At 60.2% G+C, this 115,343-nt stretch carries 91 protein-coding genes and 1 tRNA gene (2 of these 92 cut by a window edge); 49 read left to right on the top strand and 43 right to left on the bottom strand.

Annotated features, from left to right (window positions below):
- From JX292_RS03990 to hemW, 9 genes are all read left to right on the top strand, one after another.
- Positions 1 to 100, top strand: partial view of a ComEC/Rec2 family competence protein gene (locus tag JX292_RS03990; RefSeq protein ID WP_239653626.1) — the 3' portion only. 1,754 nt of this gene lie to the left of the window's left edge; the window shows 100 of its 1,854 coding nt (coding positions 1,755-1,854); its start codon lies beyond the left edge, outside the window; its stop codon occupies positions 98 to 100.
- Positions 101 to 154: 54 nt separating this feature from the next.
- On the top strand, positions 155 to 1,183 hold the full coding sequence (holA, locus tag JX292_RS03985; RefSeq protein WP_430538705.1) for a DNA polymerase III subunit delta: 1,029 nt from the start codon (positions 155 to 157) through the stop codon (positions 1,181 to 1,183).
- 15 nt (positions 1,184 to 1,198) lie between these two features.
- Positions 1,199 to 1,834 (top strand): type II toxin-antitoxin system PemK/MazF family toxin, encoded by a 636-nt coding sequence (locus JX292_RS03980; RefSeq protein ID WP_204861678.1) that lies wholly within the window; start codon positions 1,199 to 1,201, stop codon positions 1,832 to 1,834.
- Between the two features lie 261 nt (positions 1,835 to 2,095).
- Positions 2,096 to 2,359 (top strand): 30S ribosomal protein S20, encoded by a 264-nt coding sequence (gene rpsT / locus JX292_RS03975; RefSeq protein ID WP_049346199.1) that lies wholly within the window; start codon positions 2,096 to 2,098, stop codon positions 2,357 to 2,359.
- A gap of 1,150 nt (positions 2,360 to 3,509) precedes the next feature.
- Positions 3,510 to 3,791, top strand: a complete 282-nt coding sequence (locus JX292_RS03970) for a hypothetical protein (RefSeq protein WP_204861675.1) — start codon at positions 3,510 to 3,512, stop codon at positions 3,789 to 3,791.
- Positions 3,792 to 4,046: 255 nt separating this feature from the next.
- Positions 4,047 to 4,382 carry a hypothetical protein gene (locus JX292_RS03965; RefSeq protein ID WP_204861673.1) on the top strand — a complete coding sequence of 112 codons (336 nt, stop codon included), beginning with the start codon at positions 4,047 to 4,049 and terminating at the stop codon, positions 4,380 to 4,382.
- 482 nt (positions 4,383 to 4,864) lie between these two features.
- The gene (locus JX292_RS03960; protein WP_204861664.1) at positions 4,865 to 5,887 is read left to right on the top strand and encodes a PAC2 family protein; all 1,023 of its coding nucleotides are present in this window, start codon (positions 4,865 to 4,867) and stop codon (positions 5,885 to 5,887) included.
- 96 nt (positions 5,888 to 5,983) lie between these two features.
- Positions 5,984 to 7,825: a translation elongation factor 4 gene (gene lepA, locus JX292_RS03955; RefSeq protein ID WP_430538707.1), complete on the top strand. Its 1,842-nt coding sequence runs from the start codon at positions 5,984 to 5,986 to the stop codon at positions 7,823 to 7,825.
- A gap of 177 nt (positions 7,826 to 8,002) precedes the next feature.
- Positions 8,003 to 9,286 (top strand): radical SAM family heme chaperone HemW, encoded by a 1,284-nt coding sequence (gene hemW, locus JX292_RS03950; protein WP_204861661.1) that lies wholly within the window; start codon positions 8,003 to 8,005, stop codon positions 9,284 to 9,286.
- 697 nt (positions 9,287 to 9,983) lie between these two features.
- Here hemW and JX292_RS03945 read toward each other — a convergent pair.
- Positions 9,984 to 10,382, bottom strand: a complete 399-nt coding sequence (locus tag JX292_RS03945; RefSeq protein WP_204861658.1) for a DUF4870 domain-containing protein — start codon at positions 10,380 to 10,382, stop codon at positions 9,984 to 9,986.
- A 244-nt stretch (positions 10,383 to 10,626) separates the two neighbouring features.
- Positions 10,627 to 11,496, bottom strand: coding sequence for a DUF3097 domain-containing protein (locus JX292_RS03940; RefSeq protein WP_204861656.1), 870 nt, complete (start codon positions 11,494 to 11,496; stop codon positions 10,627 to 10,629).
- A gap of 248 nt (positions 11,497 to 11,744) precedes the next feature.
- Here JX292_RS03940 and dnaJ point away from each other — a divergent pair, with 248 nt between their 5' ends.
- The 10 genes from dnaJ to mshC all read left to right on the top strand — a co-directional run bounded on the left by dnaJ (position 11,745) and on the right by mshC (position 24,552).
- Complete coding sequence (gene dnaJ / locus JX292_RS03935) at positions 11,745 to 12,881, top strand: molecular chaperone DnaJ (RefSeq protein WP_204861654.1); 1,137 nt, start codon at positions 11,745 to 11,747, stop codon at positions 12,879 to 12,881.
- Between the two features lie 161 nt (positions 12,882 to 13,042).
- Positions 13,043 to 13,816, top strand: coding sequence for a 16S rRNA (uracil(1498)-N(3))-methyltransferase (locus tag JX292_RS03930; RefSeq protein ID WP_204861652.1), 774 nt, complete (start codon positions 13,043 to 13,045; stop codon positions 13,814 to 13,816).
- Between the two features lie 84 nt (positions 13,817 to 13,900).
- Complete coding sequence (locus JX292_RS03925; protein ID WP_204861650.1) at positions 13,901 to 15,028, top strand: PhoH family protein; 1,128 nt, start codon at positions 13,901 to 13,903, stop codon at positions 15,026 to 15,028.
- Positions 15,029 to 15,031: 3 nt separating this feature from the next.
- The gene (gene ybeY, locus JX292_RS03920) at positions 15,032 to 15,553 is read left to right on the top strand and encodes an rRNA maturation RNase YbeY (RefSeq protein WP_204861648.1); all 522 of its coding nucleotides are present in this window, start codon (positions 15,032 to 15,034) and stop codon (positions 15,551 to 15,553) included.
- 9 nt (positions 15,554 to 15,562) lie between these two features.
- Positions 15,563 to 16,954 (top strand): hemolysin family protein, encoded by a 1,392-nt coding sequence (locus JX292_RS03915; RefSeq protein ID WP_204861646.1) that lies wholly within the window; start codon positions 15,563 to 15,565, stop codon positions 16,952 to 16,954.
- Positions 16,955 to 17,058: 104 nt separating this feature from the next.
- Positions 17,059 to 18,204 (top strand): GTPase Era, encoded by a 1,146-nt coding sequence (locus JX292_RS03910; RefSeq protein WP_204861644.1) that lies wholly within the window; start codon positions 17,059 to 17,061, stop codon positions 18,202 to 18,204.
- A gap of 148 nt (positions 18,205 to 18,352) precedes the next feature.
- Positions 18,353 to 19,783: an LCP family protein gene (locus tag JX292_RS03905; protein ID WP_204861642.1), complete on the top strand. Its 1,431-nt coding sequence runs from the start codon at positions 18,353 to 18,355 to the stop codon at positions 19,781 to 19,783.
- 440 nt (positions 19,784 to 20,223) lie between these two features.
- Positions 20,224 to 21,963 carry a 2-isopropylmalate synthase gene (gene leuA, locus JX292_RS03900; RefSeq protein ID WP_204861641.1) on the top strand — a complete coding sequence of 580 codons (1,740 nt, stop codon included), beginning with the start codon at positions 20,224 to 20,226 and terminating at the stop codon, positions 21,961 to 21,963.
- Between the two features lie 164 nt (positions 21,964 to 22,127).
- Positions 22,128 to 22,976, top strand: coding sequence for an undecaprenyl-diphosphate phosphatase (locus JX292_RS03895; protein ID WP_204861637.1), 849 nt, complete (start codon positions 22,128 to 22,130; stop codon positions 22,974 to 22,976).
- A gap of 259 nt (positions 22,977 to 23,235) precedes the next feature.
- A complete protein-coding gene (mshC, locus tag JX292_RS03890; RefSeq protein WP_204861635.1) occupies positions 23,236 to 24,552 on the top strand; it encodes a cysteine--1-D-myo-inosityl 2-amino-2-deoxy-alpha-D-glucopyranoside ligase in 1,317 nt (438 codons plus the stop codon).
- A 229-nt stretch (positions 24,553 to 24,781) separates the two neighbouring features.
- On the opposite strand, the gene JX292_RS03885 is transcribed toward mshC, so the two are convergent.
- Complete coding sequence (locus tag JX292_RS03885; RefSeq protein ID WP_204861633.1) at positions 24,782 to 27,559, bottom strand: type ISP restriction/modification enzyme; 2,778 nt, start codon at positions 27,557 to 27,559, stop codon at positions 24,782 to 24,784.
- A gap of 443 nt (positions 27,560 to 28,002) precedes the next feature.
- Complete coding sequence (locus JX292_RS03880; protein ID WP_204861626.1) at positions 28,003 to 28,197, bottom strand: hypothetical protein; 195 nt, start codon at positions 28,195 to 28,197, stop codon at positions 28,003 to 28,005.
- 274 nt (positions 28,198 to 28,471) lie between these two features.
- Here JX292_RS03880 and JX292_RS03875 point away from each other — a divergent pair, with 274 nt between their 5' ends.
- The 13 genes from JX292_RS03875 (at position 28,472) to JX292_RS03815 (ending at position 47,276) form a co-directional block, all read left to right on the top strand.
- On the top strand, positions 28,472 to 29,551 hold the full coding sequence (locus JX292_RS03875) for a tRNA (adenine-N1)-methyltransferase (protein ID WP_239653625.1): 1,080 nt from the start codon (positions 28,472 to 28,474) through the stop codon (positions 29,549 to 29,551).
- A 373-nt stretch (positions 29,552 to 29,924) separates the two neighbouring features.
- On the top strand, positions 29,925 to 31,787 hold the full coding sequence (gene arc / locus JX292_RS03870; protein ID WP_204861624.1) for a proteasome ATPase: 1,863 nt from the start codon (positions 29,925 to 29,927) through the stop codon (positions 31,785 to 31,787).
- Positions 31,788 to 31,909: 122 nt separating this feature from the next.
- Positions 31,910 to 33,733 carry a depupylase/deamidase Dop gene (gene dop / locus JX292_RS03865; RefSeq protein ID WP_204861614.1) on the top strand — a complete coding sequence of 608 codons (1,824 nt, stop codon included), beginning with the start codon at positions 31,910 to 31,912 and terminating at the stop codon, positions 33,731 to 33,733.
- Positions 33,734 to 33,985: 252 nt separating this feature from the next.
- The gene (locus tag JX292_RS03860) at positions 33,986 to 34,180 is read left to right on the top strand and encodes a ubiquitin-like protein Pup (RefSeq protein WP_049334195.1); all 195 of its coding nucleotides are present in this window, start codon (positions 33,986 to 33,988) and stop codon (positions 34,178 to 34,180) included.
- 29 nt (positions 34,181 to 34,209) lie between these two features.
- On the top strand, positions 34,210 to 35,682 hold the full coding sequence (gene pafA, locus JX292_RS03855) for a Pup--protein ligase (RefSeq protein ID WP_204861611.1): 1,473 nt from the start codon (positions 34,210 to 34,212) through the stop codon (positions 35,680 to 35,682).
- 202 nt (positions 35,683 to 35,884) lie between these two features.
- Positions 35,885 to 36,943 (top strand): FKBP-type peptidyl-prolyl cis-trans isomerase, encoded by a 1,059-nt coding sequence (locus tag JX292_RS03850; protein ID WP_204861609.1) that lies wholly within the window; start codon positions 35,885 to 35,887, stop codon positions 36,941 to 36,943.
- A gap of 108 nt (positions 36,944 to 37,051) precedes the next feature.
- A complete protein-coding gene (locus JX292_RS03845; protein WP_049334192.1) occupies positions 37,052 to 37,447 on the top strand; it encodes an FKBP-type peptidyl-prolyl cis-trans isomerase in 396 nt (131 codons plus the stop codon).
- Positions 37,448 to 37,655: 208 nt separating this feature from the next.
- On the top strand, positions 37,656 to 39,977 hold the full coding sequence (locus JX292_RS03840; protein ID WP_204861607.1) for a helix-turn-helix transcriptional regulator: 2,322 nt from the start codon (positions 37,656 to 37,658) through the stop codon (positions 39,975 to 39,977).
- 447 nt (positions 39,978 to 40,424) lie between these two features.
- Complete coding sequence (tatA, locus tag JX292_RS03835) at positions 40,425 to 40,676, top strand: Sec-independent protein translocase subunit TatA (protein WP_049334189.1); 252 nt, start codon at positions 40,425 to 40,427, stop codon at positions 40,674 to 40,676.
- A 121-nt stretch (positions 40,677 to 40,797) separates the two neighbouring features.
- Complete coding sequence (gene tatC / locus JX292_RS03830) at positions 40,798 to 41,679, top strand: twin-arginine translocase subunit TatC (RefSeq protein WP_204861598.1); 882 nt, start codon at positions 40,798 to 40,800, stop codon at positions 41,677 to 41,679.
- Between the two features lie 285 nt (positions 41,680 to 41,964).
- Complete coding sequence (locus JX292_RS03825; RefSeq protein ID WP_204861596.1) at positions 41,965 to 44,985, top strand: DEAD/DEAH box helicase; 3,021 nt, start codon at positions 41,965 to 41,967, stop codon at positions 44,983 to 44,985.
- A gap of 219 nt (positions 44,986 to 45,204) precedes the next feature.
- A complete protein-coding gene (locus JX292_RS03820) occupies positions 45,205 to 46,413 on the top strand; it encodes an amidohydrolase (protein WP_204861594.1) in 1,209 nt (402 codons plus the stop codon).
- Between the two features lie 125 nt (positions 46,414 to 46,538).
- Positions 46,539 to 47,276: a polyprenol monophosphomannose synthase gene (locus tag JX292_RS03815; RefSeq protein ID WP_204861592.1), complete on the top strand. Its 738-nt coding sequence runs from the start codon at positions 46,539 to 46,541 to the stop codon at positions 47,274 to 47,276.
- A gap of 206 nt (positions 47,277 to 47,482) precedes the next feature.
- Here JX292_RS03815 and JX292_RS03810 read toward each other — a convergent pair whose 3' ends face one another.
- The 6 genes from JX292_RS03810 to JX292_RS03785 all read right to left on the bottom strand — a co-directional run bounded on the left by JX292_RS03810 (position 47,483) and on the right by JX292_RS03785 (position 53,414).
- A complete protein-coding gene (locus tag JX292_RS03810; RefSeq protein WP_049334184.1) occupies positions 47,483 to 47,821 on the bottom strand; it encodes an RNA polymerase-binding protein RbpA in 339 nt (112 codons plus the stop codon).
- A 188-nt stretch (positions 47,822 to 48,009) separates the two neighbouring features.
- On the bottom strand, positions 48,010 to 49,005 hold the full coding sequence (locus tag JX292_RS03805) for an SPFH domain-containing protein (protein ID WP_204861590.1): 996 nt from the start codon (positions 49,003 to 49,005) through the stop codon (positions 48,010 to 48,012).
- A gap of 79 nt (positions 49,006 to 49,084) precedes the next feature.
- A complete protein-coding gene (locus JX292_RS03800; protein ID WP_204861588.1) occupies positions 49,085 to 49,537 on the bottom strand; it encodes an NfeD family protein in 453 nt (150 codons plus the stop codon).
- Between the two features lie 565 nt (positions 49,538 to 50,102).
- Positions 50,103 to 51,176 (bottom strand): anthranilate phosphoribosyltransferase, encoded by a 1,074-nt coding sequence (gene trpD / locus JX292_RS03795; RefSeq protein ID WP_204861586.1) that lies wholly within the window; start codon positions 51,174 to 51,176, stop codon positions 50,103 to 50,105.
- Positions 51,177 to 51,290: 114 nt separating this feature from the next.
- A complete protein-coding gene (locus JX292_RS03790; RefSeq protein WP_204861584.1) occupies positions 51,291 to 51,644 on the bottom strand; it encodes a HesB/IscA family protein in 354 nt (117 codons plus the stop codon).
- A 375-nt stretch (positions 51,645 to 52,019) separates the two neighbouring features.
- Positions 52,020 to 53,414, bottom strand: a complete 1,395-nt coding sequence (locus tag JX292_RS03785; protein WP_204861582.1) for a dipeptidase — start codon at positions 53,412 to 53,414, stop codon at positions 52,020 to 52,022.
- A 116-nt stretch (positions 53,415 to 53,530) separates the two neighbouring features.
- On the opposite strand from JX292_RS03785, the gene JX292_RS03780 reads away from it, so the two are divergent.
- Positions 53,531 to 54,190, top strand: coding sequence for a DUF3043 domain-containing protein (locus tag JX292_RS03780; RefSeq protein ID WP_204861580.1), 660 nt, complete (start codon positions 53,531 to 53,533; stop codon positions 54,188 to 54,190).
- 195 nt (positions 54,191 to 54,385) lie between these two features.
- Here the strand turns inward: JX292_RS03780 and JX292_RS03775 are convergent, their stop codons facing one another.
- The 6 genes from JX292_RS03775 to JX292_RS03750 all read right to left on the bottom strand — a co-directional run bounded on the left by JX292_RS03775 (position 54,386) and on the right by JX292_RS03750 (position 60,922).
- Positions 54,386 to 55,474 carry a quinone-dependent dihydroorotate dehydrogenase gene (locus JX292_RS03775; protein WP_204861577.1) on the bottom strand — a complete coding sequence of 363 codons (1,089 nt, stop codon included), beginning with the start codon at positions 55,472 to 55,474 and terminating at the stop codon, positions 54,386 to 54,388.
- Positions 55,475 to 55,568: 94 nt separating this feature from the next.
- On the bottom strand, positions 55,569 to 56,360 hold the full coding sequence (locus tag JX292_RS03770; RefSeq protein ID WP_204861575.1) for an isoprenyl transferase: 792 nt from the start codon (positions 56,358 to 56,360) through the stop codon (positions 55,569 to 55,571).
- Positions 56,361 to 56,466: 106 nt separating this feature from the next.
- Positions 56,467 to 57,294: a DNA repair protein RecO gene (gene recO, locus JX292_RS03765; RefSeq protein ID WP_204861572.1), complete on the bottom strand. Its 828-nt coding sequence runs from the start codon at positions 57,292 to 57,294 to the stop codon at positions 56,467 to 56,469.
- A 236-nt stretch (positions 57,295 to 57,530) separates the two neighbouring features.
- Entirely contained in the window at positions 57,531 to 57,809 is a 279-nt protein-coding gene (locus JX292_RS03760; RefSeq protein ID WP_204861570.1) for a hypothetical protein, read from the bottom strand.
- A gap of 144 nt (positions 57,810 to 57,953) precedes the next feature.
- Positions 57,954 to 58,913: an L-lactate dehydrogenase gene (locus JX292_RS03755; protein ID WP_204861569.1), complete on the bottom strand. Its 960-nt coding sequence runs from the start codon at positions 58,911 to 58,913 to the stop codon at positions 57,954 to 57,956.
- Positions 58,914 to 59,338: 425 nt separating this feature from the next.
- Positions 59,339 to 60,922 carry an amidohydrolase gene (locus JX292_RS03750; RefSeq protein ID WP_204861568.1) on the bottom strand — a complete coding sequence of 528 codons (1,584 nt, stop codon included), beginning with the start codon at positions 60,920 to 60,922 and terminating at the stop codon, positions 59,339 to 59,341.
- A gap of 398 nt (positions 60,923 to 61,320) precedes the next feature.
- Here JX292_RS03750 and JX292_RS03745 point away from each other — a divergent pair, with 398 nt between their 5' ends.
- Positions 61,321 to 62,406 (top strand): 2,3-butanediol dehydrogenase, encoded by a 1,086-nt coding sequence (locus tag JX292_RS03745; RefSeq protein ID WP_204861567.1) that lies wholly within the window; start codon positions 61,321 to 61,323, stop codon positions 62,404 to 62,406.
- Between the two features lie 163 nt (positions 62,407 to 62,569).
- Here JX292_RS03745 and JX292_RS03740 read toward each other — a convergent pair.
- Positions 62,570 to 62,656 (bottom strand) — tRNA-Leu (locus JX292_RS03740).
- A 277-nt stretch (positions 62,657 to 62,933) separates the two neighbouring features.
- Between JX292_RS03740 and pepN the strand changes: the two genes are divergently transcribed.
- Both pepN and JX292_RS03730 read left to right on the top strand, forming a co-directional pair.
- Positions 62,934 to 65,609, top strand: a complete 2,676-nt coding sequence (gene pepN / locus JX292_RS03735; RefSeq protein WP_204861566.1) for an aminopeptidase N — start codon at positions 62,934 to 62,936, stop codon at positions 65,607 to 65,609.
- A 274-nt stretch (positions 65,610 to 65,883) separates the two neighbouring features.
- Complete coding sequence (locus tag JX292_RS03730; RefSeq protein WP_204861565.1) at positions 65,884 to 67,149, top strand: hypothetical protein; 1,266 nt, start codon at positions 65,884 to 65,886, stop codon at positions 67,147 to 67,149.
- Between the two features lie 245 nt (positions 67,150 to 67,394).
- Here the strand turns inward: JX292_RS03730 and JX292_RS03725 are convergent, their stop codons facing one another.
- The 6 genes from JX292_RS03725 to JX292_RS03700 form a co-directional block, all read right to left on the bottom strand.
- On the bottom strand, positions 67,395 to 68,537 hold the full coding sequence (locus JX292_RS03725; protein ID WP_204861564.1) for an LCP family protein: 1,143 nt from the start codon (positions 68,535 to 68,537) through the stop codon (positions 67,395 to 67,397).
- A 285-nt stretch (positions 68,538 to 68,822) separates the two neighbouring features.
- Positions 68,823 to 69,080, bottom strand: a complete 258-nt coding sequence (locus JX292_RS03720; protein ID WP_049334166.1) for a type B 50S ribosomal protein L31 — start codon at positions 69,078 to 69,080, stop codon at positions 68,823 to 68,825.
- Positions 69,081 to 69,289: 209 nt separating this feature from the next.
- Positions 69,290 to 70,165, bottom strand: coding sequence for a TrmH family RNA methyltransferase (locus tag JX292_RS03715; protein WP_204861562.1), 876 nt, complete (start codon positions 70,163 to 70,165; stop codon positions 69,290 to 69,292).
- Entirely contained in the window at positions 70,162 to 70,950 is a 789-nt protein-coding gene (locus JX292_RS03710) for an ABC transporter ATP-binding protein (protein WP_204861560.1), read from the bottom strand. The genes JX292_RS03715 and JX292_RS03710 overlap by 4 nt, the downstream gene beginning before the upstream one ends.
- A 126-nt stretch (positions 70,951 to 71,076) precedes the next feature.
- On the bottom strand, positions 71,077 to 71,820 hold the full coding sequence (locus tag JX292_RS03705; RefSeq protein WP_204861559.1) for an SDR family oxidoreductase: 744 nt from the start codon (positions 71,818 to 71,820) through the stop codon (positions 71,077 to 71,079).
- Positions 71,821 to 71,984: 164 nt separating this feature from the next.
- Positions 71,985 to 72,701: a beta-ketoacyl-ACP reductase gene (locus JX292_RS03700; RefSeq protein WP_049334162.1), complete on the bottom strand. Its 717-nt coding sequence runs from the start codon at positions 72,699 to 72,701 to the stop codon at positions 71,985 to 71,987.
- Positions 72,702 to 72,985: 284 nt separating this feature from the next.
- On the opposite strand from JX292_RS03700, the gene JX292_RS03695 reads away from it, so the two are divergent.
- Together JX292_RS03695 and JX292_RS03690 are read left to right on the top strand one after the other, a co-directional pair.
- Positions 72,986 to 73,234 (top strand): acetone carboxylase, encoded by a 249-nt coding sequence (locus JX292_RS03695; RefSeq protein ID WP_204861558.1) that lies wholly within the window; start codon positions 72,986 to 72,988, stop codon positions 73,232 to 73,234.
- A 145-nt stretch (positions 73,235 to 73,379) separates the two neighbouring features.
- A complete protein-coding gene (locus JX292_RS03690; protein WP_204861557.1) occupies positions 73,380 to 74,111 on the top strand; it encodes a metal-dependent hydrolase in 732 nt (243 codons plus the stop codon).
- A 733-nt stretch (positions 74,112 to 74,844) separates the two neighbouring features.
- Here the strand turns inward: JX292_RS03690 and abc-f are convergent.
- Complete coding sequence (abc-f, locus tag JX292_RS03685) at positions 74,845 to 76,443, bottom strand: ribosomal protection-like ABC-F family protein (RefSeq protein WP_204861556.1); 1,599 nt, start codon at positions 76,441 to 76,443, stop codon at positions 74,845 to 74,847.
- Between the two features lie 296 nt (positions 76,444 to 76,739).
- On the opposite strand from abc-f, the gene JX292_RS03680 reads away from it, so the two are divergent.
- From JX292_RS03680 to JX292_RS03670, 3 genes are read left to right on the top strand one after another with little or no spacing between them, the layout of a single operon-like run.
- The gene (locus tag JX292_RS03680) at positions 76,740 to 77,357 is read left to right on the top strand and encodes a biotin transporter BioY (RefSeq protein ID WP_204861554.1); all 618 of its coding nucleotides are present in this window, start codon (positions 76,740 to 76,742) and stop codon (positions 77,355 to 77,357) included.
- Positions 77,358 to 77,390: 33 nt separating this feature from the next.
- Positions 77,391 to 78,278: an energy-coupling factor ABC transporter ATP-binding protein gene (locus tag JX292_RS03675; RefSeq protein ID WP_204861552.1), complete on the top strand. Its 888-nt coding sequence runs from the start codon at positions 77,391 to 77,393 to the stop codon at positions 78,276 to 78,278.
- Complete coding sequence (locus tag JX292_RS03670; RefSeq protein WP_204861550.1) at positions 78,268 to 78,954, top strand: CbiQ family ECF transporter T component; 687 nt, start codon at positions 78,268 to 78,270, stop codon at positions 78,952 to 78,954. The genes JX292_RS03675 and JX292_RS03670 overlap by 11 nt, the downstream gene beginning before the upstream one ends.
- Positions 78,955 to 79,073: 119 nt before the next feature.
- Here the strand turns inward: JX292_RS03670 and JX292_RS03665 are convergent, their stop codons facing one another.
- Positions 79,074 to 79,928 carry a DUF4253 domain-containing protein gene (locus tag JX292_RS03665; protein WP_204861548.1) on the bottom strand — a complete coding sequence of 285 codons (855 nt, stop codon included), beginning with the start codon at positions 79,926 to 79,928 and terminating at the stop codon, positions 79,074 to 79,076.
- 558 nt (positions 79,929 to 80,486) lie between these two features.
- Here JX292_RS03665 and JX292_RS03660 point away from each other — a divergent pair.
- On the top strand, positions 80,487 to 80,987 hold the full coding sequence (locus JX292_RS03660; protein ID WP_204861547.1) for an HD domain-containing protein: 501 nt from the start codon (positions 80,487 to 80,489) through the stop codon (positions 80,985 to 80,987).
- Positions 80,988 to 81,088: 101 nt separating this feature from the next.
- On the opposite strand, the gene JX292_RS03655 is transcribed toward JX292_RS03660, so the two are convergent.
- The 6 genes from JX292_RS03655 to JX292_RS03630 form a co-directional block, all read right to left on the bottom strand.
- The gene (locus JX292_RS03655; RefSeq protein ID WP_239653624.1) at positions 81,089 to 81,670 is read right to left on the bottom strand and encodes an Ltp family lipoprotein; all 582 of its coding nucleotides are present in this window, start codon (positions 81,668 to 81,670) and stop codon (positions 81,089 to 81,091) included.
- 241 nt (positions 81,671 to 81,911) lie between these two features.
- Entirely contained in the window at positions 81,912 to 82,241 is a 330-nt protein-coding gene (locus JX292_RS03650; RefSeq protein ID WP_049342815.1) for a metal-sulfur cluster assembly factor, read from the bottom strand.
- 40 nt (positions 82,242 to 82,281) lie between these two features.
- Positions 82,282 to 83,040, bottom strand: coding sequence for a Fe-S cluster assembly ATPase SufC (gene sufC / locus JX292_RS03645; RefSeq protein ID WP_204861545.1), 759 nt, complete (start codon positions 83,038 to 83,040; stop codon positions 82,282 to 82,284).
- A gap of 18 nt (positions 83,041 to 83,058) precedes the next feature.
- On the bottom strand, positions 83,059 to 84,333 hold the full coding sequence (gene sufD, locus JX292_RS03640) for a Fe-S cluster assembly protein SufD (protein ID WP_204861544.1): 1,275 nt from the start codon (positions 84,331 to 84,333) through the stop codon (positions 83,059 to 83,061).
- Complete coding sequence (gene sufB, locus JX292_RS03635; protein WP_275586144.1) at positions 84,333 to 85,790, bottom strand: Fe-S cluster assembly protein SufB; 1,458 nt, start codon at positions 85,788 to 85,790, stop codon at positions 84,333 to 84,335. The genes sufD and sufB overlap by 1 nt, the downstream gene beginning before the upstream one ends.
- 84 nt (positions 85,791 to 85,874) lie before the next feature.
- Positions 85,875 to 86,774, bottom strand: coding sequence for a helix-turn-helix transcriptional regulator (locus JX292_RS03630; RefSeq protein ID WP_204861543.1), 900 nt, complete (start codon positions 86,772 to 86,774; stop codon positions 85,875 to 85,877).
- A gap of 166 nt (positions 86,775 to 86,940) precedes the next feature.
- Between JX292_RS03630 and JX292_RS03625 the strand changes: the two genes are divergently transcribed.
- The 7 genes from JX292_RS03625 (at position 86,941) to JX292_RS03595 (ending at position 96,746) form a co-directional block, all read left to right on the top strand.
- Complete coding sequence (locus JX292_RS03625) at positions 86,941 to 88,029, top strand: ABC transporter ATP-binding protein (RefSeq protein WP_239653623.1); 1,089 nt, start codon at positions 86,941 to 86,943, stop codon at positions 88,027 to 88,029.
- A complete protein-coding gene (locus JX292_RS03620) occupies positions 88,026 to 88,883 on the top strand; it encodes an ABC transporter permease (RefSeq protein WP_204861539.1) in 858 nt (285 codons plus the stop codon). Before JX292_RS03625 ends, JX292_RS03620 begins: the two co-directional genes overlap by 4 nt.
- Positions 88,884 to 89,532: 649 nt before the next feature.
- A complete protein-coding gene (gene tkt / locus JX292_RS03615; RefSeq protein WP_204861538.1) occupies positions 89,533 to 91,635 on the top strand; it encodes a transketolase in 2,103 nt (700 codons plus the stop codon).
- 147 nt (positions 91,636 to 91,782) lie between these two features.
- On the top strand, positions 91,783 to 92,886 hold the full coding sequence (tal, locus tag JX292_RS03610; protein WP_204861536.1) for a transaldolase: 1,104 nt from the start codon (positions 91,783 to 91,785) through the stop codon (positions 92,884 to 92,886).
- 233 nt (positions 92,887 to 93,119) lie between these two features.
- Positions 93,120 to 94,667: a glucose-6-phosphate dehydrogenase gene (gene zwf / locus JX292_RS03605; RefSeq protein ID WP_204861533.1), complete on the top strand. Its 1,548-nt coding sequence runs from the start codon at positions 93,120 to 93,122 to the stop codon at positions 94,665 to 94,667.
- Positions 94,664 to 95,650, top strand: coding sequence for a glucose-6-phosphate dehydrogenase assembly protein OpcA (locus JX292_RS03600; protein WP_204861531.1), 987 nt, complete (start codon positions 94,664 to 94,666; stop codon positions 95,648 to 95,650). Before zwf ends, JX292_RS03600 begins: the two co-directional genes overlap by 4 nt.
- Positions 95,643 to 96,746 (top strand): 6-phosphogluconolactonase, encoded by a 1,104-nt coding sequence (locus JX292_RS03595; protein WP_204861528.1) that lies wholly within the window; start codon positions 95,643 to 95,645, stop codon positions 96,744 to 96,746. Before JX292_RS03600 ends, JX292_RS03595 begins: the two co-directional genes overlap by 8 nt.
- An 85-nt stretch (positions 96,747 to 96,831) precedes the next feature.
- Here JX292_RS03595 and JX292_RS03590 read toward each other — a convergent pair whose 3' ends face one another.
- The 12 genes from JX292_RS03590 to JX292_RS03535 form a co-directional block, all read right to left on the bottom strand.
- A complete protein-coding gene (locus tag JX292_RS03590; RefSeq protein ID WP_204861526.1) occupies positions 96,832 to 99,474 on the bottom strand; it encodes a hypothetical protein in 2,643 nt (880 codons plus the stop codon).
- 474 nt (positions 99,475 to 99,948) lie between these two features.
- Positions 99,949 to 100,206 carry a preprotein translocase subunit SecG gene (secG, locus tag JX292_RS03585; protein WP_070604260.1) on the bottom strand — a complete coding sequence of 86 codons (258 nt, stop codon included), beginning with the start codon at positions 100,204 to 100,206 and terminating at the stop codon, positions 99,949 to 99,951.
- Positions 100,207 to 100,314: 108 nt separating this feature from the next.
- Positions 100,315 to 100,779, bottom strand: coding sequence for a hypothetical protein (locus JX292_RS03580; RefSeq protein WP_204861524.1), 465 nt, complete (start codon positions 100,777 to 100,779; stop codon positions 100,315 to 100,317).
- 274 nt (positions 100,780 to 101,053) lie between these two features.
- On the bottom strand, positions 101,054 to 101,830 hold the full coding sequence (gene tpiA / locus JX292_RS03575; protein WP_204861522.1) for a triose-phosphate isomerase: 777 nt from the start codon (positions 101,828 to 101,830) through the stop codon (positions 101,054 to 101,056).
- 243 nt (positions 101,831 to 102,073) lie between these two features.
- A complete protein-coding gene (locus JX292_RS03570; RefSeq protein ID WP_204861519.1) occupies positions 102,074 to 102,670 on the bottom strand; it encodes a histidyl-tRNA synthetase in 597 nt (198 codons plus the stop codon).
- 69 nt (positions 102,671 to 102,739) lie between these two features.
- Positions 102,740 to 103,618, bottom strand: coding sequence for a DUF6318 family protein (locus JX292_RS03565; protein WP_204861517.1), 879 nt, complete (start codon positions 103,616 to 103,618; stop codon positions 102,740 to 102,742).
- Between the two features lie 2 nt (positions 103,619 to 103,620).
- Positions 103,621 to 104,220, bottom strand: a complete 600-nt coding sequence (locus JX292_RS03560; protein ID WP_204861515.1) for a DUF6318 family protein — start codon at positions 104,218 to 104,220, stop codon at positions 103,621 to 103,623.
- A 583-nt stretch (positions 104,221 to 104,803) separates the two neighbouring features.
- Positions 104,804 to 105,274, bottom strand: coding sequence for a DUF6318 family protein (locus JX292_RS03555; RefSeq protein ID WP_239653622.1), 471 nt, complete (start codon positions 105,272 to 105,274; stop codon positions 104,804 to 104,806).
- 69 nt (positions 105,275 to 105,343) lie between these two features.
- Complete coding sequence (locus JX292_RS03550) at positions 105,344 to 106,222, bottom strand: DUF6318 family protein (protein ID WP_204861512.1); 879 nt, start codon at positions 106,220 to 106,222, stop codon at positions 105,344 to 105,346.
- Positions 106,223 to 106,224: 2 nt separating this feature from the next.
- The gene (locus JX292_RS03545) at positions 106,225 to 106,818 is read right to left on the bottom strand and encodes a DUF6318 family protein (RefSeq protein ID WP_204861511.1); all 594 of its coding nucleotides are present in this window, start codon (positions 106,816 to 106,818) and stop codon (positions 106,225 to 106,227) included.
- A gap of 82 nt (positions 106,819 to 106,900) precedes the next feature.
- Positions 106,901 to 113,752, bottom strand: a complete 6,852-nt coding sequence (locus tag JX292_RS03540) for a DUF6531 domain-containing protein (RefSeq protein ID WP_239653621.1) — start codon at positions 113,750 to 113,752, stop codon at positions 106,901 to 106,903.
- Between the two features lie 485 nt (positions 113,753 to 114,237).
- Positions 114,238 to 115,343, bottom strand: the 3' portion of a protein-coding gene (locus JX292_RS03535) for a phosphoglycerate kinase (protein WP_204861507.1). 118 nt of this gene lie beyond the right edge of the window; 1,106 of the gene's 1,224 nt are visible here — the last part of the coding sequence; its start codon lies beyond the right edge, outside the window; it ends in the stop codon at positions 114,238 to 114,240.

Genomic DNA, 115,343 nt, shown 5'->3' with positions numbered 1-115,343 from the left:
TCGTGCCGTGACCCACCGCCGTTACCTGCGGGTCGTCGCGCGGGGTACCGGCGAAAATATCACCGGCGGAAAGGAGGCAACCGACGCGGAGAGGATATGATGGATACTCAGCGGAACCCCGCGAGACAAACCCAACAGAAGGCGAGTGATGAGCGTGGCAGGTCAGCGTACACCCCAGCGTGGTCGAGGAGGATACGGTCGCCGCGGCGGCCCCGCCCTCGACACCGCGTGGCGTACCGTCACCCCGGCACCCGCCGTTATGCTCTACGGCCCGGAGGAGTACTTCGCCTCCCGCGCTGCGGCACGCCTGCGTGAGCTCTTCCGCGAGGCGCACCCCGAGGTGGACCGTGTTCAGATTAACGCCGCCACCTACACGGCGGGGGAGCTGACCCTGCAGGTGTCCCCCTCACTCTTCGGTTCAGCCAAAATAATTGAGGTGGAGAACGTTGCCACCATGAGCGAGGACTTTCTCACCGACGCCCTGGCCTACCTGAAGGCTCCCGAGCCGGACATCATGCTGATTCTGAACCACTCGGGCGGTAACCGAGGCAAGAAGCTCATCGACCTGGTGCGCTCGCAGTTCACCCTCGTCAACTGCAAGGCTCTCAAAACCGATCGCGAGAAGGGCGAGTTCCTGGCCAGCGAGTTTTCGGCCGCCCGCCGGCCCATCACCGGGGGAGCACTGGCCCTGCTGACCGCCGCCGCATCGGACACCGCCGAGCTGGCCGCCGCCTGCCAGCAGCTGCTTGCCGATATCCCCGGTGAGATTACCGAGGAATCCGTGAACCTCTACTACGGTGGCCGCACCGAGGTCACCGCGTTCCGCGTGAGCGACGCCGCCATCTCGGGTAACGCCCCCGAAGCCTTGCGCCTGCTCCGCCACGCGTTGGCCACCGGAACTGAACCGATTCCGATGCTCGGCGCGCTCGCCATGCGCATCCGCAATATTGCGCGCGTGCACCACGCGCGCATGAGCGCTAACGAGCTGGCGCGTGAGGTGGGCATGGCGCCGTGGCAGGTGGAGCAGGCTCAGCGCGATGGCCGCCGTTTTACCGGCGCTCAGCTGGCGCATATTGTGCAGCTTCTGGCCGATGCTGACGCCCAGCTTAAGGGCGAGTCGCTGGATGCGGTGTACGCCGTGGAGCGCGCGGTGCTGGCGATTGCGTTGCCCACCCGCGACTAGTGCATAATGGTGCGCATGCTTGAATTCCTGAAGAAAATTTTCTTTGCCCTGCTTCCCTTCCTGCAGAAGGCGGCAGAGGAGGCCCTTAACGAGGTGGCCTCCTCTCAAGGCTCCGAAGGTTCGCACGAATCGAAGGGCGAGGAACGCCGCGCATCCTCACAGTCTTCACCCAAGCCGAGCGCTCCGAAGCCTTCCTCGGCACAGTCCTCGGCACCCAAGCCGTCCGCACCGACCTCGACCGGCGCATCCGACGGTTCGGACTACCCGGGCGATTACCGCGACATGATTAACTTTGAGTACTCGCCTTCCCTGGACGGCGACGCTGACCCGGGTGAAATCGTGTGGACGTGGGTTCCTTTCGAGGAGGACCACTCGCAGGGTAAGGACCGCCCGGTGCTTCTGGTGGGTCGTGACGGTGAGTACCTGCTGGCGCTGATGATGACCAGCAAGAATCACAATAACCGTGAGCACGCTGATCCGAACTACCTTGATATTGGTTCGGGTCCGTGGGATCCGCAGGGCCGCGCTTCTGAGGTGAAGCTGAACCGTGTGATTCGTGTTCGCCCGGATTCTATGCGCCGTGAGGGTGCGGTTATGCCGGAGGATACGTTCCGCCTGATTGAGCGTGCGTGGACTCGCCATAACGGCTAGCACCCTGTGCCGGTAGTTTCACCGGCGGCCGGTGCCAATTATCTGCGCCGGATGTGGGGGTTGCGTGTAGCGGTTTTCACAGTATTTTTCTCATCGCGAGGGCCTGTCGTGGAGGCTGTTCATCTGGTATTATGTGTGGTTGAGTGTCCGATGGTCATCGGGCACTGCTGGCCGGTTGCCATAGGCATCCCCACGCCGCTCAGTCGATGATCGGCCAGCGTCGCCCTCACCGACCAATAAGACAAAACAGAAAGTTTAATTGTGGCTAACATTAAGTCTCAGAAGAAGCGTATCCTCACCAACGAGAAGGCTCGCCTGCGTAACAACGCTGTAAAGTCCGAGCTGAAGACCGCGACCCGCAAGGTCAAGGCTGCTGTTGAGGCACAGAACCAGGAAGCTGCCGTTGAGGCTCTGCGTTTTGTGAACCGTAAGCTGGACAAGGCTGTTTCCAAGGGTGTTCTGCACAAGAAGACCGCTGCAAACAAGAAGTCCGGTCTTGCTGCGCTGGTAAACAAGGCTTTCTAAAACTTGCGGGGTACGTGAGTATCCCTATGGTTTAGGGCAAATACCCCCGAAATCCCTTATTTATAAGGGGTTTCGGGGGTATTTTTTCATGCCAAAACTGCAAATGGTGACAGTCTAGTAGCAGTTTAGAGAGATTTCAAAGTGGGGAGTAAATGGGGACCAAATCTAGCCCGCCAGCCCTTCCAGTGCTTCCGCAAACGCCGCCTGCTTACTCCGCTGCACATAGGCAGATCTCGTCATCTCCTCCGACGCATGACCAAGCTGCAACGATGCCTCCGCAATACCCAACCTCTCATCCAAGAAAGTGGCAGTGGTCTTCCTCAACACATGCCAGGTCACCCACTCCAACTCAGAGCCCTTGAGCGCCCGCACTAGCCAGTTTCGCGCAGAGTTATATGCAAGTGGAGCGCCACCCTGTTCAAACACGAACACGGCACCCTCACGGGCCTCTGAGTGTCGCCTCCGAAGCATCTCAAGAACAAAAGGCGGCACCTGCAAAGTACGAACCTCATGGTCAAACATGTGCATGGTGTTTGATGTTAGCTTCTCGCGGGTGGGTGTATCTGGATGCCCAGTCTGCGGGTGCTGCTCGACAGTGGCATGCTGATTGTGATTGTCAGATTGTGCCTGCGTGGGGTAAGAAGACTCCTAAGATTGCCGGGTATGACCCTGATGCATTGTATGCCCAGTATGAGGTTGCTCGTGATGCTGTGGTTGCCCGTAAGCAGGGGAAGCATGGGTATTCTCCTTCGTTGGCGGAGGTGGCTTCGTCATGGCGGGAGATGTATAACCGTGGTCGGGGTGAGAGTGTTCAGATGCCTAAGGTGTTGCGGGACTATTCGTCTGGGTGGCCGGAGTTTTTGGAGTTGTTGAGTCCTGGGCAGTGGCAACATATTTTGGTTCGTCATGGTGAAGGTGGGACTGCTCCTACTACTTTTGGCACATTAGACCCTGGGGATATAGCTATTCTTCTGTTAGGTGTAGTTCAAACTCCTATATCTGAATGGGAACCCGGGAAATTTCCCGGGACGCACGTAATCACGAAAGAAATACCCAGAGTAGGAAAAATCTTAGTTGCTGTAAGTAAAGAAGATGATAAACTGAAAGTTAAATCGATTTATCCGTTTAGGTAGTCTGGGCGTGAATGTATATGCTAGATTGGGAAGAAGCTAAGGTTCTTTCTGGGTACATGGTTTCTCTTCCTATTGTGCGTAAAGATAAGTGGGCTACTCACTTTGATGCCGTGGGGGAGTGGGAAATGTCTTTGTCGTGCTCCGCCGCTGATTGTATAGAAGCTGGGTTGTCGATGCCGAAAGATGTTTTAGAGAAGGCAGACTTAGAGATTATCCCAGAGGACATTTTAACTTCCATTCAGAAACTGGCTACTGAAGACTTCGACTACGAGGAACATATAGACTTTCTCGACCGTTAGATTTTAGGTGTGGCAAGGCCCTGTGCACGGTGTGCGTGCACGGGGCTTTTGTGTACCCATTTTTGAGTTTTCCACTGTACGCAGCGGCACCGCCCGCCCGGTGACGAAACCGCTTGCGGTTTGTGGAAGAGCCCGTATAGTGGGAACTATCGGCGGTACCGCACACCGCCCGCGCCTATCATGAGCGCCCTAAGCGGCGTTGCATGTATCGCCGATGTGGGCACACATTTTTTGCATATTATCAGGAGGTTCCCCATGAGTAGCGAGATCGCAGAAGAAGCTTACGATTATCGTGAAGACCCTGAGTATTGGCGTGCCCCGTTCGATTTTACGAAGCCCATATCTGATGCAAATACTCCGGAGGGGTGGATGCGTGCTGAGTTGAATGGGCGTTTTTTTAATGCTCCGGTGGCGCGCCCCGGTGCCGAATATGAGTGGGGTCTGGCAGAGATTAAGCGTAGGTATGAAGCTCAGGAATTCCCCTTCGACGATAGCGAAGTAACCCTTTTGTATCGTGAGAAGGTAGCTAATGGTGAGTTGCCGGATGTTTATGCTGGCACTCCATACGATTTGGCGCTTCTGCCTTTCTAAAACTTGCGGGGTGCGTGAGTACCTCTCTGGTTTAAGGGCAGAGACCCCCTGTGTTCCCCCTCCTCTAAGGGGAACGCAGGGGGTTTCCTTTTCGTGTATACTGGGGTTAAGGAGTTAAACGACCCCTCTGAAACCCTGAGCCTCACCTATTGGTGCGGCAATAACGCTTGGGCGGCCGCGGCTTTATGCTTCGGTCTAGAAGACACCGGAGGCACCACCGGTTAGCTCCTCATAACTTTTGTGAAAGGCATCCTGCTAAGTGGTGGGGTGCCTTTTGCTATGCCCGCACGCCGTGGTTTTATGACGCACAGATTTGGGGGAGGCGCCCGCCCGGTGACGAAACCGCTTGCGGGTCGCACGGGAGCCCGTATAGTGGGGACTATCGGCGGTACCGCACACCGCCCGCACCATATAGATAGCCCGGGGGAGCGAGCACCGCCGATACACACCACACAACCACCGACCACGAGCTAAGGACAACGATGAGCCAGCCGAACTTCCCTCCCGCCCGGCTCTTTGATGCTTTCGCCAAGGCCGCCTCCACAGAACAGCCCGCGAAGAAGGGCCTTCTCGGCAAGCTGCGCCTGAGCGAATCCTCCGAGGAGGACAACTACACGACCGTCATGCTGGTCGGTTTCAACTCCGCGAAGGAACCCCCGGGCAACGGTGAGGACGCCCTCGACGTGATTCACCGCGCATTCGACCCGTGCGATGAGAGCCCCGGCTTCGACATGGACGACTTCTACGACTATGGTTCCGTCGCCCCGCAGCTACTGAACAGCGACGACTCCGAATCTACGGTCCTGGTGTGGCCCAAGATGTTCTACAACATGGTCACCATCCCGGAGCGCCACCTGCGCCTACTCGTGGTGACCGGCCCCGCCCCCAGCCTGTGCATGCAGCGGTTCATGACCCGCTTCTTCAAGTACGTGAAGAAACTCCACGTGGACCACGCAATTTTCGTTGAGACCTTCGAGGATCAGGTGGCGCACACCCGCCCGTACCCGTACACGCTGACCACTCACGACGAGAAGCTGGCAGCCATCCCCGGTATTCTGCACGAAGACTACACCGGCCCCACCTCGGTGACGATGGCGATGTCTGCACTCGCCGCCGAGTACGGCCTGTCTTCCTCGGTCATGTTGCGTATGAGCATCCCGGGGTATCTGAGCTTTGACCAGCAGAACCCGCGCGCGGTCGTGAGCCTAATCGAGGCGCTGGAGGTCATCCTCGGCATTAAGGTCGAGTCTGAGGAGTACGACCACCTGCGCGCCCACGCCGATGAGTGGGAGGCAGAGCTCGCCGAAGAAATGGCGAAGGACTACGAGAAGGTTGAGCTGGTGCGTGAGATCGAGCAGAAGATGGATTCGACTCTGCGCACTGTCTCCGGCGAGGTGATTGCTGAGGACATTGAGGGCTACCTGGATTCCCTCAGCGGCGCCTCCGAGAGCGTGAACCCTGCCGATGATGGTGCGGGATCCGCGGAGGATTCTTCGGAACGTTAGGTCCGTTCGCGCATCGGCCGCGGGTATGGGAAAATGATAGACAACTATGCCCATACCCGCAGCCAGCATCTCGAAAGGATGATGTGATTGGCACCCATGTCGAAGAACCCGCCCGTTCCGGCGGCGACCGACCCCGCGATTATTCGCAACTTCTGCATTATCGCCCACATTGACCACGGTAAGTCCACCCTCGCGGACCGCATGCTGCAGGCCACTGGCGTGGTTGCCCCGCGCGACATGAAGGCGCAGTACCTGGACCGCATGGACATTGAGCGTGAGCGCGGCATCACCATTAAGTCTCAGGCCGTGCGCATGCCCTGGGATGTTGACGGCGCCTCCTACGCGCTGAACATGATTGACACCCCCGGCCACGTGGACTTCACCTATGAGGTGTCCCGCTCCCTGGCCGCGTGTGAGGGTGCGCTTCTGCTCGTGGACGCCGCGCAGGGTATTGAGGCTCAGACCCTGGCGAACCTGTACCTGGCGATGGAGAACGACCTGACCATCATCCCGGTGCTGAACAAGATTGACCTTCCCGCGGCTCAGCCCGATAAGTACGCCGAGGAGCTGGCAAACCTGATTGGTTGCGAGCCGGATGAGGTTCTGCGCGTATCGGGTAAGACCGGTGAGGGCGTTGAGGCTCTGCTGGACCGCATTGTGGAGGCGATTCCCGCCCCGCAGGGTGACGCATCCGCCCCGGCGCGCGCCATGATTTTTGACTCGGTGTACGATTCGTACCGCGGCGTGGTCACCTATGTGCGTGTTGTGGACGGTAGCCTGCAGCCGCGCCAGAAGATTAAGATGATGTCCACCGGTACTGAGCATGACCTGCTTGAAATCGGTGTGATTTCCCCGGAGCCTGTCCCGTCGAAGGGCCTGGGCGTGGGTGAGGTGGGTTACCTCATTACCGGCGTGAAGGACGTCCGTCAGTCCCGTGTGGGTGATACCGTCACCTCCGCCGCGAAGCCTGCACAGGAGTCCCTGGGCGGTTACGAGGACCCCAAGCCGATGGTATTCTCTGGCCTGTTCCCGATTGATGGTTCGGACTACCCGGCGCTACGTGACGCACTGGATAAGCTGAAGCTTAACGACGCCGCGCTGATTTACGAGCCGGAGACTTCTGCCGCTCTGGGCTTCGGTTTCCGCTGTGGCTTCCTGGGTCTGCTGCACCTTGAGATTGTGCGTGAGCGCCTGGAACGCGAGTTTAACCTGGACCTGATTTCGACCGCACCGAACGTTATTTACGATGTGGTGGACGAGGCCGGCAACGCTAAGCGTGTGACCAACCCGAGCGAGTTCCCCGAGGGTAAGGTTGCGACGATTCGCGAGCCCATGGTGGCGTGTACGATTATTGCCCCGAGTGAGTACATTGGCGCGATTATGGAGCTGTGCCAGGCTCGCCGCGGCCAGATTGGTGGCATGGATTACCTCTCTGCTGACCGTGTGGAGATGCGTTACCGCCTGCCTCTGGCAGAGATTGTGTTCGACTTCTTCGATCAGCTGAAGTCCCGCACCCGCGGTTACGCGTCGCTGGACTGGAAGTTCGACGGCGAGGAAGAGGCCGACCTGGTGAAGGTCGACATCCTGTTGCAGGGTGAGAAGGTGGATGCGTTCAGCGCCATTACTCACCGCGATAAGGCGTACTCGTACGGCCTGATGATGACCTCGAAGCTGCGTGAGCTGATTCCTCGCCAGCAGTTTGAGGTGCCGATTCAGGCGGCTATCGGTTCGCGTATTATTGCCCGCGAGAATATCCGTGCGATGCGTAAGGACGTTCTGTCCAAGTGTTACGGTGGCGATATTTCGCGTAAGCGTAAGCTGCTGGAGAAGCAGAAGGAAGGCAAGAAGCGCATGAAGATGGTCGGTCGCGTGGAGGTTCCTCAGGAAGCCTTCATTGCGGCACTGTCTTCGAGCGAGGAGAAGGAAAAGAAGAAGTAGGCTTCGCTGCTTCGTCGCTTTTCCGGCTGTGTGCTGACCTGTTTGTGTGGAGAACCCGGCTGGTGCCTCGTGTACCGCCGGGTTCTCTGCACGCTGTCTGTTGATGCCACCCGCCCAGCCGCATGCGCGGTGCCCATATTTGATTCACTACTCGTACACCCACCTCCAGGAGGCAGAATGCCCGCCCAGCCCACCGGCGACCCCGCACCCCGCGACGGGCGCATCCCCGCCACCAGCGCGGCAGGATGCGAAACCCGCGACTTCAGCCTCTACGTGCACATCCCCTTCTGCTCCGTACGCTGCGGCTACTGCGACTTCAACACCTACGCCACCGAAGACTTCGGCGACGGCATCGGCCTGGGCACCTACGCCGACGACGCCATCGCAGAAATCCTCTTCGCCGCCCGCACCCTCGAAGCATCCGGCGTCGCAAAACGCCCCATGCACACCGTCTTCTTCGGAGGCGGCACCCCCACCAGACTGCCCGCCCGCGACCTCGTGCGCATCCTGCAGGTAGCCATCGACGTATTCGGCCTCGTCGAGGGCGCAGAAGTCACCACCGAAGCGAACCCCGACTCCGTGACCCGCAAAGACCTGCAGACCCTCAAGGACGGCGGGTTCACCCGCGTGTCCTTCGGCATGCAGTCCGTCGTACCCGAGGTGCTGAAGGTGCTCGACCGCACCCACACGCCGTCGAACGTGCCGAAGGTCGTCGCCTGGGCCAAGGAGGTCGGCCTGCAGGTGTCTGTGGACCTGATTTACGGTTCGCCGGGGGAGAGCCTGCAGCAGTGGGAGCAAAGCGTTCGCGCCGCAATCTCTTACGAACCCGACCATATTTCGGCGTACTCGCTCATCGTCGAAGACGGCACCAAGCTTGCCGCGCAGATTCGCCGCGGCGAGTACACCATGCCCGATGAGGACCTCATGGCGGACATGTACCTGCTCGCCGAAGAGCTGCTCACAGAAGCCGGCTACAACTGGTACGAGGTCTCCAACTACTCGCGCAGCGAGGACACCCGCAGCGACCACAACCTCGCCTACTGGCGCAACCAGGACTGGTGGGGCATCGGCCCCGGCGCGCACTCGCACGTGAACGGTACCCGCTGGTGGAACGTGAAGCACCCGGTGCCGTACGCGCAGAAGGTGCGTGCGGGGCAGTCCCCCGCGGCGGCACGTGAAGTGCTGGACGCCTCAACCCGAGCCTTCGAGACCATCATGCTCATGATTCGTGTGCGCGAAGGCCTGGCGATGCGCGAGCTACTCGCGGTGCACGATGAGGCGCAGCTGGGCGCCTCGTTGCGCTGGCTCATCTCCCAGGGGCTCATTGAACCGGATGCGCTCACCGCCTCCGCCGAGCCCGACCCGGATGCGTACGTGCGCCTGACCCTCAAGGGCCGCCTGCTCGGCGACGCTGTGACCCGAGAACTACTACCGGAGGTCTCGGAGGCCGCTGGAGACTAGCCTTCAGGCTTAGGTCGTACGTTTCCAGAGTCCGGGGGCTGGAGCCCCATCCCGCTGAACTCTACTAAATCGCGCGAATGTTACACGAGAAATTTTAGAAATTTTTCTCAGAGATTTTTGTCAGGTATCGGTGGGTTTTGATGTGGAGTTGTTGGGTTTGAACCACAAATTTTCGCTGGACTAGCTTAAAAATATGTGGGTTTTGGGTGGGTTTCCGCGAGGGACCACCCACCGGATTTTGGAGGTATCCTCGCCTCCAAAAAAACTTTCCCCAAAAAGCGTTTTTCAAGTTGTGGTTGAAGGTTAGGCTGTGCAATAATAGTTCATGGCAGGACGGTATATGTCTAACAGCGTGTTCTCGTCTTTGCTGAAGTTGAGTGAATACGGTTGTGGGCTCCTGGCAACAGGGGCCCACGATCGTTTAACGATGATTTTCTACGAGATCGTTTGACGCCTTTGCGCACCTCTCGACTCCACCATGGTTTTCACCGGCTCACGGATGACATGGACGACACAAAACCGACTCAACGGGCAGGTTCAATAGGCGAGCCACCGTGTGCTAAAGACGCAGACTTAAACCGACAGATTACCCCCAGCAGCTTTACACAATAGGGGTCTGCACCACTCGGTGCGGACCCCTACCACGTATTCAAAAATGTAGCGCTATGCTCGTGAACGAACGGCGACCGGTTCGGCGCTAGTTGCTCTTCACCACACGGTCGAGCAGGCGCGGGTTCATACGGTAGCTGTACGGCTCGCCGCGGTTGACTTCAATGCCGGCACGTACCGAAGCAATCGCCATAAATAGCCACACGAGCATCCCCAGAACCAGGGCAATATTGCCCAGGCCGGGCACGAAGCCCAGGACAAAGCAGGCAACAATCAGCACAGAGGGCACGAGGGTGAAATTCATAGCCTCGAAAGCTTCCTGCTCAGCAAAAGGTGCGTTACGGCGGCTCACGTAGAACACCGCAGCGGAGGGAAGAATGCCGAGAATCCCCCCGAAATGCGCGAGAGTCGCGCGGTTACGGTCCTGAATCACGCTAATCTTGCGGGTTTTCTGAGGCCCGGTGGCCGGGTGTGCGTCGTTAGTCACGAAAATCCTGGTTCAATCGAAGTATCTGTGGTGGTCTCCACCGGGCGACGAATCCGCCCCAATGGGGCAAGACCGTACAGGCAGTGACGGCCCTTGAGTGTAGTGAAGCACCGCCGCGGCTCAACAGAGCGGCCGCACCGGTGCTTCACCATTGTACCGCTTCGAACCATCCCTGCCGGTGGTTAATGCCCTGGGTTGCAAGGTTCTGAGCAAACTCACATCCTCACCACCGAGCATAGCGGGGCTACGCGCCGGGCTCGGTCAGAAAATCGATGAGCGACTCCACCGGCCCCAGCAGGGTCGGGTCGAGGTCGGCGTACGAATCCACTCGCGAAAGAATGTGCTTCCAGGCCTGCGCCACATCCGCCTGCGTCTCGTGCGGCTGGCCCAGACGGCGCAGCGTGCCCTTCTTAAAGTCCTCACCGCGCGGCACCTGCGGCCAAGCCTTCAGACCCAGAACCGAAGGCTTGACCGCCTGCCAAATGTCGATGAACGGATGGCCCACAATCTTCACGTGCCCCGCCGCACCCGGAACGGCCAGCGCCTCCGCAACGATGCGCTGCTCCTTCGTGCCCTCAATCAAGTGATCCACCAGGATGCCCAGGCGGCGGCCCGGCCCCGGAGCAAACTCACGCACCGCACCGGCCAGGTCATCCACACCGTGTAGCGGCTCCACCACAATGCCCTCGACGCGCAGGTCGTGGCCCCAAACCTTCTCTACCAGCTCGGCGTCGTGCAGACCCTCAACCCAGATGCGGGAGGCGCGCGCCACCCGCGCGGGGGCGTTCTTTACAGCGATGGAACCCGACCGAGAAATCGTGCGCTTGGGAGCCTTCGCGGGTGTTGGAGCAACAATCTCAACGGGCTCGCCCTCAATCAGATAGCCGGTGCCGAGCGGGTAATTCTTCACGCGACCCTTGGCGTCCTCCAGACCGAAGAATATAGCGCCGCCGATGCGTTCTGCGCGCACCACCTCACCCACCCAGCCGTCCACGCTCTCGATGAGCAAGCCTCGCTGTAGCGGTACTTTGCGCGGGGGCGGGGCCTTGCGGCTCAGGCGGTCTGCGTTCAGATCCTGTGCACCCCAGCCGTAGGGGGAGTGGTGGGTACTCAAGGTATTCTCCTTCGGATGGTGCGGACATGGCTCGTGAGAGTTGGCCTCGGGCGCTTAAAAACGCCGCACCCAATAAACGCCAATAAGCCGGAAGCGCGCCGCGGATTAAGCGGATAGCGGGAGCGGCCCCTTTCAGCCTAGCCATTGTATCGGCTCGCGTACACTATCCCATAGAATTGATACGACTATGGCGGCGGCGCACTCATCGAGCGCCGTCACCATCTTGAGAGGAACAGGAACACAAACACATGAGCCACTACGAGACTCTCGGCGTATCGAATGACGCCAGCCCCGAAGAAATCAAGAAGGCCTACCGCAAGAAGGCACGTCAGCTACACCCCGACGTCAACCCCTCCGAGGATGCAGCCGAAGAATTCAAGCGCGTCACCCTCGCCTACGAAGTGCTCTCCGACCCCGAAAAGCGCCGTAACTACGACACTACCGGCGACGAGCAGGGCCGCGCGGGCTCCCCCGGAGGCGGCGGCTACCCGGGCGGCGGATTCAGCGGCTTCGGCGGATTCGAAGACCTGCTGAACATGTTCACCGGCGGCGCCGCGGGCGCACGCGGCCCCGCATCCCGCGTTCGTCAGGGCCAGGACGACCTGATTACCGTCTCCATCAGCCTGCAGGAGGCAGTGTTCGGTGTTGAGAAGACCATTGAGCGTCGCTCCGCCGTGACCTGTAAGTCCTGTAACGGTGAAGGCACCGCCGAGGGCACCCAGCCCGAAACCTGCACCACCTGCTCCGGCCACGGCTACATGCAACGCCGCGTACAGTCCATCCTCGGCACCGTTATGCAGCAGGTCGAATGCCCCGACTGCCACGGCTACGGCACCGTCATCAAGACCCCCTGCGCCGAATGTCACGGCCAGGGCCGCGTACGCGAAGACGTACCGCTGACCTTCACGATTCCCGCCGGTGTGCACGACCAGGCACGCATCCGCCTGCGCGGCAAGGGCGAGGCAGGTCTGCACGGTGGCCCCAACGGCGACCTGTACGTTGACCTGAACGTCAAGCGCGACAAGTACTTCAGCCGCGAGGGCGACAACCTGGTCACCACCGTGAACATCCCCATGGCCGCTGCGGCACTGGGCACCGCTATCCCGTTGAAGACCTTCGACGGCGACCAGGAAGTCACCATCCCCGCCGGCACCCAGAGCGGCGACGTCATCACCCTCAACGGCCTGGGCGCAACCGTGCTCGGTACCGAACGCCGCGGTAACCTGCTCGTGCGCGTTCAGGTGACGACCCCGACCGATCTGACCGAGGAGCAGAGCGAGCTACTGCGCCAGTTCGCGGCCCTGCGCAACGAGCCGCTGAACGAAGCTTCCCAGGTGAAGCACCGCGGTGGCCTGTTCTCCCGCCTGAAGGACCAGTTCAAGTAAATCTCTGTAGCGGATGCGGTGGCCGCCGGGCCTTTCCGGTGGGCACCGCATCCGCCACATTTATGCGCAGACCCCCCGAGAGGGGAGCTAGCCTCGCCCGCCCTGCCGCTGTATTAAATCGCACCGTCCACACGAAACACCGCACGAATACAAGGAGCACCATGAGCGCCCCCATCTTCTACATCAGCGCCGAAGAGTACGAGACCCTCACCCCCGGCGCATCCTTCGAGCTGGACGGTCCCGAGGGTAAGCACGCCCTCGTCAAGCGCATGGAAGTGGGGGAGAGCATCGACCTGGGTGACGGCACCGGACGCCGAGCCGTGGGCACCGTGCATTCCCTGACTGACCGTGGCGTTATCGTGCACGTGGAGCAGCTTCGCGAGGAGCACACCAGCCCCAGCATCTACCTGGTGCAGGCGCTCGCGAAGGATGGTCGCGACTTGCTCGCCATCGAAACCGCGACCGAGCTGGGCGTGTACGGTGTGCTTCCGTGGAGCGCGGACCGCTCCATCGTGCGGTGGAAGGGGGAGCGCGCCTCCAAGGCACACACCAAGTGGCAGAATACTGTCACCGCCGCGGCGAAGCAGTCGCGCCGCGCACTCATTCCCGAAGTGTACGACCTGTACAGCACCGCCGACCTGGTGGAGCTCATTGAAGAAGTTGCCGGCTCTGAGCAGTCCGCCGCCGTGTTCATCCTGCATGAGCAGGCGACCGAACGCCTCAGCGCCCTGGCACGCAAGCTCGTGGAGGCAGAGAACCTGCCCGAAGAAATCTACCTGCTCGTCGGCCCCGAAGGCGGCATTAGCGACCGCGAGGTGCAGCTCTTCACCGAGGCTGGCGCGCACCTGGCGCTGCTGGGGGACGAGGTGTTGCGTTCTTCCACCGCGGGCTCGGCCGCCATGTGCACCCTGAACGTGGTGCTGGGCCGCTGGTAGAGCGCCCGCTACTGGAACCCAGCCGGGGCGTGACGCATCACACCCATCTATACTTGTAAATACATCACTAGCCAAGGAGCCCATATGACTACCTCCCGACCTCTGTCGACCGCACGCACCGTATCCTTCAAGAGCGCCGCAGAGATGATTGCCGTCCTCGGCCCACACGATGCGCACCTGGCTATCATCGAGGACTACTTCGAGCAAATTAGCATGCGCCCCAAAGACCTGGACGTGCTCATCACTGGCCCCTCCGAGGCCGTCAACACCGCCGCTAAGTTGCTGCATGAACTGCGCGTGCTCTCTAGCCACGGCACGCAGATTACCGTGCAGGTCATTCACCGACTCATGGGTATGCTCGGCGACGAGCTGAGCAACCCGGCGCATTCGCTGTCCACGAGCATCCTGTCTACCCGTGGCACCACGATTCGCCCCAAGACCATTAACCAGAAGAAGTACGTGGATGCTATCGACGCGAACACCGTCATCTTCGGTATTGGCCCGGCGGGTACCGGTAAAACCTATCTCGCTATGGCGAAGGCTGTGCAGGCGCTACAGAGCAACGAAGTAAACCGCATTATCCTCACCCGCCCTGCTGTGGAAGCCGGTGAGCGTCTAGGCTTCCTGCCCGGCACCCTCAACGAAAAAATTGACCCGTACCTGCGTCCTCTCTACGACGCGCTACACGACATGATCGAGCCCGAAGCCATCCCCAAGCTCATGGAGGCGGGCACCATTGAGGTCGCCCCGCTGGCGTACATGCGCGGCCGCACCCTCAACGACGCGTTCATCATCCTCGACGAGGCGCAGAACACCACCGCCGAACAGATGAAGATGTTCCTGACCCGCCTGGGCTTCGGCTCGAAAATGGTCATCACCGGTGACATCACCCAGATTGACTTGCCCGGTGGTGCCGCATCCGGTCTGAAGCAGGTGCGCAACATTCTGCAGGGCGTGGAGGATATTCACTTCAGCATCCTGGAATCCTCCGACGTGGTGCGTCACACCCTGGTCTCGAATATTGTGTCCGCCTACAACCAGTGGGGTGAGGATCAGAAGGCTATGGAACGCAAGCGCAACCGCAAGGTCAAGCGCGCCACCATCGAGGCTGCGGCCGAGAAGCTTCTGGACCGCGCCGGCATCAACGGCGGCTCCGAAAAGAACGTTGAGAAGAACACCGAGAACGCACAGAGCGCGCAGGAAGGACGCTAAACGGTGGCAGAGATCGAATTCGACTGTGAAGAACCCGCAACCGGTGCCGACCCGGCAACCGACGCCTTCATCCGCGAATCTTTCGAAGCGGTAGATACCGAGGTACTCACCCGCCTCGTCGAGCACGCCTTCAAGCGTATGCACCTTGCCGAGGACACCTACCTGTCCATCGCCATCGTGAACGAAGACGAAATGGAGCGCGTGCACATCGAATGGATGGACCTGCCCGGCGCAACCGACGTGATGAGCTTCCCCATGGACGAGCTGGAACCGGGAACCCCCGAAAACCCCTCCAGCGGCATGCTCGGCGATATCCTTCTCTGCCCGCCCGTTGCCGCACGTCAGGGCGCGGATGCGGGCCACAGCACCCTCGACGAGCTGTGCCTGCTCACCACCCACGGTATTCTGCACTGCCTGGGCTATGACCACGGTACCGCCGAAGAGGAAGCCGAAATGTTCGGTATTCAGCGCTCCATCCTCGAAGAGTTCCTGGGCCGACCCGCACCGGTCGAAACCCGACACTAGGGGAGCGGCATGGGTATTTTCATCTCGATTCTGCTGGCCGTCGTAGCGCTTGGCTTCACGGTGGTGGCCGCGATTGCCGAGACAGCGTTCACGTACTTGCCGCACAACGAGGCTGAGGAGGCCGTGGAGGCGCATCCCGGCACGCTTGGCGCACACGTTCTGGAACGCACGCTCAAGGGTGAGTCCGAGGTGTACACGCACCCGTTGCGTCTGACCCGCCTGCTGGCTGCGGCCACTGCGGTGCTGGCAACCATGACTTTCTGGCTGGAGCTCGTGGGGGTTCAGGTTCTCGCGGCGTTCCTGACCCTCGTGCTGGTTGCGTTCATCGGCTACCCGGTGTTGCACGTGCTGGCGCGTTCGGCGGGTCGTAACCGCCCGGTTTCGTCGATTCGCGTGCTGGCCCGCCTGGTGCACTATCTGTCGAAGCTGCTGGCCCCCGTGACCGGCCTGCTTGATCAGCTCTCAAAGCGCATCGCCCCGGCACGTGAGGCGGAGGCCCCCGCCGGTGTGTTCGAGGAGGAGGAGCTGCGCGAATTCCTGGAGCGTGCCTCCGACGCTGAGACCATCGAGGACGACGAGGCGCAGATGGTGCAGTCCGTGTTTGAGATGGATGACCTGCGCATCCGCTCGCTCATGGTGCCCCGCACCGATATGCTCACCGTGGGCCGCGACGTACCGCTACGCGAGGCGCTGAGCCTGTTCCTGCGTTCGGGCTACTCTCGCATGCCGGTGATTGGAGATTCGAGCGACGAGATTCTGGGTATTCTCTACCTCAAGGATTCGATGCGCACCTACATTCTGCACTCCGAGGCTCCCGAGGGTAACCCCATGCCGACCCTGGTGGAGATTATGCGCCCGGCCCGATTTGAGCCCGAGACGAAGCGTGCCATGGACCTGTTGCGCGATATGCAGCGCGAATCAACCCACGTGGCCGTGGTCGTGGACGAGTATGGCGGAACCGCCGGCCTGGTTACCCTGGAGGATCTCATCGAGGAGCTCGTGGGTGATATTTCCGACGAGTACGATCACGAACGCCCCGAGTACACGCTCAATGACGATGGTACGTTCCGTCTCTCAGCCCGCTTGGGTATTGACGAGCTCGGCGAGATTTTCGGTATCGACCTGGAAGATGAGGACGTTGACACGGTCGGCGGTCTGCTCGCCAAGCACCTGGGTATGGTGCCGATTGTGGGTTCTGAAACTACCATTCACGGTATCCACATTCGCGCGATTGGTTCTTCGGGACGCCGCCATCAGGTGGATATGCTGCAGGCCTGGTACGAGCCGCCTCGCGAGGATGAGGAGGGTCAGGGCCGGGAAGAAACCGGTGATGACGCCCCGGGTACCCGTGAGCTCCCCGCACTCGAAACGAAGGTTCAGCCCAGGGGAGAGCTTTCATAGCCGCCCCTGCATCATCTCGCAAGGCCCCGCCGACCACGATACGTCGCCGCATACGGCGCACACGACATCACCCCTCTCGCAGGGGATTATCGAAGGAGAAACACATGGACCAGGAGTACACCCCGCTCGATTTGGGCTCTCTTGACCTGAACGCACCGCTGCCGACCTACCCCCCGAACTTCCGTTCGGGTTTCGCCTCGCTAGTAGGCCGCCCCAACGCCGGTAAGTCGACGCTGACGAACGCGCTGGTCGGCCAGAAGGTTGCTATCACCTCGAACCGTCCGCAGACGACCCGCCACACGATTCGCGGTATCGTGCACAAGGATGATTACCAGCTGATTCTGGTGGACACCCCTGGTATTCACCGCCCCCGCACCCTGCTGGGTGAGCGCCTGAACGACCTGGTGGCCGGCACCCTCTCGCAGGTGGATGTGCTGGGCTTCTGCATTCCGGCGAACGAGAAGATTGGTCCGGGTGACCGCTACATCGCCTCGCAGCTGGTGGCTTCGAGCAACAAGCCGGTCGTCGCAATTGTGACCAAGGCCGATACTGTGAACTCTGACGAGTTGCGCGAGCAGCTGCTGGCGGTCGAGGCCCTCGGCGAGGAGGTCATGAGCGCCGAGCGTGCCCAGCGCGCGAAGCGTGCGGCTCACCGCGCCCAGAAGAAGGGTGGTAAGGGTGGCAAGAACGCGCCGGTTCCTTTTGCGAAAGGCTCGGGTCCTGCTGCTAAGCGCCGCTCCGGCGAAATCTCTGAGCCGATGCCCGTGGACGGTAAGGGCGGCTGGGCGGCCATCATTCCGGTGTCCGCAATTCAGCACTTCCAGGTGGATGCGGTCGCCGACCTGCTCTCGCAGTACGTTCCGCTTTCCCCGCCGCTGTACCCGGAGGGTGAGCTGACCGATGAGCCCGAGGCAACCCTCATCGGCGAGCTGGTGCGTGAGGCCGCCCTGGAGGGTGCCCGTGAGGAGCTGCCCCACTCGATTGCCGTGACCGTCGAGGAGATGGAGTTCCGTGAGGGTCGTCCGGCGGATAACCCGCTGCTGGATGTGCACGTGAACCTGTATGTGGAGCGTGAGTCGCAGAAGTACATCATTATCGGTAAGGGCGGCTCGAATCTGCGCAAGATTGGTACGAAGGCTCGCGAGCAGATTGAGGCAATGCTTGGCACCCGCGTGTACTTGAACATCCATGTGAAGGTCGCTAAGGAGTGGCAGTCTGACCCCCGCGCTTTGAACCGTTTGGGCTTCTAGGCCCTCCGCCCGAGAAGGGTATGATCACCCGGAAGATGCCGTCTCATCCGCGTCTTCCGGGTGACGTGTACCCCTTTTCTTTTCGGCGCTCATAGCGAAAAATGTTACTCTGAGAAAACATTTGCTCACCGGCAGAAAGAGAATTGGTATGCCCCAGGCACCTCGCCTACGAAGCACCGGGCGTCATATGCGCACCTCGGTGATGACTTCGAAACGTAACCGCTGGATTGCCCTGTTGACGGCCTGCATGCTCGTCATTGTCGTTGGTTTCGGTGGTGTGTTTGCCCTGCGTATGCGCAATAATCTGCACACGCAGGAGCTGAACATCAGTAACTATAAGGATGGCCTGGAGAACGGCGCGCTGGACATCCTTGTGATTGGTTCCGATACCCGTAAGGGTAATAACGGTGCCTACGGCGACGAGAATGACCGCAATTCTGCGGCTCGCGCGGACGTCATGATGCTCCTACAGATTAGCAAGGACCGCAAGAATGTGAGTGTGCTGTCCTTCCCCCGTGACCTGATGGTTTCGGTGCCGCAGTGCACTGACCCTGATAACGGTACCGTTTACCCGGCTGAGGATAACGTTCAGATCAATGAGTCTCTGTCTCGCGGTGGTGCCGGTTGTACGGTGGCGACCATCAGCAAGCTGACCGGCGTGAATATTGACCACTTTATGCTGGTTGACTTCAATGCCGTGAAGGAGCTGTCGAAGGTTGTGGGCGGCGTGCAGGTGTGTGTGGATGCCCCAGTTGATGATGAGTACAGTGGCCTGAAGCTTCCTGCGGGTACTTCTACTGTTGAGGGTGAGCAGGCTCTTGCGTTCCTGCGTAGCCGTCATGGCTTCTCGGATGGCTCCGATATCGGCCGTATTCAGGCTCAGCAGGGGTTCCTGGCCTCGTTGCTGCGCAAGGTTAAGAGTGAAGGCACTCTGTCGAACCCGGGCCGCCTGGCAAGTATTTCTGAGGCAATTACCCAGAATGTGACCGTGGATAAGGGCCTGGGTAATATCGGCACTCTGATTGGTGTGGGTGCTACCCTCGGCGGTGTGGACCTGTCGAACGTGGTGTTCGCGACCGTGCCGACCGAACCGTGGACCCAGGACTCGAACCGACTGCAGGTTTCCGAGGCGGCCAATAACGTCTTCCAGCGTCTGCGTGATGACAAGTCGCTGAAGGCAGAGGAAAAGCCCGCAGAATCCACTCCGGCGGTTCAGCTGAACCGTGCGGTACCGGTGAGTGTGTACAACGCGACCGGTTTGGAGGGCCGTTCCGCTACGATTGCCTCGGTGGTCAAGGGCTTGGGCTACACGGACGTCACTCCGGGCACTTCGGCTACTCCGACGAACTTCACTACGGTGTTCTACTCGACCGGTTATGAGGCTGAGGCTCAGGAGATTGCCGGCAAGCTGAACGTCACCCACGTGGTGGCAACCGAAGAGGTTCAGGGTGTGTCGGTGACGATTGGTACCGACTTCCCCTCGGGTGAGGCTATGGAGAAGCAGGAGGCGGCTATCGCGGGTAACGCGAGCGGCCAGACTGCTGACCAGAACAAGTGCCAGACCGCTTTCGCCTTCTAAGGGTTCATACCCTGCGAGGCTGTTTCCGGTGAGCGAAGGGGGCGCATCCGCCAGTGTGGTGGGTGCGCCCCCTTTCGTATGCCCGGGCGTATGACCTCGCGCGTGAGCACACGTGTCCGCCGTCCTCGTTTTCTTCCAGATGATGGACGGGCCCGGTCGCCTCGGCGGTATTCTTTCGCGGGCTGTGATAGCGTGGAGGCATGACCACTCACGGTGAGAGCATGCGCGGCGCGTACCGCCCCGCAGTGAACCTGCTGCTTATTCGCCGGAACGGGGCACGCTAGAACCTGCCGCGACCGTTCCGGCTTTTTGACGCGGCATCTCACCAGCATCGATACGATGCACCGCCTTGATGACGGCGGCCCGGGAACCGATACCCGGGCACAGCACAGGCCCCGATGCGGGCTGCACGAGACGGACCAACCCACAGGAAATTCATCATGAAAAACCACCAGAAGCCCAGCCCCATGCCGGTACACAAGTACCGTCCCTTCCACGAGCAGATTGTTGTCGACCTTCCCGACCGCACCTGGCCGGACAAGGTCATGGAGAAGGCGCCGCGCTGGTGCGCCGTGGATCTGCGTGACGGTAACCAGGCGCTGATTGACCCCATGGACACTGACCGCAAGCTGGCCATGTTCAAGCTGCTGGTCAAGATGGGCTACAAGGAGATTGAGGTGGGCTTCCCCTCCGCCTCGCAGACCGACTTCGACTTTGTGCGCACCCTCATCGAGGACGGCCACATTCCTGATGACGTGACCATTCAGGTTCTGGTGCAGGCCCGCGAGCACCTGATTGCCCGTACCTTCGAGGCTATCGAGGGCGCACCGCAGGCCATCGTGCACTTCTACAACTCGACCTCCGTGCTGCAGCGCCGCGTGGTGTTCCACCAGGATCAGGAGGGTGTGCTCGACATCGCCCTGCAGGGTGCGCGCCTGTGCCGCAAGTACGAAGAGCAGATGATTTCCGATACGAAGATTATCTACGAGTACTCGCCCGAATCCTTCACCGGCACCGAGCTGGAGTACGCCGCCCGCGTGGTCAACGCCGTGGCCGACGAGCTGGAGATTGGCCAGAACGGCCGCGAGCTGATCGTGAACCTGCCCGCAACTGTTGAGATGGCCACCCCGAACGTGTACGCCGACTCGGTGGAGTGGATGAACCGCAACCTGAACCACCGCGACCACATTGTGCTGTCGCTGCACCCGCACAACGACCGCGGCACCGGCGTGGCCGCCGCCGAGCTGGGCTACCTGGCGGGCGCTGACCGCATCGAGGGTTGCCTCTTCGGTAATGGCGAGCGCACCGGTAACGTCGACCTGGTGACCCTGGGCCTGAACCTGTACACTCAGGGCATTGACCCGCAGATTGATTTCTCGGACATCGACGGTATCCGCAAGACCGTCGAGTACTGCAACCAGCTCAAGGTGCACGAGCGTTCCCCGTACGGTGGCGACCTGGTTTTCACCGCGTTCTCGGGTTCACACCAGGATGCCATCAAGAAGGGCTTCGAGGCCCTGGAGCGCACCGCCGCTGAGGCCGGCAAGAGCGTGGATGAGGTCTACTGGGAGGTCCCGTACCTGCCGATTGACCCGCGCGATTTGGGCCGCACCTACGAGGCTATTATTCGCGTGAACTCGCAGTCCGGTAAGGGCGGCATGGCCTACCTGCTCAAGCAGGATCACGGCCTTGATTTGCCGCGCCGTGCGCAGGTGGAGTTCTCGAAGATCGTTCAGGCTCGCACCGATGCCGAGGGTGGTGAGATGACCAGCGAGAAGCTGTGGGACATCTTCGCGGACGAGTACCTGCCGGCCACCAATCCCGAAAAGCGCTGGGGTAAGTACCGCATCGAGTCGATCAACATTGATTCGGCTGATACGGGTGCGACCACCCTGCGCGTGGCCCTGAACATTAACGGTCACACCTACAACCGCACCGCATCGGGTACCGGCCCGGTGGATGCTCTTCAGAACATCCTCTCGGGCGAGGGCGTGGATATTCGCGTGATGGATTACTCCGAGCACACGATGTCTTCCTCCTCGACCGCGAATGCGGCCTGCTACGTTGAGGCCGCCGTGGATTCGCGCGTGCTGTGGGGTATTGGCGTGGACAACTCGACGACCCGTGCGGCTCTGAAGGCCATGATTTCGGCCGTGAACCGCGCGCTGCGCGACGCCTAAGCTACGCGGGCATTCCGCGGGGGCGGGGGAGCGTATCCGGCGCGGGTAGGTGCGTTTGACTCACTCAGCGGCGTTCCGCGGTGTGGACGGGGCGGTTTGCGGAGGTGATATATCACCTTCTGCGAACCGCCCCGTCGCCGTACCCCTGCTGTATCCTTGAAGGCGTGGAATGGATTCAAGCGATTATTTTGGGCTTTGTTCAGGGCCTGACAGAGTTTCTGCCGATTTCGTCATCGGCGCATCTGAACATTGTTGGCCAGATCCTGCCGGAGAAGGCCGACCCGGGTGCCGCGTTCACCGCGATCACCCAGCTGGGCACTGAGACCGCGGTTCTAATCTTCTTCTGGCGCGATATTGTGCGCATTGTGAAGGCGTGGTTTGGTGCTCTTTCCGGCCGCGTGCCGCGCAACGATCCGGACGCCCGCATGGGTTGGCTGATTATTATTGGCTCCCTGCCCATCGGCATTTTGGGTCTGCTACTGGAGGACTACATCGACACGCAGTTCCGTAGCCTGTGGATTGTGGCGACCATGCTGATTGTCTTCGCCGTGTTCCTGGGCCTTGCGGACCGTTTTGGCCGCGAGCAGCGTGAGCTGAAGGACCTGACGTTCCGTCACGGCCTGCTGTACGGTTGCGCACAGGCGCTGGCCCTGATTCCGGGTGTTTCCCGTTCGGGCGGTACGATTACCGCGGGTCTGTTCATGGGTTACACCCGTGAGGCTGCGGCACGTTACTCGTTCCTGCTGGCCATGCCCGCCGTGTTCATGTCTGGCCTGTACAAGACCTTCAAGGTGGCTACCGGCGAGGAGGCCACCGGCTTCTACGGTATTCCCTCGACCATCGTGGCTACTCTGGTTGCGTTTGTGGTGGGTTACATGATGATTGGCTGGTTCCTGAAGTACGTGTCTTCGAAGTCGTACGGCGTTTTCATCTGGTACCGCATTGCGCTGGGTATCCTGATTTTTGTGGGTCTGGGTACCGGCGTACTGAGCGCAACCTCCTCGACTTTCTAAACCGTTTTGTGAACGCGAGGTGCAGGCTAGGTTCTGTGGTGCCGTAAAGGTTCTTCAGAATTTTAGTCTGTGGCGATATATGACATACCCGTCCGCGAGGCACTCGCGGGCGGGTATTCTTATTAAGTAGTTTTTTCTGTGCCCGCACCCACCAGCCGGTGGAGCGGGCGCGCCCCTCCTTGTGCGTACCGGGGCTGGCCCTTTGCGGGCGGTTCGTGTGCATCCGCGCGGGGGCGGCGCTACGTGTGAAAGGAAACCCATGCGAGCTTGGGATGCCCCCGCTTCCGTCACCCTGCCCGGCAAGGCCGACTTGCCGCGCATCTTTGATACCGCCGCCGGTGAGGTTGTTCCGGTGGAGGAGGATCGGGCGGCCAGCCTGTACGTCTGCGGTATTACTCCGTACGATGCGACGCACATGGGTCACGCCTCCACTTACGTGGCGTTTGACCTGCTGCACCGCGCCTGGCTGGACGCCGGTGTTCCCGTCACTTACGTGCAGAACGTGACCGATGTGGACGACCCGCTGTTGGAACGCGCGACCGCCACGAACGTGGATTGGCGCGAGCTGGCTGAGGATCAGACAGAGCTGTTCCGCACCGATATGAAGGCGCTGAATGTGATTCCGCCGGCGCACTATGTGGGTGTGGTGGAGTCTATCGAGTGGCTGTTCCCGATTATTGAGGACCTGTTCCGCCGCGGCCTGGCGTACCGCGTGCCCGGTTTCACGGACGAGCAGGGTGTGGTGCATCCTGACGGTGACGTGTACCTGGATTTGAAAGCTGTGCGTGAGCTGCCCGCGAACGCTGAGGGCTACTCGTGGGCACCGGGCGAGGTCTGCCACTTGACCCGCGATGAGATGCTGGAGATTTTCGCTGAGCGCGGCGGCGACCCGAACCGTGCCGGTAAGCGTGACGCGTTGGATCCGCTGCTGTGGCGTGTTGAGCGTGAGGGCGAGCCGAGCTGGGATGCCGGCGAGCTGGGCGCGGGCCGCCCGGGCTGGCATATTGAGTGTACGATGATTGCCCGCCGTTTTGTGGATGGTTCGCTGACCGTTCAAGCTGGCGGTAACGACTTGACCTTCCCGCACCATGATTTGGGTGCGGGCCATTCGTGGGCTGTGTCTGCACGCCCGCACGCTAAGCATTACGCGCACACCGGCATGGTCGGTTTGGACGGCCACAAGATGAGCAAGTCCCGCGGTAACCTGGTGCTGGTTTCGCGTCTGCGTGCGGCCGGTGAGGACGCGAACGCGGTGCGTCTGGCGATTATGGGTCAGCATTACCGTTCGGATTGGTTCTGGACCGACGAGCTGCTGGAGCACGCGAAGGCCCGCCTGGACACCTACCGTCACGCGGTGTCGGTGGCTGAAGGCCGCGAGGGTTCCGAAGGCGTCACCGATGAGGCAGCGGTTGAGCTGCTGGCCGCTGTGCGTGAGGCGCTCAGCGAGGACCTGAACGCACCGGCCGCCCTGGCTGCCGTGGATGCGTGGGCTGTGAAGGCTCTGGCGGACACCACCGTCAGCGGTGGCGCGCTGGTGCGTGACATCCTGGCGGCACGCCTGGGCGTGGTCCTCTAAACGGCTTCGTCGGTCATGGAGGAGCTGTACGCTTTCCGCCCGTATGACCGTGAGGCGGTCGATGCGCTCGCCGCAGAGATGTTAGCTGAGGTACGCGCGTACGAGGCGCAGAGGGAAGCGTAGGGCTTCTGAGAGCAACAAAGGGGGTGGGGACTCTGGAATAGTCCAGGGTCACCCACCCCTTGCGTTTAACCGGTTGTAGAACCTGATACTGGCAGCTATTGAGTGGCTAGTCTTCGGTATCTACAAATTCCTCACGGAAAATCTGTTCACCGGCGAGAACCTCATCAAGGAGCTTCTCCTGAGCGGGTTCCAGGTGCACCAGGTGCGTAAGAGTGTAGAGCAGGCGCTCGTACTCTTCACTCCAGGCTTCCGGCCATTCTCGCTGAACAATATCGTTGAGTGAGGAGCTACGGCGCACTACCGGCTTCTTGAGGCGGTATTTAGCCCACAGTCCCAGCACTTGGTTACCACCGATGGTGTAGTCGAAGACGCGCTTTTCCACGTTCTCGCAGCGTGCCTGGCCGAAGGAAACCGTACCCGTAACGGGGCTGTCCTGTTCCTTAGAGAGGCTACCGGTGACCGGGTCGGGGGAGAAGCTGGGTTTCTTCTCCGGCATGGTCCTGCCCATGTCTACCGTAGGGGTCGGCAGGGTGTAGTCTGCACCTTCGGGAATCTGGTGCAGGTACTTCATACCCGGTAGCGGCTCGCCGCGCTCACCGTAGGTGTGTAGCCACACAACCTGCTTACCGAGCTGAACAGCACGTTCCCAGAGTGCAGGGTCGGCGGTGAGGGGCACACGAATACCCGCCTGCTGGAGCGGCTCGTCAAAGGTGCGCACGTATCCGGGGTGACCGGTGAGTGCCGCCAGGTAGTAAACGAGGTCGCCGGGAGCATTGTTGCCGAAGCGCTCGCGGAGCATCTGCTCGGCAGACTCGGTGAGGTTTGGCGTACCACCAGTATTCAGCGTCGGGTGAGCTCGTCCACCCTCACTTCCCTTAAATGAGTGTTTATCGGGAATGAGGGTATTAAAGAACAACCCTGGACCTGCTTTGGGGTAGTGTGCGTGCTGTTCCACAATAAAAATCTGGTCAGGAATGCGATATTCCCATAATTTGGGTGAGGGCCTGTGAATTAGACGAGCATCAGCCAAAATATACTGACGGTCAAAGGAACGATATCCTACCGGTACAATATTCGGCGCATCCGGAATAACCTCGCGAGCAATCTGGTCGTTAAGGCTTTCATGACTTCCTTGGAAAGTATCTTCTCCGGGAAGCGGTTTTTTACCTGCGAAGATACTGGTGCTATCAGTTTTCTTGAAACGCTCAGCACGTACCTGCAAATCGGTGCCCTCAATCAGTTCAGCCCAGCGTTCTTCCAAAATGGATGGGGAAGGATCATATACCCACGACCTAGAGGGATTAATCCCAGGAAAATGGTCTAGGTAGAAATCAGGCAATTCAGGGTAGCTATCCCAGTCACCACCCGCTTCGGGAGCGAACTTATCACCCCAGCCGGAACGCGCCGGTTCAAACTCTGCGCTATCCAGTTCGAGGGCTGCAAGAGCCTGCATTTTCTCTGGATATGTTCCGTGCAGAGCCACATAACGAATATCCGCAGAAACCTGCTCATTAGTGTCCTCTTCACGCAAAAACAGGGCAATAGACACCGGAGTCTCAATAGCAAAGACAGCGTTCTTCGCCGGCGGGCGCTTGCCCTCAGGAGTCACGTTAATAATCCAGCCGCGGCTAGACGAACGGCGAATATACTCGCGCATTCCCGCGAAACCGGGCCCATTCAGATAGCCAGATGCAGTAATAAAACAGACCACACCCGCACGTTGAGCACTATCGGGCTGACCTTCCAGAGCACGGAAAGAATCCTCAAAGACCTTCCAGAACGCCCAGCGCCAGAAATAGACGTACAGGTTCTTCAGCACATACTCGTACCTACCCATACCCGGTGCACGGAAGTCATCCAGAATGGGGGAGGCGACATCGGCAGAGCGGAAGCCCGACTCCACCCAGCCGCCCATACCCTCCGCCTTATCCTTATACGGCGGATTACCAATGCACACCTGAATAGGCACCTCACGCTTCACCCTAGTTGCCTTATTCGACAGCTGAGAGAGCAGGCGCAGGGTCTGACTGTTCACCGGCTTCTGCTTAGCGTAGGGGTCGCTCAGAGTATCCGCTACATAGAGATTTAGACCGTCCTCAGGAATATCAGCACCCATCTCTTTAAGCGTCTCGTTCAGACGGAGCTCAGCCACGGAGAAAGGACCCGACTGTAACTCAAAGCCGTACAGGTTCTTTGCCAGACGATTCAGGGCACGAGTACGTGCAGCGGGAGCGAGGCTCTCCGTCTTCGCCACCCTATGCATCACCGACAGAGGATAGGTGCCGGTACCCATCGCCGGGTCAATCACGGACACACCCTCACTCGCCAGACCGTGTTCCTTGCCCAGGTAGGCACGCAGAGCGTCATCTACCAGGCGCACCATCTGGTCCACCACCTCAACGGGGGTGTAGTAGCTACCGGTCTTCTTACGCTGCTCGGGGTTATAGACCTTCAGGAAGTGCTCGTAGAGGTGCAGGTATACGTCTGACTTACCGCTGGAAATATCTGGCCATGACGCAGCGTTCATCACACGCACAATAACAGCCAAAGTGCTATACAAGGAACTATCCTCATCCAGATGCTCAGTGAGAAGACTCAACGCATTGCCCAGCAGGCCATGCTGAGAGCGCAGACGACGAATCATCGATGAGAAGGTATCGAGGTTGAGGTCGAGATTCTCTGAGAGAGCGACCACCAGCGAGAACACCACAGTCTGGGCAAAGCTATCGGCGAACTCTTCATTGCTCGTATTGGGAGCGAGAGTATCGCGCCAATCCTTACGCAGACCCACCAGCTTGGGAAGAGTAACTTCATCTTCCTCGCCCTTTTTCTCCGCCTTGGTGCGTTTCGACGCATCCGTTTTCTCCTGCGCCGTGAGACTCACCAGCATTTCCTCACGTAGCAGTGCTGCCAGGGGCGCTAAGGTTTCCACCAATCGGTCAGCGCTTGTAATAGGAGCCGGTACCCAGCGCAAGAAATTCAGGAAAAGGGTAGCCAGATCGGCCGGAGCACTCCATGTAATTTTTTCAGGAAATAGAACACGCTTATTCCTGATGATGAATGAACCAGCACTTACGTTTACTGCGTTATCGTTTTTCTCAGAGCCTGTCGGTATAGGCTTACCATAACGATAAAGACGCCACTCGGTGCCGTTGGTGTACAAAAGGTTGGGAAGGTTCCGCAGACGCTGCCACTGCCTATATTCGTGGCTCTTCTTACCAAAAGAAGCGGGGTCAATGTTCTTACCCGGAGCCTTCAGCTCCACATAACCGGTTAAAACACCATCGACCATGATGGCGTAATCAGGGCGAACCAGACCCTCAGAAACTAGACCCCCCCCCCCGCTGTTTTCAGCGAGGACTCACGGACGGTCTGAACTTCCATTGAATGCAGAGCGCCAAAACCCTTCAGAAGGGTGGCTACCGGGTTCGTCAGCTGAGCCTCCGGTTCACCTTCCCCAAAACGCAGGTTCTCCCGCACCTGCCTGCCGAACTCGGCAATCAGTGAGTTGAAATCAGTCACAATACTCTTTCCTTTGCCCCATAATTCTTGGGCACTAAGGTGTTTCTGCCCGCAGAGGATTTCCACGGACTCCCCTCAAGTCTAACCAAAAATGAGTAGCCCCAATTGCTCAGTGGTCATTGCTCCATCCATGCCCCGCATTATCACGCTTGCGGGGTAACGCGCCACAGTCGATTTGCAGACTCCGCTAAAATAGAAAAGGACTTTTTCCGTCCAGAGTTCGCCGCAAAGCGCGAACAGCACAGACTGACCCAAACCCGAGGAGAACCACCCCGTGAGCAGCGGCACCCACACCCCCACCGGCGCAATCAACCGCCGCGGCCCCTTCCGCCCCGGCGAACGCGTCCAAATCACTGACGAACGCGGCCGCATCACCACCATCACCCTCGCCGAAGGCGGCGAATACCACTCCCACAAGGGCTTCCTCAAGCACGACGACCTCATCGGCGCACCCGAAGGCACCGTCATCGCCAACACTCACGGCATCCTCTACCAGGCGCTGCGCCCCCTCTACAAGGACTTTGTTCTCTCCATGCCGCGCGGCGCGGCCGTCGTCTACCCCAAGGACGCCGCCCAGATTATCGTCAAGGCAGACATCTTCCCCGGCGCACGCGTCGTTGAGGCCGGCGTCGGCTCCGGCGCACTGTCTATCGCCCTGCTGCGTGCAGTCGGCGACTACGGTTGCGTGCACTCCTTCGAACGCCGTGAAGAGTTCGCAGACGTCGCCCGCGGCAACATTGAAACCATGTTCGGTGGCCCCCACCCGGCGTGGAAGCTGAGCATCGGCGACCTGCAGGACACCCTGCCGCAGGTTGAAGAGCCCGGCAGCGTCGACCGCGTCGTACTCGACATGCTCGCACCCTGGGAGTGCCTGGACGCTGTGGCGGAGGCGCTCGCGCCCGGCGGCGTGCTCATCTGCTACGTTGCGACCGTGACCCAGATGTCCCGCCTGGTTGAGGGCATGCGCCTGGACGGTCGCTTCACCGAGCCCGAATGCGACGAGACCATTGTGCGTGGCTGGCACGTGGAGGGCCTGGCGGTCCGCCCCGACCACCGCATGGTGGCGCACACCGCGTTCCTGGTGGTGGCTCGTCGCCTGGCTGACGGTGCGGTACGCCTGGCGCCGAAGCGTCGCGCCTCCAAGACTGACTTCTCTGAAGAGGATATGAACGCGTGGATTCCCATGAACGTGGGTGAGCGTGAGGTGACCGACAAGAAGATTCGCCGCGCCGCACGCGATGCGAAGAACCTTGCCGCTCACGCCGCACGCGCGAACGAGATTGCGCTTGAGCAGAACGGCGTGGAGTCTGATCAGACCGCCGAGGGCGCGCAGGATGCCGAGGCAGCTGAATAATTCATACGGGCACGCGGGGGCACGGGTATCAGCCGGTGCCCCCGCGGCGCGCCCGCAGGCTTTATGCTCAGATTCCGCCACGCCCTCAATCCCGCCCTGCCCTTTGAGACCCGAAACGCCGGGGCAAGAGTCTAGAACCGCCGGAAAAATCTAAAACCGCCGGGATGAGCGGGGAATAGCCGAGAACTACCGGGTCAGCATGTGAGCCCGCAGAGAATTTGGCGTCCCGAACCCCGGCCGAGCCGCACGTTCTCGATAGACTGAAAGTACCAACCCCATCCTCGGTGCGGCCCTGGCGGAGCCCACGCATCGAGGCAATTCGAAGGGCCCGCACGCACCAGCCCGACCCGCCCGGACACGCTTAGGAGAGACCGTGACCCCCCACGAATCCGCAGACCACACCGGAACCCCGCAGCACGGCACCGCGCACAGTGCCGCATCCGCCGCACCGCACTACTCCGCCGCGTTCGGTTCGACCTCCCTGCCCGGCAGTCAGCCCGTCAGCGCCCAGGAGTATGACGCCGTGTTGCGCCGCCTCACTGCCGCGGAGGCAACCCGCGATAACATGAGCCGACAGATTCGCGGCGCGGGGGAGAAGAACCGCAAGCTCGTCGAGGCTATTACCAGCATGCGCTACCAGGTGGAGCGCCTGCGCGCCTCCCTCTCGCAGAACGTCATGCCGCCGCTGAACTCGGCGATTGTGCTGGCCGTGCACGAGGGCCAGACCATGACCTACGAGCAGGTTGCGGACGATAAGACCCCCGCCGAGATTGACACCTACCTGGACGTGCAGGTTGGCGGCCGACTTATGCGTATTCCGGTATCCCCGCTGATTGACCTGTCCACGCTGACCCCCGGCATGACGGTGCTCCTCAACGACAAGTCCGAGGCCGTGGTCGCCCTGGACACCGAGCCCTTTGGCGACGTGGTGACCGTGCGCGAGGTGCTTGACGGCGAGCGCGTGCTGGTCGATACCTCCTCGGGTGCTCAGCAGGTGGCGCGCGTGGCCGGTTCCCTGGACATTGAGCAGCTGCGCACCGGTGACGCGGTGACCCTCGATACGCGCACCCGCATGATTACCTCGCAGGTGCCCGCCTCCCGTTCGCAGGAGCTCGTGCTCGAGGAGATTCCGGACGTCACCTACAGCCAGATCGGTGGCCTGGGCGCACAAATTGAGCAGATTCGCGACGCGGTGGAGCTGCCCTACCTGCACCCCGAGATTTTCGAGCGCTACCACCTGGCACCGCCCAAGGGTATTCTGCTCTACGGCCCTCCCGGTAACGGTAAGACCATGATTGCTAAGGCCGTGGCGAACTCCCTGGCCGCCCGCGCCGCCGCGCTGAACCCGGGTTCGAATACCCGTGGCTACTTCCTGAACATTAAGGGCCCCGAGCTGCTCGATAAGTTCGTGGGTGAGACCGAGCGTCAGATTCGCGATATTTTCGTGGCCGCCCGCGAGAAGGCTGAGGCCGGTCACCCGGTCGTCGTGTTCTTCGACGAGATGGAGTCGCTGTTCCGCATGCGTGGTTCGGGCCGTTCCTCAGATATTGAGACGACCATCGTGCCGCAGCTGCTGGCCGAAATCGACGGCGTGGAGTCGCTGCAGAACGTCATCGTGATTGGCGCGACCAACCGTGAAGACCTCATCGATGCCGCGGTGATGCGCCCGGGCCGACTCGACCTGAAGATTCGCATCAACCGCCCGGATGCCCCCGGTGCCGCCGAAATCTTCGGTCTGTACCTGACCGAGGATCTGCCGCTGGACGCTGCGGAGGTTGCCGCCGCCGGATCCGCCCGCGCCGCCCTGACCTCGATGATTGCTGCCGCGACCGGCCAGCTGTACGCGCGTACCCCCTCCACCGCGTACGCCGTGGCGACCGTGGATTCCTCCATGATTGTGGGCTCTTCGAACGCCGCGACCGGCCACCTCTCCACGCACACGCTCTACCGCGGCGACTTCGCCTCGGGTGCGGTGATTCGCAATATTGTGGACCGCGCGAAGAAGGCTGCGATTAAGGAGCAGTTGCAGACACTGACTGCCGGTGCTTCCGGTGCGGCCGAGGTAAACGGCGTCGAGGGCGCGGCCGGTGTGGGTATCGGTACCCGCCACCTGCTGGAGGCTGTGCGCGCCGAGTTTGAGGATCAGGTGGATTTGCCGCCTCTGCCCGATATTGAGGATGCGCTCACCGTCGCCGGTGTACGTGGCCGCCTGGTGTCGGTGGAGCCGGCCCGCTAAACCGCGCGCTTACAAGCATGAGCCGGGCGGCAATCATCCGGCGCTCACCGAGCACTTATCCCGCGACACAAGCGGTATTACCGCAGGTCCAGACCCTTAACAGAACCTTTCAGGAGAACCCCATGAACTCCACCCCCAGCTACGGCGTGCACCGCGTCATGGGCGCCGAAACCGAATACGGCGTCATCGCACCCTCCGCGCCGGGCACCAACCCGACCGTGCTGTCGGCACTGGTGGTCAACACCTACGCCAAGCTTGCGTTCCGCCGCGGCGAGGCCTTCCGTGAGCAGCTGCAGCGCCGCGCCCTGGCCGCCGAGCTCGTTGCCGAGGAGGCCCGCCAGGCCGAGAACTACTCGACCGAACCCGCACCCGCCGCCCCCGAGGGCCAGTGGCTGGGGGAGTCCGAGTCGCCCCTGCGCGACGCCTTCGGCCGGGTGCAGGACGCCTCCACCGCGCACTCGAGCCAGATGACGCACACCCGCACCGAGCTGACCAGCCAGGACATCGCCTTGGAGATTATGCGCGAGGCGGGAGTTCAGGCACCGGGTGAGCCCACCGAGCCGCGTAGCGCCCTGGATGCGCTCGCCGGCGTGCACGGCCGCGGCGGCTTCCCGGAGCGTCTGGACTGGGATCGGGTGACGATGAACGCGATTCTGCCCAACGGTGCGCGCCTGTACGTGGACCATGCGCATCCGGAGTATTCCTCGCCCGAGGTGCTGACCCCCGCCGACGCGGTGCTCTATGACGCTGCCGGTGACGCACTGGCGTACGAGTCGCTGGTGGAGCTGGGCAACCACGGGCAGGATTTGCCGCAGGTGAAGCTGTACAAGAACAACACCGACTCGAAGGGCCAGTCGTACGGCGCCCACGAAAACTACCTGATTAGCCGTGATGTTCCGTTCGAGCAGGTGGCGGATGCGCTCCTGCCGTTCTTCGCCACCCGCGCGATTTTCACGGGTGCGGGCCGTGTGGGTATCGGCACGCACGGTGAGGTGCCGGGTTTTCAGATTAGTTCGCGTGCTGATTTCTTTGAGCGCACGATTGGTCTGGAGACCACGATTCGCCGCCCGATTGTGAACACGCGCGACGAGCCGCACGCGGATGAGTCGAAGTACCGTCGTCTGCACGTAATTCCGGCGGACGCGAACCTGTCGCACTATTCGAACCTGTTGAAGTTTGGTACGGCGGCGCTGGTGATGAACCTGATTGAATCGCACAGCGAGCAGCACCCCGCGCTACCGGGTGTGCGTCTGTCCGATCCGGTGGCGGCGATGCACGCGGTCAGCCACGATTTGTCGCTGTCGGCGCAGCTGCCGTTGGCTCCTTCGTCGGCGACCCTGCCGAACCCGGTGTCCACGAGTGGTTCGGCGAGCGCCCTGCAGATTCAGCGCGCCTACTACGAGGCCTCCCGTACGCATGAGGAGTCGAACCCGGCGGGTGTGGATGCTGCGACCGCGCAGATTCTTGATCTGTGGGGCGAGGTTCTGGATGCCCTAGAGACTAACCCGCTCTCGCTGGCGGACCGTCTGGATTGGGTGGCCAAGTATGCGCTGGTGCGCGGCTACGTTGAGAAGGGCGTGGATTACGCGAACCCGAAGCTGAAGGCGCTGGATTTGCAGTACGCTGATATTGACCCGTCGAAGAGCCTGTACCACCGTCTGGTGGCGCGCGGGCGCATGCGCACGCTGTTCTCTGCCGAGCAGGTGGAGCGTGCGACGACTGAGCCGCCGCGTGAGACGCGCGCGTTTTTGCGTGGCACGCTCATGTCCCGCTGGCCCGAGGAGATTCTGGGTATTAACTGGGATACGGTCTCGTGCCGTGGCCGGTACTCGAAGGAACTGACTCGCTTTACAATGATGGAGCCGACCCGCTACGGTGCCGCCGAGGTGGAGCCGCTGCTGGCGGAGGCAAACCACTCGGATGCGCTACTGAACGGCCTGCGCTAGGGTGCGGGGTACTGTTAGGGTTTGGGGCAGCCGCGGGGCGTCTCAGTCCCCAAACCCACATGAACTCACATTCCGCCCCGGGGCCGATACCCCCATTTGGAAGAGCCAAAACCACAAAACCCACGGAGGCGGTGCATCCGGTGCACCCCCAAACCGGCGGCGCAACCCGCGCCGACCGGCCCCGTCGCCTCCATCACAGACCAACCGGAACTAACCAAACCAACTAACCTAACCAACCTCAAGGAGAGAACCATGAGCCGCGAACGCATTAACGCGCAGCAGACCGAAACCACCGCCGCCGAGCAGGAGCAGGAACTGACCCTGGCCGCCTCCCACGTCGTCTCCGACGTGAGCGAGGTCGACGACCTGCTCGACGAAATCGATGGCCTGCTGGCCGAGAACGCTGAGGACTTCGTGACCGGCTTCGTCCAGAAGGGCGGCGAGTAACCGACGCACCTGCGCGCCGGGTCATCATCATGGAACACCGCATCTTCGGCATTGAAAGCGAATTCGGGCTCAGCTACGTCCCGCACGGCATGGGCCGGCTGAGCATCGAAGAATCCGCCGCCGCCCTCTTCAAGCCCGTACTGGACCAGTGGCGTTCGACGAACGTCTTCCTGCCCAACGGCGGCCGCCTCTACCTGGACGTCGGCTCGCACCCCGAATACGCCTCCGCCGAATGTAGTAGCATCGACGAGCTGCTCGCGCAGGAACGCGCCGGTGAGCTGCTCTTCGCCGACCTGGCGCGCACCGCCCGCAAGCGCCTGCTCGCCGGTTCCGAGGGCCGCCCCCTTGACGGCGAACTGTACCTGTTCAAGAACAACGTGGATTCGGCGGGCAACTCGTACGGTAGCCACGAGAACTACCTGATTAGCCGCAAGCTACAGTTCAACGACCTGATTGCCCAGCTCGTGCCGTTCCTGGTGACCCGCCAGATCCTGGTGGGCGCCGGCAAGACCCACCCGCAGGGCGGCCCGGTGCCAGGTTCGACCGACCCGGCATCCAGCACGGGTGTGCCGTCGTACTCCTTCTCGCAGCGTGCCGACCACATCTGGGAGGCAGCTTCCACCTCGACCTCGCGCGCTCGCCCGCTCATTAACACCCGCGATGAGCCGCACGCGGATGCTTCGAAGTTCCGTCGCATGCACGTCATTAATGGTGATTCAAACATGGCGGAGCCGACCGTGCTGCTGAAGATTGCCAGCACCGACCTGGTGCTGCGCATGCTCGAGGACCGCTTCCCGGTCACGAGCCTGGATATTGTGTCCGTCCCGGCGGCCCTGCGCGCTATCAGCCACGACCTGACCGGCACCGCGACCTTCCAGACCACCGACGGTAAGTACTACACGGCCCTGAGCGTGCAGCGCCACTACCTGGATGCGGCCCGCCAGTACGTGCAGCAGTACGGCGCGCACCACCGCCACGTGGGCTACGCCCTGGACCTGTGGCAACGCACCCTGGACGCTATCGAGTCCGGCGACTACAGCGGCATCGACACCGAAATCGACTGGGCCATCAAGAAGAAGCTTCTGGATGCGTACATCGCCCGCGCCCGCGCGGCTGGTCAGCCCGCCGATTATGCGAGCGCCCGCATCCGCCAGCTGGATTTGGCGTACCACGACATCGACCCGGACCGCAGCGTCTTCCACGCTCTGGTCCGCCGCGGGGCCGTCAAGCGCATCCTGCCTGAGGGGGCTGCGGAGGCCGCGAAGACCGAACCGCCCGCCACTCGCGCCCTGCAGCGCTCGCGCTTCATTAACGCGGCGGTTGCGGCGGGGGAGCAGTTCACCGTGGATTGGGTGCACCTGAAGCTCAACGCATACCCGCAGCACACGCTGGTGTGCAAGGACCCGTTCGCTACCGACAGCGAGGGCCTGGAAGAGGTGCTGAGCCTGCTAGAGGGTAAGGCTCGCCAGAACCGCGAGGCATCCTTTCCGCCGCCCTGCTAGGGAAACTCTGCCAGGGAAATACGTGTGGGGTCGGGGGCGTACGCCCCCGACCCCACGGACGCGCCCGCCCCTGCAGATACTCCGCCCGCGCACAGCCGGCCCACAGCCACAGGCGGTAGCATGAGACCGCCCAACCCCGTACCTGTAAACTATTCTGAAGGCGCGCGCATTATCCGGCGCGCACACAACCAGAGGATATATCATGACCAAACGCTCACCCCTGACCTATATTGGTGTCGGTGCCGCCGCGCTCGCGCTTACTCTCAGCGCCTGCGCCCCCAAGGCCGGCCCCAACGACGATCTCTCCGGTGTGAAGTACACCCTCAAGAGCGCTACCGCGGAACCCGAGGTGTCCTTCGCAACCCCCTTCGCCGCATCCACCCCCACCGCACACGTGATTGAGACCGGCAACGGTGACTCCCTCACCGACGGCGACTTCGTGCTCGTCGAGGCGGCCGTGTTCAACGGTGCTGACGGAAAGGTGGCCGGCTCCACCTACTCCAGTGAACCGATTCTGCTGCCCATCAACGACCAGCTCAAGCAAGCAGCCCCCGAGGTGTACGAGAAGCTGAAGGAAATCAAGGTTGGCGGTTCCTTCTCCTACAGCACCAACATCCTGCAGCAGCGCACCGCCTCCGGTACGCCTTCCGCTTCGACCGCATCCCCGGGCACCCCCACGAATGTTGAGGTGTACACCGTCAAGGCCAAGCTGCCCAAGTACGCCACCGGCACCGCCCAGACCGCCGACCCGGCCCTGCCCGCCTTCACCTTGGACGAGTCCACCGGCAAGGCTGAACTGAAAATGCCTGACACCAAGCAGGACGTCACCGAGCTCGTCTCGAAGAACCTCATCGAAGGTACCGGCCCCGAGGTGAAGGCAACCGACACCATCTACGTGCGTTACATTGGTGCCCAGTACTCTGACGGCAAGGTCTTCGACGGCAACTACGACAAGATCCCCGCGGGCCTGTCCCTGCAGGGCGTCATTAAGGGCTGGACCGCCGGCCTGACCGGCAAGAAGGTCGGCTCCCGCGTTGAGCTGGTCATCCCGGCAGACCAGGCGTACGGTAACGAGTATACCAACGGCTCCACTCCGACCGGCACCCTCGTGTTCGTCGTGGATATCCTGGGCGCCGAGGAGAACCCGCAGACCCTGCAGCAGGCCCAGGCCGCTTCCGCTGCGGCGGCCTCCGCATCGGCTTCGGGTGCCTCCTCGGACGCGGCTACCGCAACCCCGGCACCCTCGGCTACCGCGCAGTAAACCCGAGGACGTCGTCCACGTTTTTAACCGCGCTCACCGCTTATACGGTTTAGGCGGCGCGCGCACCCACTATTTCGAATCATCTCGAATCAATCAAAGGAGACCACCATGTCTTTCGGCCAGCGTAAGCTCGACCGCGAAAAGCCCGAAATCGATTTCCCCGAGGGCGACGCCCCCACCGAGCTGGTCATCACCGACCTGATTGAGGGTACCGGCGCTGAGGTTGTTCCCGGCTCCCGCGTTCTCACCCACTACGTCGGCGTGGCCTTCTCCACCGGCGAGGAGTTCGACGCATCCTGGAACCGCGGCGAGCCGCTGCCGTTCCAGGTTGGCGTTGGCCAGGTTATCCGCGGCTGGGATGAGGGTCTGCTCGGCATGAAGGTTGGCGGCCGTCGTCGCCTGGAGATTCCCGCCGACATGGCCTACGGTGACCGCGGTGCGGGCTCGGTTATTAAGCCCGGCGAGTCCCTGATTTTCGTGGTGGACCTGCTCGACGTTCGCTAAGCACCGGATGCGGGCATCGGGTTCGCCCGAACCCGTCCGGCCCGGCCCGGCGCCTTTCCTCCGATGGGGGAGAGGCGCCGGGCTTTTGCGCACCGGGGATGCGTGTTGATGGCGCGTACCGGGTGAGCTTTCGATGTCGGCGCAACCTTCCCGTATCCCTCCCGCACGCTCAGTAAGTGCCGCGGAACACACACGGTATGATGGAACCATGTCCACCGCAGCTCAGCTTTTCATGACCCTGAACCGCCTCGCCACCGTCGCCGCGGCACCCGACGCCGCAACCCGCGAACAGGGCATCAGCCGAACCGAACTACTCACCCTGCTCGGCATCACCCCCCACGCTAACGGCTCTCTCAACGACTCCCAGGAACGCGCCTTCGAGCGCGCCAAGCAGACCCTGCGCGATGCTGGCGCGCGCATCACCCACTTCACTACCGACAACTCCGGACGCTACCGCCTCGAACCCCTGAGCGCGCCCGCGACCTGGAATCCCACCGCCGAAGAGTTCCGTCTCCTCAACACCGAGTTGCGTGGCTGGGAGGGCACCGAACTGCAGGACGAGGCCTGCCGCATCCTGCGCAAGATTGCGCTCACCAGCGAGCACCTCACCGACGAGGCACTCACCGCAGCTAAGGTCACCCGAATCGAAGAGACCAAACGAGACAACCAGCCGCCCCTCATCAAAACCGTCAAGCAGCGCGCCCGCGACCTGCACGCCTACCGTGAGCACATCCAGCGCCTGCACTTCAGCGACGACCCGCACCTCTACGAACTCTTCACCGCCTACGCCCAGCGCAAGACCCTCAACTTCACCTATCAGGGCGGCGGTGGAGACATCAGAACCTACGAGAAGGTCAGCGTCGCCGGCCTCATCTACAGCTACGGCTCCTGGTACCTCGTCGCGCACTTCCCCCTCGGCGACAAAACCCCCGAGGAGCGCAAGACCTACACCTACCGCACTGACCGTATTCGAAGCCTCGACGTGCTCTCAAGCACCGACCCCGCACCCATCAACCCGACCTACAACGCCCGCACCCGTCTCGCGGACATCCAAGGCTACGAGGAAACCCTCTACGTCACCGACCCCAACCCCGCCACCGGCGAATCCGCCGAACCCTTCGCCGTGCTCTCCTACGGCACCGTCGACAGCGCCATCGACGCCACCTGCGCCGGCTGGCTTATTCAGCCGCATCGCCCCACCACTGCTCACCCTGAAACCGGCAAGTCCGTCACCGGCCGTCAGCAAGATAGCCACGCCGCCCAGCAGGAGCTCCTGCGCACCCTCATCACCCTCCACTCCGGAGAGCCCCACAACCCCACCCGCTGGGTCACCACCGCCGGACGCTCCCGCAACGATGCCCTCGACGCGCTCGACGACCTCATCCTCGCGATACACCGCGCCGACCGCTGGGCCGCCGCACACGGCGAAGAGCCCATGCCCCTCAACAAGCTCAACCCCCTCTACCGCGTCGACAACGGCAACCCCACCAAAATCGACAAAATTATTAACGCCATCTACGAAGAATTCGACGACGTTCCCTTCCACTCCGACGCCAAAAACCCCGACGCGTCCACCCCAGTCCGTACCAACCTGCTCCCCACCATTGGTGAGGGCGGCACGCCCCTCACCCTGCTCAACTACGCCCGCCTCACCGACACTGAGCTGGCCATCCTCGTTTTCACTCTCTCCGCCGCCGACCTCATGTACCCCGCAGACCCGCGGCCGGCCGCGATTCTCGCCGCGCTCGCCGAGGCCTACCCCCGCACCGCCGAGTACACGCAGCACCTGCTCTTCGCCCCCGAAGACCCGCAGCTGGCGGAGGCGCGCGCCGCCCTCGCCAGCGGATGCGCCCTCACCATCAACTACGGCAATAGCACCCACCCGGCGGAGCGGCTCATCGACCCCGTGGCCCTCATCCTGCACCGCGACCGCCTCTACCTGCACGCGTGGTGTCGCACCAGCGAGGCACGCCACCTCGCCGCAGAGGCTGTAGCCGAAGGGACGAGCAACACCGCAGACATCACTGCGCCTGAATCAACCCGTGCGGCGGGGGAGAGCACCCTCGCGGAATGCCCCCTGCCCGCCGACCCCGTCTTCTGGCGCAACTTCCGTCTCACCCGCATCAGCAACTATGCACCCGCAGATTCCGCGCAGCCCCACTACATCGGTCCCGACCACAACGCCACCGTCAACGACTGGCATGCCAAGCAGCACAAAACCACCACCAACCCCTCCGTTGAGCTGCGCATCCACCCCACCGACCACACCCCCAATGGGGAACCCCTCGAAACCCTCACCGCAACCTACAAGCGCCGTAGCGTAGACCACGCCCGAGAAGGTAGTAAAACCACCCACGTCCGCCTGCACTACCGCAATATCGCTGGGGCTGGCGATAAGAACATCATCGACACCGTCATCGCGCACCGCGGATCCCTCGAAATCACCGGACCCGCGCACCTTCGCGCCACCCTCCTCAACCACCTCACCGCCCTCGCCAACGCCAACCCCACTTCGCCCAGAGAAAACTAGACCCTACACCCATCCGCAAAAACACCGTCAAAACCCCCAGAACACACCAGCACCCCACCAAAACAGCATCTCAAAACTTGTATAATGGTGCCCATGTCTTGGTGGTTCTGGATTTTGCTATGGGGCGCGCTCATCATCTGCTCGCTCCTCTACTTGGCATGGTTCACCTACAAAGCACTCACTCGCGGTTTCACGCTACTCGACGAAACCGTCACCTGGGTCGAGTCAATCGAGGGACAATTCGACACCGCGCAAGCAAACGCCACTCGAAAACTCCCGCGAGACACCACCCTCGGGGTATTCACACCCATCACTGAGGCATACAATAACTACGAACAAGGCAAACAGGAACGCAGGTCTGAGCGGATCAAGCGACGGGTCTCCCGACGAGATCGACTCGGCCAACCTCAAAACATCGGAGACCTGCTCTAACCAGAAAGGCACATCATGGGCCAGATTTTCAGCCACCCGGCAACCATCATCGTCGTCATCCTCCTCGTCGTCCTGCTCTTCGGCGCCCCCAAGCTCCCCGGCATGGCACGTAGCCTCGGCCAGTCCATGCGCATCTTCAAGACCGAGGTCGAAGGCCTCAAGAACGACGCTAAGAGCGACCCCAAGAAGGACGCCACCAAGGCAGAGAACGGTGAAGAGGTCGTTACCGGCGAGGTCGTAGACAACGGCAAGACCGAAACCAAGTAACCAACGGTCTCAACACACCACGCCCCGAACCCGTGCCCGCCCACCGGCCGGCACGGGTTTTGCGGCACCACCCCCAAACCCCCTCAGCCCACCGTAGGCACAGACACCCAGAGGACACCCCGTGGCAACACCCGACCAGGACGTGCGCAACCGCAAACTCAACCCTGAAGCGCGCATGGAGCTCAAGGAACACCTACGCGAATTTCGCGACCGCTTCATCAAAGCAGCCATCGCGACCATCATCGCAGCCATTATCGGCACGGTCTTCCTCTACCAGCCCTTCATCGAAATGATCTCCGCGCCCTTGCAGCATATCAATGCAGAAACCGGCCGCAACGCCAACCTGAACTACGGTTCCGTTGCGTCTCCTTTTGACCAGCTACTCAAGGTCGGCATGTACATCGGCCTGGTCATCGCATCGCCCGTCTGGCTGTACCAGGCGCTACGATTCCTGCTACCGGCACTGCACACCAAAGAGAAGAAGTACCTCGCAGGCTTCCTCACCGCAGCCATCTTCGCATTCGCCTGCGGTGTCGCAATCTCCTACTTCACCCTCCCCGGCGTCGTCTACGCACTGCTGAAGTTCACCCCCGTCCACGAAAGTAACTACATTGACGCCGGCGTGTACATCTCCTTCATCCTGAAGTTCGTTGTCACCTTCTCCTGCGCCTTCATCATCCCCGTGATTCTCGTCGGCATCAACATGCTCGGCCTGATTCGAGGCAAGACCATCCTGAAGTCCTGGCGCTGGGTCGTCGTCCTCGTCGCAGTCATCGCGGCACTGACCGCACCCGGTAGCGACATCATGATGATGTTCGTGCTCATGGCGCCGCTACTCATCTTCTTCTTCGCGGCAATTCTCATCTGCATGTTCAACGACAAGCGCCGCGACCGCAAGCTCGCCAAGCTGGCGCAGGGCGCAGACGAAGCAACCCTGAACACCGCAACCAGCGCCGAAGACCTTGCCAAGATGGGCTACTTCGACGAAGAAAAAACCTCCTAAACGTTCCTGACGGAACACCACCTCACGGGTACTCACCGAAAGGGCGGGGCACAGATTCATTTCTGCGCCCCGCCCTTTCGCATACCCGCCAGCACGCACCGGCCGGAAGATCCCAAAGCCCGAGACCCCAAAGCCCAGAAGACGCGCCGGATGCGCTCGCGGCCGGGCTCGAGCCGCCGCGTGCAACCCGTGTTTTCACCTATGTGTTCGCCCGTACCTGATATCGGCCGGTAGCCGCCGCTTCGGGCCGAGTGCCGGCAGGCCAGCCGCTACACTGGATGTACCATGACTAAGCACCACGCACAGCACGCATCTGACGCAAACCCCTCCGATGAGCAGACCGGCACCGACTACGCCGCCGCGTATGCCGCGTCCCGAGAGCGCACCGCCTACGCAAAGACCGCGCTCGGAACTTTTGAAGCATCCCTAGACTTTCCGCTGGATGATTTCCAGCGTCAGGCGTGTGCTGCGGTGGAGGCGGACCGCTCCGTGCTCGTGGCGGCCCCCACGGGCGCGGGCAAAACCATCGTGGGCGAGTTCGGCATCTACCTGGCGCTACGCCGCGGCATGAAGGCGTTCTACACGACCCCCATTAAGGCCCTGAGCAACCAGAAGTACCACGACTTTGTACGCGCGTACGGCGAGGATTACGTGGGTCTGCTGACCGGCGATACGAGCATCAACACGGAAGCACCCGTGGTCGTGATGACCACCGAGGTGCTACGCAACATGCTCTACGCCAACTCGACCACGCTGACCGGTCTGGGCTACGTGGTCATGGATGAGGTACACTACCTCGCAGACCGTTTCCGTGGCGCGGTGTGGGAAGAGGCGATTATTCACCTTCCCGAGCACGTGAACGTCATCTCCCTGTCGGCAACGGTGTCGAACGTTGAGGAGTTCGGCGCGTGGCTGGATACGGTGCGCGGCGGCACGGACGTTATTGTCTCCGAGCACCGTCCGGTGCCCCTGTGGCAGCACATGATGGTCGGCCACCGCGTGGTAGACCTGTTCGTACCCGAGGACAACTCCGCAAACGGCAAGAACCACGCCCAGGAGCCGGAGGAGAAACTCTCCCGCAAGCAAGCAAAGAAAGCACAGAAAGCTAAGCAGCGCGGCGCAACCGTAGAGGCAGATACTAACCCTCTGCTTGCCGGTCTGCGCCTGAACCCGCAGCTGAAGGCACTACGCCCCGGCTTCCGTTCCGCACCGAGCCGTGGACGCTACGGCGGCAAGCGTGAACGTTTCCGTCACCGCCGTGAAGGCTGGCTGAATGAGACGTTCAGCAGCGGCGAGCGCGGCCGTTCGAATCATTCCCGCCGCTATTCAGACGGCGAGCGCGGCGAGCAGGCCTCGCTACGCCCCCAGCGCATCACCCGCCCCGAAATGGTGCGCGCCCTCGACAAGCAGGGCCTACTGCCCGCTATTTGCTTTATCTTCTCCCGCGCCGGTTGCGACGGCGCGGTCAGCCACTGCGTATCCGCCGACATCACACTGACCACCCCCGAACAGCAGCAAACCATCCGCGCCTACATCGCGGAAGCAACCGCTCACCTGGACACCCGCGACCTAAACACCCTCGGCTACTACGAATGGCGCGACGGCCTGGTACGCGGCATCGCAGCACACCACGCCGGCCTACTGCCCCTGTTCAAGGAGGTTGTGGAAACCCTCTTCGCGCAGGGCCTGATCAAGCTCGTCTTCGCCACCGAAACCCTCGCGCTGGGCATCAACATGCCCGCACGCACCGTCATCCTGGAAAAGCTCACCAAATACAACGGCGAATCCCACGTAGACATCACCCCCGGCGAATACACCCAGCTGACCGGACGCGCCGGCCGCCGAGGCATCGACATCGAAGGCCACACGGTCGTCATGTGGCGCCCCGGGCTCTCCCCAGAACACGTGGCAACCCTCGCCTCCACCCGCACCTACCCGCTGAACTCCTCATTCCGCCCCACCTACAACATGGCGGCAAACCTGATTGCCTCCTACGGCGCCGAACGCACCCGCAAAATCCTGGAATCCTCTTTCGCACAGTTCCAGGCCGACAAGTCGGTCGTGGGCGTCGCCTCCCGCGTACGCAAAAACGAGAACGCCCTAGAAGGCTACCGCGAAGCAATGGCCTGCCACCTGGGCGACTTCACCGAATACGTACAGCTCAGCCGCCACATCGCCGAACTAGAAAAGGAGGCGTCCAAGAGCAACGAACGCCACGCCCGCGCGCAGGCACACCACAGCATCCAACAGCTGTTGCCCGGCGACATCATCTACATTCCGCACGGCCGCTCCCGCGGCTACGCAGTCGTCATCACCCGCTCCGATTCGCACGCCGACCCGCGCATCGGCATCGTCACCGAGGACGCGCACCAGCGCACCGCCTCAACCCGCGATTTCGAAGGCGCCATCGAACCGGTCTCCCGCATCAAAATCCCCAAGCGACTGAGCCTCAAAACCCCCAAGGAACGCCGCGACACCGCAAGCCGCATGCGCCAGGCACTCTACGACGGCCGCGCCCCCCGCGCGCTCGCACAGCAGAACATCCCGGCACGCCAGAACAGCATTGACGCGCAGCTGGAGGCTCTGCAAGCTCAGCTACGTAACCACCCGTGCCACGGTTGCTCGGACCGCGCGAACCACATGCGTTGGGCCGAGCGCTGGCAGAAGCTCAACTCTGAGACCGAAGGGTTGCGCCGTCAGATTGCCCGCCGCACCAACACAATCGCGCAGGTCTTCAACCGCATCGCACGCCTGCTGGAAAGCTACGGCTACGTCGAACGCACCGAAGACAACGAACTATCGCTAACCACCGACGGCCAGGCCCTACGCCGCATCTACGGCGAACGCGACCTACTGACCGCCCTGTGCCTGGACGCGCACTTCCTCGACGGACTGGAGCCCGCCGCCATTGCGGCAACCGTCGCCGCGCTAACCTACCAGGGCAAACGCGACGCGGTAGAATACCTGGCACACTACCCGCACCCGTCCCTGCGTGCACCCATCGCCACCATCACGCAGCGCCTCGCCGACCTCAACGCTTTAGAAGAGCAATTCAAGGTTGACCTGACCCCCGCCTGTGACTTCGGCCTGGTCGAACCCATGTACGCCTGGGCAAACGGCGCCCACCTCGCAAAAGCAATCGAAGACACCGGCCTCGCCGCCGGCGACTTCGTACGCTGGGCCAAGCAGGTACTGGACGCCCTAGACCAAATCGCGCACATCCGCTCACTGGACCCGGTCATCCGCGCTCGCTGTGAGGAGGCCATCGAGGCGGTGCGCCGCGGCGTTGTGGCTCTGGACGTCTAGCCTACCTTACCTGTCGGCGCTCTATCTTGTGGCCTTCCAGCGTGGAGTTTACCCCCGCTACTGCGTCTCTTTCTGCATCATCTAAGGGCGCACGAACTACCGCAGTTGCGGGGGTACTTCTATACTCAAAGAAGATGCTCAGGTGAGCTGTGCGGGCACAATTGAGGCGTCCGCTGTAGTGTGCACTTTCGGTGCACCACAATGGCGAAAGGATTAACGATGGCCACCCGTATTTTTGTGGACGGTAGCGTGTACAGCCCTGTCGACCCCTATGCCACAGCCCTTTTGACGGAGGACGGTGTCGTTCGCTGGGTTGGTTCTGATGCGGGTGCTCATTCGATTGCCGATGAGTCCACCGAGGTGGTGGAGCTCGAGGGTGCCCTGCTGACGCCCGCTTTTGCTCGCGCCCTAGCGCCGGTGGGCGGTAAGGAGCCTGTCGAGATTCTCGAGTACTTGGATATCTACCGTGCCGTGGGTTATCACACTCACACTCTGCTGGCTTCTATGGATGATGCTGCGGATCTGGTGTCGGCCCTGCGTCACAACATTGAGGAGCACGGTCCGGCGGATATCCGCCTGATTCTTGATGCTTCGGGCCCGCGGGTTGAGGGCCGTGGGCGGACGGGCGTCGACCTTGAGGAGCTGGTGAGCGCGATTAAGGCGTTGCGTCCGCTGACCGAGGGCCCGCGCGCGTTGCCGGGTCTGTCGCTGACGGGCATCCACGTTCCCGCGGGGCTGGCCGAGCGATACGCCCAGGTGGCTGAGGACGCCGCGCTGGTCCTGTCGATTGATGCTTCCGAAGGTTTTGCCGCCGCCGCTGAGGTCGCCCTGTCGATTCGCGGGGAGCGCCCGTGGCTTCCGATTCGCCTGGATGCGGCATACAGCACGGCCCAGGATCCCATCAGCGATGAGTGGTTGCAGAAGCTTGCCGAGGGCCGCGTGCATCTGGGTTTGAGCGTGTGCGAGCCGGAGTCTGACAAGGCCGATGAGGCCGTGCAGGCGCTGGCTACGCTGGCCGCCGGGGGAGAGGGCCGCGAGTCAGTGGCTTCGGTTGCGCGCCGTGCGAATGCTGCGGGCACCTCGATTGCGTTGGGTTCCGATACTCAGCTGTTTGCGCCGGGCGCGTGGGCCCTGGTGCGCGCGCTGGTGAATGATGAGCACGGCGTGTCTGCGCGTAGCGCGTTCGCGGCGTTGACTCGCGGCGTGTACCGTCTGGCGCATGAGGAGAACCCGTTTATGGGCCAGTTGGCGCCGGATACCCCGGCTTTCGTGACGCGTTGGCGTGTGGAGGCGCTAATGGTGCAGGCTCCGGATTCGCGCGTTGCTTCGTGGAGTACTGACCCGCGCGCCCGGATTCCGTTGCTTCCGGTCCTGGATGACGACTCGCCTCTACCTATCCTCGAGTCTATTTACACTGAAAGTAAATAATTTTTAGCTTGTCAGCGGCTTTTTTCAGGATAAAAGGCTATAGATAGTTCATCCACCCAGATATTTACCCGGTATACTGGACATCTACCCTACCCGTTTTATATGCACATATGTGAGAGAGTATTATGCGCGTTCTGACTGTCATCCCGACGTATAACGAAAAGGAGAACCTACCGGTTGTGGTGGAGCGTCTCCGCAAGGCAGCTCCTGAGGTAGATATTCTCGTGGTGGATGATAACAGCCCCGACGGCACCGGCCAGATTGCTGATGACCTCTCCGCAAAGGACCCTCAGATTCACGTTCTACACCGCACCGTTAAGGACGGTCTGGGCGGTGCATACCTTGCGGGCTTTGATTGGGGCCTCGAGGCAGGCTACGAGGTCCTGATTGAGATGGACGCTGATTGTTCCCACCAGCCCGAGCAGTTGCCCTCCCTGGTGCGCGCCGTTGAGGCGGGCGCTGACCTGGCCATCGGCTCGCGTTACGTGCCGGGCGGCAAGACGAAGAATTGGCCGGTCCACCGTCAGATTCTCTCGCGCGGCGCTAACCTGTACACCCGCATGGTGCTGGGCACCTCCATCAAGGACATTACCGCCGGTTTCCGCGCGTACCGCCGCGAGGCTCTGCAGCGCCTGAACTTGGACGGCATTGATTCGAAGGGCTACGTGTTCCAGGTAGATTTGGCGTGGCGTTCTGAACAGGCTGGCTTGAAGATTGTCGAGGTGCCCATCACCTTCGTTGAGCGCGAGGTGGGTGCGTCGAAGATGGACGGCAACATCATCTTTGACTCGATGTCGAAGGTGACCCGCTGGGGCCTGAAGAGCCACGCGGAGAAGCTGAAGAAGGCCCTGGGCAAGAAGTAGTCCCGGGTCATGACCCAACCTCACGTGAGGGGCCGGGGCGGATGCGTATTGCAAGCATCTGCCCCGGCCCCTTTCTGCCGGAATCCGCTGAGTATCCCAACGCCTCTCACACATCCGGCAGACCGGAGCTACCCCGGGTTACGCAAAGGGGGTCTTTCAACGGCTCAATGCCGCTGAAAGACCCCCTTGACGTGTCTAGACGTTCCTTAGACCGCGAAGTGGTTGCGGTAGTACTCCAGGCGCTCCTCCAGAGTCTTCTCCAGCTCCTCAATGCTGCGACGCTCCATGAGCATGTCCCAGTGGGTACGTGCGGGCTTCTCATCCTCGGCGTTGGCGGTGGAATCACCGTTGACTAGGAAGGCCTCCTTGCCGGACTTTGCGGTCCAGACCGGGGGAATTTCTGCCTCGGCTGCGAAGGTCACGAAAACACGGTCACCGTCTGCGGTGCGGTACTCGACGCGCTGGCGGGGTGCCGGCTGCACGTTCGATTCGGTTTCCATCGACTGGGAACCCAGGCGCATACCGCGCAGGCTACGATCGCTCATTTTTCCTCCAGTGTCCGTCGTGTGCGCCGGGCGGCGCTTCAGGTATAACGTTGGGCGGGGGAGAGCTATTCCCTCGAACGTTTACAAAACATCCATTATATCGGTAATAGCCTCCACCCGCCCAGCGTGGTGGTGTTATTCTGCGTGATTTTTGGTGATTCACGCCTTTTACGCGTTAGTTTTCACGTTTAGCCGTTGATGCCGTAGCTTCCGGGTGCCTGCGCTGCGCTCTTGGGGGCCGATGCGGAGGACTTTGCAGGTGCATCCGCCAGGTCGGATGCGGGCAGGGTGCCGAATGCGTTGCCCAGGCCGCGCAGTGCATCGCCGAGTTCAGTCGGGATGAACCAGAGCTTGTTGGCGTCGCCTTCGGCGAGCTTGGGCAGGGTCTGCAGGTACTGGTAGGTGAGCAGCTGCTGGCTGGGGTTGGATTCATGGATGGCAGCGAAGACCTTCTGCACGGCTTCGGCTTCACCGTTTGCGCGCAGGATTGCGGACTGTGCGTCACCTTCTGCACGAAGGATCTGCGCCTGCTTTTCACCCTCTGCACGCAGGATGGCTGCACGGGATTCACCTTCTGCGGTCAGAATGTCGGACTGCTTCTGGCCTTCTGCGGTCAAGATTGCGGCGCGGCGGTCACGCTCTGCGCGCATCTGCTTCTCCATGGAGTCCTGAATGGATGCCGGGGGCTGGATTTCCTTGATGTCCACGCGGGAGACGCGCAGGCCCCAGCGGCCGGTGGTGGAGTCGAGCACGCCTCGCAGCTCCGCGTTGATCTGGTCGCGGGATGTGAGAGTCTGCTCCAGGTTCAGGCCACCGACGACGTTACGCAGGGTTGCGCTGGTCAGCTCGTCCACGGCGCGAATGTAGTTGGTGATTTCGTAGGTTGCAGCCTTAGGGTCGGTGACCTGGAAGTACACGACGGTGTCGATGCCGACCACGAGGTTATCTTCGGTAATCACGGACTGCGAGGGGAAGGAAACGACCTGTTCGCGCAGGTCGATGAGGGGCAGCACGCGGTCAATCACGGGGATGACGATGTGCAGGCCGGGGTTGAGAACGGCGTGGAACTTACCCAGTCGTTCGACGATGCCGGCTCGTCCCTGCGGGATGACTCGCACGGTCTTTGCGAGCATCGTCAGCACGAAGAGGATGAGTAGGACCGTCAGAATGAGGCTGATAGGCATTGTTTCTCCTTATCGGTGAGTTATATGGTGTGTTTTTTGGTATCTGAACCTGCTTTTGGGGCCGGTATTCAGATGGGCCTTAGGCGTTGTGGGGGAGAGGCTCTACGATTGCGGTAGCGCCCTCGATAGCTCGCACCCTCGCGTGTGATCCTGCAGTGAGCGTTCCGGAGGCGGTGCGCGCCGTCCAGGTGTCGCCAGCTAGTATCACTAAACCGGTTTCACTAGTTACATCTTGAGTGATGCGCACCTCAGAGCCAATGAGTGCTTCGGCGTTAGTGACAGCTCCGGTGGCGGATTTATTGAGCTTCTTGAGCAGTGGCGGGCGCAGACCAAGAACCAGAATCAGACAGATTACCACGAAAATAACGGTTCGAATCAGCATATTATCCACGAAGGGAGATATTGCTGCGGTGATGCCTGCGCTGATCGCCAGCATGAGAAAGAACAGGTCAAGGCTGAGCATTTCTATGACGGCAAAAACGAGGGCGAGAGCAACCCAGAGTGTCCAGGGTGTCTCAAAGAGCCAGTCCACGAGTTTTCTCCTTTGGTGTACATCAAACCAGCATGGTTGATGTTGAGTTTACATACGAGGCGGCGACACCATCGTGATGCGGGGTATATCCATTATTTCAGGTGGATTGTGTGTTGGTGACAGTTCTGGTGGCTGACTGAGGTTAATACATGAACTGTTAAGAATTTATTTAGATATGGGGAATCTTGGGTTCATTCTAGACCCCTCAGAAAAGCCGATAATATACATTATGTAAAGTAGACCTATTTTTCACTACCCCACCGGCTGCTCACCGGTGCTTTCTACGCCTTGGGTTAGCGCTCCGCGCGCCCCAGCTTTCTCGACGTTCAGCTACGCACTCGAACTCTACGCCGCTCACGCCTTTCGGTGCGTTCCGTTAAACGGCAGGCACCCGAGACCCCCACACCTTTCGGTGTGCGCTGTTCGTCTCGGGTGCCTGCCGTCAATTTCTAGAGCTTTTGTCTGGAGCCCTTGTCTAGTGCTTTCAGACTTTAGAGCTCCTAGCCCTTCTCGGCTCAGCTTCTGAAATCAGCGTCTGAGGCTCTCACCTCTAGTCGCTGGTTCCCTAGCCCTCCGCGCGCTTCTCGCTGAACTCAATCCAGGCGTTGAGCACGTGTTCCGCTGCACCGGATGCAATGGATTCGCGCGCATCGGCCAGGGCTTTAGTGAAGCGTGCCTCAAAGCTCTCGCCGTTGGTCGGGCGGTAGGCCACCAGACCGGCGGCCGCATTGATGAGCACGGCATCGTGAACGGCGCGCAGCGGGCTCTTCGGGGACTCCCCCTCCCCCGCCAAAATGGCGCGGAACACACCCGCGTTATACTCGGCATCGCCACCACGCAGCTGCTCCAGCGGCGCGTTCTGCAGGCCGTACTCGGTCGGGTCAAAACGGTACTCGGTCAACTTGCCGTCCGCGGCTTCCCAGAGTCGGCTCGTGGTGGCGATGGTCAGCTCGTCCAGGCCGTCATCGCCGCGGAAAATCAGGGCGTGATCGCCGCGCTCGGCGAAGACATAAGCCATCTTCTCAGCCATGACCGGGTTGGCCACGCCGATAGCCGAGGACTTCACGCGAGCCGGGTTGGTCATGGGACCCAGGTAGTTGAACGCGGTCGGAATACCCAGCATGCGACGGGTCGGGCCCACGTGACGCATGGCCGGGTGGAAAGTCATGGCAAATAGAAAGGTGATGCCGGTCTCGCGAGCGCACTCGGCGACGGCGGGAATGGGCATGTCCAGGCGGATTCCGAGGGCTTCGAGGACGTCTGCGGAGCCTGATTTGGAGGTGGAGGCGCGGTTGCCGTGCTTGACGACGGTTGCGCCGGTGCCTGCGATGACGAGGGCGGCCATGGTGGAGATGTTGACGGTGTTTTGTTGGTCTCCGCCGGTGCCGACGATGTCTACGGCGTTGGGGTCGATGTCGACGGTTTCGGCTTTGGCGATCATGCCGGCTGCGAGTGCGCCGAGTTCTTCGGGGGTTTCGCCCTTGGAGTGCAGCGCGGTGAGGAAGGATGCGAGGATCGGCTGTTCGGTTTGGCCGGTCATGATTTGGTCCATTGCCCAGGCGACTTCGGTGTCGGTGAGGTTCTGGTGCTTGACGAGCTGGTTGAGGATGTATTTCCAGGTGATTTCGTGCGTAGTCATGTTTTAAGTGTAAAACCCCCGCCTCGTATCTGCACGGTTGGGTGCAGTATGCGAGACGGGGGTTTACTAGGCGTGATGCACTGTGGTGGTGCTTAGCGCTGGGGTGTCTTCGGTTTAGTGGAAGGAGTCACCGCATGCGCAGGAGCCTGCTGCGTTGGGGTTGTCGATGGAGAAGCCCTGCTTTTCGATGGTGTCTTCGAAGTCGATGGTGGAGCCGTCGAGGTAGGGTGCGCTCATCTTGTCGACGATGACCTCTACGCCGTCGAAGTCGCGGACTGCGTCGCCGTCGAGGACGCGCTCGTCGAAGTAGAGCTGGTAGATGAGGCCGGAGCAGCCGCCGGGCTGGACGGCGATGCGCAGGCGCAGGTCGTTGCGGCCTTCCTGTTCGAGGAGTGCGCGGACCTTGGCCTGTGCGACCTCGGTGAGGGTGACGCCGTGGGTGGGCAGTTCGGTGGTGGTTTCACTCATTGGTGTTGTCCTTTGTTGTGTTGATTGCCCGTGTTGGCCGTGTGCGGTGTTTCGGGCGTTTTAGCCTTCACGATACGCGCCGGGGTGAGTTCTTGACAACCTGGGTTGTGTGTAGTTCGCCGGGGGCGTGAGCGTTTGCGTATGGGCTTTCACGGTAATTCTGCTTCTAGGATACCGAATTTATGGCGGGGGTGGTGGGGAGGGTGTCCGGGGACTCATTGGTTGGTCCGCGGACAGGTCCCCGGCCCTTGTTACCCAGCCGTTGGGGGGGGGACTACTCCCCTGCCTCGTATTCTGTGCTACCGCGTTGCGGTGCGCCGGTGGGCTAGTTGCGTGTCCGGCACACCGCGGTGCGTTGGGGTGATTCTTCGGCGCCTAGCGGGTGCCGAGGCCACTGAGCAGCAGTGCCTCCGCCAGGATTGCGTTCTTGAAGTCCGGGATGTAGAGGGACTCGTTGGCACTGTGGGCGCGGGTATCGGGGTCTTCCACACCGGTGACGAGGATCTGTGCTTGCGGGAAGACCTCCTTCAGGTCGGAGATGAACGGGATGGAGCCGCCCATGCCGGTCTGTACGGGTTCCAGATCCCAGGCGGCGCGCATGGCGTCGAGGGCGGTCTGTGCGCCGTCTGCATCGACTTCGGTCGAGAAGGGCATACCGGAGTCGACGGCGGTGTAGCTGACCTCTGCGCCGTGGGGTGCGTGGGCCTTGACGTGCTCGGTGAGCGCGCGGTGTGCGTTTTTGGGGGTGTCGCCGGGGGCGAGGCGGGTGCTGATGCGTGCGCGGGATACGACGGCGAGGGTGTTGGAGGAGGTTGCGATGGAGGGGATGTCCATGCCGATGACGGAGATGGCCGGCTGGGTCCACAGGCGGGATGCAATGCTACCGGTACCTGCCAGGGGTACGGAGTCGAGGATGCCGGAGTCACTGCGGAAGTCTGCTTCTGCGTATTCGAGTTCGGGTTGGGGGGCGCGGTGCAGGCCTTCGACGGCTACGGCGCCGGTGGCGTCGTGCAGGGTGGCCAGTAGCTGTGCCATGAGGGTGTGGGCGTCGAGCATGGGGCCGCCGAACATGCCGGAGTGGATGGCGTGGCTGCCGACGCGTACTTCGATGTCTCCGGATGCGACGCCGCGCAGGCTGGTGGTGAGTGCGGGTACGCCGGCGCGCCAGTTGCCGGAGTCTGCGACGACGATGTAGTCGGCGGATAGTTCGTCGCGGTAGGTGTTGAGGAAGGAGGTGAAGGAGGGCGAGCCTGCTTCTTCTTCGCCTTCGATGAAGAGTTTCACGCCGAGTTTGAAGTCGTCGCCGAGGGTTTCGTTGAGGGCTGCGAGCGCGGCGAGGTGTACGAGGATACCTGCTTTGTCGTCTGCTGCGCCGCGGCCGTAGAGGCGGTCACCCTTGCGGGTGGCGACGAAGGGTTCGGTGTCCCAGAGGTCGAGGTTGCCGGCGGGCTGTACGTCGTGGTGGGCGTAGAGCAGGATGGTGGGGTAGCCTTCGGCGGCGGGGCGGGAGGCGATGACGGCGGGCATGCCTTGCTTTTGGGCGCCGTTGGCGGTGGTGTAGGTGGCGCGTTCGATGCGTGCGTTGTCGAAGCCGGCCTTGCGGGCGAGTTCGGCGACTGCTTCTGCGCTGCGGTCGACCTGGGTGAGGTCGTGGGATTCCCAGGCGATGGAGGGAATGGCGACGAGGTCGGTGAGGGTCTGCAGGGTTGCTTCGAAGTTTTTGGTGACGGCGTCGCGGAGGGCGCTGTGGTGGGTGAATTCAGTAGTCATGTTTCTACCTTACCCCCACCTTACCTGCCGCCGCCGGGTGGTTGGGGTTGTTTCAGTTGCTGGTGTGCGCTTGTGGGGGGCGGGTTTGGTGTGTGCCGTTCGGGTATGATGGGAGGGTGTTTGGTCGTAAGAAAGAGAAGGCTGAGACTGAAGCTGCTCAGCCGCAGGTTGTAGAGGAGCCGCAGGCTCCGGTTGATCCGAAGTTCACCCCGAAGAAGGGCCGTCCGACTCCTTCGCGTAAGGTGCGGGAGGCGGCTCGTCGTAAGCCGCTGGTGGGCGGTAACGATCATGCGTTTGCGAATGATCGTGAGGCGCGTGCTGAGTTGCGTCGTCGTGAGCGTGAGGATAACGCTAAGCTTCGTATTCGTCAGAATGAGGCTTTGCGTGGCGGCGATCAGCGTTTCTTGCCTCTTGTGGATCAGGGTCCGCAGCGTCGTTATATCCGCGATTATGTGGATGCGCGCCGTAACCTGGGTGATTTTATGCTGATTGTTCTGCTGGTTCTGCTGGTTGGCGGCTGGATTGGTCAGGGCATTTCGGGTTCGTCTGAGGTTGGCGTTTCGATTTATTACGGTTCTGTGTATGCGATGTACGCCGCGATGTTGCTGTGGGTGATTGATTACTTCATTCTGTGGCGTGGCCTGAAGAAGAAGCTGATTGCTAAGTTTGGCGAGGTTCAGCGCGGTGGTGGTATGTACACCTTTAACCGTGTGATGATGGTTCGTCGTTGGCGCCGTCCGGTTCCGATGGTGAAGTACGGCGAGTACCCGCACTAAGTCGTTAAGTGCCGTATAGGTGCTTGGGGAGAGGTCCTGAGGGTTCGGGCCTCTCCCCTATTTTTATGCCCGCTAATTCTTACCCTCTTGCGCGAGAAGCCACATGTGTTTCGAAAAGCCACGTTTTTGGTGGCTTTTCGAAACACATGTGGCTTCTGAACATCTATACCGGTTACCCGGCGGGGCGTGAACCTTTTAGCGGCGAGCGCGGCGCAACTTCACCAGGCCACGGTTAATGTGTGCCGCCCAGAGCGGACCCTCATACAGGAACGCGGTGTAGCCCTGCACCAGGTCAGCGCCAGCGTCCAGGCGCTCCTGCACATCTTCAGCGGTGGTTACGCCGCCAACGGAGATGATGGCGAGGTCGTCGCCAATTTCACGCTTGAGCAGGCGCAGCACCTCGAGGGAGCGGGGCTTCAGTGGTGCGCCGGAGAGGCCACCGGCACCGATTTCCTTGACCTTGGTCATGTCGCTGGTCAGGCCCAGGCCTTCACGGGTGATGGTGGTGTTGGTGGCGATGATGCCATCCAGCTTCAGCTCCTTAGCCAGGGCTGCCACCTCGATGATGTCCTCGTCGACCAGGTCCGGTGCGATCTTGACGGTCAGCGGTACGTGGCGGTTGGGGCTGACTCGGTCTGCTTCCTCGCGCACGGCGGTGAGTAGCGGGCGTAGCGACTCGATGGCCTGCAGGGTGCGCAGGCCGGGGGTGTTCGGGGAGGAGACATTGACGACCAGGTAGTCCGCCTGCGGTGCCAGGGTGCGGGTAGAGATCAGGTAGTCGTCGATGGCGTTCTCAAGCTCAACGACCTTGGTCTTGCCGATGTTCACGCCGATGACCGGGCGTACAGCGCCGCGGTATTCGGTTTCGAGGTCTGCGCGGGCGGCGGCCACGCGCGGGCCTGCCGCTGCGGCACCGTCGTTGTTGAAGCCCATGCGGTTGATGACCGCCTTATCTTCGACGAGGCGGAAGAGGCGCGGCTGCGGGTTGCCGGGCTGCGCCTGACCGGTAATAGTACCGATCTCGACGTGGCCGAAGCCGATACCAGCCAGCGCGGCGATGCCCTTACCGCCCTTGTCGAAGCCTGCGGCCAGGCCGAACGGCGAGGGGAAAGTAATACCCATAACGGTGGTTGCCAGCTCGGGTGCGGGCTGGAAGTACTTGCGCAGCGCGCGGGTGATGCCGACGTTGCGCAGGGTCTGAACGCCCCAGAAGCCGACGTGGTGTGCCTTCTCGGGGTCCATGCCCTTGAAGAAGATGTTGAAGAAGGTCGGGTAGATGCGCATTTGTTCTCCCTAGTGTTGGAGGGTGTGGGTGGTTTGTGGGGCGGCGAACCGGGTCGCCGCGTTGGGACGCTAACGCCGGGGCTGAGTATTCGGCCTACTCGTCGGTGGTGACGGCATCAACTGCGCCCCCGTAGCGGCGGTCGCGGCGCGCGTACTCTTCGACGGCCTCCCAGAGGGTGCGGCGGTCGACGTCGGGCCAGAGCACATCCATGAAGACGAACTCGGCGTAGGCGCTCTGCCACAGCAGGAAGTTCGAGATGCGCTGTTCACCGGAGGAACGCAGGAACAGGTCAACGTCGGGCAGGTCTGGCTCGTCCAGGTACTTCTGGATGGTCTTTTCGGTGATACTGCCGGGCTTGAGCTTGCCGGCTGCCGCATCCGCCGCGATGGCTGCCGCCGCATCGGCGATCTCGGCGCGGCCGCCGTAGTTCACGCACATGGTGAGGGTGCAGACGGTGTTATCGATGGTTTCGCGCTCGCAGAGCTCGAGCTCCTCGATGACGCTCTTCCACAGCTTGGGTCGGCGGCCAGCCCAGCGGATGCGCACACCCCAGGTCTTGAGGGTTGCAAGCTGACGCTGCAACACCTCTGTGGAGAAACGCATGATGAACGCGACCTCACTGGGTGAGCGCTTCCAGTTTTCGGTTGAGAACGCGTAGGCGGTCACGTACGGGATGCCCATTTCGATAGCGCCCGCAACAACATCCAGCAGGGCCGCTTCACCGGCGCGGTGGCCCTCGGTGCGGGGCAGGCCGCGTTCGTTGGCCCAGCGTCCGTTGCCGTCCATGACGACGGCGACGTGCTGAGGGATGAACTTCTTCGGGATGGGAGGCGGGGTCGCCCCGGTGGGATGCGGGGGCGGGGGTACGGGCTGGGTGCGTGCCATGTGTGCCTTTCTTCCCAGGCGGGGGTTCTCCCCCGGGGTTGTCTGCCGAGTTATGCTGTTAGCTATTTTACCGTGGCACGGCGCGCATGGGTGGGCGCCTCGGGGTTTATTTTGCGGGGGTCTCCGCCTCAAGTGCCCCGAGGGTTTTGAGAGGGTGCTCCAGTAGATTTTGGGTGGTGGCGAGGTAGAGCTTAAGGATTTTATCGGCGGTGCCGGCGGGTGCAGCGTCGATGGTTTCCCAGGCGCTCGGGTCGGGGTTGGTGGTGGCGAGCGCGTAGGCCAGGTCCTCGGCCGTGAGGGCGGCGAGGGGCGCATCGGTGGCGGGGGCACACTTCGGGCATAGGATAGTGTACTGGCCGTAGGTGTGGGCGGTGTGGAAGGCAAGGTACCGGCCCAGGGCTTCCGCGGCACCCTCCCGGGCTGTGGCTTCGGGTGTGAGCGGGGTGCCGCATCGGGTGCATCGTTCACCGATGAGGGGCCAGCCGGAGCGGTCCATGGCGCGGGCCAGGTAGCGGGTGAGCACGCGCTGGGGGGTGTGTTGCGCGTGGGCTAGGGTTGCGAACGCCCCGTGAGTGAGCGTGTATAGTTCGGTGGTTCCGGCGCTGTTTTGGGTGAGGTCTTCGGCGAGTTCGGCGATGGTGGAGGCGCAGGTGTACGCGGCGTAGTCGGCCATGATGGGGCCGGTGTAGGCGTGCAGGGTTGCGGCTTGGGTGATGGTGTGCAGGTTGGTGCGGCCGCGGCTAAAGGACAGGTCGGTGTGCATGAACGGTTCGAGTCGTCCGCCGAACTTGGAGGTGGGTTTGCGTACGGCCTTGGCGACGGCGTGGGTTATGCCGCCCTCGCGGGTGAGCATGATGATGATGCGGTCGGTCTCGCCGAGTTTTTGAGTGCGGAGGATGAGGGCGGCATCGCGCCAGGTGCGGGGTTCGCTCACGGGTGTCTCCGTTCTCGATAGTTGTTCGTTGGTTGTTGTTCTGCGGGTTCTGGCGGATGCCCGGTGGTGGTTCCCCACGGGTGCGTGCGGCGTCTGCGGGTACAGTATCTGCGGTGTCCGGGCTACAGTGTCCGTCGCACCGTATGCGGGTGCATCGGGTACGGTTCGACCCCTGCCGCATCACCTCGCGGGGGTGCGGTCAGGGGTCGAATCGTTAAACGTATGGGTGAGGTGTGCTAGTCCTCGTACTCGATATCGTCGTCTTCGATGTCGTCTTCATCGTCAAGGATTTCTTCGAGATCGTCTTCCTCGTCGTCACCGTACACGCTCAGGGGGGTGACCTCTTCGTAGGCTTCGAAGAGGGCGTCTTCGTAGGCTTCGAAGGCGTTGGCGATTTCTACGTAGGCCTCATCGACGGCAGGGTCGTGCTCGCCGTTACGTTCAATCACGGCGGACAGGTGGGCCTCCAGCGCGTTGAGGAGGCGGGTGAGTTCAGTGCGAGGATCAGTGCTCATGCTCTTTATTCTACTACCTACGAGGGGGTGGTGTGTTTCTACCCGTCATGCGTTACCGGCCTCTATAGACTGAGCCCGCCGCATCCGGTCACGTACTGTGACGGATACGGCGGGCTCGGGGGCCAATGGCCGGGGTCTAGTTTTTTAGAAGCCCAGCGATGCAGCCGAAGCGCGGATTGCCTCAGCGGATGCCTTCAGCTGTGCCAGCTCAGCCTCGTTCATGGGGACCTCGAGCACGCGCTGGATGCCCTCGCGGTTCACGATGGTGGGCAGGGACAGTGCAACGTCCTTGAAACCGTACAGCTCGCCTGCGATGGTGGTGGAGACGGGCAGCACTGCGTTCTGGCCGCCGAGGAATGCCTCAGCGATACGTGCACCGGAGATACCGATTGCGTAGTTGGTGGAGCCCTTGCCCTCAATCACCTTGTAGGCTGCGCGCATAGCTTCGGTTGCCAGCTCTGCACGGACCTCTTCGGTGAACAGCAGCTTGCCGTCCTGCTTCCACTCGGTCAGGGGAACCATGCCGATGTTTGCTGCGGACCAGACGGGGAACTCGGAGTCGCCGTGCTCGCCAACAACGTTTGCGTGAACGCTCTTGATGGAGACACCAGCCTTGTTAGCAATCAGCCAACGCAGGCGGGAGGAGTCCAGAACGGTGCCGGAGGAGAGCACGCGGTCTGCAGGCAGGCCGCTAATCTTCTGAGCCACAACGGTCAGAACGTCACAGGGGTTGGTGACGAGCATGATGATTGCGTTGGGGGCTACGGACAGAACGTTCGGCAGCAGCTTCTCGAGGATTGCAACGTTAGCGCCTGCCAGTTCGAGGCGGGGCTGGCCCGGCTTCTGGCGAGCACCTGCGGTGATGATGACCATGTCGCAGTCGCGCAGCAGTTCGATATCGTCGCCACCGGTGACGGTTGCTTCGTGAGCGAACATTGCGCCGTGTGCGATGTCCAGTGCTTCTGCGTGTGCGCGCTTGCCGTCGATGTCGTACAGGACGATTTCGTCTGCGGAACCGCGGACCATAGCTGCGTAGGCGGTTGCGCTACCGACGCCACCTGCACCGATGACGCCGAGCTTGGTGGGGTTGTTGACACCGTTCATTGCTGTGTGCCCTCTTTTCGTGAGAGTTATCTGTGCTGTGCGAGGGTTTTCTCGCGGGGTGACGAAGCGGGGTGTGTGCCTCGGGTTTCTGTCGCACCGCGCACCGTGCGAGGTGCACGTGTGGCCGAGGTGGGGTGTTGCCCGGTGCCTCGCTCCGTTATGTTCTATTATGCCGAAGAACTTGCGTTTTGTGTTGGGTTAATTTGTCTTTTTTGAAGGGTCGCAGTGACTTTATGAGGATGCAAGGATATTTTTCACTCATAAAACCAAATAATGCGGTTCTGACCTTTTGAGCAATCTCACACCTGCCAATTGAACAGCTTGGGCTACCTCACCCCCCCCTAACGCGAGTACAAACTCACGGGGCGCCGGAGCGCCCGATGGAGGGCCCACCACAGATTCAGGCCATCACCACGCCGAAGACACTACTGCCCCTCGAAGTAACCCTCCACATCCACAGCGCCGCCAGCCTCCTCAAAATGGGTACGCACGTCGCGGGCTAGCTCGTCATCAATCAGGTAATCCACCGCTACAAAAGCTAAGCCAAAGGCGGCATCCAGGGCGCCAGCCACCGCCTCGGGAGAATTGGCCGCAACCGCGAACTGCTCGGTGTGCATGCCGGTATCTTCGGGAGCGATACCAATGAGCGGGTGAATACCGGGCACACGCAGGCTCACATTACCGAAGTCCGTAGAGGCTGCAAGAGTATCACTAGCAGTTCCGGGCGGATACGGGTGACGACCCACAACATGCTGGGAGGCCACCCACCGCTTCAACAGCGGCCCGTTGGCGCGCACAGGCATAGTCATAGGCGCGCTATCCCACGTCACCTCGGCAGACACCCCAGCCATGAGTGCGGCACCGCGCAACACCTCCTCCACACGGCGCGAGAGCGCCCGCAGGGTGGATGCATGCTTGGAACGGATATTAATGTGCAAGCTCGCAACAGCAGGAATCATATTCGGCGCCTCTCCCCCGCGATCAATAATCGCGTGGATGCGGTCCGACCCGGGAATCTGCTGTCGCAGCAGCCCGAGCCCCTGGTATGCGAGGCTAGCCGCATCCAACGCATTGCGTCCCATAAAGGGATGCGAGGAGGCGTGCGCACTCACACCGGTGTAGGTGACGCGACATTCGCGGCGGCCCAGCCACGCCTGATCCGCCACATCCATGAAGTAGGGGTGCACCATGATTGCGGCATCCACGGTGTCAAACGCACCTGCGCGGGCCATGAGCTCCTTGCCGGCATCAGACTCTTCGGCGGGCGTGCCATAGTAGAGAACCCGCCCACTGAAAGCGTTCGGGGTCGCCGCGAGCGCATCCGTCAGGGCGAGGAACGCTCCGAGGCCGGCTGTGGCGATCACGTTGTGACCGCAACCGTGCCCGATGCCCGGTAGTGCGTCATATTCGGAGAGAATCGCGATAGTGCGGTGTTTGGCGGGGTCATAGTCGGCGCTGGTTAGCTCGACTGCAAAGGCGGTATCGATTCCGAAGGCGGGGTAGGTGACGGTGAGGTTTGGGTACGCGGTGTGCACGGCCTCGACGAGCGTGGATGAGGCGAAGTGCTCGCGGTAGGCGGTTTCGGGATGGGCGTGGATTGCTCGAAGGATTTCGGTGAGGTCGCTGGCGCGGTTGGTGATGGATTCCGCAAGGGCTCGGCGGGTGTCCTCTAGCCCGCAGTCGTGATCGAGGCGGCGATTGAGAGGCTGACCGTTACCCGGGTGCTTCTCGGGGTGGGGTTTGTGGAAAGAGTCTCCGCGGTTGGGGTCTTCGTGGTGGCCGCTGGAGTGTTTGCCTCTGCCGATGCGGTCGGCGGCGTTCTTGCGCTGTTGTGTCTCGTAGGCAAGTACCTCGGCGTACTCGCTGCCGCGCTGTCGGTCGGCGTCCGGGGCGGCGTAGTGGTGCACGGTGGGGGTTGGTTGTTTGGGGCGAGAGGGTTGTGCTCCGAGTGTGGTTTCAGCTTCGGAGATGATAGGGGGTTCGGGAGTGTTTGCGGGGATTGTGCTCATGGAATCTACGCTACCGTGTGCGCATCATTGATGCTAGCCAACTCGCATGTGTTGGGTCGAAATGACTCTATCCGATAGGTCAAAATAACCTTATGAAGAAATGTGCGTCACATAAAAGATTTTTTGTATGTCGCCTAGGTTTCTGCGCTTCACAGGAGTAGCGTTAAGTAATGGGAGCGGTAATCCTACCGCCCTCCTACAACCGGCGTTGCGATGAGCGTAACGGCAGGAAGGTTCGCTATCTCGGTGAGCGTGTCTGCAAGGTTTCCTCCCTTTTCAACCTTGCGTGCGTATCCCGCGGTTCTACCGCTCATCATGGTAGAACCCGATAGTAACCGCCTGACGACTGCACACCGCAGTGAGGCGCCACAACCACGTTTAATAAGGAGCTCCATCCCATGAAGGCAGCACGCTTCTACGACCGCCACGACATCCGCATTGAAGACATCCCCGCACCCGAAGCCGCTGCGGGCGAGGTTCTGATTAAGGTCGCTTGGTGCGGTATTTGCGGTACCGACCTGCACGAATACCTCGACGGTCCTATCTTCTGCCCCAAGCATGGCCACCCCCACCCGATTTCCGGTGAGGACTCCCCCGTGACCCTCGGCCACGAGTTCTCCGGTGTCGTTGAGGCACTGGGCGAGGGCGTTGACGACCTGAAGGTCGGCGACCACGTTGTCGTTGAGCCCTACATCATTGCTGATGATGTTTACACCGGCCCCGAGTCCAAGGACTACCACCTGTCCAAGGACATGAACTTCATTGGTCTGGCAGGTCGCGGTGGCGGTCTGTCTGAGAAGGTTGCCGTCAAGCGTCGCTGGGTTCACAAGATTCCTAACAACATTCCCCTGGACGAGGCTGCACTGATTGAGCCCCTGAGCGTTGGCTACCACGCTGTTGAGCGTGCAGGCGAGTTCGAGGAGGGCGCATACGCACTGGTCACCGGTGCTGGCCCCATCGGTCTGCTGACCTCCGCAGTTCTGAAGGCTAAGGGCGCTAAGGTCATCATCTCCGAGCTGTCCCCGCTGCGTCGCCAGAAGGCTCTGGACTCCGGTGTTGCTGATTACGCTTTCTCCCCCGCAGAGACCGATGTTCTGGCTGAGATTCTGAAGCTGACTGACGGCCGTGGTGCTGACATCGCCTTCGAGTGCACCTCTGTTCAGCCTGCACTGGACCTGATTCTGGATGCCCTCAAGCCGACCGGTAAGGTCGTCATCGTCTCCATTTGGGGCAAGCCCGCTTCCCTGGATGTTCAGAAGGTCGTGCTGAAGGAAATTGAGGTTCGCGGCACCATCGCATACGTGAACTCTCACCCGGAGACCATTAAGCTTGTTGAGTCCGGCAAGATTAACCTCAAGCCCTTCATCACCGGCAAGATTGCTGTGGAGGATCTGATTGACAAGGGCTTCGACACCCTGATCCACCACAATGAGACCGCTGTGAAGATTCTGGTCACCACCGACCCGAAGCGTCTGGCTAAGTAATACTGATTCAATCAGTTACAGCTGATACAGCTGTTCTTCTAGCTTCCTTAATGTAGCTAGTGTGGGGTGAGGTTCCTTCAAGGAGCCTCACCCCACTACTTTTCTGTGTGCTTCTTACCGAGCATACAAAAATCCCCGGCTCCGAAGAACCGGGGATTATCTGTGCGCGAGGGGGGACTTGAACCCCCACCCTCTAAATGCGAGGACTAGCACCTCAAGCTAGCGCGTCTGCCTATTCCGCCACCCGCGCAGGTGACATTCGAACGTTTTCCTTGCGGTGCCGTTCGAAGCAACACGTAATACTATACGGACTTTCGGGAAACTCCGCAAATCAAAAAAGTATGTTATGCATCACATTAATGCGTGGGGGGTTACGGACGGCACGAACCAGACACCCCATCGGAAGACGCCGCGGCACGCACCGCCTCCAGCAGACCCCAAAGCGGTCTACAGGCTACAGATGCTATATGACTGGCGGCCCTCACAAACTCCCAGATTTCTCTCAGGAACGACTAGAATAAGGAACTATGAACAACGAGAACCTCTCCCGCGAAGAAGCCGCAGAACGTTCGGCTCTCATCAGCGTTGATACCTACGACGTACACGTCGACCTAACGAACGCCAAGGACCCCGAGTTCGAGTCCTACCCCACCGCCACCACCGTCCGTTTCTCCTGCAACACCCCCGGCGCAGAAACCTTCATCGACTACATCCACCACAGCATTGACTCCGTCAAGCTCAACGGTGTCGAACTGAAGCTGGACGAAGTCGTCGACGGCGCACGCATCCACCTGGCCAACCTGAAGGCCGAGAACGTGCTGACCATCCACGGCCGCTCCTACTACTCCCGCTCCGGCGAGGGCCTACACCGCTACTTCGACCCCTCCGACGGTCGCGTGTACCTGTACACCCAGTACGAGCCCTCCGACTGCCGCCGCGTCTTCCCCAACTTCGAACAGCCCGACCTGAAGGCCGTCTTCAACTTCCGCATCACCGCACCCAAGGACTGGGTCGTTAGCTCCAACGCCGTGCTCGAGTCGCAGGTGACCGACCCCTCCGACGACTCCATCTCCAAGCGCGTCTTCGCCCCCACCGCCAAGATTTCCACCTACATCACCGCAATCCTGGCCGGCGAGTACTTCACCGCAACCACCACCTACAAGCCCAAGAGCAAGGTCAACAGCGGTGACATTCCCCTGGTCGCCTACTGCCGCCAATCCCTGAAGCCGCACTTCGACTACGACCACATCTTCAAGGTCACCGAGAACGGCCTGGACTTCTTCCAGGACCTCTTCGACTACCCCTACCCGTACCCCAAGTACGAGCAGGCCTTCGTTCCCGAATACAACATCGGCGCCATGGAGAACCCCGGCCTGGTCACCTTCACCGAAGACTACATCTTCGTCTCCGGCGCAACCGAGGACGACCTCGAAGGCCGCACCAACACCATCTGCCACGAAATGGCACACATGTGGTTCGGCGACCTCGTCACCATGAAATGGTGGGACGACCTGTGGCTCAAGGAATCCTTCGCAGACTTCATGGGTACCCTCGGCGCCAAGGAAGCCAACCACTTCGAGGATGCATGGGTCACCTTCGCCAACAACCGCAAGGCCTGGGCCTACATGCAGGACCAGCTACCCACCACCCACCCCATCGTGGCTGACATCCCCCATCTGGAAGCCGCAGCACAGAACTTCGACGGCATCACCTACGCTAAGGGCGCCTCCGTCCTCAAGCAGCTGGTCGCCTACGTTGGCTTCGACACCTTCATCGAAGCAGCACGCGTGTACTTCAAGCGCTTCGAGTGGGGCAACACCTCCCTGAACGACTTCCTGCAGGTACTCAACGAGGTGTCCGGCCGCGACATGCAGGCATGGGCTAACGCATGGCTGCAGACCTCCGGCGTGTCCGCACTGGGCACCAAGCGCGTCTACGGCGAGGACGGCCAGCTCACCGACCTGATCCTCACCCAGGAACTGCCCGCACAGCAGCCCGCCGAGCTGGGCCGCCCCCACGTGGCAAAGCTTGAGACCTTCCGCTTGGTCGACGGCAAGCTCGTCTCCACCGGCGTGCTCTCCCTCGAGTACCCGGCCGAGCGCGTCGCCGAGCACCACGTCGAACTGACCGACGAGCAGAAGAAGTTCGTGGGTGAAGCCGACCTACTCATGCTCAACGCCGAGGACCACACCTACGCCAAGGTCGCCCTGACCGACGAGGACGGCCTGCAGGCCGCCATCGAAGGCGTCTCCACCCTCGAATCCGCGCTCTCCCGCGGCCTCATCTGGGGCTCCCTCTGGGAGAACGTCCGCGACGCCCGCCTGCCCGTCACCACCTACGTGGATGCGGTCGTGCGCAACGTCTCCAAGGAGCCGAGCGCATCTCTGCTGGGCACCATGGTCAACAACTCGCAGGTCGCCATCGCCACCTTCTCGGCACCGACCGGCCGCGAGCGCCTCTACGACGCCCTGTACGACGCCTTCTCCGCTGCTCTGGCTCAGGCTAAGCCCGGTTCGGATGAGCAGCTGATTCTGCTGCGCGGCCTAATCTCGGTCTCGACCAACGCCACCAAGGGCGAGGAGCTCTGCCGCGATATTGCCCGCGGTGCCTTCGAAGACACCACCGGCGATATCGCCGATGCGACCGGCATCCCCTACGACCAGAACCTGGGTTGGAGCGCTCTGGGTGCGCTCGCAAGCCGTAACCTGGTCACCGTGGATGATTTGGAGCGTGCATCCAAGTACAGCCCCTCATCGATTTCCTCGAATGGTTACGCGTATGCGATGGCCGCTCTGCCGAACGCCGAGCGCAAGGCTGCCGCGTACAAGACCATCATGGACGATAAGTCGCTGTCGAACGATACTCTGGCTTCGACCATTAACGGTTACGTGCGTGGCCCGGTGGAGCTGCGCGAGCAGTACTACGGCCCGTACTTTGACGCCCTGCTGGGCGTGTGGGAGTCTCGTTCGATTGGTATGGCAACCCGCATTGTGCGCGGTCTGTACCCGAAGGCTCCGTACAACACCGGATCCACCGAGGGCCTGGGTGTAGACGATAACCCGTCGGTCAAGCTGGCTCAGCAGTGGCTGGAGGCGAACCCCGAGGCACCGTCGGCTCTGCGCCGCCTGGTGCTTGAGGCCCAGGATCATGGCCACCGTTCGATTGTGGCTCAGAAGTTCAACGCCTCCCTGCAGGCTCAGTAAGTCGCGAGGTTAAGCATTCAGGCTTAGGAATGAGCCGCCGTTCGGCGTGTTCCCGGTATATTCCCGGGGATGTGTCGAGCGGCGGCTTGCATGTTCCGGTTTGGAGCAATACGCGGAGGGCAACCCGGAAGGGCTACCGCACCGCGCCGGCCGGAAGAAATCCGGTAGAAAAGACAGATAAACGTCACCCGCATATGTGAGCTGTGCGCCCGTAAACCATGAGAGAATGGACTAGGTATCAGCTCATTTAGACACGGATCAGAAGGAGTTTTCAGTGGTCGACTACGCACTCGGTGATCGCGGTAGCGTCGAAATTGTCACCGACGATTACTATGAAGCGGAAACCCTCCAAGTTTTTGAGGAACTGCACATCGACCGTGAACGCATCTGGTACGGTGAGGCGCGACTCGTTCCCGAGCCTGATAACCCCTACGAACCGAATAGCATCGCCATCTATATTGATGAATTCAAGATTGGGCGCATGAGCGTTGCCGATTCGGCGGCTTATTGGGAGCCCATTACTCGCGTGGTTGCCTCCGGCTACGAGCCGATTGCGCACCTGCAGCTTTCCGCCGTGGCGGTTCGTACCGAGAGCGGTGACATGCGAGTGAAGAGCACCGGTGTGCTCTCCCTGTCCGCGCCCGGTTCGCTGTTCCCCCTCAACAATGCGCCCACCCGTGCGACCCTGCTCCCCCAGGGACCGTCCATGAAGGTGCTGGACGAGAAGGAACACTCCGAATACCTGCACAGCATCCTGCCGCCCAGCGGTGAGGGTCGCGTCATTCTGACCTTGGAAGCTAACCAGCTGAAGACCTCCGACGGCCGTGTGGTTGATACCGTGGAGGTGCGTCACGACCGCAAGCTGGTAGGCCGTCTGAGCACCCAGATGTCTGAACAGCTGGCTCCCGTGATTCGCTACGCCTTTGAGCATGACCGTCTCACGAGCGCCTGGGGCACGATTCGCGGCAACACCCTGGAGCTATCTCTGACTGTTCAGGCTGCACGCCCCACCGATATTCCGCAGGAATGGTACGAGACTCTGCCCAATAACGTCCCGGCTCTACTACCGGTTGGCGAGGAATATGAGGTGCCCGCTGCCTACGTACCGAGCGAGGGCGAACGACACCGCGCTGAAGCTGCAGTTCAGGCACCGAAGAAGCGCCGCGGGTTCATCAGCTCCCTGACCGGCAGTTCTTCCGCTCCCGAATCGGCTTCCGATGAGCCTGCCGCCGAGAAACCGATGATTGAGTACACCCTGGAAGAAGAGGAATACTACGAGCCTTCCGAGCGTGAGCGACTGTTGAACCTGGTTAAGGGTGCGGGCCTGGCCGTACTGCTAGCCGGTCTGATTTCGATACTCTGGACCCCGGTTCTCGGCGTCCTGATTGCAATTATGGGTGGCGCCGTGGCTGCGGTAGCTTTCTACTTCGGCCGCCAGGCTAACGGGTACGACGCTTACGAGAACGAAGAGTACATCGAGGAGGAAGCACACGGAGAGGAGCACGAGCCTGTGCACGGATCTTCCGCCACCTCGGTGTAGTTCATTTCCCTTGCGCTTCGAGAGAGCGTCAGATGTCGGCAACGTGCCGGGTTCTGACGCTCTCTTTTTTGTGTGCAACCTTCCGAAGAAACCTTCCAACAGAACTATCACGCGATGTGGGCACCATTGAGGAACCCCCGAAGCGGTATCGTATGATATCAGGTTGGGTATAGCAGAGGGCGGCCCCTCACCGAAAGGTTAGGGGCCGCCCTCGTTCCATCACCCGCATCGGGTGAAAAGGAATGCTAGTCCTGGCCGTAGGTAGCCATGAACTGATCCATCGTATCGTGCTGCAAAGCATGTGCCAATTGCGCATTTGCAGCCTGGTCTACAAAAATGATTGACTGACCGTCGTAAGACCAACCCGGGCCAGCGTTCGGCAGGGTGGTCATACGCATCGTGGTGTCACCACTGGTCAGCACCGGAGCCGCAATCTGAGCAATCTGCGCTGCGTTTAGGCCCTGGTCCACGCGCATATAGTCGGTCAGAGACTCAATAGAAGACTGGAAAGACGCCACGTTGCTCAACGCGCCCTTAGCCTTCATCGTGCTGTACAGGCCGCGCAGGAACGCACGCTGGTTACGAACACGCTGGTAGTCACCATCAGCGAAAGAGTAACGTTCACGAACAAAGCTCAGGGCGCCACTACCGTTAAGGTGCATCAGGCCCGGAGTAAAGGTCCAAACGTTACTGGTAAATGCAAAGGGAACCTGAACATCCACACCGCCAATAGCGTTCACGAGAGATTTGAAGCCTTCAAACTCAATCTCAGCTACGTGGTCGATCTTCACACCCACAAGGTTCTCAACCGTGGCCACCTGCAAGGAAATACCACCGTAGTTCAGTGCGGCGTTAATCTTTGCGGGACCATAGCCGGGAATATTCACCCAGGTATCTCGCATAATCGAGATAATGTACACGCCCTTGCCGTCAGCCGGGATGTGCATCAGCATAATGGTATCTGCACGGGAACCACTCACCAAAGCTGCATCAGCACCAGTACGGGTATCGCTACCAAGCAACAGGATGTTCGTACCAGGTCCCTTGATAACACCGTAGCTGTAACCGTCATCGAGAATACCGTCGCCGTTCTTGTCGTGCTCACTCGCGTTAGCGGCCAGCCCGGCATCGGTAGTGACCTTCGGCGCCCGTAGCTCCGAGATATTCAGCGGCTTAGCCTCACCAAGCTTTTCTTTAATTTTGCTGAGGTCTTCGTCCACCTTGGTGATGGAGTCGAATTTCTTAGTCTTACTATCCCAGGTGTAACCGGCACGCCAAATGAAGAAACCGATACCGAGGGTAATGACAAGCAGAAGAATCAGCAGAATCAGCAGGGTACGCTTGATCCATTTCTTCTTCTGCGACGGTTCAGAATGTTCGTCGCTCATGATTGTCCTTTGTTTGAAGTGGTGATGGGCGAGAAGGCAACGCCCATTTCGCCGTAATTCCCCGGTGACGCGGTAGCCGGAGCATCATCGGTGCTAGTGGAGGGCGGTGTGTGCACACCTCGCAAAATACTTTCTCATTGTAACGCTCTCAGCTGTGTAGCGTGGGTCCAACCCCGCCCATAGCAGTACAACGTTCCTCACGTTCTGACGAAAAACCCCGTCTCCCTTGAAACCAAGGGAAACGGGGCTTTAAAAACGCTATACAGCGCAATCTTCTGGAAAGAATTAAGCCTTCTTGCCGAAGTTTGCGAAACGTGCGTTGAAGCGCTCGACGCGACCTGCGGAGTCCATGATGCGCTGCTTACCGGTGTAGAACGGGTGCGACTCAGACGAGATTTCAACCTCGATGATCGGGTACTCGTTGCCGTCTTCCCACTTCTCAACCTTGTCAGAGGTGCGGGTGGAACGGGTCAGGAAGACCTTGCCGGATGCGAGGTCGCGGAACAGAACCGGCTTGTATTCCGGGTGGATATCTGCCTTCATTGATTTACCTTCTTCTGCTACTGGATTTTGCCAGTAGCCCTTATATAGATGGAGTAGGTTTTTCGATGTGCGGCTGTCGAGAAAACTTGAGAGCGCATCACCATTGCGCCCGCATGGGCGAGCACAACCCGTTAAGGGTACCACCTTTACGGTTTAAATCCCAGCGCCGCGGCCAATCACATAGCGATTCCCCGGCGCGCTCGGGGTCCCTAGCGCGGGCGCGTCTCCCAGAAGGCGACGGCGCTCGCTGCGGCCACGTTCAGCGAATCCACGCCGTGAGACATGGGAATCATCACCGTATCGTTGCAGGCCGCCAGGGTACGCGGCGAAAGACCGTGCCCTTCGGTGCCCAGGATGAGCGCCAGCTTTTCGTCACCGCGGGCAGCCAGCTCGTCCAGGCTCAGGGAGTCTTCTTCCAGGGCCATAGCGGCGCTCCTGAAACCCAACTCGTGCAGGGTCTGCAGGTCGGCAGGCCAAGAGCGCAGGCGAGCCCACGGAACCTGGAATACGGTACCCATCGACACGCGAATCGACCTGCGGTACAGCGGGTCGGCGCATCGAGGGGTGACCAGCACGGCGTCTACGTCCAGGGCTGCCGCCGAACGGAAAATCGCGCCCACGTTCGTATGGTCCACGATGTCCTCCAGGATGGCCACGCGACGCGCCCCGCTCAGCAGCTCCTGCAGAGGCTGAGGTGCCGGGCGAGCCATTGCCGCCAGGGCGCCGCGGTGCAGGTGAAAGCCGGTCACCTGTTCCAGCTGCTCCTCACTACCCACGTAGGCGGGGGTTTCCGGGTGCTCCCGTAGAACGTCCGCCAGGTCGTCAGCCCACTTCTCACTCATAAGGAAGGAAACGGGCTGATGACCGGCAGCGAGCGCCCGACGAATCACCTTCGAGGATTCAGCAATGTAGATGCCCCACTGCGGCTCCAAGGCGCTACGCAGCTTCACATCGGTCAGCTGCGTGTAGTACCGCAGCTGCTGCTCGGGGGCCTGGGCCAGGGGCGTGACCGACTCAATTGCGTAGACGCGTTCGGCGCGCTCGGCAATCTGCTCGGCGGTCAGCTGCTTGGGGCCTCGACTCATGCGCGCTTGAAGGCCGAGAATCGACCCGAAGAGGTCACGGTCAGGGCCAGATCCATGTCGTAGGTTGCGGCGAGATTGGCCTCGGTGATGGTGGATTGCATCGGGCCTGCAGCGACCACACCGCCGTCGCGAATCATCAAGGCGTGGGTGAAGCCGGAGGGAATCTCCTCGAGGTGGTGAGTGATGAGCACGGTGGCCGGTGCGTAGGGGTCGGCTGCCAGGGCGGTCAGTCGCTCCACGAGGTCCTCACGTCCAGAGATATCCATACCCGAGCCGGGCTCGTCCAGCAGCAACAGTTCGGGGTCGGTCATGAGGGCGCGGGCAATGAGGGCGCGCTTGCGCTCGCCGTCGGAGAGGGACCCGAAGGCGCGGTCGGCGAGGGTGTCGACACCCCACTCGGCCAGCAGTTCGGTGGCACGCTCGTCGTCCATGACGTCATATTCCTCGTTCCAGCGGCCGGAAACGGCGTACGCTGCGGTGACGACCACGTCGGAAACCTTTTCGGTGGCGGGAATCTGGGTTGCGGAGGCTCCGGAAGACAGGCCGATACGCGGGCGCAACTCGAAAACGTCAACCGCGCCAAGGGTCTCGTCAAGAATCTCAACCTCGCCGCTGGTGGGGTGCAGGCGAGCCGCCGCGACGGAAAGCAGGGTGGACTTACCGGCGCCGTTGGGGCCCAGCACGACCCAGCGTTCACCTTCGTTCACGGTCCAGGAAACGTCGTTGAGGATCTTGCGGCCGCCGCGGATGACGGAAACGTTCTGCAGGTTGAGTACGGTGCTCATGGTTCTTCTTCCAGTGAATTGACGGGTGGGTGATGCCTCACTCCCCCGCACCATCCGGTGGTGGGCGGTGCGGGTGAGGAGGTGCGCGGCGGCACTCCGCGTTGGGTGCCGCCGCCGCGGGAGTCTTTAGTCGATGAAGCCGCGCGCGCCGCCAACCAGCTCAACGTGGCCGGTTTCGACGTCTGCGGTAACCATCTTCGCGATTTCGTGGGCGAACTCGTTGACGGTGTAGAGCTTGCCTGCGGTCTCGCGGCGCTGCTCGATGGCGCCCGGGTGCAGGCGGTTGAGCAAGGTTGCGGTGACGGTGCCTTCAATCATATCGGCGGAGACCACGACCAGGGAGATGCCCTTCTCGGAGAGTGCAGGAATCTCGGCAATCAGGGCGTCTTCGCCGGCGCGCTTGGACTCTGCGACGGGCTGGTACTCGTCCATGGTCTCAACCTCGCGGATGAAGTGCGCCTGGTGGCTGGTCACGAAGACGATGCGTCCGCCTTCGGGCATCTTCTCTGCGGCCAGGCGAGCCAGGTTCAGCTGGGCGTCGCGATTCAGGCGCATTGCGTAGTCCTCACCCATGCCGGTCTCCATACCGCCCGAAGCGTTCAGGATCAGGTAGTCCAGGGAGCCGAAGGTGTCGATGGCGGTGTTAACGAGGGTCTGCAGATCCTCAGCCTTGGTCACGTCAGCCTGCACGGCGACGGCCTTACCACCGGCCTCTTCGATGGCCTTGACAATCTTGTTGGCGCGCGGTGCCTTGGAACGGTAGTTCACAACGATGTTGGCGCCTTCGGCGGCGAGAATCTGCGCGGTGTCTGCGCCAACGCCTCGGGAGGAGCCGGTGATGATGATGGTCTTGCCGGTCAGCTGTGCCATTCGGTGTACGTCCTTTGTGTTGTTCAACGATGGTGTCTAACGTTGCGTGCAACGTCGATGTCTTGTGGCGCGGCCCGCGCACGCAGGCGGCGGTACGGCGAGCCGCGCAGCGGGCGGACGGCAGTCGTACCGTCGCACCCGCCGAGATGCAATCTTTGCGGGCTTTAGTGGCCCATGCCCAGGCCACCGTCCACGGGGATGACAGCGCCGGAGATGTAGTTTGCCTCATCGGAGGCGAGCCAACGGACCACACGTGCGACCTCCTCGGCCTCTGCGAAGCGGCCGGCCGGGATAGAGGCGAGGTAGTTCTTCTTGGTTTCCTCGGGCAGAACATCGGTCATGGCGGTGTTGATGAAGCCCGGTGCCACCACGTTTGCGGTGATGTTGCGGCCGCCCAGCTCGCGGGTGATGGAGCGGGCCATGCCGACCAGTGCCGCCTTGGAAGCGGAGTAGTTGACCTGGCCGGGCGAACCGTACAGACCCACCACGGAGGAGATGAGGATGATGCGACCGCGCTTGAGCTTGAGCATGCCCTTGATGGCGCGCTGCACCACGCGGAAGGAACCGGTCAGGTTGGTGTCGATAACGTCGGTGAAGTCGGCTTCCTTCATGCGCATCAGGAGCATGTCGCGGGTGATGCCGGCGTTGGCAACCAGCACCTCAACGGGGCCGTATTCCGCCTCGATGGCCTTGAAGGCTTCGTTGATGCTGTCGGCGTCGCGCACATCCGCCTTGACGGCGAAAAATTCTTCGGGGGCCTCGCCACTGCGGTAGGTGATGCAGACGTTGTGGCCCGATGCCTGGAATTCCTTGGCGATTTCGTAGCCGATGCCTCGGTTGCCGCCGGTGACCAGGACGGTCTTGGGAGTGTTTTCGCTCATGAGCTTCCTTGATGAGTCGACCCCTCGCGGTCAGCGCCGATGCAGCGGCTCCGCGGCCGGGGTGTGGACGGATGGACAGTCAAACCTCATTTTACCGCGTTTTATACCCAAGGTGCCGCAGGCTACACCGCGCTCGCTCCCTCGTCGTTACTCTATCACGCCTCGGAAACGCCCTTTGTGTGCGCCACACTCACGCGTAGACTAGCTCATGGTTCCTCCTTCACGGAGGTGCCCGAATCGCCGCCGCGCGGCGCACGTACCGTTCGTGAAAGGATTTGGGAATCATGGATCTTCTGGGTTCGCTCTCGCAGGATGCGCAGCCCGAGTACGCAAAGTGCTCGCGTAAGGGGTGCCAGCAGGTAGCGGAGTTCCAGCTGCTGTGGAACAACCCCAAGGTGCACGCCCCCGAGCGCCGAAAGATTTGGCTGGCCTGCTCGGAACATGTTGGCTGGCTGGAGAACTACCTGCGCGAGCGCGAGTTCTGGAAGCAGACGTTACCCTTCGACGACTCTGGAGCGAACACCAGCGAGTAGCCTGCTGAAAGTGTGCGGCGAGTAGACAACCCTCAATCGAAACTACTTTCGATATATACTATATTTGTTCTAATGAACTTAGGTGAGGGAACGCTCCACATACCCCACCAATACCCACACTCGCCAGCACCTCAGGAGGCCCTCCATGATGGGATACTCACACACCGTCAGCGCCGCCGCCGGCTGGCTGGCCTTGGTCGAGACAGGGGTTGTGCAGGTTCCAGATACCCCCACCCTCATTGTCACAACCCTGGCGTGTGCCGGGGCCGGCATGCTACCGGACATTGACCACCACAACGGCAGCATCGCAAATTCCATTCCACCCGTCTCGCGGTGGGTGGCGCGCATCGTGGGAGCCGTAAGCGGCGGCCACCGCAAGGGTACCCATTCCATCCTGGGCCTAGTGGCCTTCTGGGCCATCGCATACTTTAGCGCAAGCATTAGCTACAACGGCATCCCGTGGGCCTCACTCCTCCTGGCCGCTTTCTCGGGAGGTCTGGCCCTGCGAGTTCTGGGAGCCCCCGGTGGATGGATTGGTGCCATTGCGCTGGGTTATGCCGCCTACACGACAGGCTCGCTTACACTCCTCCCCTGGGCTTTCTCGGTGGGCGCCACGATTCACCTTATCGGTGATCTGCTCACCACCCGCGGTCTGTTGCCTCTCTATCCCATCGTCATCAAACCACTGGTGAGCTCACCCCTGTGGAAGAAGAGCGGCTACATGGCACTGCCAATCCTAGGAGACGCCGGCAGCGTACGCGAAAAGGCACTAACCCTCGCGTTGAGCGTCTATATCGGATGGTACGCCGCCGCCATGATGGGATTCGTGGAGTACCCGCTCCAGACGCTTGGACTGGGCGTCCACGCCGTAAAGTAACGCCGCAGCCTCGCCGATGGTTTTTCACTCTCGCAAACCCCAAACCCCAAAGACATAGTGACCCCGCCGTCATCCCGGCGGCAGAATGTATAGTCATCCCAAGACACGAAGGCACCCCGCCACTTCGCTAGGAAGCGGCGGGGTGCCTCGCAATAATCATCCCGAACCTATCGGGCTAAGAGACTTAAGCGTCCTGGATGGGCCAGAAGACGTCAACCTCAACGTTCTCTTCGCCGGAGGTGGGGTACTTCTCGAATTCAGTGTTGTGCATTGGTGTTCTCCTTCATGAGCGGGTGGGAGTTTCCTCTCCCCCGCATCAGCTCGTCGATGGTGACGGGCTTTTGATTCGCTTGTGCGTCCTCGCATCAGCGGGAACAACTCCAGTCTATACCCGGAGAATGTTGTGTTTCTACCAAAAATCCCACAATGTCATTAGGCACACATAAAAAATTTAAAAAACCCACAGGTACCCCCCGAAATATCGCATAATAGCTTTTCTTTCAGCCATAGAAACCCACAAGGCAACATGATTTCTCATCGAAAACACCCTGTGCTTTATGCTCATAATTCAACAGAACCCATGCACAGGAACGCAAATACACCACATATGGTCAGAAAACAATACAAACCCACGGGTCAGGTCACATTATTTCGCGATACTCGAGAAGGTAACTCCAGAAGAGACACAAAAGAGGCCCCGACACCATACGGCGCCGGAGCCTCCTCCTACGTTTTAGGCCAGCGAGATGAGGTCCTGGTATTCCTTCGACCAGAGGTCCTCCACCGCATCCGGCAGAAGCAGCACGCGCTCGGGGTTGAGCGCCTCAACGGCGCCCTCATCGTGCGAAACCATAACAATTGCGCCCTGATACGCCTTCAGGGCGTGCAAAATCTCCTCGCGAGAGGCCGGGTCGAGGTTGTTGGTCGGCTCGTCCAGCAGCAACACGTTCGCGCTCGAAGCCACGAGCGTCGCCAGGGCGAGACGGGTCTTCTCGCCACCGGAAAGCACGCCGGCCGGCTTGTCCACGTCATCCCCCGAGAAGAGGAAGGAACCCAGAATCGTCCGCACTCGCGTGTCGTCCAGGTCGGGCGCCGCCGACTTCATGTTCTCAAATACGGTGCGGCCGCCGTCCAGAATCTCGTGCTCCTGCGCAAAGTACCCCAGCTTAACGCCGTGGCCGTAGATAACTTCGCCGGTATCGGGCTTCGTCGTGCCGGCCAGCATGCGCAACAACGTGGTCTTACCCGCACCATTCAGGCCCAGCACCACCACGCGGGAGCCGCGGTCGATGGCCAGGTCAACGCCCGTAAAAATCTCGAGCGAGCCATAAGACTTCGACAGACCCTCCGCCGAGAGCGGAGTCTTGCCGCAGGGGGCCGGATCCGGGAAGCGGATGGCCGCCACCTTATCCACCTGGCGCTCCTCCTCCAGGCCGCGCAGAAGCTTCTCGGCGCGCTTAATCATCTGCTGAGCAGCCGCGGCCTTCGTAGCCTTGGCTCGCATCTTGTTCGCCTGCTCCATGAGGGCACTCGCCTTCTTCTGGGCATTGGCGCGCTCACGCTTGCGGCGGTGCTCGTCCTGCTCGCGCTGGGCCAGGTAGTTCTTCCAGCCCATGTTGTACTGGTCAATCACGCAGCGGTTGGCGTCCAGGTAGAAGACGCGGTTGACGACGAGCTCCATGAGGTTCACGTCGTGGCTGATGACCAGCAGGCCGCCCGAGAAGTTCTTGAGGAAGTCCCGCAGCCACATGATTGAGTCGGCGTCCAGGTGGTTGGTCGGCTCGTCCAGCAGCATGGTGTCAGCATTCGAGAAGAGGATGCGCGCCAGCTCCACGCGGCGACGCTGGCCACCCGAAAGGGTCGAAAGCGGCTGGGAGAGCACACGCTCGGGCAGATCCAGGTTGGAGGTGATAACCGCGGCCTCCGACTCGGCGGCGTACCCACCTCCAGCGATGAACTCAGCCTCCAAGCGGTCGTAGCGGCGCAGGCCCTTGGCACGCACCGCATCGTCCTCGCTGGCCATGTCTTCCTGGGCCTGACGCATCTTGCGGGCCACGCCGTCCAGGCCTCGGGCAGAGAGGATGCGGTCGCGGGCCAGCTGGCTCATGTCGTCCACCTTGGGGTCCTGCGGCAGGTAGCCAATCTCGCCGCTGCGGGTGACGGTGCCGTCCGCGGGCAGAGTGAGCCCGGCTAGAACCTTGGTCATGGTGGTTTTGCCTGCACCGTTACGGCCCACCAAACCGATCTTGTCGCCCTTATCGATGCGGAAGGTGACCTCTTCCATGAGCAGGCGCGCGCCGGCGCGCAGTTCAAGGTTCTGTACGGCAATCATAGATATCTTTCGGGTGGGACGGTCTGCGTGGTGTTCATGCTCTGCGCCGGTTCCGGTGAGGCGAATCGTCGGGTCGGGCGAACGAACACCCCATCAATTTTAGTGCAGGGATGCGGTACGTGCATGTGAGTTACTTTTATTTCTGTGGTGACGGGTGTACGATACATATCGAACACCGTTCAATGACCGTGTTTAGCAAGGCGTTCCACGCCACGCAACGACACACTACAAACTTCCCTTCCCTAGCTCTTTCCCGAGCCGACCCACCGAACCCGTACCCGAAGGAGTACACACCGATGTCCGAACCCGTACACAATTCCGCACCCCGACGCAACGACGCTGCCCGCACCTCGGTCGCCACCGATCTCTCCCTCATCGCTGTCTTCGCAGCCCTCATCGCAGCCCTGGCCATCATGCCCGCCATGAGCCTCGGCGGCATCGCGGTCCCCTTCACCTTCCAGACCCTCGGCATCTACATCACCGCCCAGGTGCTCGGCGGTAAGCGCGCCACCGCAGCCGTAGCACTGTACCTACTGGTTGGTTTCGCCGGTCTACCGATCTTTGCAAGGGGCGGTGCAGGCCTGGGTTCGCTCGCATCCCCGAGCGCCGGTTATCTGCTGGGCTTCCTGCCCTTTGCCGCAATCGCTGGTACCCTCGCCTACCTGTTTACGCGTAATACCCGTTCGGTCGGCGTCACTTTCCTCATGGCCCTGCTGGCGAATTTCTGCGGTTTTGTGGTGCTGACTGCCTGCGGTATCGCCGGTATGATGATGAACGCCCACATGAGTTTCGCTGCTGCGTTCAACGCGGCCATGGTATTCGTTCCCTGGGACCTGGTAAAGTCCGCTATTGCGGTTCTGGTTGGCTTGTCGGTACGCCGCGCCTTCCCGTCCTTGGCTCCCACCCAGCATTAGAGACACCTTTAGAAGCCATCTGAGAGGATAGCTATGTTTTTTCGCCGCTCTCCGCGCCAGAATGCACCGCAGATCGTGCAGGGTGTTTCCGAGCAGGCAGCGAGCGCCTCTTCTAGCATGCCCGCCCTCGAGCTTGAATCGGTGAGTGTTTTTACCGAGCTACCCGAAGGCGGGCATCGCCGTATCCTCAAGAACGTGAGCCTGCGCTTCACCGCAAAACGCACTGCGGTGCTGGGCCTCAACGGTAGTGGTAAATCAACCCTGCTGGGGCTTTTTAACGGTCTTACCCATCCGGATGAGGGTATTGTGCGCGTGAATAGTGTAGACACCTTGCAGGTGCCGGCCCCCGGCTCGAAGGGTGCGGGCTCGCAGGGCGCTTTCGAAGGCGTGGGTATGCTCTTCGCCCAGCCGGAGGCGCAGCTGATTATGCCCACCGTCGCTGAAGATATTGACCTGAGTCTGCGACGTGCCGCGGCCATTGAGGGAACCACGCTCGACGGCGAACAGCGTCGTGAGCGGGTTCACGAGCTCCTCCGTGAACGCAACCTCGAACGCCTGGAGAACCAGAGCGTTTTCACCCTCTCGGGAGGCGAAAAGCAGTTGGTCGCCCTCACCAGTGTTCTTGCGGCTCGCCCGCAGATTCTTCTGTTGGATGAGCCGACCACGCTACTGGATCTGCGCAATCGCGCGCGGCTACTGAAGTACTTGGAGTCCCTGGATCAGATGCTGGTGCTCAGCACGCACGACTTGGATTTAGCGGCTTCCTGCGATGAAGCCGTCATCATTCACGACGGACGTCTGCTCGCTCAGGGGGACGCGACTCAGATGGTGCGCCAGTACCGTCTGTGGTGCGCTGAGGGGTTCCCGGATGAAGGCATCGCCAAAGGTACGAATACAGCCGGAGGCACGCATGAACGCTAACACGCCGCGCGCGAATCCTCGCATGAATCCTCGTCCTGTCTCTCATGGGTCTGATTTCAACCCCGGCACGTTACTAGTGGGTTTCTACCAGCCATTGAATACGCCGGTGCATCGGGCGCCGCTGTGGCTCAAGGGTGGCCTTTTCTTTGGGTTGTTCATTGTGCTGGCGGTGACCGACTGGCAGGTGGCGCTGGCGGCTTTAGTGGCGTCCGCACTGTGTGCATTGTGGGCTGGGGTGGCTGTCTCCCAGCTGTGGTTGGTGATTCGTACATTGGCGCTACTGCTACTGATTATGGGTGTTTACTACGTGCTGACGGGCCAGTACACCTCCGGTATGGATGCCATCGCAACCATGCTGACTGCTTTCTACGCTTCCCGCACCCTGCTGGTGAGTACTCCCCTGCCGGTCCTCATCGACGGTTTTGTGCGGCTGTGCTGGCCTCTGCGTTTCGCGGGTCTTTCGCCTGAGCGTCTGGGGTTGCTGATTGCCCTCATGATTCGTTCCATCCCGGCGCTTGTGGACCGTTGGGGTGCCCTGCAGCGGGCGGCGGTGGCGCGCAACCTTCCGAAGCGCATGTATTGGCGGCTGCTAATTCCGTGGGTAGTGCAGGCGGTGGATTATGCGACGGCGACCGCTCGGGCTTTGCGAGCGCGGCACGTGGATGAGCTGAAATAGTGCAGTGACATAACACGACAACCAGGAACAAACCCGCGCAGACATCCGAAAAGGGTGGGATGAACTATACGGTTCACCCCACCCTCTCGCATTTAACTCAGGTCTATTTTCAGATGCTTTTAGGGAGTTTCAACCACCAGGGCGGCGGGGAGTTGCTCCCACCACAGGTACCAGTCATGCTGGCCGTAGAGCGCCTCCACGAGCTTGTCGAAGCCGCGGTAGACGCGCACCGGCATCGCCGAGGAAACCATTGTGTGCTCGACCGCCAGGATTTCGGCGTCGCGGCGGGTCGTGACCGGCACCGGCGTGTAGAATTCGATGAAGTCGGCCGCGATGACCGCCGGATAGGCGTCGTCACGCTCCAGCCAGTAGCGGGCGATGGCCAGCATGGTTTCGGGGGCGGGGCTGAGGTCCCATCCGCCGAAAGGGAAGTACGCGAAAACGTCGGATGCAGCTTGAACCGGCATGTCCACGATGAGGAGTTCGGAGGCCCCTTCAATATCGGTGGTCTTAACCTTCTCGTTGATGATTCCTGCGGTCAGCTCAAAGGGATATTCCGTGCCTAGCGGTGCTTTGAGGTCTTCCTCGCTGAGATCTCCGTCATCCATGAGGTGCCGGTAGGCGTTCAGATAGGTGGTCTCGTTGAGGCTTCGAAAGGCCTCATGCGCGGCCCGTTCCACGCCAACTTCTCGTAGGTGTTCGTGCTGGGCCGTGAGGAGCTCAACCGCGTACTGCTGAATAATTTCAGCAGTAATCTCGCCGACGGGAGTTGAGGTGCGTACTGATACGTTGTTCTCAATGGTCCCGAGCAGGGTAGAGTCAAGGGCAACCACGATAGGGGTTACCCCCTTATTCTTGCCCTCGTAGAGGTGTTCGAGGTATCGCCGGTTCAGTTCGGCTCGTGGGGCGCCGTGGCGGACTCGCTCGTGAGGGTAGGGATACAGGGCGACGAAGTGCTCGTAGAGCTCTGCCATGGTGTTCTCCGATGTTTGGTTACCCACAGTTTAGCGCTTATTTCCGGGGAAGAAAGAGGGTTTTCAGCGCCCCGGGGGCGCCCCTTTGAATTGCGCATTTTTTTCATTTGATGAGCTGCTATCGGTGGGGCCTAAACGGGTCTAAACGTTCGTTATATTGGGCGGTTTTGGTGAACGGATCTTCCGAAAAAGATTGAATTTTAATGAGTCAATTACTGAGATATAGGGCGGGTCGCGTCGGTTGCGAAGGCCCGCCGAACGGGGTTATGCCAACGTAGCCCGAGCGCTCGCGGACCATGCATACCGCACCTACTGTTCCTTTGGCTCCCAAAACTTCTCCCCTACGGGAGGATGCACACCATCAGGTGCGGAGAATAAGCTTCCTCCCCCTCCAGCTCCTCCTAATCGTCCGGTCACATCTACATATTTACGCATTCTTCCGGTGTTCCTCTGGTGGTATTTGACAGGGTGCCGTACAGTAGGGGTACCAGCTATCTATACCTCGGATTGTATAGCCGGTAGCGTCAATTGCTCGAGTCGTAACCAATGGAGGTTCTCGTGACGAATAGCTACTACAAAGAGATGATTCGCCTGGCAGACAGCATCGCTGATAAGGCGCATGAGGGGCAGACGGACCGCAACGGCTGGCCTTATATCTCCCACCCGCGTCGTGTTGCATTGGAGGCACGCAAGCTCGTCTCTGATATGGCGGCTTCGACCTCTCCCGACACTTCCCTGGAGGAGTTGAAGGCAGAAGCGCAGATTGTTGCTCTACTCCACAATACTGTGGAGGATACCGGCGTGTCTCTGTCCTACCTGGCTCGCTACTTTTCCCCACAGATTGTGGATGCCATCGAGGCGCTCACCCGCCGCCCCGGTGAGTCCCGTGTTTCGTATCTGGGACGCGTGCGCGCCAATGATTTGGCTCGTCTGGTGAAGCGTGCCGATATCATGGACAACCTGGATCCGCACCGTCTGGCGAAGTTGGAAGAGCCGACCCGTTCCTGCCTGCACATCAAGTACGAGCACTCACTGGAGTTGCTGGGCCTGGGCGAGTAGCCTTTCGAGCCGTAGCAAACAGAGTCACGGAGTGTAATAAAGCCGCCCGATGTGTGGATACTGTATCCATGCACCGGGCGGCTTCTAAATTATCTGTTGAATTAGTTCAGGTGGGAGACTGCGTAGTCAGCCTCTTCCTCAGTGAATCCTTCAAAAGAGGAAGTCAGCTGGGAACGGATTGCCTCGGGAGACATGTTAACCGTCTTCTGGTAGCTCTTTGCCTTCTCCAGTGCATTCGCGTTCCAGTCAGCCTTCACGTTATCCACGGCGTACTGAGCCGCCTCGGGGCTGAACTTCTCAAAATTGCTGGTGAGCTGGTTGTAGATACCCTGCTTCGACATGTGCATAGTACGCGAGTACGATTCTGCCTTCTTCAGCGCCGACTTGTACTCGCTCGGTACGTTATCGCTCTGCTTTGCCTTAGATTCCGCCGCAGCGGTAGTAGGAGCCACAGAGGTACCGGTATCTGCCGCAGCGGAAGAAGCGCTAGGTGCCGACGAATCAACAACCGCAGAAGATGAGGGAGCACTTACCGTGGTGGAGCTCTTCGAGCCGCCGCCAATCATCGAGGCGCAACCGCCAAGAAGAACAATGATGACGAGAGCGATAAACCACCAGCGGAGGTAGAAAGGCTTCTTCTTAACGTAGACAGAACCGTCAGCGGCAATAATTTTTCGTGCCATAATTTCCTTTCGGCTTTCCTCAAGCAGCCATTGCATAAAGAAAACCAATATGAAGTGAGTGGATGATTCACAAGGAAATATACTGGACCCCCCCCCATTGTCAAAGCAGCAAAAAAATTGGCTTCGCCCAAAACAAACACATCAACTGCCCACATACCCAGTACCTCACAAAAAATACCCGCCCGGTGCCGAAGGCATACACCTTCCGCACCGGGCGGGTACCTATCTGCGAGTCAGGAGCCTAGATGTTGAAGCCCAGCGCGCGCATCATGTCGCGGCCGTCCTCAGTAATACGCTCCGGACCCCACGGCGGCATCCAAACCCAGTTCACGCGCCAGGAATCCACCACGTTCTCCAGGTTGGCCTGCACCTGCTCCTCAATCACTTCCTGCAACGGGCAGGCCGCAGTGGTGAGGGTCAAATCCAGGATGAGAGTGCCGTCCTCATCCCAGCGCAGACCGTAAAGTAGGCCGAGGTCAACAATGTTGACGCCAAGCTCCGGGTCGATAACCTCCTTGAGGGCTTCCTCAATATCTTCCTGAGGAACACGACCCTGAACAGTCTCAGTCATAGTTCAGTCTTTCTTGTCGAATCCGGTGACGGAAAGCAGGTTACTTCTTACCCACGTAAGAGACGTAGCCCTCTTCCTCCAGGCGGTCAGCCAACTCGGGGCCGCCCTGATCAACCATCTTGCCGTCCACGAACACGTGCACGAACTGCGGCTTGATGTAACGCAGGATGCGGGTGTAGTGGGTAATCAGCATGACGCCCATGTCGTTCGCCTCGTGCGCACGGTTCACGCCCTCGGACACGATCTTCAGTGCGTCGACGTCCAGACCGGAGTCAGTCTCATCCAGGATGCCGAACTTGGGCTTGAGCAGCTCCAGCTGAAGAATCTCGTGGCGCTTCTTCTCACCACCGGAGAAGCCCTCATTCACGTTACGTGCGATGAAGTCGGGGTCAATCTCCAGGTTGTTCATGGCTTCCTTGACTTCCTTGGTCCAGGTACGCAGGGAGGGAGCCTTGCCGTCCACTGCGGTCTTTGCGGAACGCAGGAAGTTCGACATGGTCACGCCGGGAATCTCAACCGGGTACTGCATTGCGAGGAAGAGGCCTGCGCGGGCACGCTCGTCAACGCTCATCTCGGTGATGTCCTGGCCGTCCAGCAGAATCTGGCCGGAATCAACCTGGTACTTGGGGTGGCCAGCAATGGTAGAAGCCAGGGTGGACTTACCGGAACCGTTGGGGCCCATGATGGCGTGAATCTCGCCCGAGTTGATGGTCAGGTTAACGCCCTTGAGGATGGGCTTAGTGGTTTCGTCATCGAGGATGACCGAGACGTGAAGGTCCTTGATTTCAAGAGTAGACATTATTTCTCCTGGTAAAGCTTAGTTGTTGCTGAGTGCGAGCTCTGCCTCAAGGGCCTCGGTGAGCTGCTCTTCAAGTTCGGGAACACGAATCTGCTGAATAATCTCGTTCAGGAAGCCGCGCACCACCAGACGGCGGGCCTCAGCCTCCGGAATACCGCGAGCCTGCAGGTACCACAGGTGCTGTTCATCCAGCTGGCCGGTGGTGGATGCGTGACCGGCGCCCTCAATCAGGCCGGTCTCAATCTCCAGGTTCGGCACAGAGTCAGCGCGAGGGCCAATCTCCAGCAGCAGGTTACGGTTCAGCTCGTAGGTGTCGGTACCTTCTGCATCCTTACCGATGAGAACGTCACCAACCCACACGGAGTGCGCACCCTTACCCTGCAGCGCGCCCTTGTAGGTCACGCGGGACTTGCAGTTAGGCACGGAGTGATCCACAAACAGGCGGGACTCAATGTGCTGGCCGGCGTCCACGAAGTACAGGCCGTACATTTCAGTCTCGGCGCCGGGAGCGGTGAACTTGGTGGAGGGAGTCACGCGCACCAGGTCGCCACCGAGGGAAACCACCACGTGCTTGAAGCGGGAGTTGCGGCCCAGCTTAGCGTACTGTGCGGAGGTGTGAATCGCGTCGTCAGCCCACTGCTGGACGGACACGACGTTCAGTTCAGCCTCGTCACCCACCACGAACTCGATGTTCTGTGCGAGCACGGTAGAGCCGGTGTGACGCAGAACCACAACAGCCTTCGAGAAGGGCTTAGCCTCAATCACGATGTGCTGTGCGGCAGCCTCGTTACCGGTGCCGGTGATGTCGATTTCCACGTGCTCAGACAGCTCAGCCTCAGCGGGGATGGTCACCACGGTTGCCTCGGAGAAGCTGGACCAGGCGTTCGCTGCCACGCGGTCCTCAGGGATACCTGCGGAGCCGATGCGTGCATCATCGCGGGAGACGGTCTCAACCTGAACCTGCTCGGGTGCAGTAATCTGCGGTGCCGGTGCGGTGCCGGTCAGCTTCTCCAGGTGCAGGCCGCCCAGACGCTTCAACGGGGTGAAGCGCCAGTCCTCTTCACGACCGGTCAGGGGTGCGAAGTCCTCCACGTTGAATGAGGTCTTACGCTCGGCGCGGGATGCCTCCAGCACCTTCTGGATATTGTTCGGGTTGGAGCCCTGGTGGTGTGCCTCGGTGGCACGGTACAGGGTGTCATCGTGGGCGAACTCGGTGGCGAGCTTCTCGCCCTCCTGGTCCATACCGGGGATGATCGGGGAGTGGTAACCCAGAGTTTCTTCGTTGGTCGGCATTAGCCCACAGATCCTTCCATCTGAAGTTCGATCAGGCGGTTCAGTTCGAGTGCGTACTCCATCGGCAGCTCGCGGGCAATAGGCTCAACGAAGCCGCGAACAATCATCGCCATTGCTTCTTCTTCGCTCAGGCCACGCTGCATCAGGTAGAACAGCTGGTCTTCAGAGACGCGGGAAACCGTCGCCTCGTGACCCATGGTCACATCGTCCTCGCGCACGTCCACGTAGGGGTAGGTGTCGGAACGGGAGATGGTGTCCACCAGCAGGGCGTCACACACCACGGAGGACTTGGAGTGCTTAGCACCCTCACGCACCTGAACCAAACCGCGGTAGGCGCTACGGCCACCGTTACGGGCCACGGACTTCGACACGATAGTCGAGGAGGTGTTCGGGGCGATGTGAACCATCTTCGAACCGGTGTCCTGGTGCTGACCCTCGCCAGCGAACGCGATGGACAGGGTCTCACCCTTGGCGTGCTCACCGACCATGTAAACAGCCGGGTACTTCTGGGTGACCTTCGAACCGATGTTGCCGTCCACCCATTCCATGGTGGCGCCCTCGTGCGCAACCGCACGCTTGGTCACCAGGTTGTAGACGTTGTTCGACCAGTTCTGAATCGTGGTGTAGCGAACGCGGGCGTTCTTCTTCAGCACAATCTCAACCACTGCAGAGTGCAGGGAGTCGGACTTGTACACGGGGGCGGTGCAACCCTCAATGTAGTGAACGTAGGAGTCCTCGTCAGCAATGATCAGGGTGCGCTCGAACTGGCCCATGTTCTCAGTGTTAATACGGAAGTAGGCCTGCAGCGGAATCTCAACGTGAACTCCCGGGGGAACGTACACGAAGGAACCGCCAGACCACACTGCTGTGTTCAGTGCGGAGAACTTGTTGTCACCAATCGGGATGATGGAGCCGAAGTATTCCTTGAACAGTTCGGGGTACTCACGCAGACCGGTGTCGGTATCGACGAAAATCACGCCCTGCTTCTCCAGGTCCTCACGGATCTGGTGGTACACGACCTCGGACTCGTACTGTGCGGCCACACCTGCAACCAGCGAGTTACGCTCCGCCTCGGGAATACCCAGGCGCTCGTAGGTGATGCGGATGTCCTCGGGCAGTTCCTCCCAGGAGTCAGCCTGACCCTCGGTCGAACGCACGAAGTACTTAATGTTGTCGAAGTCGATTTCGGAAAGATCCGCACCCCAGGTGGGCATGGGCTTACGCTCGAAGAACTTCAGCGCCTTCAGACGCATATCCAGCATCCACTGGGGTTCGTTCTTCTTCGCGGAGATGTCACGCACGACGTCCTCGTCCAGGCCGCGCTTAGCTGCCTGGCCTGCTTCGTCGGAGTCTGCCCAACCGTACTCGTAGTTACCAATGCCCTCGAGTTCGGGGTTCATCTCCAGGATCTCTGAAATGACGGTATCGTTGGCGTTCTGCCCAACTTTCTCAGTCATTACGGCCTTTCTTCGATGGTTATTACATTCTCTCCGCCACCTGCCGGATGCAGGCGCGGTAGTCTTTGGGGTTCGAGCCGCCGGCTAGATGCTCGGCTTCTCAGCCGACGTGCCATCTTCGGGCTCGATCGGCGTGGCTGGTTTCGCCGACTTCGCGTTCTCCGCCACGGTCTCTCGGTTCAGCGGCACGTGCGTGGTACACACGTGCGCACCCGAGGCCATTGTGGAGAGCCTGCGAACATCAACGCCCAGAAGATCAGAAATAATCCCGGTCTCTTGCTCGCAGAAGACCTGGAAGTCTTCAGCCAGGTCGCGAACCGGACAGTGGCCCTGACACAGCTGGATACTCGCGAGGAAGTGCTCCGGCACGCTACGACCCACGGGAGGTTCGGTCACCTGCGCGGTGGCCACGAAACCGTCCCTGCTCATGACCTCGGCGAGCGCCTTAGCTCGGGCGGCCACATTGTCTCCGGCGGCTTCCACCACCGGGCGGTAGCGCACCTCCATCTCAGCCGCACGGGCCGAAGCGAAGGCCTCCAGCGCCCCGTCACCGACCGTGTCGCGCAGCATCTGCAGAGCACTACGCGCGATGAGCAGGTAGTCGTTGCCGAGCCGCTCGTGCCCCTGCGGAGCAATCACGTAGCGGCGAGCCGGCCGACCGGCGCCCGCACCGTGCTTCTTGATGGGAGCGACCTCAATCATATTGCTTGATTCGAGGGCGTCCAGGTGGCGGCGGACCGCGGCGGGGGTCAGGCTGAGCAGCTCCCCCAGGCTTGCGGCAGACACCGGTCCGTGGTTAAGAACGCCGCGGAGCACGCGGTCTCGGGTACGTTCCTCAGCCTCGGCCTTACGTTTGGATGTGCGTGCCGCGGAGGACTTTTTGCTGAAAGCACCATGAGAGCCCGATGCGGCACTGCGGGTGCCACTTCGGGTCTGCGACTCACGCTCGGAGGAGCGCTGGGATGTCTTGTTCACGGAATACACAAATAAAGTATGTCCTAATTGTTTTTTCTTTGGCTAGTTAGGTTTTCCTACTTACTAACTTTTTTACCTAAAGCTGAATGTTACTTACCTTCAAAATGTGCTGAGCACGTGAGGCAATGCATAAAATATAGGGGTATATCACGCGAATAAATCGAAAGTTATGCCCATGGAGACCACCACCGCACACGCGGACCATCCAGAGGAGACAGGCTCCTCCCCCACGGCGCGCAGGCTCACCGTCACCGAAGAACCGGCGCTGAGCGTCAAAGACCTTATTAAAGAATTCAAACCCTCCCGAGCGTTCCGCAATAAGCACCCCGAACGACTCACCGCAAGCGGCTACTACCGCGCCGTCAACCGGGTAAATCTGCGTGTCTTCCCCGGCGAAGTGGTGGTTCTTCTCGGCGCGAACGGCGCAGGTAAAACCACAACCCTCGCCTGCGCCCAAGGTCTGCTCAAACCCACCCGCGGCACCGTGCGCCTGCTCGGTGAGAACCCCCTCCTGGCAGACCCCGAACTGCGCGCCAAGGTAGGCATCATGCTCCAGGACGGCGGCCTGCCCAACGCCATGCATCCCATCCCACTACTTGAGCACATCGCAAGCATGTACACCGACCCCTACCCGATTGAAGAGCTCGCACACCGCCTGGGTATCGACGCGTTCAACGGCACCACGATTCGGCGCCTCTCGGGCGGTCAGAAGCAACGCGTGGCGCTCGCGGCGGCCCTTATCGGCAAGCCGGATGTGCTCTTCCTCGACGAACCTTCCGCGGGACTGGACCCGCAATCGCGTAACGTCGTGTTCGAAATTATTCGCGAACAGCGCGAGCGCGGCGTGGCCATCGTGCTCACCACGCACCTGATTGACGATGCGCAGAAGCTCGCCGATTACGTGTACATCATCGAGGACGGCACCACCGTGCAGGAAGGCACCGTCCCCGAACTGATCGCTAACGACGGCACGAACCGCCTGCGCTACACTCTGGATGCCCCCACCCCCAGCCGCGAGGAGCTGCTGCCGGCGCACCTGCGGGCCGGAGTGGAACTCATCGAGACGGTCCCCTACGTTCCCGCCTCGGAGGAGCACCCGGCTGTGACCGGCGAGTACGAGCTCGTCGGTCCCCTGCGCGCGGAGCATCTGGCGGCCTTCACCGCGGCCCTGGCTGAACGCTACCTCATGCCTATTTCTCTCAAGATGGAACCGAAGACCCTCGAGGATGTCTTCCTCGATATTTCAGGACGTGATATTCGATGAGCCCCACCGCTTCTACCGACCGCGTGCAGAACACGAACACTGCGGTGGATACCTCAGCCCAGGGCGTCGCCATCGATGAAGACGAGGAATACATCCCACCCCGCGCGAACTACCCGCTCGTGCGCGTGATTGAGCAGGGCCGCTACGAGACGATGGCGATGCTCCGCAACGGCGAGCAGCTGATGCTGAATATTATCTTCCCCGTCATGGCGCTTCTGGGCCTGCGCTTTACGGGCCTAATTGACGACTACGCCCACTCGGTGGGGGTTTCGCGCATGGATGCGGCGGTCCCCGGCGTGCTGGCCCTCTGCGTTATCTCCACGGCGCTGTCGGGTCAGGGCATCGCGACGGGCTTTGATCGCCGCTACGGCGTGCTCCGTTTTCTGGCGACCACTCCTCTGGGCCGCAACGGTCTGATTCTGGGCAAGTGCATCGCCGTGGTGGTCGTGCTGATCATTCAGTTCGTGCTCGTGGGCGTAGTCGGGTACGGCTTGGGTTGGCGCCCGGACGCCATCGCCCTCTCCCGAGCCTTCCTCACCCTGCTGCTGGGTGCGGCGGCCTTTACGGCGTTGGGCCTGCTGATTGCCGGTACGGTGCGCGCGGAGGCGACCCTCGCGATTGTGAATATCGCCTGGGTGGTTCTGGCAGGCGCCGGCGGCGTGCTGTTCCCGCTCAGCTCCTTCCCCGATTGGTACGGCGCGATCGTGTCATGGTTCCCCTCGGCGGCTCTGGGCGAGGCTCTGCGCGGCAACTTCATTCACCACCAGTGGATGGCGGACCCGCACTGGGTTCTGACGGTTTGGACCGTCATTCTCGGCCTGGTTGCCTCGCGCAAGTTCAAGTGGTCTGATTAGCCTGACCGACCCCCTTCGGCCGGTGCTTTACGATTGGTACCTCACCCGATGCCCCGCAGCTTTCGACATGTTCGTCAGCCGCGGGGCATTGCTGTGTCCGGGGGGCCGAGAACGAGAGCTTGAGGCGGGGGCGTTTGGAGAAGCATTCGTGTACGCCAGTCGAGGCACCCACACGGAACAACCCCGCGAGGGTTAAAAAGAAAGCCCCCTCCTGCCGAACCACGAGTCCAACCACCACAGCTGGACTCCATCACGTTCACGTTCGGAGGAGGGGCTTTAATCACCGAGGAGCGGACCGACCCAACCACTGTCTCAGTCCGCAACCTTCCTGCTCAACCTTAACATGAGCTTCACCACCCCTCAAAATCTCTCATAGCTGAAGAAAGCCCACACCGCACCGATTTGGGGCCGCTCCAACAGCGCTCCTAGACGGGCAGCGTTCCACCCTGTGAATGTACACACCGTCACATCAGATAGTGCGGCGGAGTGAACTATCCTGTTAAACGAAAAGGGCGTAGCCAGACCTCAGGGTACTAGCCGAAATGCGCCGCGCGGAATAAACACCGCCGGGGTACCGTTACGCCCCACGAACAGGGCGCCAGCACCTAGCCGTTGGCGCATCCACTCACCCTTGCGAAAGGACACCCACGTGGCAGAAAACCTCCAGTGGACAGAAATCGATCAGCGAGCCGTTGACACCGCCCGCATCCTTGCCGCCGACGCCGTGGAGAAGGTCGGCTCCGGCCACCCCGGCACGGCGATGAGCCTGGCGCCGGTCGCTTACCTGCTGTTCCAGAAGGTCATGAACCAGGACCCGGCCGATGACCGTTGGGAAGGCCGCGACCGCTTCATCCTCTCCCCCGGCCACACCTCCCTGACCCTGTACACTCAGCTCTTCCTCGGCGGCTACGGCCTCGAGATGAAGGACCTGGAGGAACTGCGAACCTGGGGTGCCCTCACCCCCGGCCACCCCGAGTACAAGCACACTAAGGGCGTTGAAATCACCACCGGTCCGCTCGGTCAGGGCCTGGCCTCCGCTGTTGGTTTTGCTTACGCGCAGCGTCGTATGCGCGGCATGTTCGACCCCGAGGCCGCCCCCGGTACCTCCCCGTTCGACCACCACGTCTACGTCATCGCCTCCGAGGGTGACGTGCAGGAGGGCGTGACCGCCGAGGCGTGCGCGCTTGCGGGTCACCAGGAACTCGGTAACCTGATTGTTGTCTGGGACCGCAACCACATCTCCATTGAGGAAGACACGGACGTCGCCTTTACTGAGGACGTGGCTAAGCGCTACGAATCCTACGGCTGGGACGTTCAGCGCGTGGACTGGACCCGCACCGGCGACTACGTCGAGGACGTCGCAGAACTGTACGCCGCCATTGAGCGTGCGAAGGCTGTCACCGACAAGCCCTCCTTCATCGAGTTGCGCACCATCATCGGCTACCCCGCACCGCACAAGCAGAACACCGGCGCCGTGCACGGCTCCAAGCTCGGTGCCGAGGAAGTTGCCGCCACCAAGGAGGTGCTCGGCTTCGACCCCGCCAAGAGCTTCTTCATCGAGGAGAACGTGCTTGAGCACACCCGCCAGTTGCGCGAGCGCGGTGCCGCCGCCCACAAGGCCTGGGACGAGAAGTTCGAGGCGTGGGCGAAGGCCAATCCCGAGCGCGCCGCACTGTACAAGCGTCTGGTCGCGGGCGAGCTGCCCGCCGACTACAAGGCCGCCTTCCCCGTGTTCGAGGCCGGCACCTCCGTGGCAACCCGCGCGGCATCCGGCACCGTGATTAATGCTATCGCCGAGACCTTCCCTGAGCTGTGGGGTGGCTCCGCCGACCTGGCCGGTTCGAACCTGACCACCATCAAGGGTGCAGAGTCCTTCAACCCGGCATCGCGAACCACCGAAGACTGGACCGGTAACCCCTACGGTCGTGTGTTGCACTTCGGTATTCGCGAACATGCTGCCGCAGCAATCGTCAACGGTATTGTGCTTTCCTCCCCGACCCGCGCATTCTCGGGAACCTTCTTCGTGTTCTCCGACTACCAGCGCCCGGCGGTTCGCCTCTCGGCTCTGATGGGCATTCCCTCGCTGTACGTGTGGACCCACGACTCCATCGGCGTGGGCGAGGACGGCCCGACCCACCAGCCCATTGAGCACCTCTCCTCCCTGCGCGCTATTCCCGGCTTCGACGTGGTTCGCCCCGCGGACGCTAACGAAACCGCCGTCGCATGGCGCACCATCCTGGAGAAGTCCGACCGCCCCGCGGGCCTCGTGCTCTCCCGTCAGAACCTGCCCGTTTGGGCTCGTGAGGATGTGCACCCGGACGCTGAGGGCGAGAAGTTCGCCTCCGCTGAGGGTACCGCACGCGGCGGCTACATCATGGCTGACACCGAGGGCACCCCGGACGTCATCCTGATTGCTACCGGTTCCGAGGTTGAGCTGGCTATTCAGGCTCGTGCAACCCTCGCCGAGCAGGGCATCGCGGCTCGCGTGGTTTCCATGCCTTCGCGCGAGTGGTTCGCCGAGCAGAGCGAGGAGTACCGCGAGTCGGTCCTGCCCTCCTCGGTTGCAGCCCGCGTCTCGGTCGAGGCTGGCCTGGCCATGAGCTGGTACGACCTGCTCGGCTCCGCAGGCCGCGCCGTGTCGATTGAGCACTTCGGTGCTTCCGCCGATGCGAAGACCCTGTACCGCAAGTTCGGTGTGACCGCCGAGGCCGTCGTGGAGGCCGCTAAGGAATCCATCGCCGCCGCCAAGTAAGCGATACTCACACCCCCGGAACGCAAGGGTTCCGGGAGGCGCGACGCGAACGATCCGGGCGCCCCACTATGAGGGGCGCCCGGGCCCGCTATCGCGTCCCTCCAATACTTTTTTCATTTCCTCATTCAAGAATCGAAGGTTTTACCCATGTCTGAGTCCACTCAGAAGCTTTCCGACGCCGGCGTCTCTATCTGGCTTGACGACCTCTCCCGTGAGCGTCTGACCAGCGGCAACCTCGCCGAGCTCATCAAGACCCACAACGTGGTCGGCGTGACCACCAACCCCACCATCTTCGCCGGCGCGCTCTCCAAGGGCGCCGCATACGCCGAGCAGATGCGTGAGCTGGCTGCCGCCGGTGCCGATGTTGAGGAAGCCGTCTTCGCCGCAACCTGCGACGACGTGCGCAACGCCTGCGACGTGTTCGCCCCCATCTACAATTCCTCCAACGGTTTTGACGGCCGCGTCTCCATCGAGGTTGATCCCCGCCTGGCACGCGATGCCGAGGGTACCGCGAAGATGGCACGTGAGCTCTACAAGCGCGTGGGCCGCGAAAACGTCATGATTAAGATTCCGGCAACCAAGGAAGGCCTGCGCCCTATCGCTGAGACCCTGGCCGCCGGCATCAGTGTGAACGTGACCCTGATTTTCTCCCTGACCCGCTACCGCGAGGTCATCAACGCCTACATGCTCGGCCTGGAGCAGGCGCTGGAGAACGGCAAGGACCTGTCCACCATCCACTCGGTTGCATCCTTCTTCGTCTCTCGCGTGGACACCGAGATTGACGGCCGTCTGGAGGTCATCGGTGGCGACGCCCTCGAACTGAAGGGCCAGGCTGGTCTGGCTAACGCACGCCTCGCCTACGAGGTGTTCGAGGAGATGTTCTCCACCGCGCGTTGGGCTCGCCTGCAGGCGCACGGCGCGAACGTGCAGCGCCCGCTGTGGGCCTCCACCGGCGTGAAGGATCCCTCTCTGCCCGACACCCTCTACGTGACCGGCCTGGTGGCACCCAACACCGTGAACACCATGCCCGAGGCAACCCTGAACGCTGTTGCTGACCACGGTGAGATTACCGGCAACACCATCGTTCCGAACTACTCCGAGTCGAATGAGGTGCTGGACGCCATCGCCGAGCACGGCATCTCCTACACCGAGGTTGTCGAGAAGCTCGAGACCGAGGGTCTGTCCAAGTTCGATGTCTCCTGGGAAGAGTTGCTGCAGACCGTCCGCGAGGCGCTCGATAACGCTCGCTAAGACGCGCATCCGGTTGTTCCTCTTATGAGGTAACTTGTGAGGCGGCCGGATGCACGCCCCTGATCCGCCGGGTTCCGCTACGGAGCCCGGCGGATCAGGCCGCCCCCCAGCTAACGAACCCAGAAACGGTACAATACTGGGTGCACACCTTCCACGATGCGGCATCGCCACCGCGCGATATGGTACGAACCGCGCGCCGCACGCACCAACCAAGGCAATCAAAGGAATATATTGTGACTTTCGGTCAAGAAGCGAACCCCCTCCGGGACCCTCGCGACCGCCGCATCACCCGCATCGCGGGCCCGTCCGCGCTAGTTTTCTTTGGCGTGACCGGCGATCTGGCTCGTAAGAAGCTGCTTCCGGCAGTGTATGACCTCATGAACCGCGGTCTGCTCCCGCCGAGCTTCGGCCTCGTCGGCTTTGGCCGCCGCCCCTGGAGTGACGACGACTTCCGCGCCTACGTGCGCGAATTCGTTCGGGCAAACGCCCGCACCCCCTTCCGCGAGGATGTGTGGAACCAGTTCCAGCAGGGCATGCGATTCGTTGAAGGTGCCTTCGACGACGATGCAGCATTCGAGAAGCTCAAGAACACTCTCGCAGAGCTCGATGCACGCGGCGCTCACGGCAACCACGCCTTCTACCTTTCCATTCCCCCGAAGGCCTTCGAACAGGTCCTCACTAAGTTGGCCGAGCACGGTCTGGCTTCGCACGATGAGGACACCGTCAACCCCGTCGACGGTTGGCGTCGTGTGGTCATTGAAAAGCCTTTCGGCCACAACCTCGAGAGCGCACGCGAGCTGAACTCCATCGTGGAGGCGGTCTTCCCGCCCGATGCCGTGTTCCGCATCGATCACTACCTGGGTAAGGAAACCGTTCAGAACATTCTGGCGATGCGTTTCTCCAACCAGATGTTTGAGCCGCTCTGGAACTCCCACTACGTGGATCACGTGCAGATTACTATGGCCGAGGACATCGGTATCGGATCCCGTGCCGGGTATTACGACGGTGTGGGTGCTGCGCGTGATATTATCCAGAACCATCTTCTACAGCTACTCGCTCTCACCGCCATGGAGGAGCCCCTCAGCCTGGACGCTAAGCACCTGCGCGCTGAGAAGGCGAAGGTACTTGAAGCAGTCCAGATTGACGACCTGCCGAATTCCTTCGCGCTCGGCCAGTACTCTGCCGGCTACCAGGGCGGCGAGCACGTTAACGGGTTCTTCGATGAGAAGGATATTCCCGCTGATTCTCGTACTGAGACTTTCGCCGCGCTAAAGGTGTCTATCGCTAACCGCCGCTGGGAGGGCACCCCCTTCTACCTGCGCGCCGGCAAGCGCCTGGGCCGTCGAGTCACCGAGATTGCCGTGATTTTCAAGAAGTCCTCCGACCGTCTCTTTGGTGAGAGTGAGAACCCTCAGGTCGGTCAGAACGCAATTGTTATTCGCGTGCAGCCCGATGAAGGTATGACCATCCGCTTCGCCGCGAAGGTGCCCGGCACCCAGATGGAAATCCGTGACGTCAACATGGACTTTGGCTACGGCCACTCCTTCACCGAAGAGTCCCCCGAGGCTTACGAACGTCTCATCCTGGACGTTCTACTCGGTGAGCCGCCGCTGTTCCCCCGCCACGAAGAGGTTGAGCTTTCCTGGAAGATTCTCGACCCGTTCGAAGAGTACTGGGAAGAAAACCGCATTAAGCCTGAACCCTACGAGTCCGGTTCGTGGGGTCCGCGTTCGGCACACGAAATGCTCGAACGCGACAACCGCGCTTGGAGGCGCCCGTGATTTCGCATCTGCATAACACCAATGTTTCCGCTATCAACAAGGAACTGAGACAGCTGCGTGCCAACAACGGCAGCCTGAGCAGCGGACGTGTGCTCACCCTCGTCGTGCTAGCTGAGAAGGGCCATTCTCGCGAGGCCATGCGCGCGGCGGTTCGTGCCTCCCACGAGCACCCGAGCCGTGTCATCGTGCACATTTCGCACAATCCGCTCGACCCTGACCGGTTGGATGCAGAAATCCACCTGGGCGGCGACACCGGCGCATCCGAGATGATTGTTCTGCGCGGCTGGGGTAGCGCATCCCGCCCGACCGAGGCGCTCATCTCTGGCTTGCTGCTACCTGACTCCCCCATCGTGGTCTGGTGGCCGCACTCGGTACCCGAGAACCCGGCTCAGCACTCCATCGGCCGTATCGCTCAGCGCCGCATTACCGATTCGGCGCGCGCGGAGGACCCGAAGGCCGCCCTGACTCACCTGGCTGAGGTGTACCGCGCTGGCGATACCGACCTGGCGTGGACCCGCCTCACCCTGTGGCGTACCCAGCTGGCTGCGCTATTGGAGCAGATGCCCACCTCCCCCGTGCGTCGTGTAGTTGTGTGGGGTTCGGGCAAGTCTCCGTCCGTGGTTCTGCTCGGTACTTGGCTTGGTTGGAAGCTTGAAGCACCTGTGCACCTGGCCACTATCGGCGCGGCGAATCGCGGCCTGTACCGCGTCAGCATTGAGCGTGAAGACGGTTCGGTGACCATGTTCCGACCCGGCGTGTCGGTAGCAACGATTTCCACCCCGTATGCGCCGGATCAGCAGATTGCCCTGCCGGTGCGCACCCTGGCCGAGTGCATCTCTGAGGAGTTGCGTCGCCTCGACCCGGACGACACCTACGGTGACGTGCTGAAGCAAGCTCTGCACACCGTCACTCTTGTCGATGACACCTGCCAGCCCGAAGACATGCTGGACCTCAAAGAATATCCGGAGGTGTTCGATGCCTAAGATTCAGAATATGGGTTCTTCGACCCCCGTCCTGGTGGCGCACCCGACCCGCGACGCTCTCGCAGCGGACGCGGTGACTCGCATCCTCGACATCATTGAGCATGTGCTCTCCGAACGCACGATTGCCCACATTTCGCTGACCGGCGGCACCATGGGTATCGCCACTTTGAAGGCGTGGGCTGAGAACGAGCGCGTGGAGGATATCGACTGGTCACGCGTGCACTTCTGGTTCTCGGATGAGCGTTTCGTACCCGAGCGTAGCCCCGAACGTAATGATGGTCAGGCCATTGAGGCGCTACTCGCTCCCCTGCTTTCGCATGGCCTGGTGGTGGGTAATGTGCACCGCATGGGCCCCTCCGATATTTTCACCGGCCTTGAGGCTGCGGCTGAGCACTACGCTTTCGAAATGCGCGACTACGCCGGTTCTGCGCCGGCTGTGACTGTGCAGATGCCCGAGGGTGCAACCGAACTGCCGCTGGCTGGCGGTCACGGTGGCGGTGCGGGTCACGAACACGGTGGCTCCGGCGGCTGTGGTTGTGGTGGCGGCGGTTGCGGTTCGTCCGCTCCCGAGCAGTCCCTCGAAGAGACCACTCTCGAAGACTTTGATGCTGCCGCTGAAGCTGCGGAGGCTGCCGAATCCGCCGGTGGTTGCGGATGCGGCGGCGGAGGTTGCGGTGGTGGCGGCCAGTGGCCCGCACCGGTCTTTGACATCACCCTGCTGGGCATGGGCCCGGACGGTCACATCGCTTCCCTGTTCCCGGGCCGCAAGCAGGTTCTGCTGGGCACCGGCCTACCGGAGGATCCGGTTGCCGGCGGTAAGGCCGTGACCGTGATGGTTTCTGACTCGCCGAAGCCCCCGGCTGAGCGCGTGTCGGTGACCCTGCCGATTATTAACAACTCCCGCAACGTCTTCTTCCTTATCACCGGTGAGGATAAGCAGGATGCGACCAGCCGCCTTCTGGCTGGCGCCAAGCTGGACGCCGAGGACCTGAACGCGGAGCTGCTGCTGGAGACCCCGGCGGTGGGTGCGCGCGGTAAGAAGCAGACACTGATTTTTGCAACCGAGGAGTCGCTGGCTCCCGAGAACCGCCCGTAAGGTTCGGTTCTGAACTGCATTAGATAAAGGGTGGAGCCCCGGATAGCAACTATCCGGGGCTCCACCCTTTTTTCTACGCCGCCCGCTACTTCTCAACGGCGGCGGGGTTCTGAGAATCCTGATCCTCCAAAGAGTCGTCCGACTCGAAGCCCACGTACAGTGCCGCGAGCGAGGGGACCGTCGCCTCCAGCACCTCCTGTGCCTCCTCGGCGGTCGGGGTGAGTTTCGCGCCAGTCAAGCGCAGGTACTCGCGCACCGTCATGGGCTGTGCCCAGTCGAAGTGCTCACGCACGGCGGTGATGTTCGCGCCGGACTGTAGCACGTTAATGCCGTGGGCAAGACCAATATCCGTCACCTTCACGATGGCCTTGGTCTCATCCGGGATGTCATACGGGTCGCGGTTCTGCAGGTCCACGATGAACGGCAGCACGCCGCGGCTCTCAGCGCGCAGGGCGAACTTGGTGTGCACCTGGCTCACCTCGTGCACCTCGCCCACGCCCACGGCGGGTACCACCATGAAGCCCGCCTGCAGGTCGTTCACCGCATCCAGGGTACTTGTCTGCCCGAAGCCGGAGTACAGCTGCACCACCGGCACGAGGTAGCACACCTCCGCCTTGAGCGCCTTGCGAGCCTCAATGTCGATGTACTCCCAGGCGCCACCGGTACCGTCGGTAATATCACCGGAGTGGTGCGCGTAAATGGCGCCCTGGCTGTTCTTCACGGTCTGCGACCAGTAGCTGATCTTGTCCATGTAGTTGCCTTCGGCGTCGAACATCATCAGCGACAGGTCAATGTCCACGACCTCATCCCAGAAGCAGAAGAGGCGAATCACGCCGGTGGGCGGCAGGTGCACCGTGGAGGTGTTGTAGCGGCCCATACCGTCCAGGGAGGGGCGGGCGCTACGGGTGTTCAGCGGCATGACCATATCCCCCACCTGCTCGGGCAGGTAGATGCTGGTCTCGGCAAGACGACCAGACAGGCCAATCTCAACCAGGCGCTCCAGCAGGTCCAGCACCGCCGGGCTGTACTCGCGCGCCGGAATCATGGTGGCGATACCGGTCTTGGACAGGTTCATGCGCCGCGGCGCGGCAGGCTCAGCTTTCTGAGCGGAAGCCACGCGGCGCTCCTCACGCTGGCTTGCGGCAGGTTCGGAACCGACCGGGATAGAGGACAGCGGGTTCTCGGGGCCGGAATTATCCCCAAAGAAAGACCCCAGCGGGTTCGGAATGCCGGCGTTCTGCATGAGGTTCTGAACCCTCGCGACGCCCTCCGGGTTACGGCGCGCATAGTCAGCCAGCTCCCGGTCCTCCTGCGCCGCCACAGGGTTGGCGGGGCGCTCCTTCGGCGGGTTCGCGAGCGCGTTACGCTGCAGGGTCACCAGGTTACGAATCTGCACCAGGATGGGTGCGGAAACGCGCGGCGCCACGGCGGCGAACGCATCAAAGATGACCTGCTGGCCGCGGCTCGGGACGGTATCGATGCCGTAGCGGGGCGCTTCGAAAGCATCCAGGGCGCGCACCAGCTGGCGCGCAAACACACCGGGGCGTGTGGAGAGCAGACGTGCCACGTTCTGTGCGTCCTTGGTGGCGTAGGCGCGGTCTACCAGCGACTCGAAGCTGTACACTTCACCGCGGTACAGGTCGTCAGCCCAGCGGCTCAGCGCGGTCAGCGACGGGTAGTCGCCGGGGTGAATCGCCTTGACGAGGCGCTTGTACATTTCGGCGCCGGGCGCACTGTCGTAGCGGGCACCGACCGGGTCAGCCTCAAGCACCCGATTGAGCAGGTGCGCGATGCGGGTGCGTTCGCTACGGCGTAGCTTCAGGCGCGGCGCGATGTTCAGGCTCAAGTCCCCCACCGTGCCGTTGAAACGCAGGCGCGAGTAGGCGGCGGCGAGGGCGAGCGCCTCCTTCATGGTGCGCAGACGCTCAACGTCTTCGGGGTGCAGGCAGGCGGCGATGAACACGCGGTTTTCGCGACTGGTGTTCTCCGGTCGGGCAGCCGGCAGAGCGTCATGCTGGGCGAGGAAACGGTGCAACGCCACCAGGTCGCGCTGGTCGGTCTGGTTGTACGCCTGCTGCTGACCGAGCAGCTGCTGGTAGAGGGCATCCGCCATAATCAGGGCGTTCTGCACGCCGCTGACCATCTGCAGGGGTCGGCGGTTACGTTCCATGCTCGTGAAGTTGGAGCGGCTCATCGGCTGTTGCCACTCGTAGGGCACGTAGTTCTCAGGCAGGCCGCCAAGGATGCGCTCGGTACCGTCCGGGTTGTAGTACGGGTTGGAGAGGTAGTGCATAATCTGCTCGGTGTAGCGTTGCTCGTCGGTGAGCGTCAGGGCGCGCAGATCAAAGTCGCGGCGGAACACGCGGCCGGGACGGTACCCGTATTCGTAGGACCAGATGGTCGCGAACAGGGCGAATTCGTTGGTGCTGGCCTTCAGCGCCTGGGCGAGAGATTCCTCGCTGAGGGTCAGACCGCAATTGCTCAGGACGGATACTCGCCCCAGGTCGGTGTCGAATGCGCCGGCCTGGTGCCGCTCATTAATGCTCGAGTAGTTCGAGCGGTAGGAGGGGTCGTACAGGTCGGTGAAGACGTACACGCCGTAGCGGCGCATCAGGATGAGGCGCACGAGGGGGCTGAGGCCCTCGGGCGCTTCGCCGTGAAGGTAGGCGGATTCGTTGAGGTAGGGTGATTCCTGCAGGTAGGGGGATGCGTCGTAGGGGGTGGTCACGGGTCGTCCTTTCCGTTGGTCTCACCCGGCTGTCACCGTCGGTGGTATAGTCTATGTTCTTATCGTAGCGGCGTGGGTGCGGGTTGTCGCTGGGTTTGGTCATCGATGACCTGCGGGGGTGTGTATTCGCGGGGCAACCGACCGTTACGTATCGCGGAGCCTAGGCGGTGCTTATCCACCGCGTGCTTGTCCATCAGCCGCTTATCTGTCGGTCGCGCGGGAACGGGGGTTAAAAGAAAAATGGCGGGAAGCGAAGAATCCGATAAATATAAGAAAAGATATTTCAGAAAGTAGGACTCTTCATAATCCGCCATTGCTTATAGAGTACTCCCGCCCCGCAACGGCGGTCAAGCCATTTCGTCACAGGTAACGCACACAAAAATCCCCGGCATTCTCAGTTGAGAAGTACCGGGGAGAAGCTCTATTGGCTCACCCACGCAGGGGTGGCGTGGGCTCTAACTAGAACGGCTCTGCCTAGACGACAATCTGGCCGTTGAAGCGCATTGCCAGGCCGTACAGGACCACTGCGATAACCCAGATGACAATCACGGTCACGGTCAGGCGAATCAGGTTCTTGGACGCCATACCGGAGGAGTTCAGGGAGTTGGTCATACCGCCGCCGAACATGTCGGAGAGGCCGCCGCCCTGACCGCGGTTGAGCAGCACGAGCAGCACTGCAATCACGCTGGTAATGGCGATGATGACCATGAGTACGTTCATGATGACGTCCATGGGGACCTTCCTGTAGTCATTCTTTGGGCGGGGTCTGCGGCTTTCGCGTTGCAGACAGACGGTTTAACTATACGCTACAGCCGCCATTCGGTCACGTTGATTAGGTTTTTAGGCGGCGCGGTTAGTGCGACGCTGGTACTCGCTGGGGGTCAGCTGCAGGGCTGCGGGCCGGTCGGTGAGCACGCGCTGGGCGGTGAGTTCGTCGCCTTCGGTGTCGTAGGCGCGCACGTACCCACCGTCGATAAGGTAGTAGGTGAACTGCTGCGCGGCCGCCCAGTAGTTGCCGCCTTCGACGTAAAAGCCCTGGTCTACCCAATCGCGCAGGGTGAGGGTCACGGGGATTTCCGGTGAGGAGGTGCGGCTGTAGAGCCGGTCGAGAAACTCGTCGCGGCGGCTCTCGAAGTACTGGTATTCGGGTGATGGTTCCCTGTACTCTTCGCCACCCGTGTAGCCGAGGTTGCCGCCGTCATTGCCGGGTAGGCGCGGGGCGCTGACCTTGCGGTTGCGGATGTAGAGGAAAAGCATCGTGCCGATGAGTCCGGCGATGATGAGAGAGAATCCGAAGCTAAACATGCCGTTAAGTGTACGGGGCAGACCGCGGGGGCGGGTACATTCCGGGCGGGTTTTGCGCCGAAGGGCGAACGGGCCCCGGCATCTTGCCCACCGGCCGCGCATCGCCGGTTAGCGGGGCTCCTCTTAACGCAACTCCCCGTCGTTTTGCTACCTGCGCTCACAGACTTACGGAGGCGCACCCGTGAGGAAGCGCGGTTAAAAGGCGCGGCGCCCGGTCGGGTGGGTACCCGGCCGAGCGCCGTAACGCTATGAGACGCTGTAGTGCGTCAATGCTTTATGCGTCGAAGCGTGCGATGGCTGCGAACTCTTCAGCCTGCAGGGATGCGCCGCCGACGAGCACGCCGTCCACGTCTTCCTTACCCATGATGGAGGGTGCGGAGGAGGACTTGACGGAGCCGCCGTAGAGAACGCGGACCTTCTCTGCAACGTCTGCGGAGTAGAGCTTTGCGATCTCTGCGCGGATAGCTGCGGACATTTCCTGAGCGTCGTCTGCGGTTGCGACCTTGCCGGTGCCGATGGCCCAGACGGGCTCGTAAGCAACAACCAGGGTCTCTGCCTGCTCTGCGGTCAGGCCCGCGATGGAGCCGCGCAGCTGCTCGAGGGTGTACTCGACGTGGGTTCCTGCCTCGCGGATTTCGAGGGGCTCACCGACGCAGAGGACGGGGGTCAGGCCGTGCTTGTATGCTGCCTGGACCTTTGCTGCGCACAGCTCGTCGCTTTCGTGGTGGTAGGTGCGGCGCTCGGAGTGGCCGACGAGCACGAAGGTTGCGCCGAGCTTGGAGAGGAATGCGCCGGAGATTTCGCCGGTGTATGCGCCGGAGTCGTGGACGGAGAGGTCCTGGCCGCCGTAGAGGATGTCCAGCTTGTCGCCCTCGACGAGGGTCTGCACGGAGCGGATGTCGGTGAAGGGCGGGAAGACGGCAACTTCGGTTGCGGAGAAGTTGAAGTTTGCGTCGTCGAGGGTCCATGCGAGCTTCTGGACGAGGGTGACTGCCTCTGCGTGGTTGAGGTTCATCTTCCAGTTGCCTGCGATGAGGGGCTTACGCGACATAGTTCGCTCCTTAGCTGTCCCGCGCGGTATGCCGTGCGGGGTTGTTGTTCGGAATTTTCCTTTCCCATTTTAGAGGGTTGCCGGCATATTTTCACCGGTTCCGCGCCTTTTTATGCTCTCTGATGAGCATTCTCACCCCACGCTCGCTGATTGTGTTGAGCCCCGAATATAAAGTACCGGCAGGGCGGAGCTTAGGGGCTCTATCCTGCCGGTATTCTGCCGGTGGTGTTTGTCTACGGTGTGTTAGTAGCCGCCTCGGAGAAGGTACGACGTGTAGCAGAAGAAGACAAACGTCAGAACTATCACAAGAAGCGCGGTAGCACGCGCACTTATGGCGAGGGAACGCTTCCAGGGCAGTTTTCGGGTAGCGATCTTCTCAACGATGAGCGCTGCAAGAGCACAGTAGGTGAAGCAGACGCACAGCAAAACAACAAACGAAATAATGAGAGTAGTCGTTGCTACCGAGGAAGATTCCCAATAGGCGTAGTACATCCAGAGGTAGGGAGCGTTTGCGATGAAGTAAGCCGTGAATCCACCGGTGGGGAGGCAGATGAGCGAGTAGAGGCCCATGCGCTTGGGCTCTGCGGGTGCGTTCTGGGTCGCTACTGCTTCGCTGGGAACCGTGGAGGCGGCGCCAGCTACGGCCGGCTCATGTTCGGGGCTCTGGAGGGCGGTTACGGTAGGTACTGCAGTAGCATCTACCGCGGCGCTTTCAGCAGTGGTGCTCTGCGCGGTATGACCCTGCGCAGCGTTACTCGGCACAGTATTCCCCGGCAAGGGGCTGCCCTGCGCGGCGCTCCCCTGTGCGGGTACGCCAGGGTTCTGGGGCGACTGTTCCATATGTCTCCTAGGGTGGTTGGTGTGGTGTGGTTATCGGTGATGTCGTGCGGTTACCGGGAAGGTGGGTTCTTATACCTCTAGCCCTTCGAGGGAGAATCCCGGAGGGTACAGCGGTGTGGCGTCCTTATCGTCTTCCACCAGCACCCAGCGGCCGCGCAGGTGCTCAGCATAAAGGAATACATATTCCTCCTCGCCGGTCTTCAAGAACTTATTGATAGGTAGTTTCTCTCCTGTCTGTTGTACATAGAAATATGCATCTTCAGGGATAAAGGTGGATCCCTGGTATTGATATATCTTGCGGCGGTTTTTAGACCGCGTACCGATTCCGGGAATCCTAATTCTTACCTGGTAGAGATCCTGGGCAGAAACAATCCACCCAAGGTTTCTCTGATACATTTCAAGAATCTCTTTAGATACCACTTTTTCAGGAGTAACTACTTCGGATAGTGGTTTGGTATCTCCGGTGTAGTAGAAATAGTTCAAGGCAGCATAAAAATATGCTTGGAAAGTATAAAAACCGCCCCGACTATATTCATCGATGCCTGGCTGCAGAACGGGGTAGGGCACATTCTGAGCGGCATGCTCTTCGGTTGCAGGCACGTACCTGCCTTTACGTTCGTAGGCGGTATACACGAGCAGACCAGATGAGCTTCCGCTGTCGACATAATCATCAAATTTTTGTTCAGGTGCCAGCTCGATAAGTGCTCTATCCCGTTTAAGAAGGCGTGCTTCTTGCTTTTCCTCATTGGTGGCGAGGATACCGGTCTGTCGACCGACGATGAGAGCGCCGAGGGTACCTGCACCTGCTATTGCGAGGGTGCGGCGTGAGAAACGGGGCTTCCGCGGCTCTGACTGGTGAGCGAGTAGCTGACCAGAAGATACCGGCGGAGTTTCCTGGGAGGAGTTCTGCGGGGTGTTCGTTTCCTGTTCCTTGTGTTGGGGTCCCATGGTTAGGCCTCCTTTTCGGGGATGAAGTGGATGTCCCATCCGGGATTGAGGAAACGGGAGCGCAGGGTGCCGTGGATTGCTCTGTCGCGGAGGAGTCCACGCGTGTCGAATTCGGTGATGGGCTGTAGCTGCCCGGTGTCTTTCCGGAAGACTTTTGCTTCCGGAAGGATGTCGAATTTGACGTTCCAGTCGAAGATTTTTTGTTCTTCGTTATGGATGCGCGGTTGTGCTTCGAGAATATGCATGGTCAGGATTTGTTGGTTGGGGGTGATGACCCATCCTTTTCCGTCGTCAAAGATATCTTGAATGGCGGGGAAGAATAGTTCTTCGGCCGTCATTGCATATTCGAGGCGCCGCGAATCGGATGCCAAAAGCATATAGTTTTGGCATTGATAATAGTAGATATTATAGAATTCCAAATCAGCGGACGTTAGAAATTTAGTAAACGTATAGCTGTAATCTGGCGGCGGCGCAGAATATGCAGGGTGCTGCTGATTTGCCGGGGTGTAAATTCCAATCATGTCCGTATCGACAAGATGGTATGCTCCCCTGTAGTCTTCTTGGTTGAAGAATTTTTTAGTCCACTCCGGGTCGACAGTCATTTCCTCTCCTTCCTAAAATATATCTCTCATTACCTAACGCTAATTTGAATTGACGAATCTATTTTGCATATTTTCACCCTTGAATCTCTCACCTGCCGTATCCTGGGGTTTACACAAAAATAATTCAATTATTAAGAGTTGAAATATTCACTGAATCATCTCAAGAAGAACATTCATTGTTCAGGTAACAACTTAGATTATTAAACGAATAAATAGCTCTAGCGAGTAAAAATCTGACTTGCCTGAGTTAGGTACTTAAGATGCATCGTGAGAGCCTCGGCGCTCTCAAAGTCAAAAGGAACAGCTTCAGTATTAGCGTGGACGTTACCCATATATTTACTTCCGGAAGTTGATGTGACGGTGAACGAGCTTCCTCGCTCACTTTCGTTGCATGTGTGTTCCCTCTCGGTGACAGTGAGAATCACACACCTTTCAAGGTAACACACGCGCCCGCGGCAAACGAACTCAGCAGGACGGATTCCGCCTCCCATAGCCAACCGCGAAGAGCCCACCAAGAAAGTCCAGCAAGAAACCCCCGCCAGCACAGTACCGAAAGTACCGCGCCGGAGGGGGCCCAGGGACACTATAGGTTGCCAAAACCCTTCGGGTAGATCGGCTCGTAGGTGTTGCGGTTGCTGTAGCCGTCGCGGTCAACCACAATCACCCACTGACCACGCAGATGCTCCACCGCCAGCGAGAAACGCCCCAGGTACCTCAAATATTTGCGGATATCCTGCTTCTCCCCCGTCTCCTTAACGTAAAACGCAAGGTCCTTAGCCTTAGTCGTGTACAGGGTGCTCACCAGGATATTTCGGCTCGTATTTTTAGCCTTTTCACCGGCGATAAGATCATCAGCAACATTGGCACTCAGCACATTCTTATCAGCCGAAATAATCCACCCGCGCTTCTCCCTGTACAAGCGAAGAATATCGGGGTGCAGCACCTTTTCGGGGTCCGTAACCTTAGATAGAGGCTCCGTATCGCCCGGCAAGTGGCTACCCTGCACGGTGCTATCCTGCGCGGGCGCGCCAGGGTTCTGGGGCGTCTGTTCCATATGTCTCCTAGGGTGGTTGGTGTGGTGTGGTTATCGGTGATGTCGTGCGGCTACCGGGAAGGTGGGTTCTTATACCTCTAGCCCTTCGAGGGAGAATCCCGGAGGGTACAGTGGCGTGGCGTCCTTATCGTCTTCCACGAGCACCCAGCGGCCGCGCAGGTGCTCCGCGCAGAGGAAAGCGTACTCTTCCTCACCGGTCTTCAAGAACTTATCAATGGGTAGCTTCTCCCCCGTTTGGGGCACGTAGAAGACGGCCTCATCGCGAATACGGCGCCTTGCCTGGTATTCGCTGATATTGCGACCGTTCTTTTGGCGTCTACCGATACCTGGAATTGTGACCTGTACACGGTACACGTCCTGATTGGCGATAAGCCAGCCGCGGTTTTCCCGGTACAGCCGAAGAAGCTCGGGAGAGATAATCTCTTCGGGGTTAATCACTTCAGAGAGCGGTTTGGTATCTCCGGTGTAGTAGAAATAGTTCAGAGCTGCGTAAAAGTACGCCTGAAAAATGTAGAAACCACCGCGGTTATACTCATTCATTCCCGGCTGCAGAACGGGGTACGGCGCATTCTGAGCGGCGTGCTCTTCGGTGGCGGGTACGTACCTGCCGTTGCGTTCGTAGGCGGTATACACGAGCAGACCAGTTGAATCACCCTGTTTGACAAGCTCATCAAACTTCTCAGTCGGCTCAAGGGAAGCCAGCACCTTGTCTCGTTTGAAAAGGCGCGCTTCTTGCTTTTCCTCATTGGTGGCGAGGATACCGGTCTGTCGACCGACGATGAGAGCGCCGAGGGTACCTGCACCTGCTATTGCGAGGGTGCGGCGTGAGAAACGGGGCTTCCGCGGCTCTGACTGGTGAGCGAGTAGCTGACCAGAAGATACCGGCGGAGTTTCCTGGGAGGAGTTCTGCGGGGTGTTCGTTTCCTGTTCCTTGTGTTGGGGTCCCATGGTTAGGCCTCCTTTTCGGGGATGAAGTGGATGTCCCATCCGGGATTGAGGAAACGGGAGCGCAGGGTGCCGTGGATTGCTCTGTCGCGGAGGAGTCCACGCGTGTCGAATTCGGTGATGGGCTGTAGCTGCCCGGTGTCTTTCCGGAAGACTTTTGCTTCCGGAAGGATGTCGAATTTGACGTTCCAGTCGAAGATTTTTTGTTCTTCGTTATGGATGCGCGGTTGTGCTTCGAGAATATGCATGGTCAGGATTTGTTGGTTGGGGGTGATGACCCATCCTTTTCCGTCGTCAAAGATATCTTGAATGGCGGGGAAGAATAGTTCTTCGGCCGTCATTGCATATTCGAGGCGCCGCGAATCGGATGCCAAAAGCATATAGTTTTGGCATGCGAAGTAATACTCGCAATGATATTTCAAATATTGCGATGTCATGTCTCGACTGAATGCATTCTCGTAATCAGGTGGCGGCGCAGAATATGCAGGGTGTTGCTGATCTGCTGGGGTGTAAATCCCAATCAAATCAGTCTCACGCAATTTGTATTCACGCCGATAATCTTTATCGTCGAAAAACGGCTTACTTATCTTCTCAGCCACATGTCCCCTCGAGATTTGTATATCTATAATTATATTTTGGATACTGCGATGTCATAAACGGTAAAATTACAAAGCAATATGGTTACCATCTCCAATTCTCTCGCAATGCTCGACTAAAAGGTGTGCTCCTTGATGTATTTCTTCCTGTGTACATTCCTGTCCCTTCTTCTTGCCCTGAAACTTCTTGCTGCGAACTATACGCCTGGGAGTCAATATTCACTCCCTCATCATCACCATAGCCACTACCAACGTACCGCTGGGTAGCATCGACATAAATATTCATACCATGAGAGTCCATACCCGCCTCAGCCTTGTCGCTTTCTACAACATGTACACGGTTTGCGGGATCATCACCTCGAAACGGTGTCAAGCTGGGGACAGGATCCACATTGTTCACCACAGCAACATAGTTAAAATGATTTTTCAAATCTTCTTGTTGACGCTCGAGATTTGCTGTCGGCGCACCATAGGTAACAACATTAGACACCTTATATTTGCTATTAAATTCCTTATTATTAGCCAGAGAGTACGCTACAGCACCGCCTTGAGAATGACCAACCATGACAACACGATCCATATCACCCAGTTTTGCCTTGCGCATTGCTTCTTCTACCATTCGATGATACGGCGACAAATCATCAATTGATTTATTTGATTTATTACCAGCCAAACCAAGATTGTTCCCAATAGATCCAAGCTCACCTTGTTTACTCATATTATCAAAATCTGTCCCTGGGATATACACGTATGCGACTTTCTCTCCCGTACTTTCATTTTTATAAACATCAATCTGGACGGAGGAATAGCCTGCATTTTCTTGAGATTTTTCCATCTCCTTAACGTATGGATTATCATTGACAGAATTCATACGTTGAGCCAATTCATGAATATCTCTCGGAGGAACATCGGGGATATCTCCACTATGTCCATACTGTCGCTGAACATTCAAGTCCCTAATCTTTGGCCTCTCGCTATCCCTATATTGATCGATGGTAAGGGCTCCATACGCTGAATTATAGAGTGCCGTCAACACAGCTAGTATCGGAAAACTTACCAATTTAGCGGCAGTCACGCCTGCAGCAAGAATGGAATTTTTAAACTCTGTTGACTCAACCTGGTAGTCCCTAAATTCCCGCACCGACATCGGGCGCAAACCCCACGGGTCAACTAGAGAGATAGGGTTCCAACCCACAAAAGAGTTCACATCCATACCATGCGTAATACCCGGTACCGAGCTCAAAGCATCGGTGGACACAAAACGGTGCACGCCAGCATCAGCTACACGGAAACCCATGAAATCAAGGCTAGCAATATTGACTGAGGAAGCTGCCGGACCAGCACTAACCATGCCAAGGCCAGAAACAGCAGGCACAGCGACTACATCGCTTTCCCACGGGTTAGAAGACATAGACCAGCCCAAGCCATAGCCCAGTTCCTCTGTAGAAGAGATATTCTCTAGCACAGAACCAGCACTCATTCCGCCCACACCCAGCACCATAGGTACGGATGAGATAGCATCCCACATCAAAGGCATAGATGCATTGGGGACATCAACCGTAGTGCTAGTATGCACGGAGGCAAGCTCACCAGTCATATCATGGAGCAATGACCATTCTTCACCATCCTGGCGAATAGCGTTCACCTGCCCCATGTTACCCCACCCAAGGGTACGCTCACGGCGCTGTCCGGTCAGCTCGTCCGTGGTCACCTCACGGACGCGCTCACCGGCAGCGTTATAGAAATACTCAGTTCGAGAACGATTCTGGACAGTCCCATCGGCACCATACTGTGCCTCAGAAACAGCGCTGAGTAGACCAACTGAATTATGACTGAAGGCGCGTTCCAGAAGCAGGGCGTTATTTCCCTGCTCACAATTGCGCTTATACAATGCCTCGGCGACCATCATGCCGTTTTCGTAGGTCCAGGTTCGTTCCTGAATACCATCAGATACAGAGGTAAGAGCGCCAGAAGCATCATAGCGATACTTCATAGTGTGTGCCCCAGACTTATTTTCTGCATCTTCAAGCGTGCAAACAGCAACCTGAGAATAAACATCACGTTCCACATGAGCAACAAACGTACTTACAGGTGCAGTACCAGTTCCCAACTCACGGGTACCGGTACGCTCCACCTTGTATCCAACGGGAACATTCTTAACAGGATCGAGTTCCCACACTGCATGACTATCATCTGTACGCGCCGAAGTTAGGGCACCACACGGAGCATGGGTAAATTCCATCTCCTTGGTACGAGCAAAGGCGTCCTTAGAGTGGGTATGGCGCACTCGTCCGGCGCCGTCAGGCATCCAGCGGACTGAACCGTACGGGTTGCTACTCATTACCAGAACGCCATCAGCGTCGTAGGTATAGTTCAGCGTGTACTCACCACGCTGCTTAAACGCTTGCAAAGCATGCAGAGTACGCTGGTTCGCGTCCGGGGCACAAAGAATACCCGTGATGTGATCAGCAATAGACACCGTACTTGAGATGCGCTTCATGCTCATATCACCATGGGGTACGCGAGTACGGCTCAGTAACCTACCAGATGCAGAGTACTCATAGATGTGCTCTGCCTTTGCATCATTTACCGAAACCTTCAACGTGCCCTGCTGAGAGCCACGTCCACTCATCAAGGAATATTCAAAAGTTCCCTGAACTTCACCATCAACCGTGACTGAGCGGAGTACACCACCACAAGCGTAATCGTACTCAAACGAACGGATACGTTCGCCGTCATTCATCGTCAGAAGACGGCCTGCAGCATCGTAGGAGAAAGTACGTACGAGAGAGTCTGCCGCATTTTCAACCGTAAAACTTGTACCTGAGCGTTCTTCACGCAGAAGGCGTCCTGCCCCATCCCATTCATAGCTCGTTACGATACCCGCAGGCGTAATCCAGCGCAGAGGACGTGCGAGGGCATCATACTCACAGCGGGAGGTGCCGCCCAAAGCGTCATCAACGCTAATAAGGCGACCTGCCGCATCGTATGAGAAAGAACGAGTACCTTCAACACTATCTTCAATACATGCAATAAGTCCACGTGAAGTGTAGCTGTAGCAGGTGACCTTCTCCCCCGTATCTTCTTTAACGCGTCGGCCAGCAGCATCATAGGTGTACTGTACAAGGCGCGACGGGGCAGCTGAAGTATCTGCAGAATCCCGAATGGTCTTCTCCAACAAACGACCTGCGAGATCGTAAGTAAAGATAGTCTCCAGGTAACCTTCGTCAGTATCGAGCTCGCTCGTTTTCTTGAGGGTTTTCTGGCTGGTACAACGGCCCACCGCATCATATTCAAAGAAAGTCTCTCGACCAGCTGCACTGATGCTACGGCTCATGCGTCCCTGAGCATCGTACTCGAAACTAGCTACCCCTCCATCGGCAGAGCTAATCTGAGCGACCTGACCGTGAGCGTTATACCCAGCCTTTACAGAAGTATCTGAGGAAGAGTCAAAGAGGATAGAGGCGTCCGGAATGTTCAACTTAGGAACGGGCACCCCAAAGAGAACCGCCATATCCTGACGGTTCTCAAACATCGTCATAACAGACGGAAGATGAGCAGCAGTAAGGGCGCTATCGCCTCGCGCTACGTTATCGCGGGAACCCAAAATAGTGGGAATACGAAGTTCCGGCTGCACCAAGCTCCACGACGCCCAAGGACCCGCAGGACGCTCAGAAGGCTGCTTACCTGCTGAAGCAAGCCCCGCAAGAGAAGAATCAGAGTGCAAAGACCCAACGGGACCCAGACCCGGCACCATAGTCATCAGAGAATTTGATGCAGAAACAATTCGTCCCAGGGCATCAGTTACAACGGCATAGTTACCGGACGCGCCCTCAACTCGCATTGAATACTCACCGTGAGAGCGCGAGTGGGTAATGCTCAAAGCTACACCAGTAGCGTCCACCATGCGACTCAGGTCGCCAGTTAGAGAATATTCGTACTCGGTACGAGCCCCGCAGGGGTCAATGATAGCGACGAGCTGCGAGAGTTCGTCGTATTCATAATGGGTCTGGGCTCCTGCGGCGTCAGTCATGGAGATAACGTTGCCCCAGGTGTCGCGTTCGACACTGGTTCGGTTTCCCATAGGGTCAATCACGGCGCTTAGGTGACCAGCTGAGTATTCAAAAGTAGTGATGTTACCTTCAGGGTCGGTCAGTGCCGTCAAGTGCTGCTCGGAGGTCGGCGTAGCGTTCTGAGCTGCTTCTGCATAAGACAAACCCCAACGAGCACCCATCGCATCGACCACCGTGCTGAGTCGCCCACTCGCATCCCACTCAAAATACTGGGTATTGCCGAGAGGATTAGTTACTGAGCTCAGGTTGCCAGCAACATCATACGAATACTGCGTTTGCGCACCACTAGAGTCCGTGGAGCTCAGAAGCTGCCCACGGTCATTGTAGGTAAAGTGCTGCTTAAATCCTGATTCATCAGCGACGGCGGTGCAATGACCGGCGTTGTCCCATTCAAGATAAGTTGTATTGCCTCCGTTATGGGTAATAGTCAGGGGGTTAGGGTCCAGCGGGTTCTGGGAGTAGGCATAGCGTGTTTCGGTGAGGGTGCCTGCACGCCGATTCTTATTCATAATTCGGTGGGCAATCATACGGTCGTACTCATCCCACGTATAACGGTGGACTGCACCTTCCGGAGTATTTTCCGAGACAAGGCGAGCACGTTCATCGTAGCTACGATGCGTCACGGATCCGTCACGCTCGCAGATATAGGTCCGGTAACCGTAGGAGTTGTATCGCATGGATTGACGGCTTCCGTCGCCAGCCACAAGGGAAACAAGCTGACCGTGTTCGTTTGAGCGCCAAATATTAGCGTGCTCACCGGTTCCGGAATCTTCAATCACGGTCATTAGACCGTGCTCATAGCGGTAGCTAATATTTCGACCATGCTCGGTCTTCTGGGCTACGATGCGGCCGTCAGCGTCATAGCTATTCTCGACCTCGCAATATCCCGTTTCATTCCAGACACGGTGGATGAGGTTATCCTCCGTCTGTTCATAACGGCGGATACCATCAGGTCGCTGAACTTCACAAAGTACGCCAGCAGAATTGTAGATATAGCGCGCATCGTTCAGCTGGCTTTCGACCTGTGCTGATGAATGTTCTTCAGAGGAGCCTTCACAGAAGTTGACGAGAGATGCTCCAGATACAAAATCCTGTGCATCATAGCTGACAACAATGCCCTGCGCGCTAAGAGGCTGAATCAAAGCGCTCGGTCGCTGCGCTACGAACTCCTCATCGTCATTAGCCTTCGGGCCACGGCTGTACAGAGCAACTACAGCTGAGCTGGGGTGCCCCTCCATGAAAGCAACCAATTCGCCTGAAGGAGCATACAAATAACGGCTACCAGAATGGTTAGTAACTGACCAGTAGTAGGTGGGTTCAGTCGATTCCGCTACTTCACAGGACGCTTGCGATAGATGATAGGCGGACTTGACCGCTTTATTCACAGCCGAGTATAGGGCGCGACAAAGTGCCTCTTGTCCTTCGGTACTTTCTTCGAAGGGCGCAGAGGCTGATTCCACATTATGTGTAGGTGCTGCGTCTAGAGCCGACTTGGTTACCTTCTCCAACCAGTAGGGGGCGTTGGGGGTCCGTGCATACCCGCTTGCTGAGTTAGCATCACGTTCAAAGACGAGTTCACGGCCGTCAGCAGTGTGCCATGAGATGCTGTCGGAGTTTTGCTCAAGTCGGCTGTCCAGCATGCTTGACCAGCCCTTACCAAAAGCACCACGAGGGGCATTCTGGAGGGCGGCGAGAACACTGTTGTAGGTACGCTCAAGACGTAGCACCGAATTCACGCGAGAGCGAAGGTCAACTTCACCTTCAATGAAGTTACCGGTTGCAACGTTGACGGGGTCATTTGCATAGCCGGACGAGATATTTACACCAGTAATGCTCGCGCCAGGAACCTGCAGTAGATGATGCATGGGAATATCATCATGCACCAGCTCATTCAGAAAGTTCATTTCGAGGCTAACTTGAGCCTTTGCCCCAGGCCCGGAAAGATCAACAGAACCCTCCACCGAAGCACTAGTGAGATTGCCATATGTTGCAGCATCAAGCATTACCTGAGCAACTTTTCCTAGCCAGGTAGCATCTTCATACACATCTTCAATCCAGGTGTGCAACGCAGCAATCAAAGAATCAGCGTTAAAAGTTCCCCATGAAGTATTCGAACGGAACTGAACATAGGTGGACGCGACGCGATGCTGTGCCTGGCCAAGTTCAGCATTCATAGAAAAAGTAATCTGACCATACTGATACACATTATGCGGAATGATAGAAACTGTGGAACCAGCAGAGGCAATTGCAGCACGGGTATTCACACGTTGAGTACCCCGAGCGGAGGAGCTTTCCTCCGCAAAACGACCAAGAGTGCTCTGAGAGGCTCCCGAAGATACAACGCTTCCCTGACCACCGGTAAGGGAATCTGCTACAGGGCGGGGTGTGTAGACCTCAAAATGCGGAGGATGGGAAGGCATAGGACGAGGGGGAAGCTCAGCGAGTTCTTCAGGACTTGGGGTCATCAAATGCCCGGGAGAGAATTCCTTCCCCTTTGATGCTTCAGAAAGCATCTCCTTACGTTGTTTGAGCTTTTCCCATTTAGTAATCTCTCGGCGAATGCGTTCTTCCTCGCGAGCAGCTTTAATATAAATATCCATATTACGAGCTGCGTTGCTAAAGCACTCTTTAAACTCTCGCAACAGCGCAAATGACGAAGCAAGCTTCGCCCTATACACTCGTGCATAGCCACCGGTGAATCCCTCCAGAGCGAGCTGAGCAGCACCGCAAGTACCATCGGCCCCATAGCGAGCAGGGAGCTGATGCTCAATTACCTGAGTTAGATGCGTCAAATGCGTTTTGAGAGCCTCAGCGCTCTCAAAGTCAAAAGGAACAGCTTCAGTATTAGCGTGGACGTAACCCATATATTTACTTCCGGAAGTTGATGTGACAGTGAACGAGCTTCCTCGCCCACATTCATTGCATGTGTGTTCCCTCTCGGTGACAGTGAGAATCACACACCCTTCAAGGTAACACACGCACACTCTGCACACGAACTCAGCAGGACGGATTCCACCCCTCCCCTCCCCCTCAGCCGCAAAAATTCTGCCACGAAAAGTCCAGCAAGAAACCATCAAAACCCCCGCCAACGCGGTATCGCAAGTACCGCGCCGGCGGGGTCCCAGGGATGCTACAGGTTGCTAAAACCCTTCGGATAGGCCAGCGTGCGGCTAGGCTCAACAGCTGGGCGTCTTGCCCGTCCGTATTCGCTTGTCGGTAGAGCTGCACGCACACCCCTCCCCCACATAATAAACCGGGCATGCAGAAACCCCCGCCGGAACGGTACCGAAATACCGCCCCGACGGGGGTTCCTTACACTAAAACCGTGTACTAAATCTGTGCACCCAGATTAGGCGCCCAGTGCCTCCAGACCGGGCAGGGTCTTACCCTCAATGTACTCGAGGGAAGCGCCACCACCGGTGGAGATGTGGCCGAACTGCTCGTCCTTGAAGCCCAGGTTACGAACTGCCGAAGCGGAGTCGCCACCACCAATGATGGAGAACGCATCAGACTCGACGATGGCCTCAGCCACGGCACGGGTACCGGCCGCGAACGGAGCGATCTCAAACACGCCCACGGGGCCATTCCAGAAGATAGTCTTTGCGCCCTTAATCTTCTCAGCGAAAATCTCGCGGGTCTTGGGGCCGATGTCCAGGCCCTCAGCCTCTGCGCCGAGCTTGCCACCGGTCAGGTCATCAATGGGGCGAACCTCAGTGTTAGCGTCTGCGGAGAAGTTGTCAGCCCAGACCACGTCTACTGCGGTAACAATCTCGGTACCCTTCTCGGGAGCTTCCTTCAGGTAGCGCAGAACGTTCTCAACCTGGTCCTTCTCCAGCAGGGACTTACCAACCTCGTAACCCTGTGCGTAAGCAAAGGTGTAACCCATGCCGCCACCAATCAGGATGGTGTCAGCCTTACCAATCAGGTTGTCAATCACGGCGAGCTTATCGGACACCTTAGCGCCGCCCATGACCACCACGAAAGGACGCTCAGGATCATTCAGGGTCTTAGCCAGAACGTCAACTTCCTTCTTCACCAGGTCACCCAGGTATGCAGGCAGACGCTTAGCAACGTCGTACACGGAAGCGTGCTTACGGTGAACCGCACCGAATGCGTCATTCACGTATGCGCCGTTCTCGCCGGTCAGTGCAACCAGCTCGTCGGCAAACTCGCCGCGCTCTGCATCGTCCTTGGAGGTCTCGCGAGCGTCATAGCGAACATTCTCGAGAACCAGGACCTCGCCGTCAGCCAGGCCAGCTGCCTTAGCCTTAGCATCCTCGCCAACCAGGTCGGTTGCAACCTTCACGGGCACGGATGCAAGCTCAGCCAGGCGTGCTGCCGCCGGTGCGATGGAGTACTGGGGGTCGACCTTGCCCTTTGGGCGGCCCAGGTGTGCAGTGACGATAACGCGCGCGCCAGCCTTAGCGAGCTTCTCAATGACGGGCAGGGATGCGC

The sequence above is a fragment of the Rothia mucilaginosa genome (assembly GCF_901875305.1).
GTDB lineage: Bacteria > Actinomycetota > Actinomycetes > Actinomycetales > Micrococcaceae > Rothia.
Note: the sequence above shows the minus strand (reverse complement) of the source record. Positions and strands in the feature narration are given on the sequence as shown.

What these genes read in the sequence shown, in the direction of transcription:
- JX292_RS03980 (WP_204861678.1), top strand. Translation starts at nt 1,199, where the DNA reads ATGCTTGAATTCCTGAAGAAAATTTTCTTTGCCCTGCTTCCCTTCCTG.
- JX292_RS03970 (WP_204861675.1), top strand. Translation starts at nt 3,510, where the DNA reads ATGCTAGATTGGGAAGAAGCTAAGGTTCTTTCTGGGTACATGGTTTCT.
- JX292_RS03965 (WP_204861673.1), top strand. Translation starts at nt 4,047, where the DNA reads ATGAGTAGCGAGATCGCAGAAGAAGCTTACGATTATCGTGAAGACCCT.
- JX292_RS03960 (WP_204861664.1), top strand. Translation starts at nt 4,865, where the DNA reads ATGAGCCAGCCGAACTTCCCTCCCGCCCGGCTCTTTGATGCTTTCGCC.
- lepA (WP_430538707.1), top strand. Translation starts at nt 5,984, where the DNA reads ATGTCGAAGAACCCGCCCGTTCCGGCGGCGACCGACCCCGCGATTATT.
- hemW (WP_204861661.1), top strand. Translation starts at nt 8,003, where the DNA reads ATGCCCGCCCAGCCCACCGGCGACCCCGCACCCCGCGACGGGCGCATC.
- dnaJ (WP_204861654.1), top strand. Translation starts at nt 11,745, where the DNA reads ATGAGCCACTACGAGACTCTCGGCGTATCGAATGACGCCAGCCCCGAA.
- JX292_RS03930 (WP_204861652.1), top strand. Translation starts at nt 13,043, where the DNA reads ATGAGCGCCCCCATCTTCTACATCAGCGCCGAAGAGTACGAGACCCTC.
- JX292_RS03925 (WP_204861650.1), top strand. Translation starts at nt 13,901, where the DNA reads ATGACTACCTCCCGACCTCTGTCGACCGCACGCACCGTATCCTTCAAG.
- JX292_RS03915 (WP_204861646.1), top strand. Translation starts at nt 15,563, where the DNA reads ATGGGTATTTTCATCTCGATTCTGCTGGCCGTCGTAGCGCTTGGCTTC.
- JX292_RS03910 (WP_204861644.1), top strand. Translation starts at nt 17,059, where the DNA reads ATGGACCAGGAGTACACCCCGCTCGATTTGGGCTCTCTTGACCTGAAC.
- JX292_RS03905 (WP_204861642.1), top strand. Translation starts at nt 18,353, where the DNA reads ATGCCCCAGGCACCTCGCCTACGAAGCACCGGGCGTCATATGCGCACC.
- leuA (WP_204861641.1), top strand. Translation starts at nt 20,224, where the DNA reads ATGAAAAACCACCAGAAGCCCAGCCCCATGCCGGTACACAAGTACCGT.
- mshC (WP_204861635.1), top strand. Translation starts at nt 23,236, where the DNA reads ATGCGAGCTTGGGATGCCCCCGCTTCCGTCACCCTGCCCGGCAAGGCC.
- dop (WP_204861614.1), top strand. Translation starts at nt 31,910, where the DNA reads ATGAACTCCACCCCCAGCTACGGCGTGCACCGCGTCATGGGCGCCGAA.
- JX292_RS03860 (WP_049334195.1), top strand. Translation starts at nt 33,986, where the DNA reads ATGAGCCGCGAACGCATTAACGCGCAGCAGACCGAAACCACCGCCGCC.
- pafA (WP_204861611.1), top strand. Translation starts at nt 34,210, where the DNA reads ATGGAACACCGCATCTTCGGCATTGAAAGCGAATTCGGGCTCAGCTAC.
- JX292_RS03850 (WP_204861609.1), top strand. Translation starts at nt 35,885, where the DNA reads ATGACCAAACGCTCACCCCTGACCTATATTGGTGTCGGTGCCGCCGCG.
- JX292_RS03845 (WP_049334192.1), top strand. Translation starts at nt 37,052, where the DNA reads ATGTCTTTCGGCCAGCGTAAGCTCGACCGCGAAAAGCCCGAAATCGAT.
- JX292_RS03840 (WP_204861607.1), top strand. Translation starts at nt 37,656, where the DNA reads ATGTCCACCGCAGCTCAGCTTTTCATGACCCTGAACCGCCTCGCCACC.
- tatA (WP_049334189.1), top strand. Translation starts at nt 40,425, where the DNA reads ATGGGCCAGATTTTCAGCCACCCGGCAACCATCATCGTCGTCATCCTC.
- JX292_RS03825 (WP_204861596.1), top strand. Translation starts at nt 41,965, where the DNA reads ATGACTAAGCACCACGCACAGCACGCATCTGACGCAAACCCCTCCGAT.
- JX292_RS03820 (WP_204861594.1), top strand. Translation starts at nt 45,205, where the DNA reads ATGGCCACCCGTATTTTTGTGGACGGTAGCGTGTACAGCCCTGTCGAC.
- JX292_RS03815 (WP_204861592.1), top strand. Translation starts at nt 46,539, where the DNA reads ATGCGCGTTCTGACTGTCATCCCGACGTATAACGAAAAGGAGAACCTA.
- JX292_RS03810 (WP_049334184.1), bottom strand. Translation starts at nt 47,821, where the DNA reads ATGAGCGATCGTAGCCTGCGCGGTATGCGCCTGGGTTCCCAGTCGATG.
- JX292_RS03805 (WP_204861590.1), bottom strand. Translation starts at nt 49,005, where the DNA reads ATGCCTATCAGCCTCATTCTGACGGTCCTACTCATCCTCTTCGTGCTG.
- trpD (WP_204861586.1), bottom strand. Translation starts at nt 51,176, where the DNA reads ATGACTACGCACGAAATCACCTGGAAATACATCCTCAACCAGCTCGTC.
- JX292_RS03790 (WP_204861584.1), bottom strand. Translation starts at nt 51,644, where the DNA reads ATGAGTGAAACCACCACCGAACTGCCCACCCACGGCGTCACCCTCACC.
- JX292_RS03785 (WP_204861582.1), bottom strand. Translation starts at nt 53,414, where the DNA reads ATGACTACTGAATTCACCCACCACAGCGCCCTCCGCGACGCCGTCACC.
- JX292_RS03775 (WP_204861577.1), bottom strand. Translation starts at nt 55,474, where the DNA reads ATGCGCATCTACCCGACCTTCTTCAACATCTTCTTCAAGGGCATGGAC.
- JX292_RS03770 (WP_204861575.1), bottom strand. Translation starts at nt 56,360, where the DNA reads ATGGCACGCACCCAGCCCGTACCCCCGCCCCCGCATCCCACCGGGGCG.
- JX292_RS03760 (WP_204861570.1), bottom strand. Translation starts at nt 57,809, where the DNA reads ATGAGCACTGATCCTCGCACTGAACTCACCCGCCTCCTCAACGCGCTG.
- JX292_RS03755 (WP_204861569.1), bottom strand. Translation starts at nt 58,913, where the DNA reads ATGAACGGTGTCAACAACCCCACCAAGCTCGGCGTCATCGGTGCAGGT.
- JX292_RS03750 (WP_204861568.1), bottom strand. Translation starts at nt 60,922, where the DNA reads ATGAGCACAATCCCCGCAAACACTCCCGAACCCCCTATCATCTCCGAA.
- JX292_RS03745 (WP_204861567.1), top strand. Translation starts at nt 61,321, where the DNA reads ATGAAGGCAGCACGCTTCTACGACCGCCACGACATCCGCATTGAAGAC.
- pepN (WP_204861566.1), top strand. Translation starts at nt 62,934, where the DNA reads ATGAACAACGAGAACCTCTCCCGCGAAGAAGCCGCAGAACGTTCGGCT.
- JX292_RS03725 (WP_204861564.1), bottom strand. Translation starts at nt 68,537, where the DNA reads ATGAGCGACGAACATTCTGAACCGTCGCAGAAGAAGAAATGGATCAAG.
- JX292_RS03720 (WP_049334166.1), bottom strand. Translation starts at nt 69,080, where the DNA reads ATGAAGGCAGATATCCACCCGGAATACAAGCCGGTTCTGTTCCGCGAC.
- JX292_RS03715 (WP_204861562.1), bottom strand. Translation starts at nt 70,165, where the DNA reads ATGAGTCGAGGCCCCAAGCAGCTGACCGCCGAGCAGATTGCCGAGCGC.
- JX292_RS03710 (WP_204861560.1), bottom strand. Translation starts at nt 70,950, where the DNA reads ATGAGCACCGTACTCAACCTGCAGAACGTTTCCGTCATCCGCGGCGGC.
- JX292_RS03705 (WP_204861559.1), bottom strand. Translation starts at nt 71,820, where the DNA reads ATGGCACAGCTGACCGGCAAGACCATCATCATCACCGGCTCCTCCCGA.
- JX292_RS03700 (WP_049334162.1), bottom strand. Translation starts at nt 72,701, where the DNA reads ATGAGCGAAAACACTCCCAAGACCGTCCTGGTCACCGGCGGCAACCGA.
- JX292_RS03695 (WP_204861558.1), top strand. Translation starts at nt 72,986, where the DNA reads ATGGATCTTCTGGGTTCGCTCTCGCAGGATGCGCAGCCCGAGTACGCA.
- JX292_RS03690 (WP_204861557.1), top strand. Translation starts at nt 73,380, where the DNA reads ATGATGGGATACTCACACACCGTCAGCGCCGCCGCCGGCTGGCTGGCC.
- abc-f (WP_204861556.1), bottom strand. Translation starts at nt 76,443, where the DNA reads ATGATTGCCGTACAGAACCTTGAACTGCGCGCCGGCGCGCGCCTGCTC.
- JX292_RS03680 (WP_204861554.1), top strand. Translation starts at nt 76,740, where the DNA reads ATGTCCGAACCCGTACACAATTCCGCACCCCGACGCAACGACGCTGCC.
- JX292_RS03675 (WP_204861552.1), top strand. Translation starts at nt 77,391, where the DNA reads ATGTTTTTTCGCCGCTCTCCGCGCCAGAATGCACCGCAGATCGTGCAG.
- JX292_RS03670 (WP_204861550.1), top strand. Translation starts at nt 78,268, where the DNA reads ATGAACGCTAACACGCCGCGCGCGAATCCTCGCATGAATCCTCGTCCT.
- JX292_RS03665 (WP_204861548.1), bottom strand. Translation starts at nt 79,928, where the DNA reads ATGGCAGAGCTCTACGAGCACTTCGTCGCCCTGTATCCCTACCCTCAC.
- JX292_RS03655 (WP_239653624.1), bottom strand. Translation starts at nt 81,670, where the DNA reads ATGGCACGAAAAATTATTGCCGCTGACGGTTCTGTCTACGTTAAGAAG.
- JX292_RS03650 (WP_049342815.1), bottom strand. Translation starts at nt 82,241, where the DNA reads ATGACTGAGACTGTTCAGGGTCGTGTTCCTCAGGAAGATATTGAGGAA.
- sufC (WP_204861545.1), bottom strand. Translation starts at nt 83,040, where the DNA reads ATGTCTACTCTTGAAATCAAGGACCTTCACGTCTCGGTCATCCTCGAT.
- sufD (WP_204861544.1), bottom strand. Translation starts at nt 84,333, where the DNA reads ATGCCGACCAACGAAGAAACTCTGGGTTACCACTCCCCGATCATCCCC.
- sufB (WP_275586144.1), bottom strand. Translation starts at nt 85,790, where the DNA reads ATGACTGAGAAAGTTGGGCAGAACGCCAACGATACCGTCATTTCAGAG.
- JX292_RS03625 (WP_239653623.1), top strand. Translation starts at nt 86,941, where the DNA reads ATGGAGACCACCACCGCACACGCGGACCATCCAGAGGAGACAGGCTCC.
- JX292_RS03620 (WP_204861539.1), top strand. Translation starts at nt 88,026, where the DNA reads ATGAGCCCCACCGCTTCTACCGACCGCGTGCAGAACACGAACACTGCG.
- tal (WP_204861536.1), top strand. Translation starts at nt 91,783, where the DNA reads ATGTCTGAGTCCACTCAGAAGCTTTCCGACGCCGGCGTCTCTATCTGG.
- JX292_RS03595 (WP_204861528.1), top strand. Translation starts at nt 95,643, where the DNA reads ATGCCTAAGATTCAGAATATGGGTTCTTCGACCCCCGTCCTGGTGGCG.
- secG (WP_070604260.1), bottom strand. Translation starts at nt 100,206, where the DNA reads ATGGACGTCATCATGAACGTACTCATGGTCATCATCGCCATTACCAGC.
- JX292_RS03580 (WP_204861524.1), bottom strand. Translation starts at nt 100,779, where the DNA reads ATGTTTAGCTTCGGATTCTCTCTCATCATCGCCGGACTCATCGGCACG.
- tpiA (WP_204861522.1), bottom strand. Translation starts at nt 101,830, where the DNA reads ATGTCGCGTAAGCCCCTCATCGCAGGCAACTGGAAGATGAACCTCAAC.
- JX292_RS03570 (WP_204861519.1), bottom strand. Translation starts at nt 102,670, where the DNA reads ATGGAACAGTCGCCCCAGAACCCTGGCGTACCCGCACAGGGGAGCGCC.
- JX292_RS03565 (WP_204861517.1), bottom strand. Translation starts at nt 103,618, where the DNA reads ATGGGACCCCAACACAAGGAACAGGAAACGAACACCCCGCAGAACTCC.
- JX292_RS03560 (WP_204861515.1), bottom strand. Translation starts at nt 104,220, where the DNA reads ATGACTGTCGACCCGGAGTGGACTAAAAAATTCTTCAACCAAGAAGAC.
- JX292_RS03555 (WP_239653622.1), bottom strand. Translation starts at nt 105,274, where the DNA reads ATGGAACAGACGCCCCAGAACCCTGGCGCGCCCGCGCAGGATAGCACC.
- JX292_RS03550 (WP_204861512.1), bottom strand. Translation starts at nt 106,222, where the DNA reads ATGGGACCCCAACACAAGGAACAGGAAACGAACACCCCGCAGAACTCC.
- JX292_RS03540 (WP_239653621.1), bottom strand. Translation starts at nt 113,752, where the DNA reads ATGGGTTACGTCCACGCTAATACTGAAGCTGTTCCTTTTGACTTTGAG.